Origin of the sequence: Streptomyces rugosispiralis (genome assembly GCF_024505145.1) — a bacterium.
GTDB lineage: Bacteria > Actinomycetota > Actinomycetes > Streptomycetales > Streptomycetaceae > Streptomyces > Streptomyces rugosispiralis.
In genome coordinates this window covers 1-110,604 of sequence record NZ_JANIAA010000034.1, presented here as the reverse complement: position 1 = coordinate 110,604, position 110,604 = coordinate 1, and the positions used below count along the sequence as shown (strand labels likewise).

Annotated in this window: 95 protein-coding genes and 1 pseudogene; 57 read left to right on the top strand and 39 right to left on the bottom strand. The window is 72.4% G+C overall.

Annotated elements, in window-relative coordinates; genetic code table 11:
• From NP777_RS35240 to NP777_RS35230, 3 genes are all read left to right on the top strand, one after another.
• Window positions 1-230: ATP-binding protein (locus tag NP777_RS35240; protein ID WP_256654257.1), on the top strand; the 230-nt coding region annotated here is incomplete at its 5' end.
• Window positions 231-258: 28 nt separating this feature from the next.
• Complete coding sequence (locus NP777_RS35235; protein ID WP_256654256.1) at window positions 259-1,149, top strand: radical SAM protein; 891 nt, start codon at window positions 259-261, stop codon at window positions 1,147-1,149.
• Window positions 1,150-1,154: 5 nt separating this feature from the next.
• Entirely contained in the window at window positions 1,155-1,976 is an 822-nt protein-coding gene (locus NP777_RS35230) for a phosphotransferase (protein ID WP_256654255.1), read from the top strand.
• Window positions 1,977-2,285: 309 nt separating this feature from the next.
• On the opposite strand, the gene NP777_RS35225 is transcribed toward NP777_RS35230, so the two are convergent.
• A complete protein-coding gene (locus tag NP777_RS35225) occupies window positions 2,286-3,953 on the bottom strand; it encodes an NAD(P)H-hydrate dehydratase (protein WP_256654254.1) in 1,668 nt (555 codons plus the stop codon).
• Between the two features lie 83 nt (window positions 3,954-4,036).
• Between NP777_RS35225 and alr the strand changes: the two genes are divergently transcribed.
• The 3 genes from alr to tsaE all read left to right on the top strand — a co-directional run bounded on the left by alr (window position 4,037) and on the right by tsaE (window position 7,219).
• Window positions 4,037-5,191 carry an alanine racemase gene (gene alr / locus NP777_RS35220; RefSeq protein ID WP_256654253.1) on the top strand — a complete coding sequence of 385 codons (1,155 nt, stop codon included), beginning with the start codon at window positions 4,037-4,039 and terminating at the stop codon, window positions 5,189-5,191.
• 2 nt (window positions 5,192-5,193) lie between these two features.
• Window positions 5,194-6,417: an alpha/beta fold hydrolase gene (locus tag NP777_RS35215; RefSeq protein ID WP_256654252.1), complete on the top strand. Its 1,224-nt coding sequence runs from the start codon at window positions 5,194-5,196 to the stop codon at window positions 6,415-6,417.
• A 283-nt stretch (window positions 6,418-6,700) separates the two neighbouring features.
• Entirely contained in the window at window positions 6,701-7,219 is a 519-nt protein-coding gene (tsaE, locus tag NP777_RS35210) for a tRNA (adenosine(37)-N6)-threonylcarbamoyltransferase complex ATPase subunit type 1 TsaE (protein ID WP_256654251.1), read from the top strand.
• A gap of 182 nt (window positions 7,220-7,401) precedes the next feature.
• On the opposite strand, the gene NP777_RS35205 is transcribed toward tsaE, so the two are convergent.
• Window positions 7,402-7,638 carry a hypothetical protein gene (locus tag NP777_RS35205; RefSeq protein ID WP_256654250.1) on the bottom strand — a complete coding sequence of 79 codons (237 nt, stop codon included), beginning with the start codon at window positions 7,636-7,638 and terminating at the stop codon, window positions 7,402-7,404.
• Window positions 7,639-7,737: 99 nt separating this feature from the next.
• Entirely contained in the window at window positions 7,738-8,277 is a 540-nt protein-coding gene (locus NP777_RS35200) for a hypothetical protein (RefSeq protein ID WP_256654249.1), read from the bottom strand.
• 277 nt (window positions 8,278-8,554) lie between these two features.
• On the opposite strand from NP777_RS35200, the gene tsaB reads away from it, so the two are divergent.
• Genes tsaB through NP777_RS35180 form a run of 4 tightly spaced genes read left to right on the top strand, consistent with a single transcriptional unit; the run spans window position 8,555 to window position 11,271 of the window.
• A complete protein-coding gene (gene tsaB, locus NP777_RS35195) occupies window positions 8,555-9,223 on the top strand; it encodes a tRNA (adenosine(37)-N6)-threonylcarbamoyltransferase complex dimerization subunit type 1 TsaB (protein ID WP_256654248.1) in 669 nt (222 codons plus the stop codon).
• Window positions 9,224-9,255: 32 nt separating this feature from the next.
• The gene (gene rimI, locus NP777_RS35190) at window positions 9,256-9,888 is read left to right on the top strand and encodes a ribosomal protein S18-alanine N-acetyltransferase (protein ID WP_256654261.1); all 633 of its coding nucleotides are present in this window, start codon (window positions 9,256-9,258) and stop codon (window positions 9,886-9,888) included.
• Complete coding sequence (gene tsaD / locus NP777_RS35185) at window positions 9,881-11,011, top strand: tRNA (adenosine(37)-N6)-threonylcarbamoyltransferase complex transferase subunit TsaD (protein WP_256654247.1); 1,131 nt, start codon at window positions 9,881-9,883, stop codon at window positions 11,009-11,011. The genes rimI and tsaD overlap by 8 nt, the downstream gene beginning before the upstream one ends.
• Window positions 11,008-11,271: a hypothetical protein gene (locus NP777_RS35180; RefSeq protein WP_256654246.1), complete on the top strand. Its 264-nt coding sequence runs from the start codon at window positions 11,008-11,010 to the stop codon at window positions 11,269-11,271. The genes tsaD and NP777_RS35180 overlap by 4 nt, the downstream gene beginning before the upstream one ends.
• Window positions 11,272-11,520: 249 nt before the next feature.
• Here NP777_RS35180 and NP777_RS35175 read toward each other — a convergent pair.
• Together NP777_RS35175 and NP777_RS35170 are read right to left on the bottom strand one after the other, a co-directional pair.
• A pseudogene (locus NP777_RS35175) lies at window positions 11,521-12,393 on the bottom strand (SARP family transcriptional regulator); the annotation flags it as partial.
• Window positions 12,389-14,089: an AfsR/SARP family transcriptional regulator gene (locus NP777_RS35170; protein WP_256654245.1), complete on the bottom strand. Its 1,701-nt coding sequence runs from the start codon at window positions 14,087-14,089 to the stop codon at window positions 12,389-12,391. The gene NP777_RS35170 and the pseudogene NP777_RS35175, both read right to left, overlap by 5 nt.
• A 133-nt stretch (window positions 14,090-14,222) precedes the next feature.
• On the opposite strand from NP777_RS35170, the gene NP777_RS35165 reads away from it, so the two are divergent.
• Entirely contained in the window at window positions 14,223-15,188 is a 966-nt protein-coding gene (locus NP777_RS35165) for an alpha/beta fold hydrolase (protein WP_256654244.1), read from the top strand.
• Between the two features lie 244 nt (window positions 15,189-15,432).
• Here the strand turns inward: NP777_RS35165 and NP777_RS35160 are convergent, their stop codons facing one another.
• Complete coding sequence (locus tag NP777_RS35160; RefSeq protein ID WP_256654243.1) at window positions 15,433-16,290, bottom strand: polysaccharide deacetylase family protein; 858 nt, start codon at window positions 16,288-16,290, stop codon at window positions 15,433-15,435.
• A 206-nt stretch (window positions 16,291-16,496) separates the two neighbouring features.
• On the opposite strand from NP777_RS35160, the gene NP777_RS35155 reads away from it, so the two are divergent.
• Window positions 16,497-17,240, top strand: a complete 744-nt coding sequence (locus NP777_RS35155; protein WP_256654242.1) for a hypothetical protein — start codon at window positions 16,497-16,499, stop codon at window positions 17,238-17,240.
• On the opposite strand, the gene NP777_RS35150 is transcribed toward NP777_RS35155, so the two are convergent.
• The 4 genes from NP777_RS35150 to NP777_RS35135 all read right to left on the bottom strand — a co-directional run bounded on the left by NP777_RS35150 (window position 17,198) and on the right by NP777_RS35135 (window position 19,628).
• Window positions 17,198-17,530, bottom strand: a complete 333-nt coding sequence (locus NP777_RS35150; RefSeq protein WP_256654241.1) for a hypothetical protein — start codon at window positions 17,528-17,530, stop codon at window positions 17,198-17,200. The genes NP777_RS35155 and NP777_RS35150 overlap by 43 nt on opposite strands.
• A 100-nt stretch (window positions 17,531-17,630) precedes the next feature.
• Window positions 17,631-18,452: an arylamine N-acetyltransferase family protein gene (locus tag NP777_RS35145; protein WP_256654260.1), complete on the bottom strand. Its 822-nt coding sequence runs from the start codon at window positions 18,450-18,452 to the stop codon at window positions 17,631-17,633.
• Between the two features lie 101 nt (window positions 18,453-18,553).
• Complete coding sequence (locus tag NP777_RS35140; protein ID WP_256654240.1) at window positions 18,554-18,766, bottom strand: DUF397 domain-containing protein; 213 nt, start codon at window positions 18,764-18,766, stop codon at window positions 18,554-18,556.
• 10 nt (window positions 18,767-18,776) lie between these two features.
• Window positions 18,777-19,628, bottom strand: a complete 852-nt coding sequence (locus NP777_RS35135; RefSeq protein WP_256654239.1) for a Scr1 family TA system antitoxin-like transcriptional regulator — start codon at window positions 19,626-19,628, stop codon at window positions 18,777-18,779.
• A gap of 189 nt (window positions 19,629-19,817) precedes the next feature.
• Here NP777_RS35135 and NP777_RS35130 point away from each other — a divergent pair, with 189 nt between their 5' ends.
• A complete protein-coding gene (locus NP777_RS35130; protein ID WP_256654238.1) occupies window positions 19,818-20,285 on the top strand; it encodes an ATP-binding protein in 468 nt (155 codons plus the stop codon).
• Here NP777_RS35130 and NP777_RS35125 read toward each other — a convergent pair.
• Together NP777_RS35125 and NP777_RS35120 are read right to left on the bottom strand one after the other, a co-directional pair.
• Window positions 20,282-21,694 (bottom strand): acyltransferase, encoded by a 1,413-nt coding sequence (locus tag NP777_RS35125; protein ID WP_256654237.1) that lies wholly within the window; start codon window positions 21,692-21,694, stop codon window positions 20,282-20,284. The two genes, NP777_RS35130 and NP777_RS35125, sit on opposite strands and share 4 nt — an antisense overlap.
• A gap of 368 nt (window positions 21,695-22,062) precedes the next feature.
• On the bottom strand, window positions 22,063-23,265 hold the full coding sequence (locus NP777_RS35120; protein ID WP_256654236.1) for a class I SAM-dependent methyltransferase: 1,203 nt from the start codon (window positions 23,263-23,265) through the stop codon (window positions 22,063-22,065).
• Here NP777_RS35120 and NP777_RS35115 point away from each other — a divergent pair.
• The 3 genes from NP777_RS35115 to groL all read left to right on the top strand — a co-directional run bounded on the left by NP777_RS35115 (window position 23,257) and on the right by groL (window position 26,564).
• Window positions 23,257-24,285, top strand: coding sequence for a polysaccharide deacetylase family protein (locus NP777_RS35115; RefSeq protein ID WP_256654235.1), 1,029 nt, complete (start codon window positions 23,257-23,259; stop codon window positions 24,283-24,285). The genes NP777_RS35120 and NP777_RS35115 overlap by 9 nt on opposite strands.
• 250 nt (window positions 24,286-24,535) lie before the next feature.
• A complete protein-coding gene (gene groES, locus NP777_RS35110; protein ID WP_014054228.1) occupies window positions 24,536-24,844 on the top strand; it encodes a co-chaperone GroES in 309 nt (102 codons plus the stop codon).
• Window positions 24,845-24,938: 94 nt separating this feature from the next.
• Window positions 24,939-26,564 (top strand): chaperonin GroEL, encoded by a 1,626-nt coding sequence (gene groL / locus NP777_RS35105; RefSeq protein WP_256654234.1) that lies wholly within the window; start codon window positions 24,939-24,941, stop codon window positions 26,562-26,564.
• Between the two features lie 87 nt (window positions 26,565-26,651).
• On the opposite strand, the gene NP777_RS35100 is transcribed toward groL, so the two are convergent.
• Window positions 26,652-27,425 (bottom strand): SDR family NAD(P)-dependent oxidoreductase, encoded by a 774-nt coding sequence (locus tag NP777_RS35100; RefSeq protein WP_256654233.1) that lies wholly within the window; start codon window positions 27,423-27,425, stop codon window positions 26,652-26,654.
• A 97-nt stretch (window positions 27,426-27,522) separates the two neighbouring features.
• On the bottom strand, window positions 27,523-28,209 hold the full coding sequence (locus tag NP777_RS35095; RefSeq protein ID WP_256654232.1) for an MOSC domain-containing protein: 687 nt from the start codon (window positions 28,207-28,209) through the stop codon (window positions 27,523-27,525).
• 79 nt (window positions 28,210-28,288) lie between these two features.
• Between NP777_RS35095 and NP777_RS35090 the strand changes: the two genes are divergently transcribed.
• Complete coding sequence (locus tag NP777_RS35090; protein WP_256654231.1) at window positions 28,289-29,209, top strand: LysR family transcriptional regulator; 921 nt, start codon at window positions 28,289-28,291, stop codon at window positions 29,207-29,209.
• A 227-nt stretch (window positions 29,210-29,436) separates the two neighbouring features.
• On the opposite strand, the gene NP777_RS35085 is transcribed toward NP777_RS35090, so the two are convergent.
• Entirely contained in the window at window positions 29,437-29,751 is a 315-nt protein-coding gene (locus tag NP777_RS35085) for a WhiB family transcriptional regulator (protein WP_014054233.1), read from the bottom strand.
• Window positions 29,752-30,159: 408 nt separating this feature from the next.
• Here NP777_RS35085 and NP777_RS35080 point away from each other — a divergent pair, with 408 nt between their 5' ends.
• From NP777_RS35080 to NP777_RS35065, 4 genes are all read left to right on the top strand, one after another.
• Window positions 30,160-30,771 carry a response regulator transcription factor gene (locus NP777_RS35080; RefSeq protein ID WP_003948568.1) on the top strand — a complete coding sequence of 204 codons (612 nt, stop codon included), beginning with the start codon at window positions 30,160-30,162 and terminating at the stop codon, window positions 30,769-30,771.
• Window positions 30,772-31,061: 290 nt separating this feature from the next.
• Window positions 31,062-31,673 (top strand): sigma-70 family RNA polymerase sigma factor, encoded by a 612-nt coding sequence (locus tag NP777_RS35075; RefSeq protein ID WP_256654230.1) that lies wholly within the window; start codon window positions 31,062-31,064, stop codon window positions 31,671-31,673.
• A gap of 157 nt (window positions 31,674-31,830) precedes the next feature.
• The gene (guaB, locus tag NP777_RS35070) at window positions 31,831-33,333 is read left to right on the top strand and encodes an IMP dehydrogenase (RefSeq protein ID WP_256654229.1); all 1,503 of its coding nucleotides are present in this window, start codon (window positions 31,831-31,833) and stop codon (window positions 33,331-33,333) included.
• Between the two features lie 120 nt (window positions 33,334-33,453).
• Window positions 33,454-34,581: a GuaB3 family IMP dehydrogenase-related protein gene (locus tag NP777_RS35065; protein WP_256654228.1), complete on the top strand. Its 1,128-nt coding sequence runs from the start codon at window positions 33,454-33,456 to the stop codon at window positions 34,579-34,581.
• A gap of 85 nt (window positions 34,582-34,666) precedes the next feature.
• On the opposite strand, the gene NP777_RS35060 is transcribed toward NP777_RS35065, so the two are convergent.
• Together NP777_RS35060 and NP777_RS35055 are read right to left on the bottom strand one after the other, a co-directional pair.
• On the bottom strand, window positions 34,667-35,356 hold the full coding sequence (locus NP777_RS35060; protein ID WP_256654227.1) for a hypothetical protein: 690 nt from the start codon (window positions 35,354-35,356) through the stop codon (window positions 34,667-34,669).
• A gap of 208 nt (window positions 35,357-35,564) precedes the next feature.
• Window positions 35,565-36,008, bottom strand: coding sequence for a hypothetical protein (locus NP777_RS35055; RefSeq protein WP_256654226.1), 444 nt, complete (start codon window positions 36,006-36,008; stop codon window positions 35,565-35,567).
• Window positions 36,009-36,097: 89 nt separating this feature from the next.
• On the opposite strand from NP777_RS35055, the gene NP777_RS35050 reads away from it, so the two are divergent.
• Window positions 36,098-37,255, top strand: a complete 1,158-nt coding sequence (locus tag NP777_RS35050) for a rod shape-determining protein (RefSeq protein WP_256654225.1) — start codon at window positions 36,098-36,100, stop codon at window positions 37,253-37,255.
• Window positions 37,256-37,436: 181 nt separating this feature from the next.
• Complete coding sequence (locus NP777_RS35045; RefSeq protein ID WP_256654224.1) at window positions 37,437-39,665, top strand: DUF6049 family protein; 2,229 nt, start codon at window positions 37,437-37,439, stop codon at window positions 39,663-39,665.
• A gap of 60 nt (window positions 39,666-39,725) precedes the next feature.
• Here the strand turns inward: NP777_RS35045 and NP777_RS35040 are convergent, their stop codons facing one another.
• Window positions 39,726-40,997, bottom strand: coding sequence for a nucleotide sugar dehydrogenase (locus NP777_RS35040; RefSeq protein WP_256654223.1), 1,272 nt, complete (start codon window positions 40,995-40,997; stop codon window positions 39,726-39,728).
• Window positions 40,998-41,194: 197 nt separating this feature from the next.
• On the opposite strand from NP777_RS35040, the gene NP777_RS35035 reads away from it, so the two are divergent.
• On the top strand, window positions 41,195-42,901 hold the full coding sequence (locus NP777_RS35035; RefSeq protein ID WP_256654222.1) for a glycerol-3-phosphate dehydrogenase/oxidase: 1,707 nt from the start codon (window positions 41,195-41,197) through the stop codon (window positions 42,899-42,901).
• Between the two features lie 68 nt (window positions 42,902-42,969).
• Here the strand turns inward: NP777_RS35035 and NP777_RS35030 are convergent, their stop codons facing one another.
• Window positions 42,970-44,157 carry a serine hydrolase domain-containing protein gene (locus tag NP777_RS35030; protein WP_256654221.1) on the bottom strand — a complete coding sequence of 396 codons (1,188 nt, stop codon included), beginning with the start codon at window positions 44,155-44,157 and terminating at the stop codon, window positions 42,970-42,972.
• Window positions 44,158-44,357: 200 nt separating this feature from the next.
• On the opposite strand from NP777_RS35030, the gene NP777_RS35025 reads away from it, so the two are divergent.
• Together NP777_RS35025 and NP777_RS35020 are read left to right on the top strand one after the other, a co-directional pair.
• The gene (locus NP777_RS35025; protein WP_256654220.1) at window positions 44,358-46,397 is read left to right on the top strand and encodes a serine/threonine-protein kinase; all 2,040 of its coding nucleotides are present in this window, start codon (window positions 44,358-44,360) and stop codon (window positions 46,395-46,397) included.
• Between the two features lie 157 nt (window positions 46,398-46,554).
• Window positions 46,555-49,542 (top strand): protein kinase domain-containing protein, encoded by a 2,988-nt coding sequence (locus NP777_RS35020; protein ID WP_256654219.1) that lies wholly within the window; start codon window positions 46,555-46,557, stop codon window positions 49,540-49,542.
• Here NP777_RS35020 and NP777_RS35015 read toward each other — a convergent pair.
• Window positions 49,539-51,092, bottom strand: coding sequence for an AMP-binding protein (locus tag NP777_RS35015; protein WP_256654218.1), 1,554 nt, complete (start codon window positions 51,090-51,092; stop codon window positions 49,539-49,541). The genes NP777_RS35020 and NP777_RS35015 overlap by 4 nt on opposite strands.
• Window positions 51,093-51,238: 146 nt before the next feature.
• Here NP777_RS35015 and NP777_RS35010 point away from each other — a divergent pair, with 146 nt between their 5' ends.
• The 3 genes from NP777_RS35010 (at window position 51,239) to NP777_RS35000 (ending at window position 54,596) form a co-directional block, all read left to right on the top strand.
• Window positions 51,239-52,402 carry an acyl-CoA dehydrogenase family protein gene (locus NP777_RS35010; RefSeq protein WP_256654217.1) on the top strand — a complete coding sequence of 388 codons (1,164 nt, stop codon included), beginning with the start codon at window positions 51,239-51,241 and terminating at the stop codon, window positions 52,400-52,402.
• A gap of 7 nt (window positions 52,403-52,409) precedes the next feature.
• Window positions 52,410-53,567 (top strand): acyl-CoA dehydrogenase family protein, encoded by a 1,158-nt coding sequence (locus NP777_RS35005; protein ID WP_256654216.1) that lies wholly within the window; start codon window positions 52,410-52,412, stop codon window positions 53,565-53,567.
• Between the two features lie 471 nt (window positions 53,568-54,038).
• A complete protein-coding gene (locus NP777_RS35000) occupies window positions 54,039-54,596 on the top strand; it encodes an ATP-binding protein (protein ID WP_256654215.1) in 558 nt (185 codons plus the stop codon).
• 272 nt (window positions 54,597-54,868) lie between these two features.
• Here NP777_RS35000 and NP777_RS34995 read toward each other — a convergent pair whose 3' ends face one another.
• Window positions 54,869-55,795 carry a cyclase family protein gene (locus tag NP777_RS34995; RefSeq protein ID WP_256654214.1) on the bottom strand — a complete coding sequence of 309 codons (927 nt, stop codon included), beginning with the start codon at window positions 55,793-55,795 and terminating at the stop codon, window positions 54,869-54,871.
• Between the two features lie 110 nt (window positions 55,796-55,905).
• On the opposite strand from NP777_RS34995, the gene NP777_RS34990 reads away from it, so the two are divergent.
• The 11 genes from NP777_RS34990 to NP777_RS34940 all read left to right on the top strand — a co-directional run bounded on the left by NP777_RS34990 (window position 55,906) and on the right by NP777_RS34940 (window position 67,554).
• Window positions 55,906-56,817 carry an SDR family oxidoreductase gene (locus NP777_RS34990; protein WP_256654213.1) on the top strand — a complete coding sequence of 304 codons (912 nt, stop codon included), beginning with the start codon at window positions 55,906-55,908 and terminating at the stop codon, window positions 56,815-56,817.
• Between the two features lie 84 nt (window positions 56,818-56,901).
• Window positions 56,902-58,371, top strand: a complete 1,470-nt coding sequence (locus NP777_RS48230; protein ID WP_256654212.1) for an acyl-CoA dehydrogenase family protein — start codon at window positions 56,902-56,904, stop codon at window positions 58,369-58,371.
• A complete protein-coding gene (locus tag NP777_RS34980) occupies window positions 58,368-59,834 on the top strand; it encodes an aldehyde dehydrogenase family protein (RefSeq protein WP_256654211.1) in 1,467 nt (488 codons plus the stop codon). Before NP777_RS48230 ends, NP777_RS34980 begins: the two co-directional genes overlap by 4 nt.
• A 22-nt stretch (window positions 59,835-59,856) precedes the next feature.
• A complete protein-coding gene (locus NP777_RS34975) occupies window positions 59,857-60,906 on the top strand; it encodes a Zn-dependent alcohol dehydrogenase (protein ID WP_256654210.1) in 1,050 nt (349 codons plus the stop codon).
• 97 nt (window positions 60,907-61,003) lie between these two features.
• Complete coding sequence (locus tag NP777_RS34970) at window positions 61,004-61,759, top strand: HAD family hydrolase (protein WP_256654209.1); 756 nt, start codon at window positions 61,004-61,006, stop codon at window positions 61,757-61,759.
• Window positions 61,756-62,793, top strand: a complete 1,038-nt coding sequence (locus tag NP777_RS34965; protein ID WP_256654208.1) for a LacI family DNA-binding transcriptional regulator — start codon at window positions 61,756-61,758, stop codon at window positions 62,791-62,793. The genes NP777_RS34970 and NP777_RS34965 overlap by 4 nt, the downstream gene beginning before the upstream one ends.
• Window positions 62,794-62,850: 57 nt before the next feature.
• The gene (locus NP777_RS34960; RefSeq protein ID WP_256654207.1) at window positions 62,851-63,510 is read left to right on the top strand and encodes a 2'-5' RNA ligase family protein; all 660 of its coding nucleotides are present in this window, start codon (window positions 62,851-62,853) and stop codon (window positions 63,508-63,510) included.
• A gap of 171 nt (window positions 63,511-63,681) precedes the next feature.
• Window positions 63,682-64,590, top strand: a complete 909-nt coding sequence (locus tag NP777_RS34955; RefSeq protein WP_256654206.1) for a carbohydrate ABC transporter permease — start codon at window positions 63,682-63,684, stop codon at window positions 64,588-64,590.
• On the top strand, window positions 64,587-65,477 hold the full coding sequence (locus NP777_RS34950; protein ID WP_256654205.1) for a carbohydrate ABC transporter permease: 891 nt from the start codon (window positions 64,587-64,589) through the stop codon (window positions 65,475-65,477). The genes NP777_RS34955 and NP777_RS34950 overlap by 4 nt, the downstream gene beginning before the upstream one ends.
• A 59-nt stretch (window positions 65,478-65,536) precedes the next feature.
• Window positions 65,537-66,919 (top strand): ABC transporter substrate-binding protein, encoded by a 1,383-nt coding sequence (locus tag NP777_RS34945; protein ID WP_256654204.1) that lies wholly within the window; start codon window positions 65,537-65,539, stop codon window positions 66,917-66,919.
• Window positions 66,919-67,554 (top strand): hypothetical protein, encoded by a 636-nt coding sequence (locus NP777_RS34940; RefSeq protein ID WP_256654203.1) that lies wholly within the window; start codon window positions 66,919-66,921, stop codon window positions 67,552-67,554. Before NP777_RS34945 ends, NP777_RS34940 begins: the two co-directional genes overlap by 1 nt.
• Window positions 67,555-67,610: 56 nt before the next feature.
• On the opposite strand, the gene NP777_RS34935 is transcribed toward NP777_RS34940, so the two are convergent.
• A complete protein-coding gene (locus NP777_RS34935; protein ID WP_256654202.1) occupies window positions 67,611-68,660 on the bottom strand; it encodes a GlxA family transcriptional regulator in 1,050 nt (349 codons plus the stop codon).
• Between the two features lie 127 nt (window positions 68,661-68,787).
• Between NP777_RS34935 and NP777_RS34930 the strand changes: the two genes are divergently transcribed.
• Window positions 68,788-70,131: an MFS transporter gene (locus tag NP777_RS34930; RefSeq protein WP_256654201.1), complete on the top strand. Its 1,344-nt coding sequence runs from the start codon at window positions 68,788-68,790 to the stop codon at window positions 70,129-70,131.
• A 230-nt stretch (window positions 70,132-70,361) separates the two neighbouring features.
• On the opposite strand, the gene NP777_RS34925 is transcribed toward NP777_RS34930, so the two are convergent.
• The 4 genes from NP777_RS34925 to NP777_RS34910 all read right to left on the bottom strand — a co-directional run bounded on the left by NP777_RS34925 (window position 70,362) and on the right by NP777_RS34910 (window position 75,574).
• Window positions 70,362-70,979 carry a flavin reductase family protein gene (locus tag NP777_RS34925; RefSeq protein ID WP_256654200.1) on the bottom strand — a complete coding sequence of 206 codons (618 nt, stop codon included), beginning with the start codon at window positions 70,977-70,979 and terminating at the stop codon, window positions 70,362-70,364.
• Window positions 70,980-71,131: 152 nt separating this feature from the next.
• Window positions 71,132-71,947 (bottom strand): enoyl-CoA hydratase/isomerase family protein, encoded by an 816-nt coding sequence (locus NP777_RS34920; protein WP_256654199.1) that lies wholly within the window; start codon window positions 71,945-71,947, stop codon window positions 71,132-71,134.
• 16 nt (window positions 71,948-71,963) lie between these two features.
• A complete protein-coding gene (locus NP777_RS34915) occupies window positions 71,964-74,213 on the bottom strand; it encodes an acetate--CoA ligase family protein (protein ID WP_256654198.1) in 2,250 nt (749 codons plus the stop codon).
• A gap of 206 nt (window positions 74,214-74,419) precedes the next feature.
• Entirely contained in the window at window positions 74,420-75,574 is a 1,155-nt protein-coding gene (locus NP777_RS34910) for a flavin-containing monooxygenase (RefSeq protein WP_256654197.1), read from the bottom strand.
• A 226-nt stretch (window positions 75,575-75,800) separates the two neighbouring features.
• Between NP777_RS34910 and NP777_RS34905 the strand changes: the two genes are divergently transcribed.
• Together NP777_RS34905 and NP777_RS34900 are read left to right on the top strand one after the other, a co-directional pair.
• On the top strand, window positions 75,801-76,253 hold the full coding sequence (locus NP777_RS34905; RefSeq protein ID WP_256654196.1) for a DoxX family protein: 453 nt from the start codon (window positions 75,801-75,803) through the stop codon (window positions 76,251-76,253).
• On the top strand, window positions 76,235-76,744 hold the full coding sequence (locus NP777_RS34900) for a Zn-ribbon domain-containing OB-fold protein (protein WP_256654195.1): 510 nt from the start codon (window positions 76,235-76,237) through the stop codon (window positions 76,742-76,744). The genes NP777_RS34905 and NP777_RS34900 overlap by 19 nt, the downstream gene beginning before the upstream one ends.
• A 79-nt stretch (window positions 76,745-76,823) precedes the next feature.
• Here the strand turns inward: NP777_RS34900 and NP777_RS34895 are convergent, their stop codons facing one another.
• From NP777_RS34895 to NP777_RS34885, 3 genes are all read right to left on the bottom strand, one after another.
• Entirely contained in the window at window positions 76,824-77,516 is a 693-nt protein-coding gene (locus tag NP777_RS34895) for a pyridoxine/pyridoxamine 5'-phosphate oxidase (protein ID WP_256654194.1), read from the bottom strand.
• A 172-nt stretch (window positions 77,517-77,688) separates the two neighbouring features.
• Complete coding sequence (locus NP777_RS34890) at window positions 77,689-78,867, bottom strand: thiolase C-terminal domain-containing protein (protein ID WP_256654193.1); 1,179 nt, start codon at window positions 78,865-78,867, stop codon at window positions 77,689-77,691.
• Between the two features lie 154 nt (window positions 78,868-79,021).
• Window positions 79,022-79,150, bottom strand: coding sequence for a hypothetical protein (locus tag NP777_RS34885; protein ID WP_256654192.1), 129 nt, complete (start codon window positions 79,148-79,150; stop codon window positions 79,022-79,024).
• Window positions 79,151-79,343: 193 nt separating this feature from the next.
• Between NP777_RS34885 and NP777_RS34880 the strand changes: the two genes are divergently transcribed.
• Both NP777_RS34880 and NP777_RS34875 read left to right on the top strand, forming a co-directional pair.
• A complete protein-coding gene (locus NP777_RS34880) occupies window positions 79,344-80,723 on the top strand; it encodes an acyl-CoA dehydrogenase family protein (RefSeq protein ID WP_256654191.1) in 1,380 nt (459 codons plus the stop codon).
• Window positions 80,723-81,208 (top strand): nitroreductase family deazaflavin-dependent oxidoreductase, encoded by a 486-nt coding sequence (locus NP777_RS34875; protein WP_256654190.1) that lies wholly within the window; start codon window positions 80,723-80,725, stop codon window positions 81,206-81,208. Before NP777_RS34880 ends, NP777_RS34875 begins: the two co-directional genes overlap by 1 nt.
• A 268-nt stretch (window positions 81,209-81,476) precedes the next feature.
• Here the strand turns inward: NP777_RS34875 and NP777_RS34870 are convergent, their stop codons facing one another.
• Window positions 81,477-82,124 carry a TetR family transcriptional regulator gene (locus tag NP777_RS34870; RefSeq protein ID WP_256654189.1) on the bottom strand — a complete coding sequence of 216 codons (648 nt, stop codon included), beginning with the start codon at window positions 82,122-82,124 and terminating at the stop codon, window positions 81,477-81,479.
• Between the two features lie 456 nt (window positions 82,125-82,580).
• Between NP777_RS34870 and NP777_RS34865 the strand changes: the two genes are divergently transcribed.
• The 4 genes from NP777_RS34865 (at window position 82,581) to NP777_RS34850 (ending at window position 87,898) form a co-directional block, all read left to right on the top strand.
• Complete coding sequence (locus tag NP777_RS34865) at window positions 82,581-83,504, top strand: VOC family protein (protein ID WP_256654188.1); 924 nt, start codon at window positions 82,581-82,583, stop codon at window positions 83,502-83,504.
• Window positions 83,505-83,734: 230 nt separating this feature from the next.
• Complete coding sequence (locus NP777_RS34860; RefSeq protein WP_256654187.1) at window positions 83,735-86,407, top strand: serine/threonine-protein kinase; 2,673 nt, start codon at window positions 83,735-83,737, stop codon at window positions 86,405-86,407.
• Window positions 86,408-86,626: 219 nt separating this feature from the next.
• Window positions 86,627-87,214 carry a hypothetical protein gene (locus NP777_RS34855; protein ID WP_256654186.1) on the top strand — a complete coding sequence of 196 codons (588 nt, stop codon included), beginning with the start codon at window positions 86,627-86,629 and terminating at the stop codon, window positions 87,212-87,214.
• A gap of 120 nt (window positions 87,215-87,334) precedes the next feature.
• On the top strand, window positions 87,335-87,898 hold the full coding sequence (locus NP777_RS34850; RefSeq protein ID WP_256654185.1) for a PT domain-containing protein: 564 nt from the start codon (window positions 87,335-87,337) through the stop codon (window positions 87,896-87,898).
• Between the two features lie 33 nt (window positions 87,899-87,931).
• On the opposite strand, the gene NP777_RS34845 is transcribed toward NP777_RS34850, so the two are convergent.
• The 3 genes from NP777_RS34845 to NP777_RS34835 are packed head-to-tail and all read right to left on the bottom strand — an operon-like array spanning window position 87,932 to window position 90,408.
• Window positions 87,932-88,699 (bottom strand): enoyl-CoA hydratase/isomerase family protein, encoded by a 768-nt coding sequence (locus NP777_RS34845; RefSeq protein ID WP_256654184.1) that lies wholly within the window; start codon window positions 88,697-88,699, stop codon window positions 87,932-87,934.
• Complete coding sequence (locus NP777_RS34840; protein WP_256654183.1) at window positions 88,696-89,193, bottom strand: Zn-ribbon domain-containing OB-fold protein; 498 nt, start codon at window positions 89,191-89,193, stop codon at window positions 88,696-88,698. Before NP777_RS34840 ends, NP777_RS34845 begins: the two co-directional genes overlap by 4 nt.
• Before the next feature lie 48 nt (window positions 89,194-89,241).
• The gene (locus NP777_RS34835; protein WP_256654182.1) at window positions 89,242-90,408 is read right to left on the bottom strand and encodes a lipid-transfer protein; all 1,167 of its coding nucleotides are present in this window, start codon (window positions 90,406-90,408) and stop codon (window positions 89,242-89,244) included.
• Window positions 90,409-90,524: 116 nt separating this feature from the next.
• Here NP777_RS34835 and NP777_RS34830 point away from each other — a divergent pair, with 116 nt between their 5' ends.
• Window positions 90,525-92,135, top strand: coding sequence for a FadD3 family acyl-CoA ligase (locus NP777_RS34830; RefSeq protein ID WP_256654181.1), 1,611 nt, complete (start codon window positions 90,525-90,527; stop codon window positions 92,133-92,135).
• Between the two features lie 80 nt (window positions 92,136-92,215).
• Here NP777_RS34830 and NP777_RS34825 read toward each other — a convergent pair whose 3' ends face one another.
• From NP777_RS34825 to NP777_RS34810, 4 genes are all read right to left on the bottom strand, one after another.
• A complete protein-coding gene (locus tag NP777_RS34825; protein WP_256654180.1) occupies window positions 92,216-92,392 on the bottom strand; it encodes a hypothetical protein in 177 nt (58 codons plus the stop codon).
• A 237-nt stretch (window positions 92,393-92,629) separates the two neighbouring features.
• Window positions 92,630-92,923 (bottom strand): hypothetical protein, encoded by a 294-nt coding sequence (locus NP777_RS34820; protein ID WP_256654179.1) that lies wholly within the window; start codon window positions 92,921-92,923, stop codon window positions 92,630-92,632.
• A 285-nt stretch (window positions 92,924-93,208) separates the two neighbouring features.
• Complete coding sequence (locus tag NP777_RS34815; RefSeq protein WP_256654178.1) at window positions 93,209-96,142, bottom strand: AfsR/SARP family transcriptional regulator; 2,934 nt, start codon at window positions 96,140-96,142, stop codon at window positions 93,209-93,211.
• 149 nt (window positions 96,143-96,291) lie between these two features.
• Window positions 96,292-98,673: an ATP-binding protein gene (locus NP777_RS34810; protein WP_308405308.1), complete on the bottom strand. Its 2,382-nt coding sequence runs from the start codon at window positions 98,671-98,673 to the stop codon at window positions 96,292-96,294.
• 322 nt (window positions 98,674-98,995) lie between these two features.
• Here NP777_RS34810 and NP777_RS34805 point away from each other — a divergent pair, with 322 nt between their 5' ends.
• A complete protein-coding gene (locus NP777_RS34805; RefSeq protein WP_256654177.1) occupies window positions 98,996-100,225 on the top strand; it encodes an amidohydrolase family protein in 1,230 nt (409 codons plus the stop codon).
• Between the two features lie 196 nt (window positions 100,226-100,421).
• Here the strand turns inward: NP777_RS34805 and NP777_RS34800 are convergent, their stop codons facing one another.
• Window positions 100,422-101,480 carry an AraC family transcriptional regulator gene (locus NP777_RS34800; protein WP_256654176.1) on the bottom strand — a complete coding sequence of 353 codons (1,059 nt, stop codon included), beginning with the start codon at window positions 101,478-101,480 and terminating at the stop codon, window positions 100,422-100,424.
• A gap of 211 nt (window positions 101,481-101,691) precedes the next feature.
• Between NP777_RS34800 and NP777_RS34795 the strand changes: the two genes are divergently transcribed.
• From NP777_RS34795 to NP777_RS34770, 6 genes are all read left to right on the top strand, one after another.
• The gene (locus tag NP777_RS34795) at window positions 101,692-102,645 is read left to right on the top strand and encodes an LLM class F420-dependent oxidoreductase (RefSeq protein WP_256654175.1); all 954 of its coding nucleotides are present in this window, start codon (window positions 101,692-101,694) and stop codon (window positions 102,643-102,645) included.
• Window positions 102,646-102,711: 66 nt separating this feature from the next.
• The gene (locus tag NP777_RS34790) at window positions 102,712-103,494 is read left to right on the top strand and encodes an SDR family NAD(P)-dependent oxidoreductase (protein ID WP_256654259.1); all 783 of its coding nucleotides are present in this window, start codon (window positions 102,712-102,714) and stop codon (window positions 103,492-103,494) included.
• Between the two features lie 574 nt (window positions 103,495-104,068).
• The gene (locus NP777_RS34785; RefSeq protein ID WP_191064030.1) at window positions 104,069-105,196 is read left to right on the top strand and encodes an LLM class flavin-dependent oxidoreductase; all 1,128 of its coding nucleotides are present in this window, start codon (window positions 104,069-104,071) and stop codon (window positions 105,194-105,196) included.
• Window positions 105,197-105,320: 124 nt separating this feature from the next.
• The gene (locus tag NP777_RS34780) at window positions 105,321-107,063 is read left to right on the top strand and encodes an N-acyl-D-amino-acid deacylase family protein (protein ID WP_256654174.1); all 1,743 of its coding nucleotides are present in this window, start codon (window positions 105,321-105,323) and stop codon (window positions 107,061-107,063) included.
• Window positions 107,064-107,349: 286 nt separating this feature from the next.
• Window positions 107,350-108,114, top strand: a complete 765-nt coding sequence (locus NP777_RS34775; RefSeq protein ID WP_256654258.1) for an SDR family oxidoreductase — start codon at window positions 107,350-107,352, stop codon at window positions 108,112-108,114.
• A gap of 89 nt (window positions 108,115-108,203) precedes the next feature.
• Window positions 108,204-108,860, top strand: coding sequence for an O-methyltransferase (locus NP777_RS34770; RefSeq protein WP_256654173.1), 657 nt, complete (start codon window positions 108,204-108,206; stop codon window positions 108,858-108,860).
• A 33-nt stretch (window positions 108,861-108,893) separates the two neighbouring features.
• On the opposite strand, the gene NP777_RS34765 is transcribed toward NP777_RS34770, so the two are convergent.
• Entirely contained in the window at window positions 108,894-110,414 is a 1,521-nt protein-coding gene (locus NP777_RS34765; RefSeq protein WP_256654172.1) for a CehA/McbA family metallohydrolase, read from the bottom strand.
• Window positions 110,415-110,604: the final 190 nt, after the last annotated feature.

The window sequence follows — 110,604 nt, the reverse complement described above, 5'->3', positions numbered from 1 at the left end:
CCCGCCACAGCGGGTGCCGCCTCCTCCGCGTCAGCGTTCGGCTGCCCCATCGGGATCGCGTACGTCTCGCCGTCACGGACAAATGCCCCCAGCCGCCCACCGCCCAGGCGCCGTGCTGCGACGACGAGTCCGGCCGCGGTCTGGTGCTGGTCGAAGCGATGTCGGACCGCTGGGGCACCCAATACCGCACCTGGGGAAAGACCGTCTGGGCCGAGCTTCGGCCGAAATGACACCGACTGAAGAAGAAGGGACACGACTGTGAAGACCATCGTTGCTGCCGCCCCCGCCATGGACACCGGCTTCCTGTGGCTGGACCTGACCCGAAAGTGCCAGCTCCGCTGCAGCCCGTGCTTCAACTCCTCGGGGCCGGAGGGAACACACGGCATCATGGAGCGCGATGACTGGTTACACGTCCTCGACCAGGCCGCGGAATGTGGCGTGCGCCGTGTCCAGCTCATCGGGGGCGAGCCGACGCTGCACCCGGACAGCCTGCTCCTGGCCGACCGCGCACTTTCTCTCGGCCTCGGCGTGGAGATCTACAGCAATCTGGTGCGCGTCACCGAAGCCTGGTGGGCGCTCCTCCGACGCGACGGCATGTCCTTGGCGGCGTCGTACTACTCCGACACCCCGGAGGAACACAACAAAGTCACCGGCCGACCCAGCCACGCCCGCACCCTCGCGAACATCAAGAAAGCGGTAGAGCTTGGCATTCCGCTGCGCATCGGGATTGTCGCGACCGCCGAGAGGCAGCGCGTCGCCCAAGCGCGGCAGGAGCTTGAGGCGCTCGGGGTGAAGCGCATCAACGTAGATCACGTCCGTCCCTTCGGGCGGGGAGCGCAGGGGCGCACCCCGGACGTCTCCGGACTGTGCGGCCGGTGCGGCATCGGCGGGGCTGCCGTCGGCCCGGACGGGCGCGTGTCGCCCTGTGTGTTCTCCGCTGCCCTGCTGGGCGTCGGGAACGTTCGAAGCACCCCACTGGCCGCTATCCTCGCCAGTCCTGCCATGGCCGAGGCCCGCGCATCCATCCGGAGCGTCTTCGGCAAGGGCGGCGGGGACGACGAAGACAAAGACTCCTGCGACCCTTCCTGTGACCCCAATGCCGAATGCTCTCCGGGGTACCCGGGAAGCGAATGCGGCCCAAGGAACTGAAGGCGATGAACCGTGAACTGCCAGGACCCGATCTCTGGGCACTGATCCAGCCGCACACGGGAATCCTGTCCCAGGCGCAGCCCACCGCACGGGGTTTCGGCTCTGATCTGACAGCGGTCATCGAGTGCGAGAAAGGCCCTTTCTTCGTCAAGGCCATGCGTAACCGCCCTGGGGGACGCCGGGCCTCGCTCATCCGGGAAAGACTGATCAACCCGGCCGTACAGTCCCTTTCCCCCGCCCTGCTCTGGCACGTGGAAGACGACGAATGGCTCGTCCTGGGATTCGAGGTCGTGGATGCCCGTCGGTCGGACTTCACACCAGCCTCGCCCGATCTGCCTGGAGTGGTCGACCTCGTTGACCAACTCGGGGACCTGCCCCTCCCTGATATCGCCCGAGACTGGCCGGAGAACCGTTGGGACCGGTTCGCGGTTGACGAGACCGAAGCTGAACTGTTCCGGGGTGACGCGCTGCTCCACACCGACATCAACCCCAGCAACCTGATCATCGGGGAACGCGGCCGGTGGATCGTGGACTGGTCCTGGCCGACCCGAGGCGCCAGTTTCATCGACCCCGCATGCCTTGTCGTGCAGCTCATCACGGACGGGCACACCCCAGAGGCGGCTGAGGGGTGGGCGGCCGAGTGCAGGGCCTGGGCGGACGCGGACCCCACCGCGATCGACGCGTTCGCCGCCGCCACCCGCCGCATGCACCGATCGCGCGCCGACCGGCATCCCGAGGCCTCCTGGCTCGAAGCCATGGCCGCAGCCGCAGGGGCGTGGGCCGCCCACCGGGGCGTGGCCGAGGCGCCTGGGCAGGCGACGACGTAGGCATGCATGCTGATCGGCCCGGCGCTCGCGTCACCGGGCGACCGGGCGCCTGGCCGGGGGCTGGGCCACCGGCGGATAGCCGCGAATGCGGCGGGAGGGGGTGGGGTCGGAGGGGTGGTGTCCTGGACGCTCACGCATATTTGTGGCGCCAATCCCCGGCCCACGCAAGCCCCCGGCCAACGGCGCCGTAAATGTGCGGTCCAGGGCGCCGCCCCGGAGGCCCCGCCCCCGCCACCCACCACGAACAGCGGGCGCACCACAGCAACCACCCACGCACCCGCACCGGAGACCCCGCACCCATCGCACCCGTCAGGCCAGCACGTCCCGCCACGTGTCCGTCAGCGCCGTCGACACGTCGTACGCCGCGATGGGCGCGCCGTGCGGGGCCGTGGTGCGGCGGGCGGCCAGGCCGTGGAGGTAGGCGCCCGTCGAGGCCGCGTCGCGGGCGGGGAGCCCCGTGGCGAGCAGCGAGCCGATCAGGCCGGACAGCACATCGCCGCTGCCCGCCGTGGCCAGCCAGCCGACGCCGGTGGGGTTGACGCGTACCGGCTGGTGCTCGGCGGCGATCAGCGTGGTCGACCCCTTCAGCAGTACGGTCGCGCCGTAGCGCTCGGACAGCGCCCTTACGGCGGCCAGCCGGCCCGCCTCGACCTCCTCGCGGCTCACGCCGAGCAGCGCCGCCGCCTCGCCCGCATGTGGGGTGAGGACCGTGGCCGCCTCGCGTTTACGCAGGTCACTGCCGGTGGGCAGGAGGTGGAGCCCATCGGCGTCGACCAGGACCGGGACATCGGAGGCGAGGACGTCCTCCAGGGAGTGCCGGGCCGCCGCGCCGTCGCCGAGGCCGGGGCCGACGACCCACGACTGGACCCGGCCCGCCTTGGCCGGGGGCCCGGAGTGGACGAGGGTCTCGGGGAAGCGCGCGATGACCGTGTCGGCCCCGGGGCCGACGTAGCGCACCGCCCCCGCACCGCCCCGCAGCGCGCCCGAGACCGCCAGTACGGCCGCGCCCGGGTAGCGGGCGGAGCCCGCGACGACGCCCACCACGCCGCGCCGGTACTTGTCGCTCTCCGCCGAGGGCCGGGGCAGCAGCGCCGCCACGTCCTCGTGCTGCAGCGCCTCCACGTCGGGGTCGGCCGGGAGGTGGGCGTCCAGCCCGATGTCGACCAGCCGCAGGGCGCCCGCGTGGGTGCGGGCGGGGTCGATGAGCAGTCCCGGCTTGTACGCGCCGAAGGTGATCGTGGCGTCCGCGCGGACGGCGGAGCCGCGCACCTCGCCCGTGTCGGCGTCGACCCCGCTCGGCAGGTCCACGGCGACGACGATCCCGCGCACCGCCCGGACCAGCCGCTCCGCGTCGGGCCGCAGCCCGCCCTTGCCGCCGATGCCGACGATGCCGTCGACGACGAGATCGGCGCGTGCGACGGCCGCTTCGGCGTCACCGTTCGCCGCTGGGCCACTGCCCGCCGTCGCGCTCCCGCCCGCTGCCGCGCTTCCGCCCGCCGCCGCGCTCCCGCCTGCCGCCGGGCCACTGTCTGCCGCCTCTGAGCCGTCGCCACCCGCCGCGCCGCCACCAGCCGTCGCGCTGCCGCCAGCCGTCGCGCCGCCCCCAGCTGCCGCGCTGCCACCCGCCGTCGCGCCGCCGCCGCCCGCCGCCCCCTCGCCGCCGGCGGTCACCACTCGTCCGCCCGCCGCCCGCAAGGCGGCAAGGCCGCCCCCGTGCGCCCGGTCGGGGCTGAGCAGTACCGCCGTGACGCCCGCGCCGCGGCGGGCCAGGCGGGCGCCCGCGTAGAGCGCGTCGCCGCCGTTGTCGCCGCTGCCGACGAGCAGGGCCACCCGGGAGCCGTACACCCGGCCCAGCAGATCGGCGCACGCGGCCGCGAGTCCCGCCGCCGCGCGCTGCATGAGCGCTCCTTCGGGCAGCCGCGCCATCAGTTCGCGCTCGGCGGCCCGTACGGTCTCGACGCTGTAGGCAATCCTCATACCCATAGTCTCCCGAACGGAGGGCACTCCTTGCGTGGAAGCACACACTCCGGCCGCAGGATCGGCCTGAGAGACTGACCAAGATGGACGAGACACCGATGCGCGCCCGTGCCGTGGTCGATCTGGCCGCCCTACGGGCCAATGTGAGGGCGCTGCGCGCCGCGGCACCCAAGGCCGAGCTGATGACCGTGGTCAAGTCGGACGCCTATGGCCACGGCATGGTCCCGTGCGCCCGCGCCGCCCGCGCGGCGGGCGCGGACTGGCTGGGGGCGGCCACGCCCGAGGAGGCGTTCGCGCTGCGGGCGGCGGGGGACACGGGCCGGCTGATGTGCTGGCTGTGGACGCCCGGCGGCCCCTGGCGGCAGGCGATCGAGGCGGATATCGACGTCTCGGCCAGCGGGCTGTGGGCGCTGCGCGAGGCCGTCGCCGCGGCCCGCGCGTGCGGGCGTACCGCGCGGCTGCACCTCAAGGCGGACACCGGGCTCGGCCGCAACGGCTGCCAGCCCGCCGACTGGCCCGACCTGGTCGCCGAGGCGCGTGCCGCCGAGGCGGAAGGGGCCATCCGGGTGACGGGGCTGTGGTCCCACTTCGCCTGCGCGGACGAGCCGGGCCATCCGTCCATCGCCGCCCAGCTGTCGGTCTTCCACGAGATGGTGGCGCACGCCGAACGCGCGGGGCTGCGGCCGGAGGTGCGCCACACCGCCAACTCCGCGGCGACCCTGACCGTGCCCGAGTCCCACTTCGACCTGGTCCGGACCGGCATCTCCACCTACGGCATCTCGCCGAGCCCCGAACTCGGCACGGCCGCCGACTTCGGGCTGCGCCCGGTGATGACGCTGTCCGCCGCGCTCGCCTCCGTGAAGCGGGTGCCGGGCGGTCACGGCGTCTCCTACGGGCACCGCTATGTGACCCCCGGCGAGACCTCCCTCGCGCTGGTGCCCGTCGGCTACGGGGACGGCATTCCGCGCCATGCCTCGGGCACCGGACCGGTGCTGGTCGCGGGCAAGTGGCGGACCATCGCGGGCACGGTCGCCATGGACCAGTTCGTTGTGGATCTGGGCGGCGACACCGCCGCCCCGGGGGACGAGGCGGTGCTGTTCGGGCCGGGGGACCGCGGCGAGCCGACCGCCGAGGACTGGGCGCGGGCCGTGGACACGATCGCGTACGAGATCGTGACCAGGATCTCGGCCCGTATCCCCCGCGTTTATGTAGGTGAGGACGGGGGCACAGGGAACTGACCATGGGCGACGAGACCACGGCCGTCAGCACGGCAGAGATGGCGACACGAGTCGCGGCGGGGGCCACAGCCGTGAGCTGGCGCCGGGGCGCCGGGTTCGCGGGTGCCGCGATCGGCGTGCTCGCGGCGGGGGCGGCGGCGGGCGTCGCGCTCGAGCGGCTGACGGTCGGCCGCGGCGTACGGCGCAAGGCGCGGCTCGCCCTGGACGCCGAGGGCCCGTACGGCACGCTGCGCGGCACCCCGGGAACGGCGGTCGCCGAGGACGGCACCGAGCTCTACTACGAGGTCGAGGAGGTGCGGGAGAACGCCGCCGCGCCCTCGCCCCGGCGCAAGCGGCGGTTCGGGCGCCGCGCCCCCGCCCCCGTCACCATGATCTTCAGCCATGGCTACTGCCTCGCCCAGGACTCCTGGCACTTCCAGCGCTCGGCGCTGCGCGAGGTGGTCCGCACCGTCTACTGGGACCAGCGCTGCCACGGCCGCTCGGCGCGCGGCTGCGCCCAGGCGGACGGCGAGGCGATCAGCATCGACCAGCTCGGCCGCGACCTCAAGGCGGTGATCGACGCGACGGCGCCCGAGGGGCCGCTGGTGCTGGTCGGCCACTCCATGGGCGGCATGACGCTGATGGCGCTGGCCGCGCAGTACCCCGATCTGATCCGCGAGCGCGTGATCGGCGCGGCCTTCATCGGCACCTCGGCGGGCCGGCTGGGCGAGGTCAGCTTCGGCCTCCCGGTGGTCGGGGTGAACGCGGTGCGGCGGGTGCTACCCGGGCTACTGAAGGCGCTGGGCTGGCAGGCCGACCTGGTCGAACGCGGACGGCGGGCGACCGCGGACTTGTTCGCGGGGCTGATCAAGCGCTATTCGTTCGGTTCGAAGGACGTGGACCCGGGCGTCGCGCGGTTCGCCGAGCGGCTGATCGAGGCCACGCCGATCGATGTGGTCGCGGAGTTCTACCCGGCGTTCATCGCCCATGACAAGGCGGCGGCGCTGCCGCACTTCGACGGCGTGCCGGTGCTGGTCCTCGCGGGCGACAAGGACCTCATCACCCCGATGGAACACAGCGAGGCGATCGCGGAACTGCTGCCGGGCGCTGAGCTGGTGATCCTCGAGGAGGCCGGGCACCTGGTGATCCTCGAGCATCCGGAGGTGGTCAACGGTCACCTGACGGAGTTGCTCTCCCGGGCGGTGGACGGGATCGGCGACCGGGCGGGGCGGGGCGTGACGGGCTGAGGTGAGTCGGCCCGGGGCTGGGCTCTACGTGACGGCGCTTCGCACGGCTGCGAAGCGCCGTCACGTAGAGCCCTGGCGCGAGGCGCCCCGTCGCCGTGGTCCGTACCATCGGCGAGTGTGACTCCGCTCCCTCGCCTGAAGGCGGGGGGCTTCCAACCCGAAGGTCGCGGTCCAGCCCGAACCGATCCCTACCGGGACAGAGGGAAAATATCATGGGCCGGAGAAGCAATGCGGCCGCCGACGGAAGCCGGTGGCCCTCGCGCTAGGAGACAGTAGGAGACAGATGGACGTAGGCACGCGCATCACCGTTACCTCTCCCGACCAGATGCGGGACCTGGGCCGCAGACTCGCCAAGCTGCTGCGCCCCGGCGATCTGCTGCTGCTCACCGGTGAACTCGGCGCGGGCAAGACGACCCTGACGCGGGGCCTCGGCGAGGGCCTCGGCGTCCGGGGCGCCGTCACCTCGCCCACCTTCGTGATCGCCCGGGTGCACCCCTCGCTGGGCGACGGCCCGCCGCTGGTCCATGTCGACGCCTACCGGCTGAACGGCGGCCTCGACGAGATGGAGGACCTGGACCTCGATGTCTCCCTGCCCGATTCGGTGGTGGCCGTGGAGTGGGGCGAGGGGAAGGTCGAGGGGCTGGCGGAGGACCGGCTGCATGTGGTGATCCAGCGGACGGTGGGCAGCGACATGGCCGTCACGGACACGATGGCCGCCGACGTGGACGACGTACGGGACGTGGTGGTGACGGGCGTGGGTACCCGCTGGGCGGGGGAGGACCTGGCGTCGCTCGCGGGGTAGCGCCAGGGCTGCCCGGTCAACCGGTCAAACGGTCAAGCCGCTGGTAGAGCTCGCGTGCAGATGCGGCGTAGTTTCCGACAAGCCGTCGGCATGCTGTTGCATTCCGGGCATCACCCGTGGTCACATGGTGGGAGAAAGCGTGGGTTAGGTCTACCTAACTCCGCTCGACTGCCCCAGGACTCTCAGGAGGCACCCATGTCGGCCCACGATCCTGTGGCCGGGACCGGCGCCGCGCGCGACGACCGGTCACCGTCGATGTCGGAGCTCCTGGCGGCGTGTGCGGCGGCGAGCGCGGTCTCGACGCCCCCGCGGCCGGCCGAGGAGGAGGCCCCGGCGTCCATCGAGCCCGAGGCGGAGGCGGAGAACGAGGCGCGGGACGCGGCGTAGCGGGGCACGGCCACGCCATCGGGGTACGTCACGTCACCGGGGTACGTCACGTCACCGGGCTACGTCACATCGCCTGGCTATGTGCCTGATGGCGTGCCCGGTTACGTACCTGGCCACGTCATCCGGGTCCGCTAGGGGACGACGACCACCTTCGTGTCCGGCTGCGCGAACTCCCACATCGCCGTGCCGTCCACCCGGCTCTCCCGGACGGCTCCGGTCCGCTTGCGCGCGTTCGGGTCCGGCATCGACCCGTCCACCGCCGCGCTGAAACCGAACACGACCCCCCCTTCCGAGTGGAAGACGACGACGTGCTCGACCTGCACTCCGTCCGAGCCGACCCCGCCCTTGTTGCGCGAGGTCACGGAATAGGTCCCCGGGTCGGGGCTGGCCGGGCTGGGGCCCACCTCGAACGTGTGGCTGGCCTTGCCGTCGGCGCCGACCAGCCAGACCCGCTTGTCGCCCAGGGCGTAGACGACCCGTACGCCGGTGCCGGAGCGGGCCGGGAGGGCGGTGGACTTCTTCTTCGCCCCCGTGTCGCCCTTGTTCTTCTTCTTGGACTCGGCGGAGTGCGACCCCGGTCGGGCCTGGGTCGGATGGTCGGGTGCGGTCGCGGCCGCCTGGTAGCCGAGGAACCCGACGACGCCCAGCGCGGCGGCGGTGAGTACGGCCACAGCTGGCCCGGTACTGCTCCTTGGCACGGCGGCTTCCCTCTCCTGCGGTCAGTACGTGCCGACGGCCCGTACACACTTACGGTGACGGTAGCACCGGCGCCCGCCGCCCGGCCGTGCTCCGGGCGTCCGGTGACCGAGCTGTTCCACCGTCGGTACGAAAGCCCGTACCGAGGCCCGTACCGAGGCCGGTACCGAGGCCCGTTCCGAGGCCGGTACCGAAGCCCGTACCGAGGCCGGTACGAAAGAACGACCTCCCGGCGCGCCGTAGGCTGTTCTCGTGCTGTTGCTCGCTCTTGATACCGCCACCCCCGCCGTGACCGTCGCCCTGCACGACGGCTCCACAGTGATCGCCGAGTCCTCCGACGTGGACGCCCGGCGCCACGGCGAGCTGTTGCTGCCCGCCGTCCACCGGACGCTGAAAGCCGCGGGCACCGAGCTGGACGCGGTCACGGAGATCGTCGTCGGCGCGGGCCCCGGCCCGTACACCGGACTGCGCGTGGGCCTGGTCACCGCGGCCACCTTCGGGGCGGCCCTCGGCGTCCCCGTCCACGGGCTGTGCACGCTGGACGGGATCGCGTACGCCGCCGGGCAGGCCGGGCTGGAGGGCCCGTTCGTCGTGGCCACGGACGCGCGGCGCAAGGAGGTCTACTGGGCGCGCTACGACGACGCCCGGACCCGCGTCACCGAGCCCGCCGTCGACCACCCCGCCGATCTCGCCGAGCGGGTGGCCGGGCTGCCCGCGGTCGGCGCGGGCGCGCTGCTCTACCCGGCGGCCTTCGCCGACGTACCGCCCGGGATGCCGGAGCACCAGTCGGCCGGGGCGCTCGCCTCGCTCGCCGCCGGGAAGCTGGCGCGCGGCGAGGAGCTGCCGCCGCCCCGGCCGCTGTATCTGCGCCGCCCCGACGCCAAGGTGCCCGCCAACTACAAGGTGGTCACCCCGAAGTGACCTCCACCGGCACGACCGTGACCCTGCGCGAGATGCGCTGGTGGGACCTGGAGCGGGTGATGGAGCTCGAGGAGGAGCTGTTCCCCGAGGACGCCTGGTCGCGGGGGATGTTCTGGTCCGAACTCGCGCATGCCCGGGGCCGGGACGCCACCCGCCACTATGTGGTGGCGGAGGACGGGCCCCGGCTGGTCGGATACGCGGGGCTCGCCGTCGTCGACCGTACGGGTGACGTCCAGACCATCGCCGCCGCCCGCGACCACTGGGGCACCGGCCTCGGCGCCCGCCTCCTCACCGACCTCCTTACGGCGGCCACCGCCTTCGAGTGCCGTGAGGTGCTGCTGGAGGTGCGGGTGGACAACGCCCGCGCCCAGCGGCTGTACGAGCGCTTCGGCTTCGAGCCGATCGGCATACGCAAGGGCTACTACCAGCCCGGCAATGTGGACGCCCTGGTCATGCGGCTGGCCGACCCGGCGACGGCGAACACCGGCGCGATCGCGAATGGCGAGACCGGCGAGACCGGCGCGTCCGCCACGACCGGCGCGTCCGCCACGACCACAGCGGCCCCCGCGCACGCGGCGAATCCCGCGCACGCGGCGAATCCCGCGCACACAGCCAACCCCGCGAACCCCGCGACCTCAGTACAAGGAACCGAGACCCATGGCTGACGAACCCCTCGTCCTCGGCATCGAGACCTCCTGCGACGAGACCGGCGTCGGCATCGTCCGCGGCCACACCCTCCTCGCCGACGCCGTCGCCTCCAGCGTGGACGAGCACGCCCGCTTCGGCGGGGTCGTCCCCGAGGTCGCCAGCCGCGCCCATCTGGAGGCGATGGTCCCCACGATCCAGCGGGCGCTGAAGGACGCCGGGGTCGCCGCCTCCGACCTCGACGGCATCGCCGTCACCGCGGGCCCCGGGCTCGCGGGCGCGCTGCTGGTCGGCGTCTCGGCCGCCAAGGCGTACGCCTACGCCCTCGGCAAGCCGCTCTACGGCGTCAACCACCTCGCCTCCCACATCTGCGTCGATCAGCTCGAGCACGGTCCGCTGCCCGAGCCGACGATGGCGCTGCTGGTGAGCGGCGGCCACTCGTCGCTGCTCCTCGCGCCCGACATCACCGCCGACGTCCGCCCGCTGGGCTCGACCATCGACGACGCGGCGGGCGAGGCGTTCGACAAGATCGCCCGGGTGCTGAACCTGGGCTTCCCGGGCGGCCCCGTCATCGACCGCATCGCCCGCGAGGGCGACCCGGACGCGATCGCCTTCCCGCGCGGCCTGACCGGTCCGCGGGACGCCGCGTACGACTTCTCCTTCTCCGGGCTGAAGACCGCCGTCGCCCGCTGGATCGAGGCGAAGCGGGCGGCGGGCGAGGAGGTCCCGATCGCCGATGTCTCGGCCTCCTTCCAGGAGGCGGTCGTGGACGTGCTGACCCGCAAGGCCGTCCGCGCCTGCAAGGACGAGGGCGTGGAGCACCTGATGATCGGCGGCGGCGTCGCCGCGAACTCCCGGCTGCGGGCGATGGCCGAACGCCGCTGCGAGGACGCGGGCCTCACCCTGCGGGTGCCACGGCCGAAGCTGTGCACGGACAACGGGGCGATGGTCGCGGCGCTCGGCGCGGAGATGGTGGCGCGGGGCCGGTCCGCCTCGGCGTGGGACCTGTCGGCCGACTCGTCCCTCCCGGTGACGGACCCCCACGTCCCGGCCCCCACCGGGCACACCCACTCCCACTCCCACTCCCACTCCCACTCCCACGACCATGTGCACGAGCTGAGCCGGAAGAACCTGTACGCATGACCGTCGCGTTGATGTGGGAAGCCCGAGCCGTGGCCGGAAAGGGCGAGGCCCTCCTGACCTGGGCCACCCACCAGCCCCTCGACCCGCCCCCGCTCCGCCGCGAAACCTTCCGCGCCCCCGAGGACCGCGTCCTCGTCATCACCTGGTGGCACGGCGCCTACGACACCCCGGGCCTGCCGGAACTCCCCGAGCCGGGGGAGGACTTGGTGCGACGCGCGGTCCACCGCTGGCGCTTCGAGACGGTCGCGGACGGGGGCTGACGGGGGCTAGGGGTACCCCCGGCGGCTCTTGACGCCTGCGGCGGGCTGCTCCCCTCCCCGCCCCTTCCCGAAACTAGGACTCCGCCCCAGACCCCGGACCCGGGACTCCGCCTCTGGACCCCCGGGTCCGGGACTCCGCCGCAGACCCGGGGTCCAGGGGCGGAGCCCCTGGTATCGGGGGTATCGGGAAGGGGCGGGGAGGGGAAAGACCGCCGGACACCCCGTAGCGGTACGGCGCCAGCCGTGCCGTTACCGCAGGGCCTCGGCCAGATCGGCGAGGTGCCGGGAGACCGGGCCCAGGGTGAGCAGGCCACTGCCCGCCCCGGCGAGCTCGGCCGCCGCCGGGGCCAGCGCGGCGCGGGCGCACGCGATCGTCTCCTGGTCGCCGACGGCGATGGCCGCACGCCCGGTGAGGCACCACAGGGCCTCCAGCAGCAGATCGCGGGGCGGCTCCGGGACCGTGCGCAGCGCCGCCGCGGCCTCGGCGCGGCGGTCCTGGGCCAGCAGCACCAGCGGGCGGGCCCAGGGCGCGTACGGCCCCCAGTCGAGGTCCTCGTCGGTCGGGGCTGGGCGCCCCCGCTCCACGCGCAGACAGAGCAGCGCGAGCGGCAGCAGACCGCGCTCCAGGCCGGGCATCCCGGCGCCGTCCAGCCGCGCGGCGGCGTCCCGGTAGGCAGCCTCGGCCCCGGCCTCGTCCGCTTGCCCGGTCGCGGCCTCCCGCAGCGCCCGGTACCACGCGGTGAACACCCCCACCAGCGGCCGCTCATGGCGCTCGCCCAGACGGTCGGCGGCGGCCGCGTGCCGGTCGGCCGCCGCGAAGTCCCCGAGCGCGCTGCGGGCTTGGAGCCGGATGAGATGGCCGAGCACCTCGAAGGCGACCAGTCCGTGCCGCGCCGCAAGGGCGATCAGCTCGGCCCCGGTGGCGTCCCGGCGCGGCGCCAGCCCCGCGCGCTCGAAGCTCTGCATAAAGACGCCGTTCAGCGCGAACGCCAGCAGCCCGGGGTCGTCCAGCCGCCGAGCGATCTCCTCGGCCCGCCGAGCCGCCCACGGCCCCCGCTCGGACCTCCCACCCCGCGACTCGACCGCGATCGTCGCCAACAGCCGAGCACGAATCGCGTCATGGCCGGGGCGCTCGCGGCCGAGAATCCCGTGTGCGGGGGCGCCGTGGTCTGTAACCCCTGGGCCGGGGCGCTCGTGTCCGGGAGCGCCCTGTCCGGGGGCTGCATGACCGCGTACGTGGTGGCCGGGTGTTCCGGGGCTGATTGCCCGGTCCCGGGGCGTCTCGCGGCCGGGTGCGTCGTGGCCCGTTGCCCCGCTGCCGGGGGGGCTCGTGGCCGGGGGTGTCGTGGTCTGTCGCCTCGCTGTCGGGCGCGCCGTGTCCGGGGGCCGTGTGGCGGCGTGCGCGGTGGCCGGGTGTTCCGGGGCTGATTGCCCGGTCCCGGGGCGTCTCGCGGCCGGGTGCGTCGTGGCCCGTTGCCCCGCTGCCGGGGGGCTCGTGGCCGGGGGCGCCGTGGTCTGTCACCTCTGGGCCGGGGCGCTCGTGTCCGGGAGCGCCCTGTCCGGGGGCTGCATGACCGCGTACGTGGTGGCCGGGTGTTCCGGGGCTGATTGCCCGGTCCTGGGGCGTCTCGCGGCCGGGTGCGTCGTGGGCCGTTGTCCCGCTGCCGGGGGGCTCGTGGCCGGGGGGCTCGTGATCGGGCGTACCCGGGGCGGCCGGGGAGTCGGCCGCGAGCGCGGCCAATGTGCGTTCGGCTGCCCTTACGATCGACGCCGCCTGCTCGGGGTCGTCCAGGCGGGTCCAGATCGCGGGGACGTCGTAGGCGCCGATGACTCGGGCGGTCAGTTCCGGGTCGCCCAGTTCCTCCGCCGCCGCGACGGCCGCCACCCGCTGTTGCCGGGCCGTCAGCAGGCCGCCGCCACCGGTCATCGAGAGGTCGCGGAGCAGGGCGGCCGTCGACTCCAGGCGGGTCCGGGCGCCGGAGGCCACGGTGCGGTCGTACGCGGCCGTCGCGTCCGCCCACACCTGGGCCGCCGCGCCGCGCCGCACCGTCGCGGGGTCGAGGTGGGGCGCCTGGCCGAGGATGTCCGTCTCCAGGCGGCGCAGCTCCGGGCCGGGGTCCACGCCCAGCTGCTCGACCAGCAGCGTGCGGGCCCGGCGCAGTACCGCCAGCGCGTCACCCTGGCGGCCGGTGCGGTACAGCGCGAGGGCCAGCGCCCGCCAGGCGCCCTCGCGCCAGGGGTGCTCGGCCAGATGCGCCTCCAGGTCCGGGACCGCCTCGGCGGCCCGGCCCAGCGCCAGCCGGGCCTCCGCCTGCCGTTCGACGGCGTGCAGCCGCAGCTCCGCCAGCCGGGAGCGTTCGCCCCGGGCCCAGCCCTCGTCCGCGAACTCCGCGTACGCGGGCCCGCGCCACCGGCCCAGCGCCTCCTCCAGCCGGGGCAGCGCGCCGTCCGGCGGAAGGGTCGCGGCGGCGGCGACGTCCTGTTCGAAGCGCCACGCGTCCACCGCGTCCGGGCCGGCCCGCAGCGCGTACCCGGGGCCCTCGGTGACCAGCAGCCGGGCCGGGGTGCGCGGCGGGCGCTGCGGCTCCAGCGCGCGGCGCAGCGCGGCCACGAACGTACGCACCGCGCCCACCGCGCCCGGCGGCGGCTCCGTCCACAGGTCCTCGATCAGCCGGGAGACGGGTACGACACGGCGGCGGGCGACGATCAGCCGGGCCAGCACCGCGCGGTGCCGTGGCCCCTTGAGCGCGATCGCGCGCCCGTCGGCGTCCGCGTCCCAGGCGACGACCGGCCCCAGCACCCCGAAACCGACCCGCATGCGGTCACCGTAGCGCGCTGATCGGATGCTCATCCGCACCCGGCAGGCTGACAGCCACCTGGTCAGTCCGCACGTCGTCCGGTCGCCCGGCTTCCCCGTCGCCCGGATCCTCCACAGAAAGCGCGCTCACCCCATGGCCCCTGTCATCCCCGGTTTCGACTACCGCCGCGTCCCCGTCGCCGACGGCGTGTCCCTGAACGTGGCCGTCGCGGGCTCGGGCAGCCCCGTCGTCCTGCTGCACGGCTTTCCGCAGACCCACCTCATGTGGCGGCACGTGGCCGCCGACCTCGCGGCCGATCACACCGTGATCTGCCCCGACCTGCGCGGCTACGGCGCCAGCGACAAGCCGTCCGCCGACCCCACCGCCGACGCCGACCCCACCGCCGACGCCGACCCCGCCGCCGACGCCGACCCCGCCGCCGACGCCGACCCCGCCGCCTACGCCGACCCCGCCGCCTACGCCAAGCGCACCATGGCCGCCGACATCGTCGCCCTGGCCCGAGCCCTCGGCCATGACCGCTTCGCGCTGGCCGGTCATGACCGCGGCTCCCTGGTCGCCTTCCGGGCGGGCCTCGACCACCCCGCGACGATCACCCATCTCGCCTGTCTGGACGTGCTGCCGACCCTCGACATGTGGGACGTGCTGCACGGCACCACCGCCGCCGTCGGCTTCCACCTCTTCCTGATGGCGCAGCCCCCGGGGCTGCCCGAGCGGATGATCGCCGCCTGCCCCGACGACTTCTTCGGCCACTTCCTCGATCTGTGGGCGGGCGATCCGCGGGCCATCCCCGCCGAGGTCCGCGCCGCCTATCTGGACGCCTGCCGCGCCGCGGTGCCGTCGATCGTGGCCGACTACCGTGCCTCCGCCGGTATCGACGTCGATCACGACCGGGCCGACCGGGACGGCGGGCGACGGCTGACGATGCCGCTCACCGTCATCCAGCAGGACTGGGGCGCCGCGCTCGGCTATGACGCGGCGGCGCTGTGGCGCGCCTGGGCCGACGACCTGGAGCACCGTACCGTCGGCTACGGCCACTTCATGGCGGAGGAGGCACCCGCCGACATCGCCAAGGCGCTGCGGGAGCTGCTGGCCCGCTAGAGGTCTTGGACGTCGCCCCTGGGCCCCGGGGTCCGGGGCGAAGCCCCCACGCGGCGGAGCCGCATATCGACGCTGCGTGGGAAGGGGCGGGTAGGGGAACAGCCCGCCGCGGGCGTCACGATCCGTCGGACGCCCCCGGACGGCTCTGGACGCTCCCGGAGCCCCCGGGCGCCCCCGGACGCTCCCGGGCGCCCCTAGAAGACCCCGGGCGCCCCTGGACGCCGACGGACGCCCCCGGGCGCCCCTAGAAGACCCCGGGGTAGTGGTCGGCGATCTCGTCGCTGGTCGTCACCCACACCCCCGGGTGGTTCACCACGTACTCCAGCGCCTCATCCACGTACCTGTGCCGGAAGGGCTGGTTGATCACGAACGGATGCAGCACCAGCGACATCACCCGCCCGCTGTCGGCCGAGTCCGCGTAGAGCTGGTCGAGCTGGTCCTTGACGATGCGGACGAAGTCGGGCCCGCTGAGGCTCTTGCCCACGAAGAGCTGGATGTCATTGACCTCGATCGAATACGGCACGCTCAGCATCCCCGGCACGTTCAGCCGGTACGGCTGGTCGTCGTTGGCCCAGTCCAGTACGTACCGCAGCCCCAGCTCGGCCAGGAGTTCCGGCGTGCGGAAGGTCTCGGTCAGCGCCGGCCCCAGCCAGCCGCGCGGCCTGCGGCCGGTGGCCTTCTCGATGGTGCCGATCACCTCGGTCAAGTAGGCCCGCTCCTCCTCGGGGGACATGTCCGCCTGGAGGATCGAGTTGTTCTTGCCGTGCGCCGCCCACACCCAGTCCCGCTCCCGCCCGGCCCGGATGATCTGGGGGTAGCGCTCGGCGACATCGGAGTTGAGCATCACGCTCGCCCGCACCCGGTGCCGGTCCAGGCTCTCGATCAGCCGCCAGATCCCGACCCGGGGCCCGTAGTCCCGCCATCCGTAGTTCAGCGGATCGGGCGCCAGCGCCCGGGTGTCGGGGAAGATACTGGTCGAGGGGCGGTCAACCGCGTAGTGCTCGACGTTCAGCCCGACGTAGAAGGCCACTCGGGCGCCGTCCGGCCAGTGGATCGGGGCGCGTTCGACGATGGGGCTGTAGTCGAAGAGCTGGTTGTCCATCAGGGCTCACCTCATCTGTGTGGCTCATCTGTACGGCGGTTCGGCTCCGCTCGATGGACATCGTGAAACCCTCACACAAGTGAGAAGGTCAAGTGGCCTGCCCTCGTGAGCTGAGAGACTGCGTCGGCGTACACCGCAGTGCTGTGCGCGCCACGAGCGCCGTGCGTGCCACGAGCGCCGTGCGTGGGATGAGTGCGATGAGTGCCATGAGTGCCATGAGGAAGGACGCCATGACGCTGCCCAACGAGCTTCCGCCACCGCCGCCCGCCCCGGACGAGCGGCCGTGGAAGGACCGCGCCGGGTTGCTCGATGAGCGGGCGCGGGCGATGGAGGCGCTGGCGCGGTGGTACCTGGCGCCGCACCGGGCGCTGCTGCTGTGGCTGTCCACGCTCGTCTTCGCGCTGGGGTGGAGCCTCGCGGTCTCGGGGTTCCAGTTCCTGGTGAAGGGCGAGATCATCGAGCACGTGCTGGGCGTGATCTTCCTGGGGCTCGCCCTGGGCGCCACGGTCCCCTCCAGTCTCGGGGTGGCCTCCGGCATCCGGCGCGATGTCTTCGTGGGCGCGTGCCTCCGGGACTGGGCGGAGCTGGAGCGCGATCCCCAGACGCTGCCGCACTGGCGGGTCTCCGGAGGCGCGCTCCTGTGGCTGGGCCCGTCCATCGTGCTGGCCTGCCTGGGGCTGGCGCTGGGCGGGTTCGCCGTCTTCTCCGACATCGGCACGGAGAGCGTGGGCACCGTCGCCGGTATCGGCCTGGTCTTCGCCGCCGCCGGTGTGCTCGGCATGGCCAAGGCGATCGACTACTACCGCCTGGTCAGCCGCGAACTCCGGCCCCTCCGCCCCGACACCGCCGGTCCGGACGCCCGCCGTCCGGATGCCCGCCGTCCGGACGCCCGCCGTCCGGAAGGCGGCTACGACGACGGCTTCTCCGACGACGGCTTCTGCAGTGACTGAAAGCGGGTCCGCAGCTCCTCGTACCGCTCACCCGGGGTCTCCCCGCGCTCCTTGGCCGCCTCCTCGATACGGGTGAGCAGCTGCCTGACCCGCACGGCGTCCGTATAGGCGTCGCGCTCCAGCTTCTTGTACGCGACGGCGGCCGGGCCCTTGTGATCGTCGGGGTCCACCGACTGCCTCAGATGGCCGAGACGCTCGATCTGTTCCTCAAGGTAACTGAGCATTCCCTCAAGGTCTTTGATGAGATCCGACAGATCCTGGTCCGATACGGACAGTTTGTCATGACTCATGTTTCATCCGTCCCTGCCACCCTCCCAACGGCCCATTAGCGGGATGATCGTGCCATGACCGGGGCCGGTGTGGAGAGCCACCTGGGGTAACTCCTGTGGTTCAGTCCGGCAGGACCGTGCCCGGGGGCAGTTCGATGCCGAAGTCGGCGGCGAGAACGCGCAGCACCTCGCCGTTGTCGGCGAGTTCGCGCTCCTTACGGGTGCCGTCGGACCAGGTGTCGATCAGGGTCCGCCCCGACAGGTGGAGATGGCGGCCCAGGGCGGTGCGCTGGACGAAGAGGGTGTGCTGGAAGGGCGAGCGCGGGTTGGTGGCGACGTGCCAGTTGATGACCCCGTAGTCGGCCGCGTCGAACGGCTCGCGGGTGAAGGCGTACTGGTCCTGCCAGGAGCCGTCCAGGAACGCCTGGAACACCCACAGGTCCTCGAGACCCTCCGGGTACGGCTCGCGGACGTAGCGATGGCGGCGGGTGCCGTCGTGGAGCTCGGTGTCGGCGACGAGCGGCACGGCCTCCAGGAGGCCGCCGACGCCGCCGAAGCCCACATCGGCCACGTAACGCCGCTCCTCGCCGGGGATTCCGACCAGCAGCAGCATGTGGGTGCGCGGACGGACCGTCCCGGGGGCCGCTCCGACCCGGACGCGGGCGGTGAGGCCGGTGACGCGGAAGCCGAGGGCGGTGAGGGCGGCGGTCAGCAGCGTGTTGTGCTCGTAGCAGTAACCGCCGCGCCGGCCGCGGACCAGCTTGGCCTCGAGGTCGGGGACGGCGAGGGAGGGGGCCGAGCCGAGGAGGGGGTCGAGGTTCTCGAACGGTATGGACGTGAGATGCGCCCGATGCACCGCCCGCAGCGTCTCCACGGTGGGGGCGGGGCGGCGGTCGCCCGTCCAGCCGATACGCGTCAGATAGGCGTCGAGATCAAGGGCGATACGTTCCATACCGCCGACCGTAACGCCGGACCACGGCACCGGCCTCCGCTCCTGGTGGGGCCGCGTCTGGTCCCTTGGGCATAGGTCCTTTACGCCGTCCGTTACGTCTTCGGCACCGCCGCGAGGTGATCGAGCGCGCCTGCCTTGATCGACTGGAGCAGGGCTCCCAGCCTCGCGGGGTTCGTGGTGAGGACCGTACGGGGGTCGTCGCTCTCGCGGAGGGCGACGGTGGTGCCTATGAAGGCGAGCTCTATGCAGGAGTTCCCGTCCCCCGCGCCGGAGTAGGACGACTTGCGCCAGTTGATCTCGGACATTCCTTCGCCCTCACATCTGTTGAACGGTCTCGCGGATGAAGTCACGTGACTCCTTCTCGGACAAAGCCAGCTCTTCGGTCCGGTCCATGACCGCCCGGTAGTTCAGAAGCTGGGACGCCCCGTCGAGGAACGCCGCGTCCTGCGCGACGTCGAGTTGAACGGTATCCAACTGCGGCACCGGACCCGTGGCGTAGGTGACGGAGATGCCCGCGAGGTGGAAACCCCCGGCCGCGATCGGGACGACCCGGACGGAGACGTTCGGGCGCTCCGAGGACTCCAGCAGGCTGTCGAGCTGTGCGCACAGCACGCGCTGATCGCCGAACCGTACGCGGAGTGCGGTCTCGTGCATGATGAATGTGCAGGACGGCGGCTGGTCCCGATCCAGGATGTCCCGGCGCTTCATGCGGTGCGAGAGCCTTCGGCGGAGCTCCGTCGGCGACCAGCCCGGGACGGCCGTGCTCAGTACCGACCGGGCGTAGTCCTCGGTCTGCAGGAGTCCGGGGATGTGCATGAGCTCGACGACGCGCAGGCTCGTGGCGAAGTACTCCAGTTCCGCCAGATCGAGACCGGCGGCCCCGAGCGTGCCCCGGTACTCCTCCCACCACCCGCGCTTGCGCTCGGTCGCCATGGCGACCAGTGCCTCGACGTACGCCTCGTCCGGGCAGGCGTAGTTGGCGGCGAGTGTGCGTACGCGCTCTTCGCTGACGCCGAATCGGGCCAGCTCCATATTGGTGACGTGTGAGCGGTTCGTGCCCAGCCGGTCGGCCGCTTCCTGGATGGTGAGACCCGCGTGCTCGCGCATCCTCCGAAGCTCCGTGCCAAGTCGGCGCTGACGTGCCGTGATGGTGGTCCTCGAAGCCATGCCTGCCTTCCTCGTGGGTCGTCACCCAGTGTGGCGTGTGACCACGAATGGGTCTATCTACTCACTAATTTCGACAATCTGGTGGCACTAGTTAGGTGTCGACCTCTACTGTAGGTGTCGTTGCCGCTACTGCGCGTTGATCGCCGTAACGGTATGCGCGCTGTCGGCCCCCTCACAGGGAGTTGCCCCATGGATTCCGATCACGAGTCCGACGACCGCCCCCCACGCCGCCCACCCGTTCCCTCCAGGGATCCGTACGTCTACACCCTGCAGAGCAGTCGGCACGCGACCTCCGCCAAGGTCTGCCGGGACTTCGTCGCCTGCGTCCTGAACTCCGTGGGGCAGGAGGAGCTGGCCGACACGGCGACGCTGTGCACGTCGGAGCTGGCCACGAACGCCTTTCTGCACGCCGAGGGCGACTCCGTGATGCTGCGCGTGGTGATCGAGCCGCCCCGCTTCCGGGTCCTGGTCTACGACGCCTCCGCCGAGCTCCCCACCGCCGCCCGCCTCCCCGAGGGGGATCGCCTCCGCGGCCGCGGCCTCGGGCTGGTGGCGGCGCTGGCCGACGCGTGGGGGACGGCGGAGGGGGACGCGGTGGGCATGTACGCCAAGGGGGTCTGGTTCGAGCTCGCGGGCAAGGAGGAGAGCGAGGCCTAGCCGGCCGCGAGGAAGGTCAGCGGAAATGCCTCGCCGGAATCCGCGTAACGGTGGAACCGCCCGACCCAGGACGGCTCCTGAAGGGCCCGGACCTGGGTGCGGGGCAGCGCGATGTGCACATCGCGGCCACCGCCCTGGTCGGCCGGGGTCGGCGCGATATGTACGGTCCAGGGAATGGGGATGGGGGAGAAGTCGTACCAGAACGGGGCGCCCTGCCCGAAGTCGATGCGATAGAAGGGCAGCTTCGACCAGTTGTTGATCGCGATGGTGTTGTCGAACGAGTCCAGGCTCATGGTGGTCATGACCCGCTTGAGGCGCCCCGCGTCGCGTTCGGCGCACAGGAACGCCGTTTCCTGGCGGATTCGCTCCTCCGTGTTCTCCGCGTAGCCCGCGCGGATCGCCGCGGCGATTTCGCCGAGCGGGCGGGAGCGCACTTCGGCGGCGGTCATTCCGGGGCGGGTGTTGGTGACGGCGTTGCCCCAGTAGTCATCCGGTACCGCCGCGCCGGCGAACGGACGGAAGTCGGCGATGAGGCCGAGCCTTTCCTCGCTCGTATCGGGGCGGTCACGCAATGTGCCGAGCACTTTCCACAGATGGGCGGTGAGCGCGTCATTGGTCGACACCCACCGGTCCGTGCCCGCCAGGTCGGCCATCGCGGCGTCCTTCATGGCGGTCAGTTCGGCGGCGGTGAAGCGGGTGGTCACGGTCGTCACGCTGCCGAGGCTGCCCTTCAGGGCACGTCCGATGAAGGCGCTCTTCTGGCCGCGCCCGATGACCGTGAGATGGGCGTCGCCCGCGATGCCGCCCGTAAGGGCGTCACCGGAGGCCGCGGCGCCGAGCGCGTCGATGACCCCGCGGTCATGGTTGGGCTTGGCGTATCCGAGGCCCCGGTGCTCGTGCGACCAGGCCTCCAGGAAACTCATATAGCTGGATCCGTCGCCCACGGCGTGGTTCATCGTGAGGCCCAGGATGGAGCCGCCGCCTTTCATATGGGTGAGCTTCACCGTGAAAAGCGGCGTATCGCGGTCGACCACCCAGAACGGAATGGCGTGACTGAGATAGCGATCCAGTCCCTTTTTCGCCGTGCGGCGGGGCCCGTAGTCCGGCATCGGCACGGATGCCTGTGCCTCGACGAAGCGCACCCCGGAGTCGTCGCAGAGCACGCTGAGACCGCCGTCGGGGTCCTTCTTGACGCGGCCCGAAAGGATGGGGAAGTTACGCAGCGTCCGGCCGAGGGAGACGCGGAGCGCCTCGCCGTCGAGCGTCTCCCGGTAGAAGAAGGCGCGGGGCGTATAGATCGTGCCGATGAGCATGTCGTAGACGCTCAGCCGTATACGGTCACCGTTCGCCTCTCCGGCACATACGGTGAACGATCGCTTGGCGCCGCTCTCGGTGGCGGAAGCCGTCATACTCACACGCTCTTTCGTCGGGCCCAAACGCGCTGTCACGTCGACGCGTTGACCGTGACCGCCAATGTGTTGACCGTAACGCCCGGACGCGAGCGGCCTCATGAAGTGGAACGGGGTTTAGGGAATTCCCCAACTTCCGTCCGGCCCGGACCTTTCCCCTCCCCGCCCCTTCCCGAAGCATCGATATGCGGCTCCGCGCCGGTACGCAGCCGTGAGCGCCTGCACCGCTGGGCCGGCCGCGATCGGCACGCCCGCGCGGCGGGTGGCCGGGCGGACGCCCGCGCGTGTCCGGGGCGTCCGGCCGGGGGGGGCCGGGGCGGAGCCCCACCACGCGGCGGGGCCGCGGGGACAGCCCGCCGCAGGCGGCGTCACGGTCCGGTGGACAGGGCCTGGGCCGGGTGGCCCAGAAGCATCGTGGGGGCGCCCGCCGACCGCGTCAGCACGATCGTGCAGGCGTTCCCGCCTTCGAGCCGCAGCTTCTTGCGGAGCTGCTCCGGCTCGACCGCGGAACCGCGCTTCTTGATGGTCGCGACGCCGACCTCCCGCTCCCGCAGCAGCGCCTTGAGCTTCTTCAGGTTGAACGGCAGCACATCCGTGATCTCGTACGCGGTGGCGAACGGCGTCGGGCGCAGCTCGTCCGTCGTGATGTAGGCGATCGTCGGGTCGATCAGACGGCCGCCGACGCGGGCCGCCACATCGGCCACGAGATGGGCGCGGATGACCGCGCCGTCCGGTTCGTAGAGCCAGCGGCCGACCGGGCCGGGCTCGGGGTCGGGGAGGAGCGGGGTGCCGATCAGGGAGTGGCCGCTCGGCAGCAGCGTGGCGCGGCGCAGCCCGGGGCGGGCGGTGCCGAACCACAGGACGGCCTCCTTCACATGGCCGTGGTCCGAGATCCACTCGGCCTCCGCGTCCTCGGGGACCGCCTCGTGCGGCACGCCGGGGGCGATCTTGAGGGCGGCGCGCGGAGTGGTGCGGGCGGTCTCGACGGCCCAGGAGAGGGGCGGGGAGTACGCCTCCGGATCGAAGACGCGGCCCCGGCCGCCGCGCCGGGCCGGATCGACGAAGACCGCGTCGAAGTCCCGGGTGCCGACGTCGGTGACATCGGCGCAGCGGACCTCGATGAGCTCGGCCAGGCCGAGCGCCTCGGCGTTGGCGCGGGTGACGGCGCAGGTCAGCGGGTCACGATCGACGGCGAGCACGGAGATCCCGGCGCGGGCGAGCGCGATCGCGTCGCCGCCGATGCCGCAGCACAGATCGGCCATACGGCGGACGCCGAACTCGGCGAAGCGGGAGGCGCGGTACGCGGCCACGGAGGTGCGGGTGGACTGCTCGACGCCGTTCGGCGTGAAGTACATGCGGTGCGCGTCCTCGGGGCCGAATTTGGCCACCGCCCGCTGCCGCAGCGCGGCCTGGGTCAGGGCCGCCGAGACCAGCGCCGGGGGATGGTCGCGGCGCAGCCGCGTCGCGGTGGCGAGCTCCTTCGCCGGGTCGTAGTCGCGGAGCGCGGAGAGCAGCGTCTGCCCTTCGTCGCCGAGCAGTGAATCGAAGGCGTCAACGTCCACATGGCCCATTCTCTCCGCTCCCAGTGGAGCATTCGCACCCCGCTCGGCGCGCGGGTCGGCTCGATAGAGCTGAAGATCGCTTTTGTGATGATGATCAAGACTGGGCTTTCAAGGTGTCTGGTTCTCACCGCCGCGGCGACCATGCTCGCCGGCTGCGGGGCGCTCGGCTCTTCGGGGCCGCACACCCGGACGGGGAAGGCGGCCGATCTGCTGCCGTCGGCCTCCGCCGGTCCGCATACCGAGTCCGGGAGTTCCGGGTCGCCGTCGGGGAGCGGGCACGGGGACGGCGCGCCGCCCTCGGGTCCGGCGGCGACGGGCTCCGCGCCGGGGGCGTTCCCGGACGCGTACCGCCGCTGGGGGCTCGACCGGCCGCTGGCCCCGCCGCCGCGCCCGCCCAAGGTCAAGCCGCCGCTCGCGGCGCTGTGGCCGCCGGTGCCCGAGCTGGCGACGGTCATCCGCCGGGTCGACACCACCGATCGGGTGGTTTTCCTGACGCTCGACGACGGGATCGAGAAGGACCCGGCCTTCGTCGACCAGGCCCGGGACCTCGGTCTGCCGTTCACGCAGTTCCTGGAGGACGAGGTGATCGGCGACCACTACGACTACTTCGGCCGGCTGCGTGAGCTCGGGAACCGGATCGGCAACCACACCCTCACCCACCCCAAGCTCGCGGGCCAGGACTACGAATTCCAGCTCCATGAGATCTGCGGTCAGCAGGACGTCCTCCACTACCGCCTCGGCCTGGAACCCCACCTCTTCCGTCCGCCTTACGGGGACTACGACCGGAACACGCTGCGGGCGGCGGCGGACTGCGGGCTGGGGAAGGTGGTGCTGTGGCGAGCGGAGATGGAGCCCGACGGACTGGTGTACCGCTCGGGCAGCGGGCTCCGGCCCGGGGACATCATCCTCGCCCACTTCCGCGGCCCGGACATGTTGAAGGGCGCGACGATGACGGACATGATCACTTCGCTGCTGCGGGAGATCCAGGCGCAGGGGTTCACGGTGGCTCGGCTGGAGGACTACATCTGACCTCCATGACGACCGTAAGGCGGTCATGACGTGACGACCGTAAGGCGGTGCTGACGGGGGCCGCCACCGCGTCGCTTGGCACTCTAGTTGACTGAGTGCTAACCGCGTCATAATGTCGAGGCTGGCACTCGGGACCGATGAGTGCCAGGGATACAGCGACGGGCAGGTCCGGCACCCGCGACGACGGATCCACCTGGTCGCCACCTCAGACAGTTGACCCCGTGAGATCTCCGAAGGGGGAGGTCGGATCGTGACGACCACCAGCTCCAAGGTTGCCATCAAGCCGCTTGAGGACCGCATCGTGGTCCAGCCGCTCGACGCCGAGCAGACCACGGCTTCGGGCCTGGTCATTCCGGACACCGCCAAGGAAAAGCCCCAGGAGGGCGTCGTCCTGGCCGTGGGCCCGGGCCGCTTCGAGGACGGCAAGCGCCTTCCGCTCGACGTCTCCGTCGGTGACGTCGTGCTCTACAGCAAGTACGGCGGCACCGAGGTGAAGTACAGCGGCGAGGAGTACCTCGTCCTCTCGGCTCGCGACGTTCTCGCGATCGTCGAGAAGTAATCACCGAAGTTTTGCCTATGAGCCGTGCCCCGGTGCCCGTGTCATCTGAAACCGGGGTCGGGGCACGGTTCGTTTGAGAGGACATACGCAACTCATGGCGAAGATCCTGAAGTTCGACGAGGACGCCCGTCGCGCCCTCGAGCGCGGCGTCAACAAGCTCGCGGACACCGTCAAGGTGACCATCGGCCCCCGCGGCCGCAATGTCGTCATCGACAAGAAGTTCGGTGCCCCCACCATCACCAACGACGGTGTCACGATCGCCCGTGAGGTCGAGGTCGAGGACCCGTACGAGAACCTTGGCGCGCAGCTCGTCAAGGAGGTGGCGACCAAGACCAACGACATCGCGGGTGACGGCACCACCACCGCCACCGTGCTGGCCCAGGCCCTGGTCCGCGAGGGCCTGAAGAACGTGGCCGCCGGCGCCTCCCCGGCCGCCCTGAAGAAGGGCATCGACGCGGCGGTCAAGGCCGTCTCGGACGACCTGCTGGCCACCGCCCGCCCGATCGACGAGAAGTCCGACATCGCCGCCGTGGCCGGGCTGTCCGCGCAGGACAAGCAGGTCGGCGAGCTGATCGCCGAGGCGATGGACAAGGTCGGCAAGGACGGTGTCATCACCGTCGAGGAGTCCAACACCTTCGGTCTTGAGCTGGACTTCACCGAGGGCATGGCCTTCGACAAGGGCTACCTCTCGCCGTACATGGTCACCGACCAGGAGCGGATGGAGGCCGTCCTCGACGACCCGTACATCCTGATCCACCAGGGCAAGATCTCCTCCATCCAGGACCTGCTGCCGCTCCTGGAGAAGATCATCCAGGCCAACGCCAGCAAGCCGCTGCTGATCATCGCCGAGGACGTGGAGGGCGAGGCCCTCTCCACCCTCGTCGTCAACAAGATCCGCGGCACCTTCAACGCCGTCGCGGTGAAGGCCCCCGGCTTCGGTGACCGCCGTAAGGCCATGCTCGGCGACATCGCCACCCTTACCGGCGGCACCGTCATCGCCGAGGAGGTCGGCCTCAAGCTCGACCAGGTCGGCCTGGACGTGCTGGGCACCGCCCGCCGCGTGACCGTCACCAAGGACGACACCACGATCGTCGACGGTGGCGGCAAGAGCGACGAGGTCACCGGCCGCGTCAACCAGATCAAGGCCGAGATCGAGTCCACGGACTCCGACTGGGACCGCGAGAAGCTGCAGGAACGGCTCGCCAAGCTGGCCGGCGGCGTGTGCGTGATCCGCGTGGGCGCGGCCACCGAGGTCGAGCTCAAGGAGAAGAAGCACCGCCTGGAGGACGCCATCTCCGCGACCCGCGCCGCGGTCGAGGAGGGCATCGTCTCCGGTGGTGGCTCCGCGCTGGTCCACGCCGCGAAGGTGCTGGAGAACAGCCTGGGCCTGGAGGGCGACGAGGCCACCGGTGTCGCGGTGGTCCGCCGCGCCGCGGTCGAGCCGCTGCGCTGGATCGCCGAGAACGCCGGACTCGAGGGCTACGTGATCACCTCGAAGGTCGCCGAGCTCGAGAAGGGCCACGGCTACAACGCGGCCACCGAGGAGTACGGCGACCTGGTGAAGGCCGGCGTCATCGACCCGGTCAAGGTCACCCGCTCCGCGCTGGAGAACGCGGCGTCGATCGCCTCGCTGCTGCTCACCACCGAGACCCTGGTGGTCGAGAAGCCGGCCGAGGAAGAGGCCGAGGCCGCGGGCCACGGCCACGGTCACGCGCACTGACGCTCCGGCGTTCCGCCACGAGCAGCGCGAAGGCGCGGCCGCCCCACGGGCGGCCGCGCCTTCGTGTGTTCCGGTTCCACCGGACGGCTAGCCCTTCGCGGGAGGGCGGCCGACCTTGGAGGAGATGGAGGAGAGGGCCGACCGCGGGGCCAGCTTCGCCAGGCTCGACATCGCCTTGTAGCGCGGATCCGGGATGGACAGCGACTTGCCCCGGGCGAAATCCTTCAGCGCCGCCGTGACCAGCCGGTCCGCATCCAGCCACATCCAGCCCGGCACGCTGGTGTCCTTGATCCCCGCCCGCGCGTGGAACTCCGTACGGACGAACCCCGGGCACAGCGCCATGAGCCGCACCCCCGAGCGGGCCAGGTCCTTGGCCGCGCCCTGCGTGAACTGCACGACCCACGCCTTGCTCGCCCCGTACGTCCCGCGCGGGAAGAAGGCCGCGACCGACGCCACATTGATCACCCCGCCGCGCCCCCGGTCGCGCATCGTCCCGGCCCCCGCGCTGGTCAGTCGCAGCACCGCCTCGCAGTGCAGCTTCAGCATCCGCAGCTCATCGGCGATCGGCACCTCCAGATAGCGGGCGCGGTTGCCGAAACCGGCGTTGTTGACGAGCAGATCGACCGGGTGGGTACGGTCCTTCAGCCGGTCCTCGACCGCGGCGATCCCGTCATCCTCGGAGAGGTCCGCCACCAGCACGTCGGCCTCCACGCCGTGCCGGTCGTGGAGATCCGCCGCCTGCTCCCGCAGCCGCTTCTCGTCGCGTGCGACGAGCACCAGATTGTGCCCGTCGGCGGCGAGCCGGCCCGCGAAGGCGGCGCCGATGCCCGCGGTGGTTCCGGTAATCAATGCAGTCGTCATACGCGCACGTTATCGGCCATGGCGGGCCCCGGCGGACCGCCGAGCGGCACCGCGAGCGATCTGCGCCGGAATGCGTGCTTCCGTCAGTCCGCTTCCGTCAGATCGCCTGCGTGGACCGGTACTTCAGGGCGGTCTTCCGCGCCTCCGGATGCAGCGCGTCACCGGCCGCCAGCACCCTCGGCAGCAGCTCCCGCTCCGTGGTCTCGGCGCGGAAGAGGAACGCGACCGTCACCTCGTGGTCGGGCCGGTGCACGATCTCGACGGGGTCGCCCGAGCGGATCTCGCCGGGCTCGAGCACCCGCAGATACGCGCCGGGGACGGCGGCCTGGGTGAACCGCTTGAGCCACCCCTGCTCGCCCAGCCAACCGGCGAACGTACGGCACGGGATCCGCGGTGAGGTCACCTCGAGCAGCAGCTCGCCCCCCACCCGCCAGCGCTCGCCGACGAGGGCGCCGTTGACGTCGATACCGCTGGTGGTGAGGTTCTCACCGAAGGCGCCGTTGGCCAGCTCGCGGCCCAGCTCCCGCTCCCAGACGTCGAGGTCCTCCCGGGCGTAGGCGTAGACGGCCTGGTCGTCGCCGCCGTGGTGGCGGAGGTCGCAGACCGAGTCACCGGCCAGACCGCTTCCGGCCCGGCCCTTCGGCCCGGGGGCCGCGACCCGTACCGGGCGGTCGACGGGCCGCTTGTCGATACCGGTGCCGCCGGGCCAGTCGGTGTGGGCGCTCGGCAGCGCGCGGCCGACGTTCACGGTGAGGACGGTTGAGGGGCGTGGAGTATGCGGCATGACCGCACCGTAAGGCAGTGAGGTCAAAGCGTCGACGTAATATCCCGGCCCGTACCCAAGGGTCCCTTATGCTCAAGGCATGATCGAGGCCCGCCATCTCAGAGTGCTGCGCGCGGTGGCCGCCACCGGCTCCTTCTCCGCCGCCGCCCGTGAGCTCGGCTGCACCCAGCCCGCCGTCAGCCAGCAGATGAAGGCTCTGGAGGGCGCCGCGGGCACCCCGCTGCTGATCCGCAGCGGCCGCGAGATGCGGCTGACCGAGGCGGGCCGGGCGCTGGTGCGGCACGCCGGCGGGATCCTGGCCGGGCTGACGGCCGCCGAGGAGGAGGTCGCGGCGATCGCCGGGCTGCGCTCGGGCCGGGTGCGGCTGGTGTCCTTCCCCAGTGGCAGCTCGACCCTGGTGCCCATGGCGCTCGCCGAGATGCGCGCGGCGCACCCCGGGACGCGGGTCTCGCTCGTGGAGGCCGAGCCGCCGGGCTCGGTGGAGATGCTGCGCTCGGGCGACTGCGAGATCGCGCTGGCCTTCCGGTATCCGCAGGTGAGCGCGGAGGCGGAGGCGGCCTCGGGGGGTGGCGGCGAATGGGACGACCTGATCCTGCGGCCGCTGCTGAGCGATCGGCTGGTGGGCGTGGTGCCGGAGGGGCACAAGCTGGCGGGCGCCGGGGCGGTGGGGATCGCCGAGCTGGCCGGGGAGCCGTGGATCGCGGGCTGCCCGCGCTGCCGGGGGCATCTGGTGGAGGTGTGCGAGTCCGAGGGCTTCACCCCGCGGATCGACTTCGCGACGGACGACTATCCGACGGTCGTCGGCCTGGTCGGGGCCGGGCTGGGGGTCGCGGTGCTGCCCGAGCTGGCGCTGGAGTCGGTGCGGACCAAGGGCGCTACGACGGTGGAGGTGGAACCGGCGGTGCGCCGGGAAGTGGTGGCGCTGACCCTGCCCGACCTCGCCCGCGTCCCGGCGGTGGCGGCGACGCTGGACCGGCTGGAGCGGGCCGCCCGCAGATGAGCGCCGGGCGCACCACCCCGCGCGCCGTCCGCACACGCGGCGGCTGGTGACATCGCCGGATGGCGGCAGGCCGGGTGGCGGCAGGCCGGGTGGCGGCAGGCCGGGTGGCGGCAGGCCGGGTGGTGACAGGTCGGACGGCGGCGGGCCGGATGGCGGCGGGCCGGGTGGTGGCAATCCGGATGGCGGCAGAAGGAACGTTTCTTCAGTCGGCCGGGATCAGGCCGTGCTCAGGAGCCCGGGGCGCCCGTACCGGCGACCGCGCGGTGCCGCGCCCGCCCCATGAGCTCCTCGCGCTCGTCCTCGGTCAGCCCGCCCCACACTCCGTAGGGCTCGCGTACGGCAAGGGCGTGGGCCGCGCACTGCGCCCGTACCGGGCAGCGCATGCACACCTCTTTCGCCGACATCTCGCGTGCGCTCCGGGCAGCGCCGCGCTCCCCCTCCGGGTGGAAGAAGAGCGAGCTGTCGACCCCGCGACACGCGGCCAGGAGCTGCCAGTCCCACAGATCGGCATTCGGGCCGGGAAGACGGGAGAAATCTGCCATTGCCTTATCTCCTCGAAGCGATCGACTGCGGACGCTGTGTCCTGGTACGTACACCTACGGTGTAAGTAGATGTAAATATGACTCATTGCGAATCTAGCCACACAGACCGCCAAATTGGAAGCAAGGTCGCCAAATGCCACCGAAGGGACTGCCTCGGGGGCTGCCCTATGGGGGAGGCGCGAGGGACGCGACCGGCGCGACGAAGCTGCTCCGTGTTCGCGCCCTCACGTAGAGTGTCGAAGGTGGCCGCCGAACCCCGTAACTCTTTCGGGTGACCGTCGTTGAGAGTGCGGAGGCGGTTGATGGGTAAAGCTCTCGGACAGATATCCGGGGCTGTCAATCGCTCAGGTGACGATATGTACCAGCCTGGAGGCTCAAGGTGACGCGCATCAGCTGCGGAGGGCGGCCATGACATCCGTCCTCGTCTGCGACGACTCCCCGCTTGCCCGAGAGGCGCTGCGCCGCGCGGTGGCGACCGTGCCCGGCGTCGAGCGTGTGACGACGGCGGCCAACGGCGAGGAAGTCCTCCGCCGCTGGGGTGCCGACCGCTCGGATCTGATTCTGATGGACGTACGGATGCCCGGTCTAGGCGGGGTCGAGACCGTGCGGCGGTTGCTCTCCGCCGACCCCGGCGCCCGGATCATCATGCTCACGGTCGCCGAGGACCTGGACGGGGTGGCGCTGGCCGTGGCCGCCGGCGCCCGTGGCTATCTGCACAAGGACGCCTCGCGCGCCGAGTTGCGCGCCACCGTGACCCAGGCGCTCGCCGACCCCACCTGGCGGCTGGCCCCGCGCCGGCTGCGCTCGGCCGAGATGGGCGCCGCGCCCACGCTCACCGCGCGGGAGATCCAGGTGCTCGAGGGCATGAGCCACGGCCGGTCCAACGCGGAGATCGGCCGCGAGCTGTTTCTGTCCGAGGACACGGTCAAGACGCACGCACGGCGGTTGTTCAAGAAGCTCGGCGCGTCCGACCGGGCGCATGCGGTGGCCCTCGGGTTCCGCTGGGGTCTGGTCCGCTGATTCGGCCACGACCGTTCTGACGTGCTGCGCAGCGGGGGCGCGACGGTCCCCGCCCGTCGGGTGGCGGGCGGGGCGAGAGCGTGCGCGGCGAGCGCTGTGGTGGTGGCCTGTATCAGTTCCCCGCGCTATGCCGCATCCTTGAGGGTGTGGAGTTCCTCGGGGACGAGTCGGTCGGGCGTGAGGGGAGAGCGCAGGACATGACGACAGCCGGCGCACCTGCTCATAACGCTTCAGCGCACAACTACGGACGCGATGCCACGGAGCCCCCGGGCCCGAGGCACCATGGATGGATGCCGCGCGACGACGAGAGCCCAGGAGCCCCCAAGGGAGTTCCCGGGGGTACGGGGACGATCGGCGCCCTCGTCGGGCGCGCGGCCGAGGGGGACGAGCAGGCCACCCACGATCTGCTGGCCCTGGTCCACCCGCTGGCCCTTCGCTACTGCCGTACGAGGCTGTCCCGACTTCCTGGTGACGCCCGCCACTTCGTGGACGACCTGGCGCAGGAGGTCTGTCTCGCGGTGCTGTGCGCGCTGCCGCGCTACCGCGACACCGGAAAGCCCTTCGAGGCGTTCGTGGTGGCCATCGCCTCCCACAAGGTCGCCGATCTCCAGCGGGCCGCCATGCGGCACCCGGGCTCCACGGCCATCCCCTCGGACGAGATGCCGGAGCAGCCGGACGATTCGCTGGGGCCCGAGGAGCGGGCGCTGCTCAGCAGCGACGCGGAGTGGGCCAAGAAGCTGCTGGCCAACCTTCCGGAGAACCAGCGCGAGCTGGTGCTGCTGAGGGTCGCGGTCGGGCTGACGGCGGAGGAGACCGGGCAGATGCTCGGGATGTCCCCCGGGGCGGTCCGGGTCGCCCAGCACCGGGCGCTCAGCAGGCTGCGTGCGCTCGCCGAGCAGTGAGCCCGGGGCCCACCGGAAGTTCTGACCGGCTCGTTACCTTGTTGTGCCTTCCGCATTCAGCAGGTCGCTGAGAAGTTATCCACAGGGTGGAATGAGGCACTCGGGGAGCCCGTTAGCATGGGAGTCCGCGCTGGGGCAAGACCATTGGAAGGGTGTCATGACTGACAACGTCGACGGAGTGCCTGAGAAGTTCGCCATGCTCGGGCTGACGTACGACGACGTGCTGCTGCTGCCGGGCGCCTCCGAGGTGCTGCCGAACGCGGTCGACACCTCGTCCAGGGTCTCCCGGAACGTGCGGGTGAATGTGCCGCTGCTGTCCGCCGCCATGGACAAGGTCACCGAGTCCCGGATGGCCATCGCCATGGCCCGGCAGGGCGGCGTGGGCGTGCTGCACCGCAATCTGTCCATCGAGGACCAGGTCAACCAGGTCGACCTGGTCAAGCGGTCGGAGTCCGGCATGGTCACCGACCCGATCACGGTCCGGCCGGACGCCACGCTGCACGAGGCGGACGCGCTGTGCGCGAAGTTCCGCATCAGCGGTGTGCCGGTCACGGACGCCGTGGGCAAGCTGCTCGGCATCGTCACCAACCGTGACATGGCCTTCGAGGTCGACCGGGGCCGTCAGGTCCGCGAGGTCATGACCCCGATGCCGCTGGTCACCGGCAAGGTGGGGATCTCCGGCGAGGACGCGATGCAGCTGCTGCGCCGCCACAAGATCGAGAAGCTGCCGCTGGTCGACGACGCGGGCGTGCTCAAGGGCCTGATCACGGTCAAGGACTTCGTGAAGGCCGAGCAGTACCCCCACGCGGCGAAGGACGCGGGCGGCCGGCTGGTCGTCGGCGCCGCCGTCGGTGTCGGCGACGAGTCGTACGAGCGGGCGCAGGCGCTGGTCGAGGCCGGGGCCGACTTCCTGGTCGTGGACAGCGCGCACGGCCACAGCCGGGGCATCCTCGACATGATCGCCAAGGTCAAGTCCAATATCGCGGTCGATGTGGTGGGCGGCAATGTCGCCACCAGGGACGGCGCCCAGGCGCTGATCGACGCGGGGGTGGACGGGGTCAAGGTCGGCGTCGGCCCGGGGTCGATCTGCACCACGCGCGTGGTCGCGGGCATCGGCGTGCCGCAGGTGACGGCGATCTACGAGGCCGCCCGCGCCTGCCACGCGGCCGGGGTGCCGCTGATCGGCGACGGCGGTCTGCAGTACTCGGGCGACATCGCCAAGGCGATCGCGGCCGGTGCCGACACCGTGATGCTGGGCAGCCTGCTGGCCGGCTGCGAGGAGTCGCCGGGCGAGATGGTCTTCATCAACGGCAAGCAGTTCAAGTCCTACCGGGGCATGGGCTCCCTGGGCGCGATGCAGACGCGCGGCCAGGCCCGCTCGTACTCCAAGGACCGCTACTTCCAGGACAACGTCCTGTCCGAGGACAAGCTGGTCCCCGAGGGCATCGAGGGCCAGGTGCCCTACCGCGGCCCGCTGGCCTCGGTCGCGCACCAGCTGGTCGGCGGTCTGCGGGCGTCGATGGGCTATGTCGGCTCGGCCAATGTGGCGGAGCTGAAGGAGAAGGGCCGCTTTGTGCGGATCACCGCGGCGGGCCTCAAGGAGAGCCACCCGCATGACATCCAGATGACCACCGAGGCGCCGAACTACTCCGGCCGTTGATCCGCGCTGTCCGTTGATCCGTGTTGTCCGCGCCGTCCGCACCGTTTCACCCGGGCGACCTTGCGGCGATGCGGGCAGGGATACTGGGACGGCTGTTCGTGAACAGGGAAAGGCACCCACGTGACTGAGATCGAGATCGGGCGCGGCAAGCGCGGCCGCAGGGCGTACGCGTTCGACGACATCGCCGTTGTGCCGAGTCGTCGCACCCGGGACCCGAAGGAGGTCTCGATCGCCTGGCAGATCGACGCCTACCGCTTCGAGCTGCCGTTCCTGGCCGCGCCGATGGACTCGGTGGTCTCGCCCCGCACCGCGATCCGCATCGGTGAGCTCGGCGGCCTCGGGGTGCTCAACCTCGAGGGGCTCTGGACCCGTTACGAGGACCCGGAGCCGCTGCTGGCGGAGATCGCCGAGCTGGACGAGCGCGCCGCGACCACCCGGATGCAGGAGATCTACGCCGAGCCGATCAAGGAGGAGCTGATCGGCCAGCGCCTGAAGGAGGTGCGGGACGCGGGCGTGGTGACCGCCGCGGCCCTGTCCCCGCAGCGCACGGCGCAGTTCTCCAAGGCCGTGGTGGACGCGGGGGTCGACATCTTCGTGATCCGCGGCACCACGGTCTCCGCCGAGCATGTCTCCGGTGCCGCCGAGCCGCTCAACCTCAAGCAGTTCATCTATGAGCTGGACGTCCCGGTGATCGTGGGCGGCTGCGCCACCTACACGGCCGCGCTGCACCTGATGCGCACCGGCGCGGCCGGCGTGCTGGTGGGCTTCGGCGGCGGCGCCGCGCACACCACCCGCAATGTGCTGGGCATCCAGGTGCCGATGGCCACGGCGGTCGCCGATGTCGCCGCCGCCCGCCGGGACTACATGGACGAGTCCGGCGGCCGCTATGTGCATGTGATCGCCGACGGCGGCGTCGGCTGGAGCGGCGATCTGCCGAAGGCCGTCGCCTGCGGCGCGGACGCGGTGATGATGGGCTCCCCGCTGGCGCGGGCCACCGACGCGCCGGGCCGCGGTCACCACTGGGGCATGGAGGCCGTGCACGACGAGGTGCCGCGCGGCAAGCGGATGAACCTGGGCACGGTGGGCTCCACCGAGGAGATCCTCCTCGGCCCCTCGCACACCCCCGACGGCTCGATGAACTTCTTCGGCGCGCTGCGCCGCGCGATGGCCACGACCGGCTACTCGGAGCTGAAGGAGTTCCAGCGGGTCGAGGTCACGGTCGCCCCGTCGGCCCGCGACAAGCGCTGAGCGCGTCTCAGCAGTTGATTCGGCAAGGGGAAGGCCCCGACCGCGAAGCGGTCGGGGCCTTCCCCTTGCCGTGTCGCTCGTGGGCTCAGCGGTTGCTGATCCGGTAGGCGGTGCTGACCGCGGCGACCGGCGCGAGCGCGATGAAGATGTAGGTCAGCGCGTCGGAGTCTTCCTTCCACGACTTCCACAGGTCGCTGAAGTGGTCGAAGAAGATCTCGTTCGAGGAGAGCACCTGGCTGCTGGCGCCGCCGCCGATCTTGTCGGCGTAGTTGCTCATCACATCGTGCAGGATCATGGCGTAGCCGTAGAGCTCGCCGAGGAACACCGCGGCCAGGGCCAGCACCGCGCCGACCACCCACAGCCCCGTGTTGCGGCCGCCGAGCTTGGCGACCGCCAGTCCGATGAGCGCGCCGACGACCACACCGGCGTACGCGAACTGCGTGACCTCCGGCGGAGTCTTGTCCGTGTCCGCCATCGCGCTCAGCAGGAACGCGTAGAGGAACGCGCCGACGACAGTGGCCACGAGGGCGGCGCCCACGGCCAGCAGCGGGTTGCCCGGCCGGCCGACCGGCGGCGCGGGCGGCGGGAAACCGCCGCCGAACTGCGGCTGGGGCTGCTGGGGCTGCTGGGGCTGCCCCTGCGGGTAGCCGTAGCCGGGCTGCTGCGCGGAGCCGTACCCACCGGCCTGCTGGGGCGGAGCGGGCTGCTGCGGATAGCCACCCGGCTGCTGCGGGTAGCCGCCTGGCTGCTGTGGCTGCTGCCAGTTCTGGCTCATGGAATTCCCCCGGGGATGAAGGTGTTGAGACCGCGTTCCGGGGACAGCTCGACTGATGAGCGGCTGCGGGCTGGGAACGCGGAAGGAAACTTTCGAGCCATAAAAGTAACAGGCAGGGATGACAACCAGACAAGTCGTGTCTGACGTCCGTGACATGGCTGGGACCGGACGGAGACACGTCGGCCCGGCATATGGGGATTCGTCGCCGCTATTCGGTGATGCGCTTCGCTACGAGGTAACTTTCCGCTCCCGCCACGGCGTAGAAGGTGATGTCGTTGCGTCCCAGGATGTGGTCGCGCCAGTAGTCCATCACCTGGCCGAAGTGCTCGGTCAGAGTGTCCGTGGTGGGCCAGGAGCTCTCGTCGCCCATCAGCACCGCGGCGCCGATCAGTTGCGCCAGCGAGACGCTGACCACGGCCAGCGGTATGCCGATGAGCGCCAGCAGCGGGGCCCGGCCGCCCAGCTTGCCCAGCGCGGCGCCGGTCAGCAGCCCGATGCACAGCGCCCAGTAGCCGACCTCCTGGCCGCGGTGGCCGATTTTGCCCTGGATGAAGCCGAAAACCAGGGCTCCGAGCAGGGCCGCCGCGATGCCCGCCGCGAGCCCACGGGCCGGTCGTGGGGCCTGAGCTGCGGAGGAAGCGGACGCGATCATGCCCGCAAGGTAGCAGTGGTATGGCCGCACGGTGGTGCGAATGACATCAGTGCCGGGACAGAATCCGGCATAAGCAATAATGTCAACTTATGGCGCAGAACAAGTCGTTCAATGGGCGTGACATGGGTATCGACCTCGGCACCGCCAACACACTGGTGTACGTACGGGGCAGGGGGATCGTGCTCAACGAGCCGTCGGTTGTGGCCGTGAACACAGTCGACGGCAGTGTGCTGTCGGTGGGTTCGGCGGCCAAGGAGACCATGGGGCGGACGCCGACGAACATCGTCGCCGTGCGGCCGCTGCGCGATGGCGTGATCGCCGATTTCGAGATCGCCGAGCGCATGCTGCGGTACTTCATCAAGAAGGTCATGGGCAGCCGTCGCCTCGCCCGTCCCCGGGTGGTGGTCTGTGTGCCCTCCGGGATCACCGGCGTCGAGCGGCGCGCGGTGATGGAGGCCGCCACCCAGGCCGGGGCGCGACAGGTGCATCTGGTCGAGGAGCCCATCGCGGCGGCGATCGGCGCGGGGCTGCCGGTGAGCGAGCCGACCGGCTGCATGGTCGTCGACATCGGCGGCGGTACGACCGAGGTCGCCGTGGTCTCGCTGGGCGGCATCGTCACCGCGCGGTCGGTGCGGACCGCGGGCGACGCGATGGACGTCGCGATCAGCTCCTATGTGAAGAAGCAGTACGCGCTGGCGATCGGTGAGCGGACCGCCGAGGAGATCAAGGTCTCCATCGGATCCGCCTCGCCCACCGGGCCGCTGTCCGTACCGCGGGTCTCGGAGTCCGTCCGGCGGCCCGAGCGGAATGTCGAGGTGTTCATCCCGGGCCAGAGCGAGGACAACGAGGACACTCAGGCGCTGCTGCCGCCGGACCGCTGCACCATCCGCGGCCGGGACCAGGCGACCGGGCTGCCCAAGGTGCTCGAACTGACCTCGGACGAGGTGCGGCACGCCCTCTCCGAACCGGTGGACAGCATCGTCGCGGCGGTGCGGGCCACGCTCGACGAGACCCCGCCGGAGCTGGCGGGCGACATCATGGACCGCGGCATCGTGCTGACCGGCGGCGGGGCCCTGCTGCGCGGTCTGGACGTACGGCTGGGGCGCGAGCTGAACATCCCGGTGCTGGTGGCCGACGACCCGCTGGACTGCGTGGCCATCGGCACCGGCCGCTGCGTGGAGGACTTCGCCTCGCTGCGCACCGCGATGGACGCACGGCCTCGCCGGCCGGACGCCGTGCGGGTGTGACGCCCAGGCGCTCCGCCGGGAATTCCGCGATCCGCCGAGGACGCCTCGGGGCGGCCCCGGCGGGGCCCCCGGGCGGCCGCCCTGAGCGTGCGGCATCGTCCCCGGCGTGGTGGGCTGGTGACACCGCGTCGGTCCCGTGCGGCGCGGGCGGACGGCAGGCGCGGGCGTCGAGGCGGTGGTCGTGGGTCGCGGCAGGACGTACCGGCGGACGGTCGTCGCGACCGTCACCACGATCCTGGTCGCGATCACCTCCCTCCTGCCGGCGCCCGCCGGGGCAGCGGCGATGGTCCCGGCGGACGGCCGCCGGGCTCATGCGGCCGCCACACCGCACGGCCGTGGGCCGGACGATGCCCCCACGGCCCACGCCCTCTCCCGCCGGTACCCCGTGTCCGTCGAGCTGGCTTCCCTCACCCCTGCCGTGATCCGTCAGGGCGGCGAGCTGAGGATCAGCGGGCGGGTGACCAATACCTCCGGGCGGCGGGTCGGGGCCGTGCGGATCGGGGTGCGGATCGGGGCCTCCGGGGCGATCGACACCCGGGGCGGGCTCGCCACCGTGGCCCGCCGTACGCCCCTGACCCGGGCCGACGGCCCCGAGGTGCGGGGCCGTACGGCCCGTCTCGCCCCGCTGGCGACCGGCGCCGAGCGGGGCTTCCGGCTCACCGTGCCCGTTCCCGACCTGGGGCTGGACGGCGCCGGGGCGTACGCGCTCACCGTGCACGTCGTCCGCGCGGACGGCGCGGGCGCCGGGACCGTGCTCGGGCTGACCCGCACCCATCTGTCCGCGTACCCCGACGCCACGCGCCTGGAGCCGCTGCGCACCACCGTGCTGTGGCCGGTGCTGGACACCCCGCGGATGGAGGCGCTGACCCTGCGCACCCAGGACAGCGTGCTGCCGGTCTTCCGTGACGACCAGCTGACCGCCGCCTTCGGGCCGGGCGGGCGGCTGCGGCGGCTGGTGGAGATGGGCAAGGGGCAGCCGGTCACGTGGGTGCTCGATCCGGATCTGATCGTCCAGGCGCGGGCCATGGCCGCCGGCTACCGGGTGGCCCGTACACCGGGCGACACCGATCCGCGGCAGGCCGCCGAGGGGAAGGGCGGCGAGGCGGCGGCGGGCTGGCTGGCCGCGCTCCGTGCGGCGGTCCGGGGCCGGGAGGTGATCGCGCTGCCGTACGCGGACCCGGACCTGGCCTCGCTCGCCCGTGGCGGCGGCGGCCCGCTCGCCGGGCTGCTGCGCCGGGCCTCGCGCACCGGCCGGAACGTGGTGGACCGGGCGCTGGGCGTCCACGCGCGGGCCGGTGTGGGCTGGCCCGCGGGCGGCGAGCTGGACGACGGGATCGCCCGGTACGCCAAGGGGCTCGGCCTGGACACGGTGCTCGCCTCGGGCGCCGGGGTGGCCTCCGCCGGTGAGCTGGTCTCCGAGGGGGCCACCGACGACGGCGCCGTCTCGCTCGAGGACGGCACGACCGCGCTGCGCTATGACGCGGCGATCGCGTCCCAGCTCTTCGCGAGCCACCCGGCCGCGGGCGCCTCCGGCGCGCCCGCCCGGCTGCTGCTGCGCCAGCGGCTGCTCGCCGAGACCCTTACGGCCGTGCGGGAGCTGCCGTACGCCCGCCGCGAGCTGGTCATGGTGCCGCCGCGCCGGATGCCGCTCGCGGTCGGCCGGGTGCTGCTCACGGTGGTCGCCGAGGGCCGTAAGGCGGGCTGGCTGGAGCCGGCCGGGTTCGCGGCCGCGCTGCGGAAGCCCACGGCGGGGCGGCTGCGCGGGTTCGACGGCTATCCGCTCGCGCGGCACGCCTCCGAGCTGCCGCCCTCCCGGCTCGCGGCCGTGGTCCGGGACCGGCGGCGGATGCGCGCCCTGGCCAAGGTGCTGTCGGACGCGCGGGCGACCGCCGCGTCCGTACGGGCCGCACTGGCCCGCTCCGTCGCGACCGCCTGGCGCGCCGACCCGGCGGGTGCGGCCTCGTACCAGCGGGGGGTCTCCCGCTATCTGACCGCCTCGATCGCGTCGGTGCGGCTGGTGCCGAAGTCCACGGTGGTGGTGACCGGGGGCTCGGCGACCATCCCGGTCACCGTCGACAACGGCCTTCAGCAGGACCTCACCGGGGTGGAGCTCCGGGTCCTCTCCAGCCGCCCCGAGCGGCTGACCGCCCGGGACCCGGCGATGCCGGTCCAGGCGTCGCGCGCGGTGAGCCGTACGGTGCGGATACGGGTGGAGGCGTACGCGAACGGGCCGGTGCGGCTGACCGCCCAGCTCTACACCATCACCGACGGCAGGCCCTGGGGCGCGCCGATGACGTTCACGGCGGATGTGCGGTCGGTGCCGTCGGGAGCGGTGATCTTCGTGCTGGGCGGGACGGGGCTGATCGTGCTGGCGGTCGCGTTCCGGCTGCGGCGTACGCGGACCCGGTGACGGCGGGGCGCGAGGCGATGACGAGGGGGACAAGGGGCCCGAAACGCGGCCCCGCGCGCCTCACAGCCGGTGCGCCGTCCCCGCCGGTCCCGCCCCCCTGGTGTCCAGCAGCAACTGGGCCTTCACCGAAAGCCCCCGCAGGTCGTAGGTGCGGTGCGGCTGCAGCAGGACGGTCAGGTCGGCGTCGGCGGCCGCCTCGTACACCGAGTCGGCGCGCCGTACCTCACGCCCCAGCACCCGCCAGCGTGTGACGTACGGGTCGTGGTAGCTCAGCCGGGCGCCCAGTTCGATCAGCCGGGAGGCGATCTCCCGGGCGGGCGAGCCCTCCGCGTCGGCGACATCGGCCTTGTAGCCGACGCCCAGCAGCAGTACGTGCGCACCGCGCGCCGACTTCCCGTATTCGTTGAGCAGGGCCGTGCAGCGGCGCGTGACATAGCCCGGCATCCGCCCGTTGACCTGCTGCGCGAGCTCCACCATGCGCAGCGGGATGCCCAGGCCGCGCTGTGGGTCGGCCATGTGGCCGTGGTCGACCGGCACGCCGTGGCCGCCGACGCCGGGGCCGGGCCGGAAGGACTGGAAGCCGAACGGCTTGGTCTCGGCGCAGCGGACCACGTCCCACACATCGACGCCGAGGTCATGGCAGTACACCGCCATCTCGTTGACCAGGGCGATGTTGACGTGCCGGTAATTGGTCTCCAGGACCTTGACCGTCTCGGCCTCGCGCGTGCCGCGGGCCCGGACGACCTTCTCGGTGAAGCGCCCGTAGAAGGCGGCGGCGGCCTCGGTGCAGGCGGGGGTGAGGCCGCCGATGACCCTGGGGGTGTTGGCGGGGCCGTGGGCGCGGTTGCCCGGGTCGTGGCGGCAGGGGGAGTAGGCGAGGTGGAAGTCGCGCCCGGCCCGCAGCCCGGATCCCTCCTCGAGAAGCGGGCGGAGGAATTCCTCGGTGGTCCCGGGGTACACGGTCGATTCCAGCAGAACGGTGGTGTGCGGGCGCAGCCTCGCCGCGAGCGTGCGGGCCGCCTCGCCGACCGCCGACAGATCCAGTCTGCGGTCGTCCCCCAGCGGGGTCGGCGCGCAGATCACAGCGGTGCGGACGCGGCCGAGTTCGGCGGGGTCGGCGGTGATCCGGAAGCCCTGGGAGGCCATCCGGCGCAGCTCGGCGGCGGAGAGCAGGCCCTCGCCCGAGCCGGCGGGCAGCCGGCCGGCCCGGAGGTCGTGGGCCGCGCGCGGATCGGGGTCGTAGCCGACGGTGCGGACACCGGCGGCGGTGGCCGCCCGGGCGAGAGGAATACCGAGATGACCGAGTCCGATGACGGCGAGATCTGCGGGCATGACGTCGTGTCGTCCTTCCCGGGACGATGTCGGATGGCGCAAAGGCAGACTAAGCGGAAATATGACTCGTATTCAGTATTGGTGAGGGGTGTTGACACGGTGTCGCGTCGACGGCCGGAGCAGCGGCATGGCACGGACGGGAGAAAGCCAGGAAAATCGGCAGGGCGGCGTGGCGTCGATCACAACGGGAGGCAGCGGTGAAGACACCGGCACTGGGACCGGCCGAGCGCGGCGAGGCGCTGGCCCGGATGGCGGACCGTGAGCTCGATGTGCTGGTCGTGGGCGGCGGAGTGGTCGGCGCGGGCACCACACTCGACGCCGCGACGCGGGGCCTGGAGACCGGTCTGGTCGAGTCGCGGGACTGGGCCTCCGGGACCTCCAGCCGGTCCAGCAAGCTGATCCACGGCGGACTGCGCTATCTGGAGATGCTGGACTTCGCACTGGTGCGCGAGGCGCTGAAGGAGCGCGGACTGCTGCTGGAGCGGATCGCACCGCACCTGGTCAAGCCGGTGCCGTTCCTGTATCCGCTGAAACACCGGGTCTGGGAGCGGTTCTACGCGGGCTCGGGCGTCGCGCTCTACGACACCATGTCGATCTCCTCCGGGCACGGCCGCGGACTGCCCGCCCACCGCCATCTGAGCCGCGGGCGGGCGCTGCGCGTGGCCCCCTGCCTCAAGAAGGACGCGCTGGTCGGGGCGTTGCAGTACTACGACGCCCAGATGGACGACGCCCGCTATGTCACCACGCTCGTGCGCACGGCGGCGGAGTACGGCGCCCATGTGGCCAACCGCGCGCGGGTGGTCGGCTTCCTGCGGGAGGGCGAGCGCGTGGTCGGCGCCCGGGTGCACGATCTGGAGCAGGGCGGCGAGTTCGAGGTCCGCGCCCGGCAGGTGGTCAACGCCACCGGGGTGTGGACCGACGAGACCCAGGCGCTGATCGGCGAGCGCGGCCAGTTCCACGTCCGGGCCTCCAAGGGCATCCATCTGGTGGTGCCCAAGGACCGCATCCACTCCACCACCGGGCTGATCCTGCGCACCGAGAAGAGCGTGCTGTTCGTGATCCCCTGGGGCCGGCACTGGATCATCGGCACCACGGACACCGACTGGGACCTGGACAAGGCCCATCCGGCCGCCTCCAGCGCCGACATCGACTATCTGCTGGAGCATGTCAACGAGGTCCTCGCGGTGCCGCTGACCCGTGACGACGTGGAGGGCGTCTACGCCGGGCTGCGCCCGCTGCTGGCCGGGGAGTCGGACGCCACCAGCAAGCTCTCCCGCGAGCACACCGTCGCCCATCCGGTGCCGGGCCTGGTGGTGGTCGCGGGCGGCAAGTACACCACGTACCGGGTGATGGCCAAGGACGCCGTGGACGAGGCGGTGCACGGCCTCGACCGCCGGGTCGGGCCCTGTGTCACCGAGGAGATCCCGCTGGTCGGCGCCGTCGGCTACAAGGCGCTGTGGAACGCCCGGGAGCGCATCGGCCGGCAGTACGGGCTGCACGCGGCGCGGATCGAGCATCTGCTCAACCGCTACGGCTCGGCGACGCAGGAGGTGCTGGACCTGATCGCGGGCGACGCCTCGCTGGGGAAGCCGCTCGCCGGGGCGGAGGACTATCTGCGCGCCGAGGTCTCCTACGCCGCCTCGCACGAGGCCGCCCGCCATCTGGACGACGTCCTCACCCGCCGCACCCGCATCTCCATCGAGACCTTCGACCGCGGTACCCGCTGCGCCCGCGAGGTGGCCGAGCTGATGGGGCCGGTGCTGGGCTGGACCGAGGACCAGCTCGACCGGGAGGTCCAGCACTACGAGAAGCGGGTGGAGGCGGAGCGCGAGTCGCAGCGTCAGCCGGACGACCTCACGGCGGACGCGGCCCGGCTGGGCGCGCCGGACATCATCCCGCTGTAGGAGGCCGCTGTAGGAGGCCGCTGTAGGAGACCGCTGTAAGAGGCCGCTGTAGGAGGAGGTCGCGTGTCTTACTGGCCGTGTCCTACTGGGTCTTGCCGGCGAGGACAGAACTCCGTCTCGAGCAGGGACGTTTCGGCGGTCAGGCCCGAGGCGGCCGTGCTGTTGAGCCGGTAGGCGAGGCTGTGGCGGCCGTCGGGGGCGGCCACGGCCAGCGCGTAGGAGCCGTTGATCTCGCCGTTGTGACCCCACAGCGTCACCCCGCACGCCAGCCGCACCGGGAACAGCCCCATGCCGTACCGGCCGTCGGAGGCGGAGGTGTTCCGCATCTGCCGCAGCTCGGCCCGGGGCAGGACCTTGCCGCGCAGCAGTCCGGGGAGGAGGCGGCTCAGATCGTCGAGCGTGGAGACCAGTTCCCCCGCGGCCCCGGCCGAGGAGGGGTTGAGGTTGGTGACATCGCGCCGGGCGCCGCCGTCCCCGGCCCCGCCGTTCCGCGTGTACGCGCGGCCGTGCGGGTCCGGGAGGGCGGTACGGGTGCCGGGGAAGGAGGTGCCGTGCAGCCGCAGCGGGGCGAGGACGTCGCGCCGGGCCTCGGTCGCGTAGGAGCGGCCGGTGACCCGCTGGACGACCATGCCCAGCAGTACGTAGTTGGTGTTGGAGTAGCGCCAGCCGGCCCCGGGGGCGAAGTACGGGCGGTGCGCGACGGCGGTCCGCACCAGGGAGGCGGGGGTGCGGGTGCGGTCGGTCGCGTGGGACAGCTGGCGCGCCACCCTCGGGTCGGCGGTGTAGTCGTACAGCCCGCTGGTCTGGTTCAGAAGCTGACGAATCGTGATGGTCCGGCCGTCGTTGCCCCGGCCCCGGACCAGCCCCGGGAGGTGCTCCTCCACCGTGTCGCCGAGGTCGAGCCGCCCCCGGGCGGCGAGCCGCAGCGTCACCGCCGCGATGACGGTCTTGGTGAGGCTGCCCGCCCGGAAGTGGTCGCTCCGGTGGATCCGGCGTCCGGTGCGGACGTCCGCGACCCCCGAGGCGAGGTACCGCGTGCCGCCGCCCTCCCGGCGGATGAGCACCGCGGCGCCCGGCGCGTCGCCCTGGGCCGCCAACCGCCGTACGGCGGCGCGCAGGGCACCGTCACGCCCGCTCTTGGCGCCCGGACTCGCGCTCGCCCGCGGGTCCGCGTCCCGGCCCGGTTCCGTGGCCGCCGCGCCGCAGCCGGACAGGACGACCGCGAGGGCGGTCGCGAGCGCCACGGCGGTCGGCATACGGCTCCGCCTGTGCCATCGTATTGCGGAGATGGGCATGACACGGACCTCCGTTTCCTGCGTACTTCCAGATGGTCGCAGGTACCGCGGTGGCCGCCGCGCCGCGCCCCGGACCCGGGGCGGTTTCGGGTCCGCGGATGAGAGACAATGGATGCTCTCCCAGGGTGGGTTCAGGGTGGGTAGATTTGCAGAGGGGTCGCATGTCGGAGGCTGAGAAGACGCAGGGTTCGACTGGGCGCCTCCTCGCCGGGAGGTACCGGCTCGGGGAGATTCTCGGTCAGGGCGGCATGGGGACGGTCTGGCGTGCGAGTGACCAGACCCTCGGCCGTACGGTCGCGGTCAAGGAGCTGCGCTTCCCGTCCAGCGTGGAGGAGGACGAGAAGAGACGGCTCATCACCCGCACGCTGCGCGAGGCGAAGGCGATCGCCCGGATCCGCAGCAACGGCGCCGTCACCGTCTACGACGTGGTCGACGAGGACGACCGCCCGTGGATCGTCATGGAGCTCATCGAGGGCCGCTCCCTCGCCGATGTCGTCCGCGACGACGGCCCGCTGACCCCCAAGCGCGCCGCCGAGGTCGGGCTCGCCGTCCTCGATGTGCTGCGCGCCGCCCACCAGTCGGGCATCCTGCACCGCGATGTGAAGCCCTCCAACGTGCTGATCTCGGACGACGGCCGGGTCGTCCTCACCGACTTCGGCATCGCCCAGGTCGAGGGCGACCCGTCGGTGACCTCGACCGGCATGCTCGTCGGCGCGCCCTCCTACATCTCCCCGGAGCGGGCCCGCGGCCAGAAGCCGGGTCCGCCGGCCGACCTGTGGTCGCTGGGCGGGCTGCTGTACGCGGCGGTGGAGGGCGTACCGCCGTACGACAAGAGCACGGCCATAGCGACCCTGACGGCCGTCATGACCGAGCCGGTGGAGCCGCCGAAGAACGCGGGCCCGCTGGAGGAGGTCATCTACGGCCTGCTCACCAAGGACCCGGACCGGCGGCTCGACGACGCCGGGGCGCGGGCGCTGCTCGATCATGTGGTGAACGGGCCCGAGGTCACCAAGGCCCCCGCCGACGCGACCCGCACGATGAGCCTGCCGCCCGCCCCGTCGAAGGAGGACGAGGCAGCGGCCGAGGCCAAGGAGACGGCCGCGGCGGAGCGCAGGCGCGGCGCGCTGAAGTCGGTGCGCAACGCGGCCGCCGCCGCGGCGGTGAAGAAGACGGGGGACAAGAGCGAGGCGAAGCCGGAGTCGGCGTCGGCGTCGGGCGCGAAGTCCGGTGCGAAGTCCGGTGCGAAGTCCGGTGCGACGTCTGGAGCGGCGTCTGGAGCGGCGTCTGGAGCGGCGGGTTCCGGGGCCGCGGGCTCCAGGTCGGACGCCGCGACGCCCGAGGCCGCGCCCGCCCCGCGGCCTTCCCTGCCGCCGCGCGCCTCGATCACCGATGTGGTCCCCAAGCGCACGCTGATCATCATCGCGGTGGTCGTGGTGCTCGCCATCGTGGCCACCGTGCTCGCCATCGTGCTGAACAGCGGCGGGGACGGCGGCGACGACGCCAAGGGCTCCTCCGGCGGCGACAAGTCCGCCTCCGCCGGGGCCTCGGGCGGCTCCAAGGAGGACCAGGGCAAGGGCACCGACAAGACCGGCCAGTCGGCGGGCGAGTCACCGAAGACGGAGGACTCCGGCGGTAAGCAGAGCGGTCAGCCGGATGCCTCCAAGGGTTCGGACGACAACTCGGGCAAGGGCGGCGGAAGCGGCGACAACAGCGGTAAGGGCAAGGGCGACGGCGGTAAGGGCGGCCTGCCCGAGGGCTACAAGACCGTCAAGAGCTCCGACTTCCCGTTCAGCATGGCCATGCCGGAGGGCTGGTCGGTCCACCCCGGGAGTTATTCCGGAAGCCGTAAGTACTACGGCGGCTCCAGCATTCCGCGTATTCAGATCGACTTCACCAACGCGCCGAAGTCTGACGCGGAGGCGGACTGGCGCAAGGGCGAGGAGAACGCCCGCCGCACCATGTCCGGCTACAAGGGCCTCGGCATCAAGTCGGTGGACTGGCACGGCTATCCGACCGTCGCGGACTGGGAGTTCGAGCGCGACCAGGACGGCAAGCGGGTCCGGGCGCTCAACCGCGGCTTCAAGGCGGACGGCAGTCATGGCTTCGCCATACTGATCACCTGCGAGGCGAGCAAGTGGGACGACAAGGAGTGTGTGACCCTCCGGCAGACCGCCTTCGACACGTTCAAGATTACGGACTGAACACTCCTGTCGGCGAAGCGTCGTTCGGGCACGTATCGTGAGAGGCCCTAGACTGTGCGCAGCCGCAGGAACCCGCCAAAACGACCATATTTGAAGGGTTTCAGGCTGCGCTGACCGCTGATGAGGGCGGCGTTGGTCGCGCGCTTGGGGAGGCGTCGTGGAGGAGTACGCGGGCCGGGTGCTGGCCGACCGCTATCGCCTGCCCCTGCCGCCTGCCGACGAGTACGAACTCGTCGAGACCCGCGCCTTCGACACCTACAGCGGGCAGGAAGTCCATCTGCGGCAGATACCGCTGCCGGAGGTCGTCGAAGCGGAAGTCGTGGGCGACGACGCGCGGTGGGGCGGCGGGCCGTCGGGGCGTAACGGCACGTTCGCCGGTGCCGGGCGTACGGCCCGGGGCGGCGGTGACCCGGCCGTCCGGCGCGCCATCGCGGCGGCGACGTCCGCCGCGCAGATCCCCGACCATCCCCGGCTCGGCCAGGTCTTCCATGTCTTCGCGGAGGCCGGGAGCCTGTGGATCGTCAGCGAACTGGTCTCCGGCCGCCCGCTGGCCGCGCTGCTCGCCGAGGGCACGCTGTCCCCGCACCGTGCCGCCGAGGTCGCCAACGACGTCCTTACGGCGCTGCGCGCCCTGCACGCCCACGGCTGGGTCCACCGCAACATCACCGCCCGTACGGTGCTGTTGTGCGACGACGGGCGCGCGATGCTCACGGGGCTGGCGGCGGGTGCGGCGGAGGAGGCGCTGTGCGGCTACGACCCCGTTCCGGCGGCCGCGTCCTCGCCCGCTCCGGATGCCGTGTCCGCTGCGGAGGATGGCCCGTCGGCTGATGGCCCGTCGGCTGATGTCCCGGCTTCCTTGCCGCCGGGCTCGTCGGGTTCCGGCGACCACCCGGACTCGGCCGAGCGGGGTCCGGCTGCGGCGCAGGGCCTGGCCGCGCGAGGGGACGAAGGGCGCGCCGCCATCCCCGGGGCCCGTACGGCCGAGGGCGGCGAGGCACGGCCGCACGGCGGCCCGCGCTACCACGACCAGGGCGCCGGGGGAGACTTCCTGCCGCCGGGCCGCCCTTACGGTGGCCATGAACCGGCGGGCGCGGTCCGCCCCGACGAGCCCGCGGGCGCGGCCCGGCCCGACGCCGACGGCCGGGAACACGGCGGCCAGGGCAGATCGCCGGGCCTGCCCGAGCCACGATCGCCTTACGGCGACCACGCGGTGCTGGAGGCGAGTTCGGGGCCGGACGCCAATGGCTCGGCGGGTCCGGGCGCCGGTGGTCCGGGCGCGGGCGGTCCGGCGGGTCCGGGCGCCGGTGGTCCGGTGAGGTCCCGCCCCGGCGGTCCGGTGTATCGGGACCAGGTGACGCTCGGTCCGGGGGCTGGTGGGCCCATGGCGCCCTACCGGGATCAGGCGGCCGCCGGTGGGCTGCCCGGCCCGCGACGGGCGGGACAGCCGGGACAGCCTGGGGACCGGGAGGAAGCACGGGGCGGTGTCGGCGCCGATGCGCCGAACGCGGCCGCGCGGGCGGCGCGGGCCAGCGCCATCGCCGCCTACGCGGCGGGTGCGCGAGCCGCCGCGCGGGCCAACGTCGACGCGGCCACCCGCTCCCCGCACGCCCCCGACCCCGCCCCGACGCCCGCCCCCGAGCCAGATCCGGAGCCGGTGACCGGCGGCGCCCGCTGGCCCGGTCAGCCGGAGGCCGCGGAGAACGCCCATCCGTCCGACGCCCAACCGTCCGCATCCGAAGGCCCGTCCGCCCCCGAGGGCGGCTCCTGGGACTCCGGCGGAGCCACCGGCGGCGGCCCCGCCACCGCGCTCGCCGCCGAACGCGCCCGCCAGGCCCGTATCGTCGTGGTCGGCGCCGTCACCGAGCGATGGGCGCCCGAGCAGGCGGGCCCGGTCCATGAGAACTGGCGGCTGGCGCCCCCGGTCGGCCCCGCCGCCGATCTCTGGGCGCTCGGCGCGCTGCTGTTCCGCGCGGTGCAGGGCCATGCCCCGTACCCGGAGGAGAGCGCCGCCGAGCTGGTGCAGATGGTCTGTGGGGAGGCGCCCGCGTACGCGGAGGAGTGCGGTCCGCTGCGCCCCGTCGTCGAGTCGCTGATGCGCCAGGACCCCACCGAGCGCCCGGACTTCGAGGAGCTGCGCGGCTGGCTGCGGTCCCTGATCCGGTCGGCGCCCGAGCCGGACGTCGGCATCAGCACGGTCACGGTGCCCTCGCTCGGCTCCGGTGGCACCTCCGACCCCCGGCGGCTGCCGATCGTCCGCAGGCGCGGCTGGCTGGTGCGCAGGGGCCGGGGCCGCCGCCCCGCCGCCGCGCCCGACGCGCCGGTGGGCCATGCGCGGCACCGGCGGGACAAGCGCGAGAAGCGGGAGACGAGAGAGAGCCGGGAGACCCGGCAGGCTCCTCCGGCGCCCACCACCCAGCGCAAACCGCGCAAGCTGGGGCGGATGCTGCTGCTCCTGATCCTGCTGGGGCTGGCGGCCGCGGTGCTCTACGCGACGATGTTCATGCCGCGCTCCAAGGACGACGGCGGCCAGGGGCGTACGGGCTCGGCCGGTGCGCCCAGCGCGGCGCCGAACGACCCCGCGGACGGCGACAAGAGCGGCGGCGACAAGGGCGACGGCAACCAAGGGGAGGCCGGAAAGCCCGCCGGCTCCGGCGACCAGGAGCCGCAGTCCACCGACCCGGCCGGGCTGGCGAAGGGCTTCGCGGTCCGTAAGGACCCCAAGGGGTTCAAGGTCGCCGTGCACGACGGCTGGACCCGCCGGGGCGAGAACGGCCGCGGCCAGATCCGCTACATCGGTGGGGACTTCGAGCTGGTGGTCGTGGCCGGGCGGGACAAGATGTCCGAGTTCGGCGGCGACCCGATGGCGTACCAGCAGGACCGCGAGGCCGAACTGTCCGCCTTCCGCGGCTCCTCCTGGGCCTCCTCCTCCGGGCTGCGGCGGATCGACGTCGGCCGTACGGCGATGGCGGAGGGCGCGTTCACCTGGCGCGACAGCAGCGGGCGGAATGTGTACGCGCGCAACCTCGCGATGCTGATCGACGGCCGCTACCACGTGGTCCTGGTCATCGGCCCGTCCGATGAGCGCCGGGCGGTCAACCAGTACTTCGAGCAGGCCACGGCCACGTACAGCACGACCAACGGCTAGCCCTGGGCGGCTCCCGCCGCGAACCGTTCCCGCAACTGGTACTTGAGCACCTTCCGCAGCGTCTCGTTCCGCGGCAGCGCGGCCACCACCTCGAGCCGCTCCGGCAGCTTGTGCACCGAAAGACCGGCCTCCCGCAGATACGACACGGCCCGGCCGAGCGTCAGCGCCTGCGCCCCGGCCGGCTGCTCCACGACGGCGCAGACCAGTTCGCCCCGGTCCGGGTCGGGCAGACCGATCACCGCCACATCGCCCACGTCCGGGTGCTGGTACAGCAGCTGCTCGATCTCCTTGGCCGAGATGTTCTCGCCCTTGCGGATGATGATGTCCTTGACCCGGCCGGTCAGCACCAGATGGCCGCTCTCCGTAAGGTGGCCGAGATCGCCCGTAAGGAAGAAGCCGTCCGCGTCGAACGCCTTACGGGTCTCGGCGTCGTCCAGATATCCGGCGCAGACCGCCTCGCCGCGCAGCCGCACCTGACCGTCCACCACCCGGATCTCCATCTCCTTGGGCGGCCGTCCCTCGGTGGTGGCGAGGTTCTCGTCCGTGTCGTCCGGCGCCCCCATGGTGATCATGGGGACTTCGGTCATCCCGTAGCCGTGGGTGAGGGTGCAGCCCAGCTCCCGTACGACCTCGTAGTAGAGCTCGGGCGGCTTGGGCGCGCCGCCGCCCGCGAGGAGCCGCAGGGTGGGGATGAGCCGGCGCGAGGGGTCCTTGCGCTGCTCGGCCAGGAACATCGAGTAGAAGGCGGTGCTGCCGCCCGCGACCGTCACCCCGTGCCGCCGGTACGCGGGCAGCGACTCCGGCAGCGAGAAGTGCTCGAGCAGCACGGCCGGGAAGCCGTAGAGCAGCAGCATCACGGTGTAGTCGGGCCCCGCGACATGGGCGTACGGAAAGGCCATGGACCCGACGTCGTCCGGGCCGAGCCGCAGCGCGTGGGCGAGGCAGGCACCGGCGGCGATGAGGCTGCGGTCGGTGTGCAGCACGCCCTTGGGGTCCGAGGTGGTGCCCGAGGTCCAGTAGATCCAGCGGACGGCCCGTCCGTCGGTGGGCGGTGGCGGCAGCCGCAGCGCCTTGGGGTCGGCCACCGGCAGCGTGTGGTACGCCTCGAAGACCATCGGTGGCTCCGGCAGTTCGGCGGCCAGGCGGTGCGCCATCGCGGTGTGGTCGAAGCCGCGCCACTGGCCGGGTACGGCGAAGAACCGCGCCCCGGACGCGCGGAGCGCGAACCGCACCTCGCGGTCGCGGTAGTACGGGATGAGCGGGGTCTGCACGGCGCCGAGGCGGGCGAGCGCCATGGTCAGCACGACCGTCTCGATCCGGGTGGGCAACTGCCAGGCGACCCGGCTGCCGGGGCGTATCCCCAGCTGATACAGCCCGGCGGCGGTCCGCTCGGCGCGGGTGCGCAGGGCGCCGAAGGTCAGCCGCCGGTCGTGGCGGGCGGAGGCGGTGGCCTGGAGCAGGGCGGGGGCGTCGGGGGTGAGGGCGGCGCGGCGCTCGAGCAGTTCCCACAGCGTCGCCGAGCCGCCGAGCTCATGCGCGATGTCGGTCATCCCGGCCTCCCGTGGGACGGTAGCTGACGACCCATCAGATAGTGCTCGAAGCGTAAGGGCGCGTGCCTTGTCGGTCCAGGGGGTGCGGGCTAGCCTGCGGAAGCCACCTTGTCTGACGGACCATCAGAAACGGAGGTCGGCCGCTGATGGATCTCACCTACACGGAGGACGAGGAGGACTTCCGGCACCGGCTGCGCGCCTGGCTCGCCGAGGTCCTGCCCAAGCTGCCGGACCGCCCGCACCCGGCCGACTGGCCCGGCCGCCGCGCCTATGACTGCGGCTGGCAGCGCATGCTCCATGAGGCGGGCTACGCCGGGCTGCACTGGCCCGAGGACGCGGGCGGCCGGGGCGCGACGCCCACCCAGCATCTGATCTTCCTGGAGGAGACCGAGCGGGCCGGTGCGCCCTATGTGGGCGCGGGGTTCGTCGGACTGCTGCACGCGGGCCCCACCATCGCGGCCGAGGGCACCTCCGAGCAGCGGGCGCGCTGGCTGCCGCCGATCCTGCGCGGGGACGAGGTCTGGTGCCAGGGGTTCTCCGAACCGGACGCCGGCTCCGACCTGGCGTCGCTGCGCACCCGGGCGGTACGGGACGGCGATGAGTACGTCATCAGCGGAAGCAAGATCTGGACCTCGCACGCCGAGATCGCCGACTGGTGCGAACTATTGGTGCGCACCGCGCCGGTAAACGCCGACACGCCGAAGCACCGGGGCATCACCTGGCTCGCGATGCCGATGGACGCGCCCGGGGTGACCGTGCGGCCGCTGCGGACCCTGGCCGGGACGGCGGAGTTCGCCGAGGTGTTCCTGGACGAGGTGCGGGTGCCGGTCGGCCACCGGGTCGGTGCGGAGAACGACGGCTGGCGGGTGACCATGGTGACCCTCTCCTTCGAGCGCGGTACGGCCTTCGTGGGCGAGGTGGTCGCCTGCAGGCGGGTGCTGGAGGCGCTGGCCCGGACGGCGCGGGCCAATGGGCGCTGGGACGACGCGGTGCTGCGGCGCCGGTTGGGACGGCTCGCGGCGGAGTGCGCGGCGCTGTGGCGGCTCACCCAGTGGAACGTGAGCGAGGCGCAGCGCACCGGCGGGGTGCCGGGCGTCGGCGGCTCGGTCTTCAAACTGCGCTTCTCGCAGGTGCGGCAGGAGCTGTACGACGCGGCCGCCGAGGTGCTGGGGCCGGACGCGCTGGACGCCGGTCAGGAGTGGGTCGCCGACCGGCTCTCCTCGCTCTCGTACACCATCGCGGCGGGGACCTCGCAGATTCAGCGGAACATCGTGGCCGAGCGGATCCTCGGCCTGCCGAAGGGACGGTGAGCGGGGCGTGGACTTCCAGCTCACGGACGACCAGCGGGCGCTGCGGACGGGGATGCGCGAACTGCTGGCACGGCGCTTTCCGCGCACCCGGCTGCGGGCGGTGGTGGACGGGGCCGCGGGGTGGGGCGACGGGGACGCGGCACGGGGCGACGGGGGCACGGCGCGGGGTGGGGAGCTGGACCGGGCGCTGTGGCGGGAACTGGGCGCGGCGGGCCTCTTCGCGCTGCGGGTACCGGAGTCGTCGGGCGGGGTGGGGCTGGGGCTGCCGGAGGTGGTGCTGGCCTTCGAGGAGGCGGGCCGGGCGCTGCTGCCGGGGCCGCTGGTCGCGACGGAGCTCGCGGCGGGGCTTTCGGGATCTCTGGCGGCGGGTGCGGCCCAGGGCGAGACGGTGGTGACGGCGCTGGACGAGGGCGGTGCGCCGGTCGAGCATCTGGCCTCCGCCGATGTGGTGCTGGCGCTGGGGCCGACGGCGGTCGAGGTGATTCCGGCGAAGGAGGTGGCGCGTTCGGCGCAGCCGATGCGATCGATCGACCCGGCCACCCCGCTGCACCGGTCGACCCCGACCCGAACCCGGCTGGACCGGGTGGAACAGGCGGCCCAAGCGGGCCAGGCGGCCCAAGCGGCCCAAGCGGTCCAGGCGGTCCAGGCGGACCAGACCGGCCAGGCGGATCAGACCGGCCAGGCGGATCAGACCGGCCAGGCGGGTCCGGGTCGTTCGGGCCTCGCCGTCCGGTTGCGGCGCGAGGCGGCGCTGCTGACCGCGGCCCAACAACTGGGCAGCGCCTCCCGTACGGTCGAGCTCGCGGTGGACCACGCCAGGCACCGCACCCAGTTCGGCCGGCCGATCGGCGCCTTCCAGGCCGTACAGCATCTGTGCGCCCAGATGCTGGTTCGTGCCGAATCGGCCAGAAGTGTGGTGTATGCCGCGGCGGTCACAGAAGACCCGGGTGACATCGCGGCGGCCAAGTTGCTCGCCGATGAGGCCGCTGTCCACAATGCCCGCGATTGTCTGCAAGTTCACGGCGGGATGGGCTTCACCTGGGAGGCGGACGTCCACCTCCATCTCAAGCGGGCCTGGGTGCGGGCAGGTCAGTGGCAGTCCGGGGCGGCGGCGGAGGAGGAACTGGCGGCCGGGCTCGTGTCGACCGTTGAAACATGTTTGTAGCCGGGCTCGATGGATACGCCTGAATTGTTGGGATGTCGCATTCTCTGGGGAGATCCCCAGAGCTTCCGAGGTGACCGAGCGTTGATACCAGGTTGTTTCCTAGGCGTGACTCGTCACAGGGTGGAGTCGGGCCCGGGCTCGGGTACTCTCCGTGGGGTGCGAGCGCTTATGGGGTTCGAGAAGCCCGGCGTTGCCCATGGGGCGATTCCGGGCATGACGACGTGCCCCGCTCGCCTGGGGTGCGCGACGCCCCAGCCTCGATGTTCGAGTCCTCGGGACGCGTGTCGCACAGTATGCCCCACGCATACTCCTTGGCGCTGGAATATGACCGAAGCGCTTGTTGGGGTGACTGTACGTCAACCATGCTGTCGCGCACGGGGGTACCTCCCAGCGGTGGCTGGGGGAGTGTCACGGTCCGTGACCGCTTGGAGGTACAAGGCGATGTGTCTGCCGGTTCGGATGGTGTGAGCAGTGCAGGTGCTTCAGGCGCAGATGGAGGTCAGGCCCGACCCGGCGGAGGTGAGTCGTGCCCGTCGGTGGGCCCGTTCGCGGCTTGTCGGATCCGGTATCGGAGCCGATGAGCCGCTCGCCGAGACGTTGATCCTGCTCATTTCCGAACTCGTCACCAACGCCGTGGTGCACACCGGCTGTCCGGCCGTGCTGCGGATGCTCTTCCCCGCCCAGTCGATGGGCGGCGGGAGCGGTGCCGGTGCCGGAGGCGGGACGCCGAGGCCGTTCACCAGCCGGAGTGCCGATGTGGGAACGGTCCGGGTCGAGGTCGCCGACGCCAGCGACCGCGCTCCGCGCCAGCGCTGCGCCGATGAGGAGGACACTCATGGGCGCGGTCTGGAACTGGTCGACGGTCTCGCCGACCGCTGGGGCTGGCAGCCGGAGGGCTCCGGGAAGCGGATCTGGTGTGAAATCGACCGCGCGAAGGGCGAAGAGCCGCTCTCCAAGAAGCGAGCGGCCTCTCATGTGCCGTCACACATGGGGCGAATCAGGCAAAGTCCAGACCAGGTGTTGACGTGACGTGTTCGGTTGATCACTCTAGGATCAGCGATTCGTCGCGAGGGGACGCCGAGGGCTGTGGCGTCTCTGTGGACCGTGTGTTCACAGGGACGTTCCTTGGCGAGTGCGGGTCGCGCCCCCGCTGCTGAAACAGGGCTCAGCGCCGGGAGCCGGGTGGCGGTGCGCGGTGCCGTGCTCGGGGCGCGCATGAGCGCACCGCCACCCGAAAGAGACCGGCCCGCCGTCCCCTCCGCAGGCATGGGAGATATCGGGGCGTCAGCGGCGTTGAGCCGTCAGAGGATCGCGACGGGTGCCACGGGTGAGCCCGTGCCGCCGACGAACGGCTCCGGCGGGGCCGACAGCAGAAAGGCGTAGCGCCCCTCCTCGGCGCAGGCCTCGGAGAGTTCCTCCAGATTCCAGTTCTGGCCCTGGAGCATGCCCATCTCGACCAGGTCGAGGGCGTGGACCGGCATCCAGAGGTCCTCGATCTCCGGTGGGAAGGCCTCGAAGGTCAGGGTGTCATTGGCGACCGCCGCCACGTCGCGGGCGTGGAACCACTCGGGCGTGCGCAGCGACAGCCCCGGTGAGGGGAACGCGTACGCCTCCTTCTCGCCCGCCAGATACCGCTGGATCTGCCCGGTGCGGACGAGCGCGATATCGCCGGAGCGCACCCTCGTTCCGGCCAGTTCCTCGGCGGCGTCGAGGTCTTCGGGGGTGACCACATGTCCCTCGGGCAGCCGCTCGGCGCCCCGGGCCCTGGCCACATCGAGCAGCATTCCGCGCGAGACGAGGGGCCCCGCCTTGTCGATACCGCTGAAGGCGGCGCGGCCATGGGAGGTGATGGAGCCGGCGGGACGGCCGTTGTAGATCCTGCCGGAGTGCGAGACATGGGCCAGCCCGTCCCAGTGGGTACCGGCCTGGAGCCCCATCGTCACGGCGTCGTCGCTGGTCGCCACCGTGTCCGGGCCGAACATCTCGAAGTTGACCGCGATCATCGTATGCAGCGGGTTGACCCGCCCGGGGATCATTCCGGTCTGGACGCCGTCCTGTCGCAGCGGCACCGCGAGCGGTACGCGACGGCCGGTCCGTATGGTCGCGGCGGCCTCCCGGACCACGGCGTCGGTGATCAGGTTGAGCGTGCCGATCTCGTCCGCCGTCCCCCAGCGGCCCCAGTTGTTGACGCGCTTGGCGATCTCGTGGAACTCGGCTGGCAGCGGCATGGCGTCTCCTTCGGTGTTCCCGGTCGACGTTTGTGTGCGGGGGCTTGTACTCGGGCCGCGTCTGCTCAAAAATCTAACGGACCGTCAGAAACTCCGGGAGGGGACGCGACGTGGGCAACTTCTTGGACGGCAAGGTGGTCGCCGTCACCGGGGCTGGACGCGGTATCGGACGAGCGGTGGCCCTGGCCTGCGCGGCCGAGGGGGCACAGGTCGTCGTCAACGACTACGGGGTCTCGATCGAGGGCGGCGAACCGAGCAGCGAGGTCGCCGAGGCCGTGGTCAAGGAGATCGCGGCGGCGGGCGGCGAGGCGGTCGCGGTCGCCGACGACGTCTCGGCCATGGCCGGGGGCCAGCGGATCGTGGACACCGCGCTGGAGCGGTACGGACGGCTGGACGGGGTCGTCTGCGTCGCCGGGATCCTGCGCGAGCGGATGCTGTTCAACATGTCAGAGGAGGAGTGGGACCCGGTCGTCGCCACCCATCTCAAGGGCACCTTCACGGTCTTCCGGGCGGCGTCGGCCGTGATGCGCCGCCAGCGCTCCGGCACCCTGATCGGGTTCACCAGCGGCAACCACCAGGGCAGCGTGGCCCAGGCCAACTACGCCTCCGCCAAGGGCGGGATCATCTCCCTGGTGCGCAGCGCCGCGCTGGGGCTGCACAAGTACGGCGTCACGGCGAACTGTGTCGCCCCGGTCGCCCGCACCCGGATGTCCGCCAACGTACCGATGGAGCTCAAGGAGATCGGCGAGCCGGAGGACGTGGCGGCCCTGGTCGTCTATCTGCTGAGCGAACGCGCCCACGCGGAGCGGATCACCGGGCAGGTCTATACGATCGCGGGCCCCAAGATCGCGGTCTGGGCCCAGCCCCGTGAACTGCGCGCCGGATACACCGAGGGCGCCTGGACCCCGGAGAAGATCGCCGACTTCCTCCCCGGCACGGTCGGCACCGACCCCATGCCGATGCTGGCCCAACTGGAGGCCATGGCCCGGGCCGCCGCCGACGGCCAACGCCCCAACGCCTGACCCCGGCAAGGGCGGGGCGTGCCGGAACAACCCACCAGGGCCGACGAGGGGAACAACCCACCAGGGCCGACGAGGGGAGAGGCTGTGGACTTCGCTTTCGGGACGGAGGACGAACGGTTCCGCGCCGAGGCGCGCGACTGGCTGGCCGAGCACTTCACCGGGCCGTTCGCCGCACTCAGGCAGCAGACCGGCGGCCACCCCGGCGAGGCGCACGGCGACATGGCCGTCCGCCGCGCCTGGGAGCGCGAGCTCGGCACGGCCGGCTGGATCGGCCTGGGCTGGGACCGTACGGACGGGGCGTACGGAAACCGCGCCGCGACGCTGACCCAACAGGTCGTCTGGGCCGAGGAGTACGCCCGCGCCGGGGCGCCCGGCCGACTGGGCCATATCGGCGAGAACCTCCTCGGGCCCACCCTGCTCGCCCATGGCGACTCCGCCCAGCGCACCCGCTTCCTGCCGCCCATCGCCCGTGGCGAGGAGGTGTGGTGCCAGGGCTACAGCGAACCGGACGCCGGTTCGGACCTCGCCGGGCTGCGGACCCGCGCCGTCCGCGACCCGGGCGAGGGCACCTATCGCATCACCGGGCAGAAGATCTGGACCTCCCTCGCCCATGAGGCCGACTGGTGCTTTGTGCTGGCGCGCACCGAGGAGGGCTCACAGCGCCATCATGGACTCTCCTTTCTGCTGGTGCCGATGGACCAGCCGGGACGGATCGAGGTGCGGCCGATCCGGCAACTGACCGGGACCGCGGAGTTCAACGAGGTGTTCTTCGACGGGGCCGTGGCCCGCGCCGAACACCTCGTCGGCGGCGCGGGCCACGGCTGGCGCGTGGCCATGAGCCTGCTGGCGGTGGAGCGCGGGGTCTCCACCCTGGTCCAGCAGATCGGCTTCGCCCAGGAGCTGAGCCGGGTGGTGCGGCTGGCGCTGGAGACCGGCGCCGCCGAGGAACCCGTCCTGCGTGACCGGCTCATACGGCAGTGGGCCGAGCTCAAGGCCATGCGCTGGAACGCCCTGCGCACCCTGGGCAGCGCACAGAGCCCCGCCCCGAACTCCGCCCGGCCGACCCGGGACCCCGCTCCACGGAAGGCCGCCCCCGATGACCTCCCCCCGAGGAGCGCGGACCCCCGGGCCCCCGGCTCACCCGGCCCCGGCTCGCCTGGCGTTGGCTCACCCGACCCCGGCTCACCCGACCCCGGCTCACCCGACCCCGGCTCACCCGACCCCGGCTCACCCGGCCCCGGCCCGCGGCACTCCGGCCCGCAGCACTCCGGCCCGCCGTACTCCGGACCGCAGGACCCCGGCGCGCCCAGCGTCGCCAAGCTGCTGTGGGGCGGCTGGCATCAGCGGCTCGGCGAGCTGGCCGTGCAGGTGAGAGGCGCCGCGGCCGCACTCGGCCCGGCGCGCTGGACCGCCAGCCGGCCGTACGAACTCGACGCCTTCCAGCGTCTCTTCCTCTTCTCCCGCGCCGACACCATCTACGGCGGCTCGGACGAGATCCAGCGCACCATCATCGCCGAGCGCGTACTTCACCTCCCCAAGGAATCACGCCGATGACGAAGACCTACGCGCACTGGATCGGCGGCTCGTGGCGGGCTCCCGGGAACGGGCACTACCCCGTCATCAACCCCGCCACCGAGGACACCGTCGGCCATGCCCCCGAGGCCGACCCGGCCGATGTGGACGCCGCGGTCCGGGCCGCCCGGGCCGCGTACGACGGCTGGTCGCGCACCGCCCCAAAGGAGCGCGCCGCCGTACTCGACCGGGCCGCCGATCTGCTCGCCGAGCACGCCCCGGACCTGGTGCCCCTCGTCCAGGCGGAGACCGGGGCGACGCTGCGCGTCACCTCGTCCCTCCAGGTGCCCCCGGCGATCGACCGCTTCCGCCGCTATGCGCGCGGCGCCCTCGAACCGGACACCGTGCCGCTGGCCCCGCTGCCCCTGGCCGCCACCCCGCTGGCGCCCGGTGGGCTGATCGGGGCGGCAGCGGCCCGCCGTCCCCTGGGTGTCGTCTGCTGCATCACCTCCTACAACTTCCCTCTCACGAATCTCGCGGGCAAGGTGGCCCCGGCCCTGGCCATGGGCAATACGGTCGTGGCCAAACCCGCGCCGCAAGATCCGCTGTGCTGTCTCGAGCTCGGCCCCCTGCTGAAGGAGGCCGGGCTCCCGGACGGTGCCTTCAATGTCGTCACCGGCTCGCGCGCGGCCGCCGGCGAGGCGCTGGTCGCGCACCCCGGTGTCGACATGGTCAGCTTCACCGGATCCACCGCCGTGGGGAAGAAGATCGCCGAATCCGCGGGGCGGTCGATGAAGCGCACCCTGATGGAACTCGGGGGCAAGGGCGCGGCCATCGTCCTGGGGGACGCCGACGAGCGAGTGATCGCGTCGGCGGTCGGGGCGGTCGGTTCGACCTTCTCCTTTCACAGCGGACAGATCTGCACGGCGCCGACCCGTGTGCTCGTACATCGATCGCTGTACGAGAAGGTCATCGCCGCACTCACACACTACGCAGAGTCACTGAAGATCGGGGACCCTGTGGATAACTCCACGGTCGTCGGTCCGTTGATCTCCGCCGCGCAGCGCGATCGCGTCGAGGCGTATGTCTCCGGCGCCCGTGAGCAGGGCGCCCGGATCGTCGTGGGCGGCGAACGCCCGGCGCTCAAGCCCGGCTTCTACGTCGCCCCCACGCTGATCGCCGACGCCGACCCCGCGATGACCGTCGCGCGCGAGGAGTTGTTCGGCCCGGTCGTCGTGGCCCTGCCCTTCGACGACGAGGACGAGGCGGTGCGGATCGCCGACGCCACGCCCTACGGCCTCTACGACTACGTCTTCAGCGCCGACGCGGGCCGCGCCTGGGCCCTCGCCGCCCGTCTGCGCAGCGGAAACGTCGGCATCAACACCGCCCAGCGCCACCCCGAGACACCGTTCGGCGGCTTCAAGGAAAGCGGAGTCGGACGCGACGGCGGCTCGTTCGGCCTGCACGCGTACAGCGAACTCCAGTCGCTGGTCTGGGTCGCCTGAAGGCACCGGAAGGGTGATGAGCATGAGAGGCGTCATCTTCGACGGCACCGCGCCGCGCGTGGTCGAGGACTTGGCGGTGCGCGACCCCGGCCCCGGCGAGGTGCTGGTGCGCATCGCCGCAGCGGGGCTGTGCCACAGCGATCTGTCGGTCGTGGACGGCACCATCCCCTTCCCCCTCCCCGCGGTCCTCGGCCACGAGGGCGCGGGCGTGGTCGAGGAGGTCGGGCCGGGCGTCACCCATGTCGCGCCCGGTGACCATGTGGCGCTCTCCACCCTCGCCAACTGCGGGACCTGCGCCGACTGCGCCCGCGGCCGCCCCACCATGTGCCGCGCGGCGATCGGCCGGCCGACCCGGCCGTTCCGCCGCGGCGACGAGCGGCTGTACAACTTCGCCTCGAACTCCGCCTTCGCCGAGCGCACCCTCGTCACCGCCGTCCAGGTGGTGCCGATCCCCGAGGACATTCCGCTCGTCCCCGCCGCCCTCATCGGCTGCGCCGTCCTCACCGGCGTCGGCGCCGTGCTCAACCGCGCCAAGGTGGACCGCGGGGAGTCGGTCGTCGTCATCGGCAGCGGCGGCATCGGGCTCAATGTGCTGCAAGGGGCCCGGATCGCCGGGGCGTCGCCCATCGTCGCCGTGGACTCCAACCCCGCCAAGGAGCCGATGGCCCGGCGGTTCGGCGCGACCCACTTCCTGCCCTCCACCGACGCCGTACGGGAGATCCTGCCGACCGGCGCGGACCACGCCTTCGAATGCGTCGGCTCGACCCGGCTCATCCGCCAGGCCGTCGATCTGCTCGACCGGCATGGCCAGGCGGTGTTGCTCGGGGTGCCGCCCGCCGACGCCGAGGCGGCCTTCCGCGTCTCCTCCATGTATCTGGACAAGTCCATCCTGGGCTGCCGCTACGGCTCCTCACGGCCACAGGCCGACATCGCGCTGTACGCCGACCTCTACCGGCAGGGGCTGCTGCTGCTGGACGAACTCGTCAGCCGGACCTACCCCTTGGAGGACTTCGCCAAGGCCGCCGACGACGCCCACCACGGCCGGGTGGCACGCGCCGTGCTCACCTTCTGAACGGGCGGCGTCCGGTGGGTCCGACGACGAGGTCTGTTCACCCTGCCTTCCCGTCGCCGCTGCCCGGCTTGTGGGTCTCGCCGGTTACGTTGCCCTGGTGGAACGTTCCCGCCTGGATGGCGCAGCCGAGACCGCAGCCGAGACCGCAGCCGATGTGACGGCCGGTATGGCAGCCGATGCGGCAGCCGGCCTGGACACCCCTCTCACCGTGGTCTTCGACCTCGGCGAGGTGCTGACGCGGCCGCGCGGGCTCTCCGGTCTGGAGGAACGGCTGGCCGGGCTGCTCGGCGTGGAGGAAGCGGCGTTCGGCGAGGCGTACTGGGCGCATCGTGACGCCTACGACCTGGGCAGTTCCGACACCGCCTACTGGTCGGCGGTGGCCGGCGCACTCGGCGCCCCGCTGCGCCCCGGCACGGTCGACGCGCTGGTGAGCGCCGAAGTCGAGATCTGGACCCGGCTCGACGGCGCCTCCCAGGCCCTGGTGGAGGACCTGGGGCGGCAGGGCACCCGGCTCGCGCTGCTGTCGAACGCCCCCCACGCGCTGGCCCGGACCGCCGAACGCAGCGACTGGTCCGCGCACTTCGACCGGCTGATGTTCTCGGCGGACCATGGCCTCGCCAAGCCCGATCCCGCCGTCTACCAGCGGATGACCGAGCTCCTCGGCACACCGCCGGAGCGCGTCCTGTTCTTCGATGACCGCCGTAAGAACATCGACGCGGCCAGGGAGCACGGCTGGGACGCCCGGCTGTGGACCGGGGCCACGGCCGCCCGCGCCGTCCTCGCCGACCGCGGCCTGCTGCCCGACGGGCCGACCCCGGACGGTTCCATGAGCTGTGGTACTGGTAGCCGGTGACGGAGGAAAAGGCCAACAGGGCGCCCACGATCATCGACATCGCGCGGGAAGCGGGGGTGTCGAAGTCCGCGGTCTCCCGGGCCCTGCTGGGGCAGGGACGCATCAGCGAGGAAGTCCGCTCGCGGATCCTCGACGCCGCCCAGCGGCTCGGCTACGTCAAGAACGCCATGGCGCAGGGGCTGGTCGCGCAGCGGACGCACACCCTGGGAGTGCTCGTCCGCGACGCCGTCCGCCCCTTCTACGGACATCTCCACGCGGCGCTCCAGGGGCGCGCCATCGAAGGCGGCTACAGGGTCGTCACCGCCACCGGTGTACGGGACTTCGCCCTCGCCGAGGAGCGCCGTGCCCTGCAGACGCTCCTCTCCCTCCGAGTCGAGGGGCTGGTGGTGTGCAGCGGTCTGCTTCCGGCCCGGGACATCGCCCCCTTCGTGGAACGGGTGCCGACGGTCGTCGCCGGACGGCCGGAGCCGCATCCGGCCATCAACAGCGTCTACTGCGACGAGGAGGACGGCGCGGAGCAGCTCGTGGAGCACCTGGTGTCCCTCGGGCACCGCCGGGTGGCCGTGCTGCTGGTGCCGGAGGCGCTGTCCATCACTCAGTACGCCCGTACCGCCGCGATGGTGAGCGGCCTGCGGGTACGCGGTGTCGACACTGTCGTCACCGAACTGGCCGACGGCCCGGAAGCCCCCGCCGACGCGGTGCCCGCGCTGATCGAGGACCGCGAGATAACGGCGATCATGTGCCCCCAGGACGACGTCATGGTCAGCGTCCTGGAACGGCTGCGTCGAGCCGGAGTGCGGGTGCCCGACGACATGTCGGTCACCGGCTTCGACGGCGTCGGGCCGCTCACCACCCCGCTTCTCGGACTGACCACGCTGCGTCAGCCGTTGGACGAGGTCGGCCGACGCGCCATCGACCTGCTGCTGGAGCTCCGCGAGGACCGCTCCATGCCCACCCGCCACATCCCCCTGCGCGGGGCGCTGGTGGCCGGAACCACCACCGCCCCACCCCCAACCCATCCCGCGCGGCGCTGAATCCGGGGGGCCGCCCGCCGGAGCCCGGAGCCGCGCCGCTGACGTACCGGAGAAACCATGTCCGCGCCCTCGGCCGCCTCGTCGTTCCGCTACGGCGTCTTCCTCCGCCCCGACCCCGGCACCTGCGCCCTGCTGACCGATCTCCATCTGCTGCTCAGGCAGCAGTACGGGCTGGTCTCCTGCGCCGCGTACCCGCCCCATGCCACCCTCATGGGCAATATGCCCACCGACGCGTCCGAGGACGAGCTGGCCGATCGGATGGGCACGGCCCTGGCGGGCACCGCCTCCTTCACGACGTACAACCTGGGCATCGAGAGGGGCGGCGGCGGCATCGGGTTCAATCTGCACGACCTGCCCGATGGCTCCCCGAATCCCGGGATCACCGCCCTGCTCGACACGGTGCGCCGGGCGATGGCGCCCGTGGCCAAGCCAATGGACCACTACCGTGCCAATCCGCTGGACCCCGGCCGCTTCCGCGCGCATCTGTCCATCGCCTCCCATGAGCTGCTGCTGCGCCCCGAACTCCGCCCGGAGATCCTCGATTTCGTCGAGGGCCTGGGATGGGAGCCGCCGCGGAGCTTCATGGCCGACACGGTCTCGCTGTTCCGCTTCCGGAGCGCGGACTGGCATGCGCAGTGGTGGCGGAATATGACCTGGGACCACGTCCGCAGCTGGCGTCTGGAGCCGGACGCGGCGGTGGCCCTCGATGCCGCGTGACGTTCCCGCGAAGTCCCCGTGACCTCCCCGCACCCGGGCGCCGTGCCCCTGAGAAGTCGCCCCGGCGGCGGCAGGGCCGCGCCCTGGGGCGCGTGGCGCCGCTGAGGACGTTCGTCGGGCCGTAACCTTTCGGCCGCCCCCAAGACGTCGATGCCGCATAGCTTTTCAGCCATGTGCGGGAACGTTCCACCACTGAAGCGCGCGGGCCCTCGTCGCCCCCGGCTCGGCCCCTGGCTGACCGTGCCGACGCTGCTGTTGATCGCTGTCTTCCTCTACTGGCCCCTGGGGCGCGGCATTTGGCTGAGCACCCGGGGGACCGATCTGCTCGGCAATCCGACCCGCTCGGTCGGGTTCGACAACTACACCCAGTTGCTGACCGACTCGGCGAGCCGCCGCGTGCTGCTCACCACGCTCATCCTTACGGTCGCCAGCGTGGCCATGGCCACGGCGGGGGCGCTGGCGGCCGTGCTGCCGCTGCGCCGCCGCATCGTCGGGCGCCGCGTCTTCCAGCTCGTCTTCTCCCTTCCCTTCGCCTACTCCGCCGCGTCGGCCTCGGCCTGTTTCGCCGGGCTGTTCGCCCCGTCGGTCGGCACGCTCAACCACGTGCTGGCGAAGCTGGGGTACGAGGGTCCGCCGTGGCTGCAGTCCCCGGGGTGGGCGATGCTGTGCGTGGCCCTGGCGACCGCCTGGTACGAGTTCGGGTTCGCCGTCCTCGTACTGACGGCCGCTGTCCGGAATCTGCCGCCGGAGGTGCTGGAGGCCGCGGAGCTGGACGGGGCGAGCGGTCTGCGTCTGGTGCGCAGCGTGATCGTGCCGTTGATCTCGCCCAGCCTGTTCTTCCTCGCCGTCACCCAGACGATCAGCGGGCTGCAGATCTTCACGCAGGTCCAGGTGCTCACCCGGGGCGGCCCCTCCGACGCGACGACCACCCTGGTCGTGGAGCTGTATCAGCGGGCCTTCGGCGGCGGGGTGCCCGACTACGGCCGGGCCTCGGCCATCGCGGTCGTACTGCTGGCGCTCGTCCTGCTCGTCACCGCCGTGCAGTTCCTCGTCCTCAACCGCCGGGTGACCACCTCATGACCGTCACCACGACACCCACGCGCCCCACGGTCACCGAGGCCACCGCGGCAGCCCGGAGGCCGCGAAGGTCGCGCCCTCCGCTGCGCGCACGCGACATGGTGCGCTGGCTGTGGCTCGTCGTCCTTACGGCCGTCATCGGCTTCCCGGTATACGTCACGCTGCTGACCGGGCTGCTGTCGCCGCAGGACGTGGCGCACGGGACGCTGCTGCCCACGCGGCTGACCCTGGACAACTTCCGTGAGGCGCTGCGCAATGTGCCCTTCGGGCAGCAGTACGTCGTCAGCGTGCTCGTCACCGCCCTGCAGACGGGCGGCCAGCTGCTGACGTCCTCACTGGCCGCGTACGCCCTGGTGTTCCCGCGCTGGAGGGGGCGCGCGGTGGCGTTCGCCGTGATCGTCGCCACCCTGGCGATCCCCGGTGAAAGCCTGGTCATCCCGAACTACGAGCTCGTCACCGGCCTCGGGCTGCGCGACTCCCTCCTCGGGATCACCTTGCCGTTCCTCGCCGCCGGGTACCCGGTCTTCCTGCTGCGGCAGGCGTTCCTCACCCTCCCCCGGGAGGTGTGGGAGGCGGCGCGGCTGGACGGCTGCGGCGATCTGCGCTGCCTCTTCCTCGTCGTCCTCCCGATGGCCAGGCCACAGGTGACGGCGGCCACCCTGTGGAGCGCGCTGGCCGCCTGGAACGGCTACTTCTGGCCGCTGCTCATCACCGACTCCCCGGACCGGCGCACCGTCCAGGTGGGGATCTCCCAGTTGGTCAACGCCGAGTCGACCAGCCCCGGCGTGATCTATGCCGGTACCACTCTCGTCCTCCTCCCCACCCTCCTGCTCGTCATCGTGGGCCAGCGCTTCCTGCTCCGCGGCCTCGCCCGCACTTCCCCGCGCTGACACCGCTCTCCCCGCCTCCCGCACTCCTTCCCGAGCTCCCTTCCCGGAGGAACATCACCATGCGCAGAAGCGCGTCCGTCCTCGCCGCCCTCGTGGCGCTGGCCGCCCTCAGCGGCTGCGGCGACAACGGTAAGAACGACACCGGCGATTCCGGCCGGGCCCCCGGCCCCGAGGCCCTCAAGGCCGCCAAGGGGCCCGTCACCGTCACCCTGTGGCACGGCCTCGGCGACAACAACGCCGTGGCGCTCCAGAAGCTCGTCGACCGGTTCAACGCCCAGCACCGCGGCAAGATCGAGGTCAAGGCCGTCTACCAGGGCCAGTACCCCGACGTGCTCGCCAAGTACACCGCCGCCATCCGCGACAAGAGCACCCCGAGCCTGCTGCTCTCCTACGACATCAGCACCGGCTTCCTGCACGACGCGGGGCAGACCGTGCCCGCCCAGGACCTGGCGGAGGCCAACCCCGGCACGCTGTCCCTGGACGACATCCGGCCCGCCGCGCGCAACTACTACAGCGCCCAGGGCAAGCTGATGGCCGTTCCCTTCAACACGTCGATGCCGATGCTCTACGTCAACGACGACCTGCTGAAGAAGGCCGGGCTGCCCGCGAACACGCCCCTGAACACCCTGGACCAGGTGGTCGCCGCCGCGAAGACCGTCCACCGTAAGGTGCCGAAGGCCGGGGGCCTGGTGCAGCCCTTCGACACCTGGTGGATCGAGCAGTTGACCGCCGCCGCCGGAGTGCCCTACTGCGGGCCCGACAACGGCCGTAAGGGCGGCACCGCGTCCAGTGTGAGGCTCACCAGCCCGCAGCAGCGCAAGGCCATCGGCGCGGTGAGCGATCTCTACACCAGCGGCGCCGGACTGGACACGGGTGAGGACGGCTCCAACGCCGTGACCGCCTTCCAGCAGGGCAAGGTCGCGATGATGTTCAACAGCAGCGGAGCCGCCGGGAAGGTCAAGGAGGGCGCCGACTTCCCCTACCGGGCCCTGCCCTATCCGCTGTCCGGCCCGGCCGCGACCTCCGGGCCCGTCGTCGGCGGCGCCGCCCTGTGGGTCAACGGCCCCGGCCACAGCGCCGCCGAGCAGGCCGCCTCCTGGCAGGTGGCCGCCTTCATGGCCTTGCCCGCGTCCCAGGAGGAGTTCAGCCGCGCGACCGGCTACGCGCCCATCAACAAGAAGGTGGACGCCCTGCCCGGGCAGCGGAAGACCCTCGCCGCGCGGCCCGATCTCAAGGCCGTCATCGACCAGTTCAACAAGACGCCCGCCACCACGGCCGCGGCGGGATGCCTCACCGGCGCGATGCCCACCGTGCGCGCCGATGTGCTCGGCCCGATCCAGTCCGCCTTCGCCGGGAAGACGCCGCTGGACACCGCGCTGAAGAACGCCGAATCCGCCGCCAACCGCGATATCGACCGCTACCGGGAACAGGCAGGTCAGTGATGCGAGACAACCCCCATCGCTACGGAGTCTTCCTCCGCTCCGATCCGCACACCTGCGCGGTGCTCGCCCGGCTGCACCTGCTCATGAAGCAGCAGTACGGCCTCGTCTCGTGCGCGGCGTTCCCGCCCCACGCGACCCTCGCGGGCAATGTGCACGCCACGGTCACCGAGGAGGAGCTGATCGCGGTACTGGATCCGCTGCTGTCCGGGACCACGTCGTTCACCACGTACAACTCCGGTATGGACCGGCACGGCAAGGGGTTCGCGTACAACGTGCACCATCTGCCGGACGGGACGCCCAACCCCGAGATGGTCGACCTGTTGGTCTCGGTGAACGCCGCGCTGGAGCCGGTGTCGTCCATTCAGCCGGACTTTCTCTTCAAACCCTTCGACCCGGCGGAATTCCGGGCCCATCTGTCCGTGGCCTCCCATGAGCTGACCCTGCGGCCCGACCTCTACGAGGAGATCGGGGAGTTCCTGGACACTCTGGCCGCGGACCCGCCCAAGCGGTTCACCGCCGAGACCATCTCGCTGTTCCGCTTCCACAGCGGCGACTGGAACGCGCAGTGGTGGCGGGACATGACCTGGGAGCACGTCCGCAGCTGGCGGCTCCGGGGCGCCGAGGCGGCCGTGTGACAACACCGCGGCGGCCCCGAGACGGCGGGGGAGTGGCCGTGACGGGCTGAGCGGCCTTACGCGCGGGCGTCGGCGCCGGGAGCCGTACCGGCCTCGGCGCCCGCGCGGAAGGTGCGGCGGTAGGCGGTGGGGGAGACGCCCACCGCCGCCTGGAAGTGCTGGCGCAGGGACGCGGGGGAGCCGAAACCGGCCTCGCGCGTCACCTGGTCCACCGACAGATCGGTGCCCTCCAGGAGATGACGGGCCCGCTCCACCCGCTGCTGGGTCAGCCACTGCCCCGGGCTGACACCGACCTCCTCGCGGAAGCGGCGGGTGAACGTCCGTACGCTCATCGCCTCCTGGGCGGCCAGCTCCCGCAGCGAGATGGGCCGGTCCAGCCGGCCGAGAGCCCAGGCGCGGGCCGTCGTCGTGGTGGCCTGCTGGGGCTCGGGCATCGGGCGCGGGATGTACTGGGCCTGGCCGCCGTCGCGGTGGGGTGGCACCACGCTGCGCCGGGCCACGTCGTTGGCGACGGCCGTGCCGTGGTCGCGCCGCACCAGATGCAGACACAGGTCGATCCCCGAGGCGACACCGGCCGAGGTGAGCACATCGCCGTCGTCCACGAACAGCACGTTCGGATCGACCTGGACGGTCGGGAAGAGGCGCTGGAAATGGTCGACGCTGGACCAGTGGGTGGTGGCGGGCCGGCCGTCGAGGAGCCCGGCGGCGGCCAGCACGAACGAACCGGTGCAGATGGACACCCAGCGCACGCCCGGCCGGGCATGGGCCAGCGCGGTGCCGAGCGGCTCGGTCATCCGGCCCTCCTCGTGGACCGGGCCGAGCTCGTACGAGGCGGGCACCACGATGGTGTCGGCCTCGGCGAGGGCCTCGGGGCCCTGCTCCACGGCGATCGGGAAGTCGGCGTCCGTGGGCACCAGACCGGGCTCGGGGGTGCAGGTGACGACCTCGTACAGCCGCCGGCGGTCGGCGGAGCGGGCCTTGCCGAAGATCCGGTACGGAATGCCCAGCTCGAAGGGGATCACGCCGGGGAGGGCGAGGACGACGACGCGGTGGCGCCTGCCGGTGGTCCCGGGCGGGGAATGCGGCGGGGGCTGGGGTGGGGACACTTCCGGCCTCCCGTCGTTCGGAAACGGCCCTACGTCGGACACGACCCCAAAGGGTGTGGCCCGATCCTAGCGAATGCTGTCCCTCGGGCCACTCGTCCGCTCCGATCCGCTGTCCGATGCTGGTCCGGTGACGCAGACGACCGATCTCTCCGAAGCCCCTGAACAGGACGAACAGCCGGATCAGCCCGCCCGGCCCGGACGGCGGGCCCTCCTGCGCCTACCGCACCGCGCCTGGTCGGTGGCCGCGATCACCTTTGTGACGATCATCGGCGCGGCCGGATTCGCCTCCCTGCCCGGTCTGCTCATCGATCCGCTCCACGAGGAGTTCGGCTGGTCGCGCGGCACGATCGGGTTCGCGGTCTCCGTCAACCTCGCCCTCTATGGGCTCACCGCTCCCTTCGCCGCCGCCCTGATGGATCGCTTCGGCATCCGTAAGGTCGTCGCGTCCGCGCTCGTCGTCATCGCGGCCGGTGGCGGCCTTACGGTCTTCATGAGCCGGCCCTGGCAGCTCATCCTGTGCTGGGGTGTGCTGGTCGGCCTCGGCAGCGGCTCCATGGCGCTGGCCTTCGCCGCGACCGTGACCAACCGGTGGTTCGTGACCCGGCGCGGTCTGGTCACCGGCATCCTTACGGCGGGCGGGGCCTCCGGGCAGCTGATCTTTCTCCCGCTGCTCTCCTGGATCGTCGAACGGCACGAATGGCGGCCCGCCGCCATCACCGTCTCGGTCGCCGCGCTGGCGATCGTCCCCCTCGTCTGGCTGCTGCTGCGCGACCACCCCTCGGACGTGGGGGTCGCCGCGTACGGCGCCGACGGGCCGCCCGCCCCGCGGCCCGCGCCCCGGCGCGGTGCGGCCCGGCGTGCCGTCACGGCCCTCGCCTCGGCCTCGCGCACCGGCTCCTTCTGGCTGCTCGCGGGCGCCTTCGCGATCTGCGGCGCCTCGACGAACGGCCTCGTCAAGACCCACTTCGTGCCCGCCGCGCATGACCACGGCATGCCGGTGACGGCCGCCGCGAGCCTGCTCGCCGTCATCGGCGTCTTCGACATCGTGGGCACGGTTGCCTCCGGCTGGTTCACCGACCGCTTCGACGCGCGACGGCTGCTGGCCGTGTACTACGCGCTGCGCGGGCTTTCCCTGATGTTCCTGCCGATCCTGCTGGACGACGCGGTCCATCCGCCGATGCTCTTCTTCATCGTCTTCTACGGTCTCGACTGGGTCGCCACCGTGCCGCCGACGATGGCGCTGTGCCGGGAGCAGTACGGGGAGGACAGCGCGATCGTCTTCGGCTGGGTGCTCGCCTCCCACCAGGTGGGGGCCGGGGTCGTGGCCTTCCTGGGCGGCGCGGCGCGGGATGCCTTCGGCTCGTACGACCTGGTCTGGTACGGCGCGGGGGCGCTGTGCGCGATCGCCGCGCTGATGTCGCTGGTCATCCAGCGCGGCGCGGGCGCGAAGACGGCGTCGGCGACGGTCTAGGGGGCCGACGGACCTTGCCGCCCGCGGCGGGCTGTTCCCCTCCCCTCCCGCTCCTTCCCGGCACCTGACGATATGCGGCTCCGCCGCGTGCGGGGCTCCGCCCCAGCCCCCGGTAAGGCCGCGCGGGCTTACGGAGACGGGCCGTGAGGGTGTACGGAGGCGGGGCGCGCGGGCTTACGGATGCGGGCCGTTAGGGTGTACGGGTGCGGCAGCTTACGGATGCGGGCGGCTCAGGGAAACGCCGTGAACTCCCCGAACGAGCCCCGGTGGAAGAGCAGCGGCCCCGATCGCGCCGCCGACTCGTCCGTGCCCAGCGCCCGGACGCGGCCCACCACGACCAGGTGGTCGCCGCCCGTGTGCACGGCGTGGACCGCGCAGTCGATCCACGCCGGGACGTCCGCGAGCCGCGGTGAGCCGGTGACCGGGGACGCCTCGTAGCGGACGCCCGCGAATTTGTCGGGGCGCCGGGACCCGCTGACCGCGAAGGAGCGGCACAGCTCGCCCTGGTGCGCGCCCAGGACGTTGACGCAGAAGACGCCCGCGCGGGCGATGCGCGGCCAGGACGTGGAGGTGCGGGCGACCATGAAGGCGATCAGCGGCGGGTCCAGCGACAGCGAGGCGAAGGACTGGCAGGCGAAACCGGCCGGTCCGTTCTCGTCGACAGTGGCGATCACGGTGACCCCGCTGGCGAAGTTGCCCAGCACCCGGCGGAATTCGGCCGGGTCGACCGGGGGCCGCTCATCGGCGCGCACACAGCGCAGCTCCGGCGGGGGCAGTGGATCGACCGGTCGTACGGAGGCGGTCGGCGAGCCGACCGCCCGGAGGTAGCGGACGGCGGTTGCGGCCATACCGGCGTGTCCCATCATGGCCCGTCCCCCTTTCTGGCTTGCTCGGGTTTCTTCAGTGCTTTCTCGGATTCCCTGACAGCGCGGTTCCTCAGCGGCTTCAGCAGTCTCAGTGGCCCTCAGCAGTCTCAGTGGCTTCAGCAGCCTCAGTGGCCTCAGCGGCCTCGGTACCCAGGTGGCCGGCGCTCGATGAACGCGCGGACGCCCTCCTGCGCGTCGGCCGTGGTCATGTTGATCTCCTGCGCCGCCGCCTCGGCGGCGAACGCGGCCGGGCGGTCGGCCTCCAGGGAGGCGTTCACCAGCGCCTTGGTGAGGGCCAGGGCGCGGGTGGGACCGGCGGCGAGGCGCTCCGCCCAGGCGCGGGCGGTCTTGGCCAGATCGTCGTCCGGGACGACCCGGTTGACCAGCCCCAGCCGCTCGGCCTCGGCGGCGGGCAGCGCGTCGCCGAAGAACATCAGCTCCTTCGCGCGTTGCGGGCCGATCAGCCGGGGGAGGAGATACGCACCACCTCCGTCGGGGACCAGACCGCGGCGGATGAACACCTCGATGAAGACGGCCGATTCGGCGGCCAGCACCAGATCGCAGGCGAGGGCCAGATGGGCGCCGAGCCCGGCCGCGGTGCCGTTGACGGCGGCGATCACCGGCTTCTCGCAGTCGAGGACGGCGGCGATGAGCCGCTGCGCGCCACCGCGGATCAGCCGGGCGACATCGCCCGCGATCCGTTCCGCCCCGTCCGGGGCGCCGCGCAGATCCGCTCCCGCGCAGAAGCCCTTGCCGGTGGCGGTCAGCACGACGGCCCGGACGGCCGGGTCCGCGGAGGCCTGGTCCAGCCGAGAAATCAGCTGTTCTCGCTGGTCAGGGGTGATGGCGTTCATCGCCGTGGGTCGGTTGAGCGTAATCCACGAGACGCCGTTGTCAGTGGTGTGCCGTAGAACGGAGTCACGTGAATCTTCAAGGGGGGAAGAGGTCATGGTAACGCTCCATGCGTCAGCGGCAGATCGCCAGGGCGTCCAGTGCCACGGCACCTTGGCCGCGTTCCAGCACCATCAGCGGATTGACGTCCAGTTCGGCGAGGTGGTCCCCGAGCTCCAGGGCCATGCGCTGGACCCGCAGCACGACTTCGACGAGAGCGTCCACATCGGCGGGGGGAGCGCCGCGCACACCGTCGAGGAGGGCTCGGCCGCGCAGTTCGGCGAGCATCGCACGCGCCTGGTCCTCGCCGAACGGGGGGACGCGTACGGCAGCGTCACGGAGGACCTCGACGAGCACGCCCCCTATTCCGACCGTCACGGTCGGTCCGAAGAGGGGGTCCTGGCTCATGCCGACCACCATCTCCACCCCGCGCTCGACCATCTGACAGACCAGCACCCCGTCCAGCTCGACGCCCTCGTAGCGGGCGATGTCGGTGAGCTCCCGATAGGTGTCACGGACCTGGCTGGCCGAGGTCAGCCCCAGCCGGACCAGCCCCAGCTCGGTCTTGTGGGCGAGCTGCGGCGCGGACGCCTTCATGACCACGGGGTAGCCGACGAGCCCGGCGGCGCGGACGGCAGCGGCCGCGCTGGTCACCAACTGCTCGCGCGGCACCCGGATGCCGTACGCCCGCAGCAGCTGTTTCGCCGCGTGCTCGCTCAGGCGGTCTCCTGGGCGCAGCAGATCGCGCACCTTGCGAAGGGAGGGGGACGGCGTGCGCGGGGCGTCCTCGAAGGGGGAGCGGTAGGAGGCGGTGAAGCGGTGGTGCCCCAGATAGGCGCGCACGGCGGTGATGCAGTTGGCGAAGGTCCGGAAGGTGGCCACGCGGGAGGAGCCCAGCAGGGTGGTGCGGTAGGCGTCCTCGGTGCCGACCGGCGAGCCCCACACCACGCACACCAGCTTGTCCGTCTGCTCCGCCGCGTCCACCAGGTCCTGCGCCAGCTTGTCGCTCATGGGCGGGAAGGGGCCGGTGATCGGGCAGATCAGCACGCCCACGGAGGGATCGGCGAGGATCGCGTCGATGATCTTGCGGCCGCGCCAGTCGCCCACCGGATGGCCGCCGTTGTCCACCGGGTTGGCGACGCTGAGATCGCCGGGTATCCACTGGTGGAGTTCGGTCTGCTTCTCGGGGGAGAGGGCGGGCAGGGTGAGGCCCGCCGCGGTGGCGAGGTCGGCGAAGTGGGCCCCGGTGCCCCCGGAGATCGAATACACCACGACGCCCTCGGCGAGCGGCGGCCGGGCGCGGGCGAGGAGCGCCGCCGTGTCCTGCAGCTCGTCCAGGCCGTCCACGCGGATCACCCCGAACTGCCGCATGGCCGCGTCCACCACCGCGTCCGAGCCGGTCAGCTTGCCGGTGTGGGAGGCGGCCGTGCGGGCGCCGGTCTCGGTGCGGCCGACCTTCACGGCGACGACGGGCACCTTGGCGCGGGCGGCCCGGTCGGCGGCGAGGAGGAAGCCGCGGCCGTCCTTCAGCCCCTCCGCGTACAGGGCGATGGCGCCGACTTCGGGCCGGGTGGCGAAGTAGGAGATGAAGTCGGAGGTCTCCAGATCGGCCTCGTTGCCGGTCGGGGCCCAGTGGCTGAGCCGGATGCCGAGTTCCTGGAGGGTGAAGACCGGGCGGCCCTGGTGGCCTGACTGGGTGATGAGGGCGATGGCGGGCCCGTCGAGGTCGTCGCGGAACTTCTCGAAGGCGTTGAGGTTGGTGTTGGGGCCGAGCAGCCGCAGCCCGGCGCCGCGGGCCGCGGCGGCCAGCCGGGCCTGCGCGGCGGCGCCCTCGGGGCCGGTCTCGGCGAAGCCGGAGGCGAAGACGACGGCGAACCTCACCTTGCTCCCGTCGAGTTCCTCGATCACCGGGAGCGGATCGCGGACGAGGAGGACGGCGAGGTCGACGGGTTCGGGCAGCGCGGCCACGGACGGTACGCACGGAATGCCGAAGACGGCGGGACGGGAGGGATGTACGGGGTGCAGCCGGGCGCCGACGCGTTCGGCCCAGGCCAGGAGCTGGCGGGTGATACCGGTGTTGGGGCGGCCGTCCGCGTCGGAGGCGCCGATGAGGGCCACCGACTCGGGATGGAAGAAGCGGTCCAGATCGGGGACGGCGGAGTGCAGCGGGCGCCCGCTGACGTCCACGTCGTCGACGCCTTCGGCGGTCCCGCGCGCCGCGGCCCCGCTGTGGGCGTGCACGGCGGGGCCGGGGGCCTGTCCGCAGGCGACGGCGCGGGCATGACGGGAGTTGGTGGTCAGGGTGCCGTAGGTCGATCCAAGCATCGGTATCCGCCACTCCTGCTCGTTGGCCAATAACCGGGTACGTGACCAGGGGATTCGGCACCGGCCGCCGCAGCAAACCTGACGCCAAGTCACATTACCCAGTAGTCAGGTTACTGAACTGACGGCCTGTCAGGAATGCTCGGGGCGCGGGGAACACGCAGGGTGACGGCGGGGCCGGTGGAATCGCGGCGCGCCCCGCCCCGCCGTCATGCCGTCGTGCGGGCGACCGTCTTGGCGATCTTCCGGGCGTCGATGGCCAGCTCGCGCAGCATCCCGCTGATCGGGTTCGTATAGCCCGTGAAGTGCAGTCCCGGCGCGCCCTTCAGGGTCCGCCGGCCGTGGGGGAGGGGGCGGCCGCGGTCGTCGAGCACGCCCAGATGGCCGACCAGTTCCTCCAGGCCGCGCCGGTAGCCGGTCGCGGCGATCACCACCTCGGGGCTGATCCGCGAGCCGTCGGCCAGGGTCACCTTGTCCAGCTCGAAGGAGTCCACCGCCGAGACCACCTCCACCCGTCCCGTCCGTACCGCGTCGACCAGCCCCACGTCCTGGACCGGGATCGCGCCCTCCCGTACGCGGGTGTAGAGCCCGGTGTCGGGCCAGGGCAGGCCGTGCTCGGTCAGATCCGGCATGCTCACCCGGCACATCACCCGTGCCGCCCGGTCCACCGCGCGCCGCGGCAGCCTGCGCACCAGGATGCCGGTGGCCTGTGCGGGCCACCCGGCCGTCGAGCGGCGCAGGATGTGCGGCACGGTGCGGATCGCCAGTCGCACCCGGGCCGCGCCGCCCTCGACCAGGTCGACCGCGATCTCGGCGCCGGTGTTGCCGACGCCGACCACCAGGACGTCACGGCCCTCGAAGGGGCGGGCGTTGCGGTAGTGGGCGGCGTGCAGCAACTCACCGGTGTAGCCGGCCCGGCCCGGCCAGTCCGGCAGCCGCGGGGTGTGGTTGAAGCCCGTCGCGACGACGACCACGGGCGAGGACAGCGCACGGCCGCCCGTGGCGCGCAGTACCCACTCCGTGTCGTCGGACGACCGGTCGATGCGGGAGACCTCGACGCCGGTGACGACGTCCAGCCGGTGGTGCTCGACGTAGCGCTCCAGATAGCGCACCACGTCGTCGCGCCCGACCCACCGTCCGTAGGACCGGGGGATCGGCAGCCCGGGGAGCGCGGAGAGTCTGCGCGTGGTGTGCAGATGCAGCCGGTCGTAGTGGTTCCGCCAGGACGCGGCGACCGCGTCGGACTTCTCCAGGACGACGGCGTGGATCCCGTGGTGGCTGAGCGCGGCGGCGGCGGCGAGTCCGCCCGGTCCGCCGCCGATCACATAGACGGGTGAGGACTTCTCGGGGGAGCGGTCGGCCATGCGGGTGAGCGTAGTCGGGTATTTGACGGGTTTCGGTCAAACAACCGGTCAAAGTGATTCCGGATGGGTTGCGGAGAGGTCACGGTCGGTCGACGCCGGACCGTCGCCAGTCGCCGCGGTGTCCCGTCGGTTTTTGTTCCTCCGGTGCGACCCCTTGCGCGGGCCGCGCCCGGCCGTGAAACTGACGTACCGTCAGATTTGCTGGGACGGGAGGGGTTGGGGGACGATGCGGACGATCGGGCTCGACGGGGCCGAATGGCTGGCCGTGCTGCGCATCGGACTCGGCCTGTGGTGGCTCGAGAGCTGGCGGCACAAGAACAAGAAGGACTGGTTCGAGCGCGGCACCGGCATCGGCTGGGCGGTGGGCGTGGCCGCCAAGCACCGCTGGGCGTTCGTCCGCGGCGGCTTCGACGCGGTGGTCACACCCCGCCCCAAGGTCATGGCGTATGTCGTCGTCTACGCCGAACTCGCCCTCGGCCTCGGGCTGACGCTCGGCTTTCTGACCCCCATCGCCCTGATCGGCGCGATCGTGCTCAATCTGCTCTATTTCCTGCTCATGATCCACGACTGGGCGGAGCAGGGGCAGAACTCGATGATGGTGCTGATCTCCGTGGTCGGGCTCTTCGGCATGAGCTGGCAGACCTGGTCGCTCGACGGGGCATGGGGGCTGTTCCTGTGAGCCCGGCGCCGTCCGCGGGCGCCCCGCGCTTCGACCTGCCCGAGATCGACGCCTTCACCCGCCCCTATTGGGACGCCGCCGCCGAGGGTCGGCTGCTGATCCGGCGCTGCGGCGGGTGCGGCCGGGCCCATCACTACCCGCGCGAGTTCTGCCCGTACTGCTGGAGCGAGAACGTCGCCTGGGAGGAGGCGAGCGGCGCCGCGACGCTCTATACGTGGTCCGTGGTGCACCGCAACGACCTGCCGTCGTTCGGCGCCCGCGTCCCGTACACCGCCGCCGTCGTCGACCTCGCCGAGGGGCCGCGGATGATGACCGAGCTCATCGAGGTCCCGGAGAGTGGGCCGCGGATGGGGATGCGGCTCCGGGTGGCGTTCCGGGCGGCGGGGGCCGGGGCGGGTGAGGCGGTCGAGGCTGCCGGGACCGCCGAGGCGGACGAGGGGGACGAGGGGGGCGTGCCGGTCGTTCCCGTCTTCCGGCCGGTGCCTGCCTAGCCTTGCGGCGTGGCCGCCTTACGGTCGTCTTGTTGGGTGGTGCGCGCCTTACGGCCGTCGCCGTACGGCCGCGCCGCCGTCATGGCCACAGCAGCTCCCGCCGCCAGCCGCCGGCCTCCCCGGGGTCGCGGCGGTAGCGGACCCGTACGTGCCGCCGCCGGGCCTCCTCCTGGTAGAACTCGACCTCGTCCGCCTCCAGGACGTACAGGGTCCAGGTGGGGGCGGCCGCGTCCGGTTCGCGTTCGGCCCGTTCGTACGCCGCCTCGAAGGCCCGTAGCAGCTCCTCGTACGAGCCGAGTACCTCGCTCTGCCGTCCGCTCCCGGCCAGCGCCGCCGCGAGCGCCGCGGGGGAGCGGCCGCGCAGGTCGGCCGCGCTCTCCTCCGGTCCGGCCTCGCGGACCCGCCCGCCGACGCGCACCTGACGGCCCGACCGCATCCAGTGGAACGCGAGCGAGGCGTACGGCCGCTCGGCCAGCTCTCGGCCCTTACGGCTGGTGCGATGGGTGCCGAAGTGCCAGCCGCGCTCATCGGCGTCATGCAGCATCACCGTGCGCTGGGACGGGCGGCACTCGGCGCCCGCGGTGGCCAGGGACATGGTGTGCGGCCCGGGTTCCCCAGCCTCTGCGGCCTCCCGCAGCCACCGCCGGAAGAGCGGAAGCGGTGCGTTCGGGGCCGTGGCCGGGTCGAAGACGGGCAACTCGCCCGCATGGGGTACGCGCAGGCCGCGCAGCAGTGCGCGGAATGCCTCAGCCTCGTCGTGGTCGTCGCTCATCGGCTCCCCATCCGATCACCCGTGAGGGGCCGGGGCAAGCGGGGGCGTACGCACGGCCAGGACGGGCCCGGTACCTACGGCCAGGCGGGCCCGGTACCTACGGCCAGGCGGGCCCGGTGCGGTCCGGTACCTACGGCCAGGACAGCCCGGTACGTACGGTCAGGCGGGCCCGTCAGCCGCGGCCCAGGACCACCGTGCCCGCCGAGCAGAACCAGCCCCCCGTGCCCGACGCCACGGCCAGCTCCGGCAGCCGCCCGCCCGCCTTGCGCACCTGGCGCTCCCCGGCCTCGCCGCGTAGCTGCCGTACGGCCTCGACCAGCAGGAAGAGTCCGCGCATCCCCGGGTGGCAGGCGGAGAGTCCGCCGCCGTCGGTGTTGGTCGGCAGCTCGCCGTCCCGCGTGAGCCGTCCCTTCGCCGCGAACGCCCCGCCCTCGCCCTTGGCGCAGAAGCCGAGGTCCTCCAGCGTCACCAGGGTCATATAGGTGAAGGCGTCATAGAGCTCGGCCACATCGATGTCCGACGGCCGGACGCCCGCCCGCGCGAAGGCCGCCCGCCCGGAGGCCGCGGCCGGGGAGACCGTGAAGTCCTCCCATTCGGACATGGTGGTGTGCGAGACCGCCGTGCCCGAACCCAGCACCCATACCGGGGCCTTCGCCGTGTCCGGTACGTACTCCTCGGCCGCGAGCAGCACCGCGCAGCCGCCGTCCGAGCGGATGCAGCAGTGCAGCTTGGTGAAGGGGTCGGCGATCATCGGGCCGCTCAGGACGTCATCGACCGTGATCGGTTCGCGAAACATGGCGTCCGGATTGTGTCCGGCGTTGATGCGCGCCTGAACGGCGATGTCCGCCAGCTGTTCGAGCGTGGTGCCGTACTCATGCATATGGCGGCGCGCGGCCATCGCGTACTTGGCGACCAGCGTATGCCCGTACGGGACCTCGAACTGGAGCGGTCCGCGCGCCCCGAAGGAGAGGTTCGCGGTGCGGCGGCCCGCGCGGATGTCGGCGCGGGCGGTGGAGCCGTAGACGAGCAGAACGGCGCGGGCGTGCCCGGCGGCGATCGCGTCCGCTGCGTGCGCCGCCATGACCTCCCAGGTGGAGCCGCCGACGGCCGTCGAGTCGGTCCAGGTCGGCCGTAGCCCCAGATACTCGGCCACCTCGACCGGCGCGAGGGTGCCGAGCCCCGCCGAGGCGAAGCCGTCGACGACCGACCGGTCGAGACCGGAGTCGGCGAGGGCCCGGCGGGCGGCCTGGGCGTGGAGGGCGTAGGGGGTGGCCGTGTCGACGCGGCCGCAGTCGGAGAGGGAGACGCCGACGACGGCGACCTTACGGTTGCGCTGCGCTGCGGGCGACATGAATCTGACGGTACATCAGATCCGCTGGAGCGGAAGGGGCGCATGCGCGAGCCCGCCGAGGCCGAGGGGAAGGGGGTGGTCCGGACGATCTCCCGTATGGCCGTGCTCGCGCCTCGAACACAAGCCCCGTCCGGACCACGCGCGGGGCGCCCGGCTACTGCAGGAACTGCCCCACGCAAGCGGCGATCGCCACCAGAAGACTCAGCACTCCGATCACGACCTGCCACTTGTCCGGGCCGGTCCACCGGGCGCCGCTCGTCTCCTGCGTGCTCCGATCGTCCATCACCCCTCCTCGCTCCTCCGACAGGCCCCGGAGGACAGGGCCACCGCCGGTCCGGTCGCGCTCCGGCGGAGCGAACGGGGAGGAACGTGGTGGGGCGAGGCAGCAGCTTAGTCGTGGATGGGGTGCCAGGGGTGGGAAAGTCGGGAGCGCATCCCTAGTATGACGGCCCGTCAGAAAACGGAGGTGCTCGCCGATGGACGCCGCGTTCACCGAGGAACAGGACGAGATCCGCCGTACGCTGCGTGCTCTGCTGCGGGAGCGGTGCGGGCCGGACGAGGTCAAGGCGGCGGTCCAGACCGCGCCCGGCTATGACGAGGCCCTGTGGCGGCGGCTCGCCCGGACGCTCGGGCTGCCGGGCCTCGCCCTTCCGGCGGCGTACGGGGGCGTCGGCTGCGGCGTCATCGAGCTGGCGCTGGCCTGTGAGGAGACCGGGCGGGTGCTGCTCCCCTCGCCGCTCCTGGCCACCGCCGTGTTCGCCGCGCCCCTGGTCGCCGCGCTCGGGACGGAGGCGCAGCGCGCCGAACTGCTGCCGCGCATCGCGGACGGCGCCCTTACGGCGGCACTCGCGGTGCCGGGGCGTGCGCTGCCCGAAGCGCTGGGGCTCGTAGGAGTGCGGGACGGCGCGTGGGCCGGTGGGGGGCGCGCGGGGGGTGTCCAGGCGCGCCCGGACCGGGACGGCGGCGCGGGGTGGCGGCTGTACGGGCAGGTGGAGCAGGTGCCGGGCGGGCACAGCTCCGAACTGCTGCTGGTCGCCGCCCGCGCCGGGGGCTATACGCGCGGGCGGACGCTGCTGTTCCTCGTCCGGGCGGGGGCGGACGGGCTGGTCCGCACCCGGCTGACCGCACTCGACGCGACCCGGCCGCAGGCCCGGATCGAGCTGCGGAACGTCTCGGCCGAGCTGCTGGGGGTGGACGACGGCGGGAGCGGGGGCGGGGAGGCGGTGGCCGAGGCGCTGGCGGCCGCGGGTACGGCGGCCGCGGCCGTGCTCGCCGCCGAAGCCGTGGGGGCGGCGGACGCGGCCCTCGCGCGGACCGTCGAGTATGTGCGGGCGCGTGAGCAGTTCGGCCGTCCCATCGGCTCCTTCCAGGCGGTCAAGCACCGGCTGGCGGATGTGTACGTCGCGGTGCAGGCGGCCCGTTCGGCGGCGTACTACGCGGCGTGGGCCGCGGCCGAGGGCGGTGCGGGTGGTACGGAGGCCGCGGTCGCGGGCGGGCTGGCGCTCGCGCAGGCGCTGGAGGCGCAGCGCACGGCGGCGGCCGAGGCGGTTCAGCTGCACGGCGGTATCGGCTTCACCTGGGAGCATGACGCGCATCTCTACTTCAAGCGGGCCGCCTCTGACGAGCTGCTCTTCGGCCCCGTCCACCGGCTGCGGGCGCGGGCCGCGGAACGGGAGGGACTCTTCGGCGCGGCCGATCGCGCTCCTTACGGTGGCCATGAACAGCGTGGCGGGAGCGGCGGAAGCGGCGGTCCCAACGGGGACGGCACACACGATGGGCCGGACGGACGAGACGGGCCGGACGGGCGAGACGGGCCGGACGGGCGCGATGGGCTCCGTAAGGCGGTGACGGTCTGATGGCCGGTTACGGCGTGAAGCTGGTCCGTAAGGTGTCCTCGACCCGCGCCTTCGCCAAGGTCGCGCCGCATGTCATCCCCGCGTTCGACCGCACGGTCCACCGGCTGACCCGTGGCAAGGTGCTGCCGAGCGCGCGGATGCTGCCGGGCGTGATCCTTACGGCGCGAGGTGCGAGGTCGGGGCTTGCCCGCCGTACGCCGCTGGCCTGCATGCCGGAGGACGGCGGCACCTGGGTCCTGATCGGCAGCAACTTCGGCCGTCCGGGCCATCCCGTCTGGACCACGAATCTCCTGAAGCACCCGGAAGCGGAGATCAGCTGGCGGGGCCGCGACCTCGCCGTCCGGGCACGTCTGCTGGAGGGCGCCGAGCGCGAGGCGGCCTGGGCCGCGGTTCTCGCCTTCTGGCCGCCGTACGCGACCTACCAGTCCCGGGTGGACCGCGAGATCCGCCTCTTCCGCCTCCACCGCGCCGAGGAGGAGGGCTGAGCCGGTCCCTCCGGTTCGGGGGCCCAGCGCCCCTCCTATCGGGGGTGCTCGGCACCCCCGGCCGGGGGTGCTCGGCGCCTCGGCGGGGTCCCCGTTCCCTCCCCCCCCCATGGGCGAGCCCATGCCCAGACCAACCGGTGACCGCAAAAGGCCGCGGCGGATCACTGGGGAGTGATCCGCCGCGGCGTGACAGGACGTGCGGGCCCGGCCGGGCGGCCGGCCGGGAGGGGCCGGGGGCAGGGAGGCCGGGGGAAGGGGTGCGGATTCGTTACTTCGGCGGCTTACGGCCGGTGATGCCGAGGTGGACGAGCCAGGTCAGGCTCGGCCGGAGGTCGGCCTGCTTGACGCCCCAGCTCTGGAAGCCCTTCTGGTGCGCCGCGACCGCCGCCAGCATGGCGACCAGCGAGCCCGCGATGGCCCCGGGGTTGAGGTCCGCGTCGATCCGGCCCTTGGCCTGCTGCTCCTTGACGGCGTCCGTCAAGGAGTTGGTGACGGAATTGAGGATCTTCATGCGGATTTTGTAGAACCGCTTGTCACCCTCGGCGGCGCCCAGATCGACCACCCTCAGAATGGCGTCGTGTTTGCGCCAGAAGGAGAGGAACCCCTCGACCAGGTCCTCCGCCGCGGTCGTCCCCGACTTGCCGGCCCATGAGCGGTCGGCGACCAGATCGGTCAGGCCCGCGCCGTCCTTCGCCATCTCCTCGGCGAGCTCGAGGACCGCGCCCTCCACATCGGGGAAGTACTGGTAGAACGTCGCAGGCGAGGTCCCTGCCTTACGTGCGACATCGATGACCTTGACGTCTCGATACGGGGAGGTGCTGAGCATCTCGCCGAGGCAGTCGAGCAGCTTCTGCCGCGTCGCCTGCCCGCGACGACCGGCCACCCGCCCGTCGACTGTGCGTACTTGTCCTGTCATGCCGTCAGCTTACCGAGGGGTGATCGGAGCGCGATTCGGCTGCGTGCAAATGGGGTTAGGGCGGGATGAGGGGGTTTGCGAACCTCGCTGAGCAGGTTGGAATGGCTGATTCCGACCCCTGACCGCTCCCTGTCCACAGTCGTCAAGCCCTCAATCACCGCTCACCCACACGTGTGAATCGTGTTATCAACAGCCTGTGGATAACAACGGTGGATTACGCGGCCGGAGCGGCCTCCGAGGCAAAAGGATTGGCCAAATATTGCGAGTTCCGGGGTGAGCAGACCGGGCGATCCCCCGTTAGCGTGGCAAGTGAGGTGAACGAACCAAGCGGCTCCAAATACGCGCCAAGCATCTCCAAACGGGCTGTGAGCAAGATCCGGGGTGAGCGGGCTCCAAGGCGTGCCCGCCCCGGGGCGAGCAAGTCCGAGGACCGAGGGACGCGGGAGGATCCGGGCCATGGCGGCATTCGCGGAAGGCGTGCCCTGCTGGGCGGATGTGCTGCTGTCCGACCTCGCGGCGGGCCGGCGCTTCTACGGTGAGTTCTTCGGCTGGACCTTCCAGGAGATCGCCACCGACTACGGCACGTTCACCCGGGCCCTCCTCGGCGGTAAGGACGTCGCGGGGCTGGTGCCCAAGCCGGACGGCCGGATGCCCACCGTCTGGAACATCTACTTCGCCGCCCAGGACGCCGCCGCGACCGCCGTACGGATCCGCGAGGCCGGTGGCCGGGTGATCACCCCGCCGGTGTGGATCGACGAGTTCTGCGTCATGGCGACGGCCGCCGACCCGGGCGGCGCCGTCTTCGGGGTCTGGCAGGCGGGGAGCCACGCCGGCTTCGCGCGGCGCGGCACACCCGGGTCGTATGGCTGGGCCGAGGTCCACACGCGTCAGCCGCGCGCCGTGGACGCCTTCTACCGGGCGGTCTTCGGCTACGGGATGACGCCCTCCGCGCCGCCTCCCGCTCCGCCCTCCGCGCCGCCTCCCGCCCCGCCGCCAGTAGGGCCCGCCCCGCCGTCCGCGGCGCCCTCCACGCCGTCCGCGGCGCCCTCCGCGCCGCCTCCGGGCGCGTCCTCCGCGCCGCGCCCCGCCGAGGGCGCGCCGGCCGACGTCGTCCTGTGGACGCCGCGCGGAGAGCCCCCGGACCCCCGTCACGCGATCGGCGGACGCGTCGTGATGGGTGAGGAGTACCCGGCCGTTCTGCCCGCCCACTTCCTGACGTACTTTGTGGTGGCGGATTGCGATCAGTCGCTGCGCACGGCCCACAGGCTGGGCGGGCGAGTTCTCAAGACCGCCGAAGATACGCCGTACGGGCGTTTCGCGGTCCTTGCGGACAATCAGGGCGCGGCCTTCGCCGTCATCGACACCTCGACGGCGGGCTGAACCCGGGGCGAATAACTGGGCGATACGGGCCTGCGGGCACTTGGATGGTCCCCGGTCGAACCGGATGGACCCCGGCTCCGTATCGCCCGATGACACGACGATTCGCCCCCGGGTTCGCAACCGCCGCCTTCGCCAGAGAGAATGCAGGATGCGTGCCGCCGGTTGGTTTGTCGGTGAGACGCTGCACGGGGCTGTATTTTTTCAAGCCCCCACGGGGAGGTGGCAGGCAAGTGGTGGAGCAGCTGACGCAGCACGATCCGAGGCGGATCGGCCCTTTCGAGGTGCTCGGACGTCTCGGCGCGGGCGGCATGGGGCTGGTCTATCTGGCCCGCTCGGCATCGGGCCGACGGGTCGCGATCAAGACGGTCCGGACCGAACTCGCCGAGGACCAGCTGTTCCGTGTCCGATTCACCCGTGAGGTGGAGGCGGCCCGCGCGGTCAGCGGGTTCTACACGGCCGCGGTCGTGGACGCCGATCCGCGCGCCGCGGTGCCGTGGCTGGCCACGGCCTATGTGCCGGCGCCCTCCCTCGAGGAAATCGTCAACGAGTGCGGGCCGATGCCGGCCCAGGCGGTGCGCTGGCTGGCGGCCGGGGTCGCCGAGGCGCTGCAGTCCATCCATGGCGCGGGCCTGGTCCACCGGGATCTGAAGCCGTCCAATGTGCTGGTCGTCGAGGACGGCCCGCGCGTGATCGACTTCGGTATCGCCTCCGGTGTCTCGAACACCCGGCTGACGATGACCAACGTCGCGGTCGGCACCCCGGCCTATATGTCCCCCGAACAGGCGCGCGATTCGCGCAGTGTGACGGGCGCGAGCGACATCTTCTCGCTCGGCTCGACCCTGACCTTCGCGGCCACCGGGCACGCGCCCTTCCACGGCGCCAACCCGGTGGAGACCGTGTTCATGCTGCTGCGCGAGGGGCCCGATCTGACCGGGCTGCCCGACGAGCTGCGGCCGCTGATCGAGTCGTGCATGCAGATGGAGCCCGAGCGGCGGCCGTCCCCGGCCGATCTGCAGTCCCAGCTGGCCCCGCATCTGTTCGCCTCCAACGCCGACGACAGCGGTACGGCCTCGGCCTGGCTGCCGCCCGGCGCCGTCGCGCTCATCGAGCGCAAGCGCAGCGGCCGCAACCAGGTGCGCGGCTCCTCCCGGCCCGCGGCCGGAGGCGGCCGCCCCGGCGGCCACGCCGGAAGCGCGGGGAGCGCGGGGAGCGCCGCGAGCGCGGGCAGCCGCCCCTCCGCGCCGCTGCCGCCCGAGCGCCCGCCCACACCGCCGCCCTCGTACGCCCCCGCCGCGGGAGCCGCCGCGGACGGCCATGGCGGGCGGCACGGCGCCGCCGCGGGCGGGCCCGCCGCGCCGAGCGGCTGGGAGCCCGTGGGCGTGGGCGATCCGCGCGGCGGCCTGCGTGCGCCGGAGGCCGCGAGCCCGCCCAGCGCGCTGGGCTCCATCGGGCCCGGGCGGCACGCCGCCCCGTCCGCCGCCGCCTCGTCCGCCGCTCCGGCGCCCGCTCCGGCGCCCGCCGGGGCCGACGGGTCGGTGCGGCTGCCCGGTTCGCAGGTGCCGATCGGCCCGGGGCTCCGGGCCGCCGACGCGCGGGACCCGCAACCTCAGCACGGCACCGGGCCCGCCACCGGCTGGGTGCGCCCGCCGGTCGGGGTGACGAGCGGCGGGCTGAACGGGGGCGACGGCACGGCCGCCGTCCCGCCGCCGACCCACTCCCCGTCGGCCGAGCCGCCCGAGCCGCCCGGCGGAGCCGGGCACGGCCGCTGGCGCCCGTGGCGGTTCCGCATGTCCAATGACGTTTGGGGCACCCCGGCGGTCGCCGGGGATCTGCTGTACGTGACCTCGTTCGAGGTGCACGCGCTGGACGTGGGCACCGGCCGGCGCCAGTTCAAGACCCGCGACGTGGCATGGGCGATGGCCGTGGAGAACGGCCGGATCCACGCCTCCGACGGCCCCACGCTGTACGCGCTGGACGCGGAGGACGGCGCCGAGCGCTGGCGGCTGTCGACCGACGGCTGGGTCTACTCGCTCAAGGTCGACCGCGGCACGGTCGTCACCGGCACCCGCGGCGGCGGCGTCCAGGCGTGGGAGGCGGCCAACGGCGAGCTGCTGTGGGAGATGCAGGGCCTCCAGACCGACTTCGAGACGCCCGAGTCCGGCCCGGCCGTCCACGACGGCACGGTGTATGTGTGGGCGGACGCGCGGCTGCGCGCCCTGGAGGCGCGCACCGGCGCGGAGCGCTGGTCGTATCCGGTGGGCGACGCGGCGTCGTGCGGCGGGGTGCCGCTGCGTCTGCTGGCGGCGCCCGACGGGGTGGTCTACGTCTCGGCGGGCACGCGGGTGCTCGCGCTCGACGTCGCCCGCGGGGATGTGCGGTGGCGTTTCGAGGCGCCCGCCGTCTTCCTGTGCGCCCCCGCGTACGCGCCGGGGCCCGCGGTGACCGGCGGCGGTATCTACATCGCCGACTATCTGGGCACGGTGTACGCGCTGGACGCGGCGAACGGCCGGGACCGCTGGCGCATCGCCACCGAGGCCCGGCAGTCCGTCGAGCCGGTGCTGGTGGCCGACGGCTCGGTCCATCTGGGCAGCGGCGGCGCGCTCTACACGCTCGACGCGGTGACCGGCACACCCAAGTGGCGGTTCGCGGCGGGCGGCGAGGTCATCGGCTCGCCGGTGGTCGCCGACGGCCGGGTCCACTTCGGCTCGGCCGACCACTGCCTCTACACGGTGGACGCGGCGGGCGGACAGCTGCGCTGGAAGCTGGCGACCGGCGGCGAGATCACCGGATCCCCGGTGGCAGCCGGGGGCGTGGTGTACGCGTGCAGCAAGGACCGCTGCGTCTACGCGCTGGACGCGGTCAAGGGCACGGGCCAGTCCCGCCCGTCGGGCGGCCGGACCTGACCGACCCCGGGCGGCGCGACGAGGCGGCCGCGCGGCGTAGGTGGCGGCGCGACGAGGCGGCCGCGCGGTGACGCGGCCGCGCGGTGACGCGCCGGGAGCGGCAGGTCGCAGGCGGTGTCCCTGACAACTACTGCTACGGTGGCGGGCGTTCATCGACCTCCTGGGAGCCGGGAGGTCGATGGGTAACTCTGCGCGGTCTTCGGGGGAACGGGGTCTGTGATGCGGCGTGGTCTACGGCTGGCGGCCGTGCTCACCGTGGTGCTGGTGGCGCTGACCGGGTTCAAGGGGCGTGGCCATGGCCACGGGGGTGGCGGAGGCGGCTGCTCCAGTTCGTCCTCGCACCACTCGTCGGGCTCGGGCTCGGGCTCGGGTTCCGGCTCCGATTCCGGTTCCGGCTCTGGTGGTTACTCGGATTCCGACGACGAGAGTTCCACCACCGGTTCGGGGTCCGGCGGCTCGCGCTACCGCGACTACGACGATGACGACTACGGCGACAGCGCGTCCAGCGGCTCCTCGGGCTCCTCGGCGTCGTCCTACGAGCCCGAGACGACGGTCGTCACCTGTGCCGAAAAGGGCGAGGGCAAGAGCGGCCGTCCGGCGGCGACCGTGAAGGTGCGCAACCGCACGGGCACGGCCGACACCTACCTCGTGGACATGAGCTTCCAGAACCGGGACGGCTTGACCCTCACCTCCGGCCGCGCCGATGTGCGGGTCCCCGCGGGGAAGTCGCGGACCGTAAGGGTGCCGCTCGACGATCCCTCGGTCGCGGGAACCGTGGTGCGGTGCGAGGTCGTCTCCGTCCTCTGAGAGCCGGGACAGGCGCGCTCACAGGTGACTTTGGGGTAGGAAAACCCGTTGCTAGGGTGGCGTGCACTTGTCAACAGGCTGCATTTGGCTTGAATGAGCCTTTTCAACGGGGGTACTACCATGCAACGCCGCTCCATGCGCATATGCGCCGTCGCCCTGGTCGGGCTCATCGCCCTGACCGGCTGCGGAAAGAAGAAGGGCGGAAGTCACGAAGGCGGCCTCGGGGGCTTCGTCTCGGGCGGGAGCGGGGGCAACGACAACCCGGCGTCCGGCCCCACCGACCTCCCCAGCGGCCTGCCCACCAATCTGCCCAGTGGTGCGCCCTCCGACCTGCCGTCCTACGACGCCCCCACGCCCTCCTACACCTACTCCGCGCCGCCCACCTACAACTCGGACGGCACGAACGACATCTCGGCCAGCGGCTGCGACTACGACGAGTCGACCCACTCGTTCCAGTACACCCTCAATCTCAGGAACCCCGAGACGCAGTCCATGCACTACTCGATCACCATCGAGTGGGAGGACCAGAACGGCGGCAGCCTGCTGGGCTCCGACTACAAGTCCGTCACCGTGGCGTCCGGCGGCAGCCAGACCCTCAGCGCCACCTCCTACCGCACCCTCACCGAGCAGACGTCCTTCACCTGCAAGGTCACCTCGGCGCTCAAGTACCCCAGCTCCACCTGAAGGCCCGAGCGGATCGATCCGGGGCGGCCGGCCTCACCGCGTACGGAAGCCGGGCGTACGGGCCGCGAAGAGCGCGGCCTGGCGCCCCGGTGGCATATTGCCCAGCGCGATCAACTGCGGGGCCCGCGCGAGCGCCTGGGCCAGCGCCGCCTCCTTCGCCGCCCATAGCGCCCTTACGGTGCCCTGCACCGCCTCCGTCGGGTACGACGCGATGACCGACGCGGCGCGGATGGCCGCCGTAAGGGCCTCACCGGCCGGGGCCACCTCGCTGACCAGGCCCGTCTCATAGGCCCGCTGGGCCGAGAGCCGCTCCGCCGTCCCCATCAGCGCCATCCGCGCGACCTCGCCCATGGGCATCCGCTGCGCCATATAGACGGCCTCATAGGCGCTGACCATCCCGTAGCTGGTGTGCGGATCGAAGAAGGCCGCCGTCTCGTCGGCGACGATGAACTCGGCCTCGCCCAGCAGATAGAACGCCCCGCCGCAGGCCATCCCGGCCACCGCCGCGACCACCGGCTTCCACAGGTCGTTCGCCTTGGGCCCGACGGTGCGCAGCGGATCGTCCATCGCGTAGGGCGACGGCGGCTGAGCGACCTCCACCGAGCGGTCGATGCCGGTGCTGAAGGCCCGGCCGCCCGCGCCGGTGAGGACGACCGCCCGGACCGCGTCGTCCTGACGGAAGCGCCGCCATGCGGCGGTCAGCTCCGAGACCGTCTCCAGGTCGATGGCGTTGTGCCGCTCGGGCCGGTCCAGGGTGACGACCGCGACGCCGTCCTCCGCCACCCGGGTGCGGACCGTCATGGCCGCTCCAGCAGCCAGCGCACCACCGTGAGCCCGTCGTCCGTCTCATGGAAGGCGGCCTTCACGGGCGCGCCGACGCGGATCCGCTCCGGCGGGACCGAGTTCAGCGCGGCGTCGGCGGAGGAGACCAGATTGCCCACCAGCCGGATGCGCGGGGCGTCCGCGAGCTCCACGAGGACGACGTTGTACGGCGCCTGTGCCGCGTAGGCGGGCAACAGCGGGGGGTGGGGCAGCACATACGACCAGATCCGGCCACGGCCGCTCAGCTTTTTCCACAAGCTCTCGAAGGACTGGCAGTGCGGGCAGCAGGGCCGGGGCGGGAAACGCGGTTCGCCGCACTCGGCGCAGCACTGGACGCGCAGTTCGCCGCGCGCCGCGTAGGTGAAGAAGGGCGCCCCGTCGTCGTCGGGCACGGGTGCCAGCAGCCCATCGGCCCGGTCGCCCCCGCCACTCGGGGCCGTCGTCGTTTCCGTCGTCGTCTCCGTCTGCGTCATGGCGTCTCCGTCCGTGTCACGCCGTCTCCGTCCGTGTCATGCCGTCGCTCAACTCCTCAGCAGCAGGGCCGATGTGGGAACCCCTTCACCCGCCGTGACCAGGCAGGTCGTGGCGCCGGGCACCTGGGCGGTGCCGGTGCCGCGCAGCTGTCTGACCCCCTCGGTGATGAGGTTGAAGCCATGGACGTACGCCTCGCTGAGGCCGCCCCCGCCGGTGTTGAGCGGCAGCCGTCCGCCGATCTCCAGCGCGCCGCCCTCGGTGAAGGCGGCGCCCTCGCCCCGGGCGCAGAAGCCGTAGCCCTCCAGGGAGAGCGGGATCAGTGGGGTGAACGCGTCGTAGATCTGCGCGACATCCACGTCCTGCGGCCCGAAGTCGGCGGTTTTCCACAGCCGACGGGCGGCGGTCCAGGACGGGCCGGTGAGCGGGTCGTCGTTCCAGTAGTTGACCATCCCGTGGTGCTGGGCGGGCAGCCCCTGGGCGGCGGAGTGGACGTACACGGGCCGGTGCCGGCAGTCGCGCGCCCGTTCGGCCGACACCACCACACAGGCCAGCGCGCCATCGGTCTCGAGGCAGTTGTCGAAGAGGCAGAGGGGTTCGCTGATCCAGCGGGCGGTCATATACATCTCGCGGGTCAGCGGGCGGTCGTACATCATCGCGGCGGGGTTCTGGTTGGCCCGGTTGCGGCAGGCCAGCGCCACATTGAAGAAGTGATCGCGGGTCGCGCCGTACTCGTGCATATAGCGCCGCGCCAGCAGCCCGATCTCATCGGCCGGGCGCAGCAGTCCGTACGGCCGGGTCCACTGGGCCGGAGTGGGCAGCTGCACCCGGGTGTTGGTCCAGGGGCGCGGCCCGCTGCCGCGCTTGCGCGACCGCCAGGCCACCCCGACGCTCGCCTGCCCGGTGGCGATCGCGGCGGCCAGGTGCGCGACGGTCGCACATGAACCGCCGCCCCCGTAGCCGACCTTGCCGAAGAAGGTCACGTCCCCGGCGCCGATGGCCTTGGCGATCTCGACCTCGTCGGTCTCCTCCATGGTGTACGAGGCGAAGGCGTCCACCTCGGACGGGGCGATACCGGCGTCGTCGAGCGCGGCCAGGATCGCCCGGCAGGCCAGGGTCTTCTCGGACTCGGGGAGGCGTTTGGCGAACGGGGTCTGCCCGATACCTGCTATCGCCGTCGCGTCCTTCAAGGTCGCTGTCGCCCTTGCCGCCCCCATGGCCGCCTCCGTGGTCGCGTTCACCGGTGCTGACAGCGGGGAAGGCTACCGCTAATCTGACGGGTAGTCAGCTACTGGGGTCGTCCGTCCCGGGATCCGGGGAGGGGAGCGGTCCGATGGAACAGGCGGAGCAGGGGTACACCATCCCGGCCCTGATCCGGGCGGCGGTCGCGCGGTACGGCCCGGACGAGGCCGTCGTCGAGGGCCGCGCCCGGATCTCGTACGCCGAGCTCGGCGCCCGGATCGAGCGCGCGGCGGCCGCGTGCGTCGCCTCGGGTCTCGAACCGGGCGACCGCGCCGCGATCTGGGCGCCCAACACCACCGACTGGATCGTGGCGGCGCTCGGCGCGGTCACCGCGGGCGGGGTGCTGGTCCCGGTCAACACCCGGTTCAAGGGCGGTGAGGCGGCGTATGTGCTGCGCCGCACCCGGGCCACGCATCTGTTCATCACCGGCACCTTCCTGGGCACCTCGTATGTGGCGTCGCTGCGCCGGGCGGCGGGGGAGGGGCCGGGCCGCGGCCCCCTGCCGGGCCTGCCCTATCTGCGGGAGGTGGTGGTCCTCGCCGACAACGGCCCGGAGGACTTCCGCACCTGGACGGACTTCCTGGCGCTGGGTGACGCCGTGCCACCGGAGGAGGTGCGCTCCCGGGCGCGGGCGGTGCGCCCCGCGGATCCCTCCGACATCACCTTCACCTCCGGCACCACCGGCCACCCCAAGGGCGTGGTGACCACGCACTCCCAGACGGTGCGGGTCTTCGACACCTGGAGCGAGATCACGGGGCTGACGGCGGGCGACCGCTATCTCATCGTGAATCCGTTCTTCCACACCTTCGGTTACAAGGCGGGGATCATCGCCTGTCTGAGCCGCGGCGCGACGATGGTGCCGCAGCCGGTGTTCAGCGTGGAGACGGCCCTGGCCAATATCGCCGCCGAGCGCATCACCGTCCTCCCCGGCCCGCCCACCCTCCATCAGTCCCTGCTCGACCACCCCTCCCGCGCCACCCACGACCTGTCCACCCTGCGCCTGGTCGTCACCGGCGCCGCCGTGGTCCCGCTGGAGCTGGTGGAGCGGCTGCGCTCGGAGCTCGGGGTCGCCACCGTGCTGACGGCGTACGGTCTGACGGAGGCGTCCGGCACCGTCACGATGTGCCGCCGCGGCGATCCGCCCGAGGTCATCGCGGGCACGGCGGGTCGCGCGATCCCGGACACCGAAGTCAAGATCGCCATGGCCACCGGTCGTGAACTCCCCCCGGGGCGGCCGGGCGAGGTCTGGGTCCGCGGCTACCACGTCACATCCGGCTACTTCGAGGATCCGATCGCCACGTCCCGCACCATCACCCCCGACGGCTGGCTGCGGACCGGCGATGTGGGGGTGATGGACGAGCGGGGCAATCTGCGCATCACCGACCGCATCAAGGACATGTTCATCGTCGGCGGCTTCAACGCCTACCCCGCCGAGATCGAGCAACTCATCGCCCGCCACCCCGATGTGGCCGACGTCGCCGTGATCGGCATCCCCGACCCGCGCCTGGGCGAGGTGGCCAAGGCGTACGCGGTCCGCCGCCCGGACTCGACGCTGACGGCGGACGACCTGATCGCCTGGTCGCGCCGCGAGATGGCCAACTACAAGGTGCCCCGGCAGGTGGAGTTCCTCCCCGAGCTGCCGCGCAACGCCAGCGGCAAGGTACTCAAGGCGAAGCTGCGGGCCGGGCGGTCACCGTCCTAGGGACCTGGCTTGCCCAGGGCCCTGGGCCCCGGGAGCGGAAGGGCACGAGGGGCCGAGCCTCCGGCCCGGCCCCTCACCGCTCACTGGGGGGCGACGGGCATGTGCTCGTCCTGCACGCTCAACAGACCCCCCTGCTCGGCCGTTACGGACTGGCCGGGCGCCGGCATGTGCTCGTCGGCGACGGCCGGGGACGAGGCGCTGAGGGCGGCGGCTGTTGCGATGGCGAACGCGACGAGGATCTTCTTTGTTCTGGTCATATGACTCTCCATGAGAAGCAAGATTGCTATCCAAAAAGAAATCTAATGATGAAGTGCCCGTTTGTAAGCCATTCTCACCGAAAATGGGTTCGACTTGAGGAAATACCTCGGCACGGCAATCCACGCGACAGCAGGGATCGGCGTCGATGGCACCCCCTCCGTGCCACCGACGGACCGATCCCTGCGAAGTGCCCCGTGGGCCCTGTGTGTTGCTCCCGCCTGCCTGCCGCCTACCCCTTATGCCGTCTTGTCCCTGGCGGTCAGGGGCTTGGGCGCCGGCGCGTGCTCGTCCTGGGTGGAGAGCTGCGGCGGCACCGGGGCGTGCTCGTCCTTGGCGGTCAGGGGCTTGGGCGCCGGCGCGTGCTCGTCCTGGGTGGACAGCTGCGGCGGCACCGGGGCGTGCTCATCCTTGGCCGCCAGCGGCCTCGGGGCGGGCGCGTGCTCGTCCTGCGTGATGAGCTGCGGCGGCACGGGCGCGTGCTCGTCGAGCGGCCGGTAGGCGTCGGACTCGGGCTTCTTGTCCTGGGTCATGAGGATCAGCTCCATGGGATAGGGCGGCAGGTTGTGTGGCGACGCCCGCCCGGCGACTCCCCCGTGGGTCGCCGGACGGGCATCTCAGGGCTGCTCACGCTAGTGGTGAGTCCCGACAACCGACCCGTCTGCCCCCCGCGGGGACGGATCGACTGCTTCAAGAATGGCCGTCGGCGATAAACGATTGATGAACGCGGTGGCGCAGGGCGTTACGCGGTCGCGCGGCCGGTCGCGCGGGCCCCTTACTCGGAGTCCGTCATCTGCGGGCTCGTTGCACGGAGTCCGTTACGCGGCCGCCGCGGGCTCCAGGAGTCCGCGCACCTCGTCCGCCTCGGCGGCGCCCAACTGCTCGTGGATGGTCAGCGCCTCGCGCCAGCAGGCCTCCGCGCGGCCGGTCTGGCCGATCGCGATGAGCGCCTTGCCCAGCACGGTCAGCACGATCGCCCGCCGCCACTCGCCGCCGATGCCGCGCAGCGCGAGCGCCTGTTCGGCGTGCGAGGCGGCCTGCGCCGGCCGGTTCACCGTGAGGTGGGCCTCCGCGATGCGCTGGTGGGTCATCCCCTCCCACAGGGGCTGGCGGCTCTCGTGGAACAGGGACAGCGCGTCCGTCAGGTGCGCGAGCGCCTCGTCCGGGCGTCCCGCCCGGGTCAGGACCAGGCCGAGCGCGTACTTGCCGTTGGCCAGGCGCAGGGTGCGCCCCAGGTCCTCGTAGATCTTGACGCCCTGCCGGGCCAGTTCGACGGCGCTCGCCACCCGGGCCAGCTCCAGGTGGACGCGCGACAGGTTGCACAGGGCGCTGGCCTCGCCCGGCGCGTTGCGGTCCTTGCGGAAGGCGGTGATGGCCTGGAGGAGGTGGGTCTCCGCCTCGTTGAGCCGCTGCTGGACGAGCGCGATGATGCCGCGCTGGTTCAGGGCGCGGCAGGCGGGGACCGGGTCGTCGGCGGCCAGCCCCAGCGCCGCGGCCCGGCGGGCCTCGTCGTCGGCCTGGTCATAACGGCCCGCCAGGCTGCGCACATGGGCGAGGAAGGTGCGGGCGCGGCCCTCCGCGTGGGCGTCGTCCTGGGCCCGCGCCGCGTCGCTGATGGCGACCGCGGTGATCTCGTACTGACGCGAATTGGCCCCGGACTCGGCCAGGTCGACCGCGGCCATCAGGAGGTCCGCGGCGCGGCGCAGCGTGTCCGGGCGGGCGGCCGACTGCTGGGCGCAGGCGAGCAGCGGGTCGGACTCGGCGAAGAGCCAGTCCAGCGCGGCCTCGCGGTCCGGGAAGGCCAGACCGGGGTAGCGCGTCGTCTCCAGGTGGTCCACCAGCCGGTCGCCGGGCCGCTCCAGCCCGTAGACCTCGGCGGCCGTCGCCAGGTAGAAGTCCAGCAGGCGCGACATCGCCGCGTCCCGCTCGGAGGGCGGCTGCTCATCGCGCTCGGCGCAGGCGCGGGCGAAGAGGCGCACGAGGTCGTGGAAGCGGTAGCGGCCGGGCGCGGCGGACTCCAGCAGGCTGGTGTCGACCAGGGATTCCAGGAGGTCCTCGGCGCGGTCGACATCGAGGTCGAGGACGGCCGCGGCCGCCGCCAGCGAGATGTCCGGCCCCTCGGCCAGGCCCAGCAGCCGGAACGCCCTCGCCTGCTGGGGCTCGAGCTGGCCGTACCCCAGCTCGAAGGTGGCCTTGACCGCCAGATCGCCCACCCGCAGCTCGTCCAGGCGCCGCCGCTCGTCGGCCAGCTTGCGGGCGAGCACGGACACGGTCCAGGTGCGGCGGGCGGCGAGGCGGGAGGCGGCGATGCGGATGGCGAGCGGCAGGAAGCCGCACGCGGCGACGACGTCCATGGCCGCGTCGCGCTCGCTGACGACACGCTCCTCGCCCACTATCCGGGTGAAGAGGGCGAGGGCCTCCTCCGGGCTCATCACGTCCAGGTCGACCAGGTGGGCGCTCTCCAGGTCGACCATCCGGATCCGGCTGGTGACCAGGGCGGCGCAGCCCTCCGTACCGGGCAGCAGCGGGCGCACCTGGGCCGCGTCCCGGGCGTTGTCCAGCAGCGTCAGCACCCGGCGGCCGTCCAGCGTGGAGCGGTAGAGGGCGGCGCGCTCCTCGACGCCGTCGGGGATGCTGGAGTCCGGTGTGCCGAGGGCCCGCAGGAAGGATCCGAGGACCGCCTCCGGCTCGGCCGGGGCCGGGCCCGCGCCCTGGAGGTCCACATAGAGCTGGCCGTCCGGGAAGTGGAGGCGCGCGGTGTGCGCCACATGGACGGCGAGGGTCGTCTTGCCGACTCCGCCGATCCCGGCGACCGCTGACACGGCCATGACATGCCCTTCGGCGGTGGCCAGGTGGTCGCCCAGCTCCTTCACGAAGGCCACTCGGCCCGTGAAGTCCGAGACCGAGGCCGGGAGCTGCGCGGGCCGTACGAAGACCGGACCGGCCGGGGCCTGCTCCGCGGCGGCGCTGGGCGCGGCGAGCTCGGCATCGGCCTGGAGGATGCGCTGCTGGAGCTCGGAGAGCTCGGCGCAGGGGTCCACGCCCAGCTCCTCGGCGAGCAGCCGGCGGGTGTCGGTGTAGACGGCGAGCGCCTCGGCCTGCCGTCCGCTGCGGTAGAGGGCCAGCATCAGCAGTTCGCGCAACCGCTCCCGCAGCGGATGGGCGGCGGTCAGCGCGGTCAGCTCGGAGACGGCCTCCGCGTGGTGGCCGAGCTCCAGGTCGAGGTCCAGGCGCGCCTCGACCAGGGAAAGATGCCGCTCGGTGAGCCGCACCCGCTGCGTCTCGGCGTAGGGCCCCGGCACCTGGGCCAGCGGCTCGCCGTCCCACAGGTCCAGCGCCTTGCCGAACAGCTCGCGCGCCCGCGGCCGGTCCCCCGAGTGCTGGGCCTTCTCCGCCTCGGTGGCCAACTGCTCGACCACGTCGATGTCCAGGGCGCCGAGGCCGACCCGGATCGCGTACCCGCCCGACTCGCTGGCCAGCACCTCGGAGTCGGGCCCGAACGCCTTGCGCAGCCGGGAGGCGTACGTGCGCAGCGCGGCGATCGCCGCGTCCGGGGGGTCGTCCCCCCAGAGGGCGTCGATCAGCTCCGGCGCCGTCGCGGTTCTGCCGCCCCGCAGCAACAGCGCTGCCAGCAGCGCTCGTTGTTGCGGTGAGCCGGTGCTGAGCTGCTGTTCGCTCCGCCACGCCCGGACCGGTCCGAGCACGGTGAAGCGCATGTGCTGCCGCTGCGCCTGCTCCTTGTCGCGGGCCATGTCTCCCCCTGCCTGTGCTTCCCAGTCGCACGGGTCAGTTTGCCTTGTCGGCGGCGGTTACGTCAGTAGGGGCCAGCTGTCTCCACAAGGCCCGCCAGAGTTGTCCGACTTCATATGGCTGGCACACCGTCAGTTCGCGGGTGCGGCGGTCAATGGGTCGTCATACCCCCGGGAGGGTCCGGGTGGAGGCGGCCCGCGCCGTGGGGTGGCGCGGCCGACGAGATCGACGGGATCCCCATCAGCGCGCTCACCTCCTCGCGCTCCGGCGACCCCAGTCGCTGGTAGATGGCCAGCGCCTCCTGCCAGCACTCCCTGGCCCGATCGGTCTGGCCGACCTCGGACAGCGCCTTGCCCAGGACCGTCAGCAGCGACCCGCGGCGCCACTCGCCGCACAGGCCCTGCATGGCCAGCGACCTCTCGGCGTGCCATGCGGCTCGGGCCGGACGGCCTGCGGCCAGATGGGTTTCGGCAAGCCGGAAATGGGCCATTCCCTCCCACAGCTGCTGGCGGGTGTCCCGGAATATGCCCAGGGCCTGGGTCAGATGGGTCAGGGCCTCGTCCAGCCGGCCCGTGCGGGTCAGCGCGATCCCGAGCGTGTACCGCCCGTTGGCCAGCCGCAGCGAGGCGCCCAGCCGCTGGTAGATCTCGAGCGCCTGCTCGGCCAGCTCCACCCCGGCCTGGGCGCGGCCCTTGTCGATGTGGACGCGTGCGAGGTTGGACAGGGCGCTGGCCTCACCGGCCTCGTTGGCGTCGGCGCGGAAGGCGGCGAGCGCCCGGTTGAAGTAAGCCTCGGCCTCCTCCCTCCGGCCCTGGTCCAGGACGATGCTGCCGAGCCGGTTGGGCACACGGCTGGCGAGCATCGGATCCCTGGCGGCCAGCTCCAGGTCCAGCGCCCGCTCCAGCTCCCGCTCGGCGTGCTCGAACCGGCCGGTGAAGTAGTACAGGTTCCCGAGGGTGGACCGTGCCCGGGCCTCGGTGCGCACATCCCCCGCCGACTGGGCCGATTCGATGATCGCCTCGGCCACCCCCTGGTACTGGTGGGACCTGGCCCCCGACTCGGCGAGGTCCAGGGCGGCGGTCAGCAGGTCCGCCACGCGGCGGCGCCGGCCGTCGGCGACGCACTGCCGGGCGCACGCGAGCAGACAGTCTGCCTCGGTGAACAGCCAGTCCAGCGCGGCCCCGGACGACTCGAAGGTGAGACCGGGACGGGTGGTGGGCGCGAGGTGCTCGACGGTGCGGTCGCCCGGCCGCTCGGCGGCGTAGACCCGTGCCGCGGTGGCCAGATAGAAGTCCAGCAGACGGGAGAGCGCGGCCTCCCGCTCCGCCTCGGGGAGATCGTCCCGCTCCGCGCAGGTCCGCGCGTACAGCCGCAGGAGGTCGTGGAGGCGATAGCGCCCCGGCACGGTGGGCTCCAGGAGCGAGGTGCCGACCAGCGATTCCATGAGCGCCCGGGAGGAGGCGTCGTCCAGGCCGAGCACGGCCGCCGCGGCGGGCAGCGAGATGTCCGGCCCCCCGGCCAGCCCGAGCAGCCGGAACGCCCGCGCCTGCTCCGGTTCCAACTGGCCGTAGCCGAGCTCGAAGCTGGCCTTGACCGCCAGATCGCCGGCCCGCAGCTCGTCCAGCCTGCGCCGCTCGTCGGCCAGCTTGCGGGCCAGTACGGACACCGTCCAGGTGCGCCGGGAGGCGAGGCGGGACGCGGCTATGCGGATCGCGAGCGGCAGGAAGCCGCAGGACGCCAGGACGTCCATCACCTCCTCGCGCTCGACGGCCGCCCGCTCCTCGCCCACGATGAGCGCGAAGAGGGAGAACGCCTCCCCCGGGCTCATCACGTCCAGATCGACCGGATGGGCGCCGTCCAGGCCCGCCATGGTGGCGCGGCCGGTGATCAGGGTCGCGCAGCCGTGCGGGGCCGCGTGGCCGTGCGGGCCGTCGCCGGGCAGGAGCGGCCGGATCTGGTCGGTGTCACGGGCGTTGTCCAGCAGGACGAGGACCCGGCGGCCGGCGAGCGCCGAGCGGTAGAGGGCGGTGCGTTCCTCGGTGCCGTCCGGGATGGCGGCGTCCGGGATGCCGAGGGAGCGCAGGAAGGCGGCCAGCACGGCGTCGGGCTCGGCGGGGGAGGGGCCCGCGCCCCGGAGGTCCGCGTAGAGCTGCCCGTCGGGGAAGTGGCGGCGGGCCGCGTGGGCCACATGGACGGCCAGGGCGGTCTTGCCGATGCCGCCGATGCCGGAGACGGCGAGGACGGGGGGAGCGCCGCCCTGGGCGGTCAGCAGGCCGCTCAGCTCCCGTACGGCGTCGGCGCGTCCGGTGAAGTCCGGGGCGGCGGCGGGTAGCTGGGCGGGTCGTACGAGGGGGGCGGCCGTGGATCGGTGGCCGGTCAGCGCCGTGGGGTCGCGGAGCGCCGTGGGATCACGGCGTGCCGTGGGCCCGTGCGCTGCCGTGGGCTCGGCGAACTCTGCCGCGATGAGCCATTCCCGTTCCCCAAGCCGCTTGTCGCCGACCATGGTGCCCCCCGCGCTTACGTTTCCCTGCACGGCCAGTCTGCCCGCTCGACCGGTTATTCGTCAGTAAAGAGCGCGTCTGTCCGGGCCGCGCGCCGGGGTGGCGGAGGGCCGCGCGCCGGGTGGCCGACGACCGCGTGCGGGTGGCCGAGAGCCGCGTGCCGGGTGGCCGAGAGTCGCGCGCTGGGTGGCCGAGAGTCGCGCGCTGGGCGAATGACGCCCGCGTGCCGCACGGTTGACCGCCGTGTGCCGCACGGTTGGCCGCCGTGTGCCGCGCGGTGGTGGGGCGTGCCGCGCGGTGGTGGGGCGTGCCGCGATAGCTGACGATCCGTCAGATCGGCGCTACCGTGCAGTCATGGAGAGCTTCCCGAAGATAATCTCGGTGGACGACCACACGGTTGAGCCCCCTCACGTCTGGCGGGACCGGCTCCCGTCGAAGTACCGCGACAGCGGGCCGCGCATCGTCCGGGCGCCGCTGAAGGAGATGACCTTCATCGGCGGCAAGTTCGCCCCGAAGATGGGCGCGCCCGGGGACGACGGGCCGCTCGCGGACTGGTGGGTGTACGAGGAGCTGCACCGGCCGCTGACCCGGCTGGACACCGCCGTCGGCTACGCCCGCGACGAGGTCAAGCTGGAGGCCATCACCTACGAGCAGATGCGGCCGGGCTCCTTCTCGGTGCCGGACCGGCTCGCGGACATGGACGTCAACCACGTCCAGTCCGCGCTCTGCTTCCCGACCTTCCCCCGCTTCTGCGGGCAGACCTTCACCGAGGCCCCCGACCGCGAGCTGGGGCTGCTCGGGGTCCGGGCGTACAACGACTGGATGGTGGAGGAGTGGTGCGGCCCCGAGGCGCGGGGCAGGCTGATTCCGCTGATCATCATCCCGCTGTGGGACGCCGAACTGGCCGCCGCCGAGGTGCGGCGGAACGCGGCGCGCGGGGTGCGGGCCGTCTGCTTCTCGGAGATCCCGCCGAACCTGGGGCTGCCGTCGATCCACACCGACGACTGGGACCCCCTCCTCGCCGCCTGCGACGAGACCGGCACGGTCATCGCGATGCACATCGGCTCCTCCTCGAGGATGCCCTCGACCTCCGCGGACGCGCCCCCCGCGGTCGGCTCCACGATCACCTTCGCCAACTGCTGCTTCTCGATGGTCGACTGGCTGATGAGCGGGAAGTTCGAGCGCTTCCCGAACCTCAAGGTGATGTACGCGGAGGGCCAGATCGGCTGGATCCCCTACATCCTCGAGCGCGCCGATGTGGTGTGGGAGGAGAACCGGGGCTGGGGCGGAGTGGCCGACAAGGTGCTGCGCCCGCCGTCCGAGCTGTTCGCCGAGCATGTCTACGGCTGCTTCTTCGACGACGCCTTCGGGCTGCGCAACCTCGACGCGATCGGGGTCGGCAACGTGCTGTACGAGACGGACTATCCGCACTCGGACTCCACCTGGCCCAAGTCCCGGGAGGTCGGCGAGGCGCAGATGGGCCATCTGGCGCCGGATGTGGTGGAGCGGATCGTACGCGGCAACGCGATCGAGCTGCTGGGGCTCACGGCGGACGGGCTGTGGGCGGGGGCGCCGGGGGCGTAGCGGGGCGGTCGCGGCGCCGCCGTCCTGGTCGCGGAGGGGTGTCGGTCCTGGCGCCGTCCTGGTCGCGGAGGGGCGTCGGTCCCGGTGCCGACCCGGTCACGGAGGAGCAAGAAAGCGGTCACTGCCGGTCAATGACAACCCCGGGGCCCTCCGGCAGGCTGTGGGGCGTATCGGTCCTCCCCGTCACCCCACGCCGTCACCCACCCCCTACGACGTGACAGGGGTCGTGGGTGGCGCGGAGGGCCGAGTGTCCGAGCGCACCGGGCGTCGCGGGGGTAGCGCCCGGCGCGCGGGACACGAGTGCCAGATGCCGGTAGTCGCTGGGCGGCATCCCGTACGCGGCGCGGAAGGCGCGGCTGAAGACGGCGGGGTGGGCGAAGCCCCAGCGGGCGGCGAGTTCGTGGATGCGGACCGTGAGCAGGCCGGGGTCGGTGAGGTCGCGCCGGACGTGGTCCAGCCGCTGCTGCCGGATCCACGCGGAGACCGTGGTGTCGCGGGCCCGGAAGAGCCGGTGCAGATGGCCGACGGAGATGTGGTGCGCGGCGGCGATGGTGGCCGGTGACAGCTCCGGGTCGGACAGGTTCCGCAGGATGAAGTTCTGCACCCGCAGGGCCAGGGCGTGCCGGCGGGTCTCGGGCGGCAGCGCGTCGTCGGCCTCGACGGCCTGGGCGAGCAGCGCCGCCGCCAGGTCGATCAGTACGGTGCCGATGCGCGGCCCGTCGGAGGGGCGTAACGAGCGGTCCGCCGCGAGCCGGGTGAGGAATCCCGTCAGCAGGGCGCCCACCCCTTCGCGCGCCGGGATGGGCCGGGCGAGCAGCCGGTCGATCCGGTCGTGGGGCACCGGGATCAGGGCCTTGGGGATCTCCAGCCCCACGCCCCCGGGAGGTCCGCCGAAGGCCAGACAGTCGAAGGGCCGTGAGGTGTCGACGACATAGAGGCCCTCCGCGTGGTGCGCGGCCTCCTGGCGGGACTGGGAGACTTGGAGGTTTCCCTCCTGGATGAACGAGAAGTGATACAGCTCGGGGTCGGACTGCCGGATGAGCTTGGGCGTCCGCCGGAAGTCCATCTCACGGAACTTCGTGGGCCATACGGAGGCGGCGCCGAACTCGAGGATGCGCACCTCTCCCCGGAAGTCCCGGGTGTGGTCGCTGGTCATCTCCATCGGTGCCATGAGCTGTGCCATCTGCTCGCGCCAGAAGTCGAACCGATCCGCTCTGGGCAGATCCTCACAGCGGAAGACCGTCTCGATCATCACATGCCCCTTTGTGTGCCCCTTACTGTGCCTCCGTGGTGGCCCCTGGGCGGGGAGGCGGGCATGGGCCCCGAGGTCCGAACGCCGTCCGTACGCTAGCAAAGCGCCGCGCGGCGGGACGAGACCGCCGTACCCCTTGTCTGATGGACCGTCAGATACGACCATGTCCGACGTCAGATACGACGATGACGGTCCACCGACAAGGAGGCCCGGCATGCGCGTCCTGCCCCGGGGCCGGTTGAGCTACGGCATGCAGCTGCCGATCCAGTCGCAGTCCACCCTCTACGCCGAGCCGTGGGAGGCCGGGGCGGGCCCGGCCGAGCTGCTCGAGGTCGCCCGCGCCGCCGACCGGCTCGGCTTCGCGTACCTCGCCGTCTGCGACCACGTCGCGATCCCGCGGCGGCTGGCCGCGGCCATGGGCACCGTCTGGTACGACCCGGTGGCCACCCTCGGCTGGCTCGCCGCGGCCACCGAGCGGGTGCGGCTGCTCAGCCATGTGGCGGTCGCCGCGCTGCGCCATCCGCTGCTGACCGCCAAGCAGTACGCCACGCTCGACCATCTCTCCGGCGGCCGGCTGATCCTCGGGGTCGGGGCCGGGCACGTCCGGGAGGAGTTCGAGGCGCTGGGGGTGGACTTCGCCCGGCGCGGGGCGCTGCTGGACGAGACGGTCGACGCGCTGAAGGCGGCGCTGGGGCCGGAGGAGTTCCCCGGCTTCCGCGGCGAGCGGTTCGCGTTCAGTGACCTCGGGCAGGCCCCGCGCCCCGTCCAGACACCGCGGCCCCCGCTGTGGGTCGGCGGCTCCTCGCCCGCGGCGGTGCGCCGGGCGGCGGTCCGGGGTGACGGCTGGCTGCCGCAGGGCGATCCGCGCGATCGGCTGCCGGGCCAGCTCGCCCGGCTGCGCGAGCTGCGCGAGGAGGCGGGGATCGACGAGCCCGCCGAGATCGGCGCGATCGCCGAGCCGCTGTACGTGGGCGAACCCGGCTGGGACGTGGGGCGCCGGACCCTCACCGGCGCGCCGGAACGGCTGGCCGAGAGCCTGCGCGCGTACGCCGCGATGGGGGTGGACCAGATCCAGGTGCGGTTCCGCTGCCGGGGCCACACCGAACTGACCGACCAGATGGCGGCCTTCGCCGCCGATGTCGCTCCGCACCTCGATGACTGGCGATGACCAGCGAATGACTGGCGATGACCAGCGAATGACTGGCGATGACTAGTGATGACTAGGGAGAACGGAATGGGCAAGCTGGACGGGCGGGTCGTCATCATCACCGGGGCGGCGCGCGGACAGGGCGAGCAGGAGGCGCGGCTGTTCGCGGCCGAGGGTGCGCGCGTGGTCCTCGGCGACGTACTGGACGAGCCGGGCGAGGCGCTGGCCAAGGAGCTGGGGGAGGGGGCCCGGTTCGTCCATCTGGACGTGGGCCGCGAGGACGACTGGACCGCCGCCGTCGCCGCCGCGAAGGACGCCTTCGGCTCGGTGGACGGCCTGGTCAACAACGCCGGGATCCTCCGCTTCAACGAGCTGGTCGGCACCCCGCTGGCGGAGTACCTGGAGGTGGTGCAGGTCAACCAGGTCGGCACGTTCCTGGGGATGCGGACGGTCGTGCCGGAGCTGGCGGCGGCGGGCGGCGGGACGATCGTGAACACCGCCTCGTACGTCGCCCTGTCCGGTATGCCGCTGCTGACCGCGTACGCCGCGACGAAGGCGGCGGTGGTGGGGATGACGCGGGTGGCCGCGATGGAGCTCGCGGACAAGGGCATCCGGGTCAACGCGATGTGCCCGGGTGCGGTCGACACGCCCATGACCAACCCGGCCCAGCTCGACCGGGAAGCGGACACCACGGAGGCGACGGCGGCGGTCGACGAGCTCTACCGAAAGCTGGTGCCGTTGGGCCGGATCGGCCGCCCGGAGGAGGTGGCGCGTCTTGCGCTCTTCCTCTCCTCGGAGGACTCCTCGTACATCACCGGGCAGCCGTTCGTCGTCGACGGCGGCTGGCTGACGGGTGTCTCGGTCTTCTAGGGGTGCCCGCCCGACCGCACGGCCCGCGACGGCTTCTTCCCCTCCCCGCCCCTCCCCTCAACTGGGGCTCCACCCCAGCCCCCGACCAGTCGGCCGACGACGGCGACGGCCGACTCACCGCCCCCGGGGGCCCAGGGACGGAGCGAACCCGGGACTCCGCCCGGGTCTGGTGCGGGCGCCCCGGATGTGCGCGGGTGTCCGCGGGGTCATCTGCCCGCGGGTCCGGGGTTCCGCCCGCGTGCCCGGGGTTCCGTCCGGATCCGGCCCGGACGACCCGGATGTGCGCGGGTGTCCGCCCGGTCATCCGTCGCGTCGGCGCCGGGGCCTCGGTTCCCGGGGTCCAGGGGCGGAGCCCCTGGTAGCGGGAAGGGGCGGGGAGGGGAAAGGCCCGCCGGGACACCCCCGTGGGCCCTCCGGCCCCATCCCGCCCGGCCCGGCTTTGGCCCCTCCGGCCCGGCCCGACCCCGCCCGGCCCGGCTATCCACGGGCCTTGACGGTCCGTGCCCGCGGTGCCAGAGTCAATCAAAATCTGACGATCCGTCAGATCGACGTTCGTCTGAGGCGGTGAACCTCCATGGAATTCGGACTCTTTGTGCAGGGCTACGTCCCCGAAAGCCGACGCCGAACCGACCCCGAGGCCGAGCATCACGCGCTCGTCGAGGAGACCGAGTACGTCATCCAGGCCGACCGGTCGGGCTTCAAGTACGTATGGGCCTCCGAGCACCACTTCCTGGACGAGTACTCCCACCTCTCCGCGAACGACGTCTTCCTCGGCTATCTCGCCCACGCCACCGAGCGCATCCACCTCGGCTCCGGCATCTTCAACCCGCTGCCGCAGGTCAACCACCCGGTCAAGGTGGCCGAGAAGGTCGCGATGCTCGACCACCTCTCCGGCGGCCGGTTCGAGTTCGGCTCCGGCCGGGGCGCTGGCAGCCACGAGATCCTCGGCTTCCTGCCGGGCGTGACCGACATGAACGCCACCAAGGAGATCTGGGAAGAGACGATCGCCGAGTTCCCCAAGATGTGGCTGCAGGACGAGTACCAGGGCTTCACCGGCAAGCACTGGTCCCTGCCCCCGCGCAAGGTGCTGCCCAAGCCGTACGGGGCCGCCCACCCGGCGATGTGGTACGCGGCCGGATCGCCGCCCTCGTACGCGATGGCGGGCAAGAAGGGCCTCGGCGTGCTCGGCTTCTCCATCCAGAAGGTCTCCGACATGGAGTGGGTGCTCGACTCCTACAAGAACGCGATCAAGGAGGCCGAGCCGGTCGGCGGCTTCGTCAACGACAACGTGATGGTCACCTCGACCGCGATCTGCGCCGAGACCCACGCCAAGGCCGTCGAGGTCGCGCTCGGCGGAGGGCTCAACTACCTGCAGTCGCTGCTCTTCCGCTACCACGACACCTTCCCCCGCCCGGAAGGCATCCCGCAGTGGCCGGAACTGCTGCCGGAGTACACCGAGGAGATCATCGAACTCCTCATCGCCGAGGAGCTGATGATCTGCGGCGACCCGGACGAGGTCTTCCGCCAGTGCAAGCGGTGGGAGCAGGCCGGGGCCGACCAGCTGTCGTTCGGGCTGCCGATCGGGATCGGCTACGAGGACACGATGAACACGATCAAGCTCATCGGCGAGCACGTCATCCCGAAGATCGACACTGACCCGGTGCACCGGACGACCCGCTTCCGTCAGGCCGCCACCCAGTAGCCGCAGCCGCAGCCGCAGCCGCAGGCCGTAGCCGTCGGCCGCAGCCGCAGCCGCAGGCCGTAGCCGTCGGCCGCAGCCGCAGGCCTTAGCCGCCTGCCGCACACGCGAGAAGGGACCTGAACCCGTGCTCGACCACCTGATCAAGGGCGCCACCGTGGCGGACGGCACCGGCGCGCCCTCGTACGTCGCCGACGTCGGCATCCGGGACGGCCGGATCGTGGCCATCGCCGAGCCCGGGGGCGTCACCGAACCGGCCCGGTCCACCGAGGACGCCACCGGCCTCGTCCTCGCGCCCGGGTTCGTCGATCCGCACACCCACTACGACGCCCAGCTGTTCTGGGATCCGTACGCCACCCCCTCCATGAACCACGGCGTGACCACCGTGGCCGGTGGCAACTGCGGGTTCACCCTCGCCCCGCTCAACCCCGACCGGCCCGGCGACGCCGACTACACCCGGCGGATGATGAGCCGGGTCGAGGGCATGTCGCTGGTGGCGCTGGAGCAGGGCGCGCCCTGGAACTGGCACGGCTTCGGCGAGTACCTGGACGCGCTGGAGGGCCGGATCGCCGTCAACGCGGGTTTCATGGTGGGGCACTGCGCACTGCGCCGCCATGTGATGGGCGAGGACGCGATCGGCGGGCAGCCCAGCCCGGCGCAGCTGGCGGAGATGCTGCGGCTGTTCCACGAGGCGATGGACGCGGGGGCGTGGGGGCTGTCCACCACCCAGTCCTCGACCCACTCGGACGGGGACGGACAGCCGGTCGCCTCCCGTCACGCCGAGCCCCGGGAACTCCTGGCGCTCTCCCGGGCCGTCGGCGACCACGAGGGGACGCAGATCGAGGCGATCGTGGCGGGCTGTCTCGACCAGTTCGCCGACGAGGAGATCGAGCTGCTGGTGGACATGAGCGCGGCCGCCGGCCGCCCGCTCAACTGGAACGTGCTGACCATCGACGCGGCCGTCCCCGAGCGGGTGCCGCGCCAGCTCCAGGCCAGCGAACGCGCCCGTAAGGCGGGCGGCAGGATCGTCGCGCTCACGATGCCGATCCTCACCCCCATGAACATGTCGCTCGGCACCTTCTGCGCGCTCAACCTCATCCCGGGCTGGGGCGACATCCTGGGGCTGCCCATCCCGGAACGGATCGCCAAGCTCCGCGACCCGGCCGTACGGGAGGAGATGCTGCGCCGCGCGGGCAGCCCCGAGGCCGGGGTCTTCCGGCGGCTCACCCACTTCGGGCGGTACGTCATCGGCGACACCTACAGCGCGGCCAACGCCGGGCTGACCGGGCGCGTCGTCCGCGACATCGCCGCCGAGCGCGGGCAGGAGGCGTTCCACTGCCTGGTGGAGATCTGCGCGGCGGACGAGATGCGTACGGTGCTGTGGCCGATGCCGACCGACAACGACCCGGCCAGCTGGGAGCTGCGACGGCAGACCTGGGAGCACGAGGACGTCATGCTCGGCGGTTCGGACGCCGGGGCCCATCTGGACCGGATGTGCGGCGCCCCGTACACCACCCGCTTCATCGGCGACTGTCTGCGCGGACGGAAGCTGGTCGGCCTGGAGCGGGCGGTGCGGATGCTGACGGACGATCCGGCGCGGCTGCTCGGACTCCGCGAGCGCGGCCGGATCGCCGAGGGCTACCACGCCGACCTGGTCCTCTTCGACCCCGACCGGATCGACGCGGGCCAGGCGCGGCTGGTCCACGACCTGCCGGGCGAGAGCCCCCGGCTGGACTCGCGCGCGACGGGCATCGTGAGCGTCCGGGTGGGCGGCACGGAGACCATCCGGGACGACGAGATCACCGGCGCGGTACCGGGGCGGGTGCTCCGGTCGGGCCGCGACACGGAGACGGTGAGCACGAGGGGCTGAGACGGTGGTGAACGCTGCGGCCGGGGGCGGCGGGCGCGGTGGGTCCGACAGCCCCGCCGGACCCGGCAGCGGACGTGAGGGGGCTGGGGCCGGCGGCCCCGCCGGCCCTGCCGCCCCCGCTGCCCCCTCCGGACCCTCCGGACCCTCCGGACCCTCCGGACCCTCCGGACCCTCCGGACCCTCCGAACTCACCGAACCCATCGAACTCACCGAACCCATCGAACTCACCGAACCCATCGAACTCACCGAACCCATCGAACTCACTGAACCCTCCGGACCCACCGGACTGCGGGGAGGCGGCTCCCTCGTCGGCCGGGCCGCCCTGGTCACGGGCGGCTCACGGGGCATCGGGCTCGCCGTGGCGGAGGCGCTGACGGCGGACGGTGCGGCGGTGTGCGTCACGGCGCGGGACCCGAGGGGGCTGGCCGACGCCGTACGCCGCCTCGGTCCGCGCGCCATCGGCTGCCCGGGGGACGTGGCGGACCCGGCCCATCCGGAGGCGGCGGTGGCCCGCGCCCTGGCCGAGTTCGGCCGTCTCGACATCCTGGTCAACAACGCCGCCACCAACGCGCCGCTCGGCCCGCTGATGGCAGCGGACCCGCTCGCCTGGCGCACGGCCTTCACGGTCAACGTGGAGGCCCCGCTGCGGCTGACCCAGGCGGCCTGGCGCGGCTGGATGCGCGAGCATGGCGGGGCGGTCGTCAACATCTGCACCGAGGGCACCCACGGCGTCGGTCCGGACGTCGGCGCCTACGGCACCACCAAGACCGCCCTCCTCCGCCTCACCCGCCAGCTCGCCGCCGAACTCGCCCCCTCCGTCCGCGTCAACGCCGTCTCGCCGGGCCTGATCCGCACCGAGATGGCCCGCTTCGTCTGGGAGCCCGGCGAACAGGAGATCGCCGCGACGCTCCCGCTCGCCCGTATCGGCGAACCGGAGGACGTGGCGCGTGCGGTCCGCTGGCTGGTCTCGGACGAGGCGTCCTGGGTCACCGGCACGGACCTGGTGGTGGACGGCGGCCGCCGGGTCCGCGCGGCACGCCGCCCCAACTGACCGGACGGCCGGCCCCCCGTTCCTCGATCGATCAGGGGCAGCCCCATATGCACTAGACGAGACGCAACGTTGCGTCTACTCTAGCTTTCATGACACTCACTCACACCCTTGCCGACCCCCGGGTCGAGGCCGCCATCAGCCACATGTTCAAGCTGGCCGAGCAGGACGAGACCGCCCAGGCGCAGCTTCCGCCCGGCGCGCTGGAAATGGCCCCGCAGGAACTCGCCGACGCCGCGGCCGGGATCTATATGCCGATCTCCGCCGATGGCGGGAAGCTGCTCTACAACCTGGTGCGGGCCATCCGTCCGGCCACGGTGGTCGAGTTCGGGATGTCCTACGGGATCTCCACGCTCCATCTGGCCGCCGCCGTGCGGGACAACGGCACCGGGCGCGTCGTCACCACGGAGATGAGCAAGGAGAAGATCGCCGCGGCCCGCCGCACCTTCACCGAGACCGGGCTCGACGACCTGATCACCGTGTTGGAGGGGGACGCCCGGGAGACCCTCGCCGGCCTCGAGGGCCCCTTGGAGCTGGTCCTGCTCGACGGCTGGAAGGACCTGTGCCTGCCCGTGCTGCGGATGCTCGAACCGAGCCTGCGGCCCGGCGCCCTCGTCGTGGCCGACGACATCGACCAGTTCGAGGGCCCCATGCGGCCGTACCTCGACTACGTACGCGACCCGGCGAACGGCTACCAGAACGTCAGCTTCCCCATCGAGGACGGTATGGAGATCAGCTGCCGCCTCTGACGCCGCCCGCCGCGCCGCGCGGTCAGGGAGCCGTCAGCGCTCGCCCAGCCAGATCGGGTTCGTCATCGCCGCCATCGGGCCCGGTATGCCCGATGCCCCGCCGTCCGCCGGGGCGCGGCGGACCTCGGCGCGGACGTACGCCGCGTAGGACGGCGTGGTGCGCCATTCGGCCGTGAGCTCACCGGAGGCGGGGACCGGGGTTCCGTAGAGCTGGCCCTGATCGGTGATGAACCGCACCGAGCAGCCCGGACCCACGCCGGAGACCTTCAGCCGGACCGTGACCTCCTCCGCGCCGCCGACCTTCAGGCGCTCGCCGATTCCGGCGTGCTTGCCGCGTCCGCCGACCGCCTCGAAGGTGAGGTCGATCTTCGAGGACTCCGCGATCCAGCTGCGGCCGGCCCGGATGCCCTCCTGGACGGCGGTGCGGGAGAGGTCGTCGGCGAGCACCACCGTCTGGGGCAGGCCCACGACCTGGGGCTCGCGGTGGGCGTCGCTGTGGCCGACGGCGGGCAGCCAGCGGCCGTCGCCACGGGCGGCGGCCACCAGCGTGTTGTCCCACTCGGAGATCGTGACCTCGTCGTCGGGGGTGAAGTCCGCGTTCCACACTTCGACCGCGTCGGCCTCGTTGAAGCCGAACTTCCAGTTGCAGCCGACACAGGTGCCGTGCGGATGGGCCGGGATCACCAGGCCGCCGGCCTGCCGGACCTTGCGGGCGAACTGGCCGAAGCGGTTGTCCCGGGCGCGGTAGCGCCAGTCGATGAAGACGCCGGGGTCGGTGCCGAGGGCGACCACGTGCCCGTTGCGCGTGGTGATCTCCTCACCGGTGAGGATCAGCAGGTCGTCGCCCCACAGGCCCTCGAACGCGGCATGCGCCGACGTCGTGTTGTGCTCGGTGGTGGTGATGAAGTCCAGCCCCGCGGCACGGGCGGCGGCGACCAGTTCGGCCGGGGTGCGCTTGCCGTCGGAGTGCACGGTGTGCAGATGCGAGTCGCCCCGGTACCAGGCGCGGCCCCGGCCCTTCGCCCGCTGCGGCGGGTACACGGACCTCGGGGTGGTGCCGGGCGCGCCGTACCGCAGTGTGACGGTGACCTTGTAGTCCAGGCCCTGCGGGGCGACCGTGTACGGCCCCAGCACCACATGCCAGGTGCCCGCCTTGACCGGGCCCGCCAGATAGCCGGGGGTGGCCTCCTCGGCGCTGATGGCGAACTCCGTACGGGCCCCGCCGGACCAGCCGCGGAAGCCGCGCCCGCCCAGCTCCGTGCCGCGCTCGTCGAAGATGCCGATGTCGCAGGCGTTGCCCTGGGTGCCGGCCGGGACGGTCGGCTTGTCGTACGAATACGACACGGCGATCTCGCGCACGCCGCCCGGCACCTCGACCGGTACGTAGACGAAGTCGGGCGCGCCGGTGGGCAGATGACCGCTGAGGGTCTTGGTCTGCTCAGGACCGTCGGCCGCGCCTGCCGCGTCGGCCTGCGTGAAGGTCATGGGATCGAGTGTCAGCACACCCGCCGCGCCCGCAAGCGCGGAGAGCCTGAGTACATCGCGTCGCTGCATGAGGTGCCCCCCAGAGTCGAGAGTGCCGTCCGACACCCGCGTGACACCGTTGTACGCGTGGGTGACACGCGCGGAAAGCCCTGTGGATAACTCCATGGCCGAGAGGGAACGGACGGCCCCGCCCCGGCCCCGCCGCCCCCGCCCGGCGATCCGGGCTCCCGCCAAGTCCCGTCCGGGCGGGGTCCGTCGG

Bases quoted from the DNA above. Each gene is read 5' to 3' on its own strand.
- NP777_RS35230 (WP_256654255.1), top strand. From the start codon at position 1,155: ATGAACCGTGAACTGCCAGGACCCGATCTCTGGGCACTGATCCAGCCG.
- NP777_RS35225 (WP_256654254.1), bottom strand. From the start codon at position 3,953: ATGAGGATTGCCTACAGCGTCGAGACCGTACGGGCCGCCGAGCGCGAA.
- alr (WP_256654253.1), top strand. From the start codon at position 4,037: ATGGACGAGACACCGATGCGCGCCCGTGCCGTGGTCGATCTGGCCGCC.
- NP777_RS35215 (WP_256654252.1), top strand. From the start codon at position 5,194: ATGGGCGACGAGACCACGGCCGTCAGCACGGCAGAGATGGCGACACGA.
- tsaE (WP_256654251.1), top strand. From the start codon at position 6,701: ATGGACGTAGGCACGCGCATCACCGTTACCTCTCCCGACCAGATGCGG.
- rimI (WP_256654261.1), top strand. From the start codon at position 9,256: ATGCGCTGGTGGGACCTGGAGCGGGTGATGGAGCTCGAGGAGGAGCTG.
- tsaD (WP_256654247.1), top strand. From the start codon at position 9,881: ATGGCTGACGAACCCCTCGTCCTCGGCATCGAGACCTCCTGCGACGAG.
- NP777_RS35180 (WP_256654246.1), top strand. From the start codon at position 11,008: ATGACCGTCGCGTTGATGTGGGAAGCCCGAGCCGTGGCCGGAAAGGGC.
- NP777_RS35170 (WP_256654245.1), bottom strand. From the start codon at position 14,089: ATGCGGGTCGGTTTCGGGGTGCTGGGGCCGGTCGTCGCCTGGGACGCG.
- NP777_RS35165 (WP_256654244.1), top strand. From the start codon at position 14,223: ATGGCCCCTGTCATCCCCGGTTTCGACTACCGCCGCGTCCCCGTCGCC.
- NP777_RS35160 (WP_256654243.1), bottom strand. From the start codon at position 16,290: ATGGACAACCAGCTCTTCGACTACAGCCCCATCGTCGAACGCGCCCCG.
- NP777_RS35155 (WP_256654242.1), top strand. From the start codon at position 16,497: ATGAGTGCCATGAGGAAGGACGCCATGACGCTGCCCAACGAGCTTCCG.
- NP777_RS35150 (WP_256654241.1), bottom strand. From the start codon at position 17,530: ATGAGTCATGACAAACTGTCCGTATCGGACCAGGATCTGTCGGATCTC.
- NP777_RS35140 (WP_256654240.1), bottom strand. From the start codon at position 18,766: ATGTCCGAGATCAACTGGCGCAAGTCGTCCTACTCCGGCGCGGGGGAC.
- NP777_RS35135 (WP_256654239.1), bottom strand. From the start codon at position 19,628: ATGGCTTCGAGGACCACCATCACGGCACGTCAGCGCCGACTTGGCACG.
- NP777_RS35130 (WP_256654238.1), top strand. From the start codon at position 19,818: ATGGATTCCGATCACGAGTCCGACGACCGCCCCCCACGCCGCCCACCC.
- NP777_RS35125 (WP_256654237.1), bottom strand. From the start codon at position 21,694: ATGACGGCTTCCGCCACCGAGAGCGGCGCCAAGCGATCGTTCACCGTA.
- NP777_RS35115 (WP_256654235.1), top strand. From the start codon at position 23,257: ATGGCCCATTCTCTCCGCTCCCAGTGGAGCATTCGCACCCCGCTCGGC.
- NP777_RS35120 (WP_256654236.1), bottom strand. From the start codon at position 23,265: ATGGGCCATGTGGACGTTGACGCCTTCGATTCACTGCTCGGCGACGAA.
- groL (WP_256654234.1), top strand. From the start codon at position 24,939: ATGGCGAAGATCCTGAAGTTCGACGAGGACGCCCGTCGCGCCCTCGAG.
- NP777_RS35100 (WP_256654233.1), bottom strand. From the start codon at position 27,425: ATGACGACTGCATTGATTACCGGAACCACCGCGGGCATCGGCGCCGCC.
- NP777_RS35095 (WP_256654232.1), bottom strand. From the start codon at position 28,209: ATGCCGCATACTCCACGCCCCTCAACCGTCCTCACCGTGAACGTCGGC.
- NP777_RS35090 (WP_256654231.1), top strand. From the start codon at position 28,289: ATGATCGAGGCCCGCCATCTCAGAGTGCTGCGCGCGGTGGCCGCCACC.
- NP777_RS35085 (WP_014054233.1), bottom strand. From the start codon at position 29,751: ATGGCAGATTTCTCCCGTCTTCCCGGCCCGAATGCCGATCTGTGGGAC.
- NP777_RS35080 (WP_003948568.1), top strand. From the start codon at position 30,160: ATGACATCCGTCCTCGTCTGCGACGACTCCCCGCTTGCCCGAGAGGCG.
- NP777_RS35075 (WP_256654230.1), top strand. From the start codon at position 31,062: ATGCCGCGCGACGACGAGAGCCCAGGAGCCCCCAAGGGAGTTCCCGGG.
- guaB (WP_256654229.1), top strand. From the start codon at position 31,831: ATGACTGACAACGTCGACGGAGTGCCTGAGAAGTTCGCCATGCTCGGG.
- NP777_RS35060 (WP_256654227.1), bottom strand. From the start codon at position 35,356: ATGAGCCAGAACTGGCAGCAGCCACAGCAGCCAGGCGGCTACCCGCAG.
- NP777_RS35055 (WP_256654226.1), bottom strand. From the start codon at position 36,008: ATGATCGCGTCCGCTTCCTCCGCAGCTCAGGCCCCACGACCGGCCCGT.
- NP777_RS35050 (WP_256654225.1), top strand. From the start codon at position 36,098: ATGGCGCAGAACAAGTCGTTCAATGGGCGTGACATGGGTATCGACCTC.
- NP777_RS35040 (WP_256654223.1), bottom strand. From the start codon at position 40,997: ATGCCCGCAGATCTCGCCGTCATCGGACTCGGTCATCTCGGTATTCCT.
- NP777_RS35030 (WP_256654221.1), bottom strand. From the start codon at position 44,157: ATGCCGACCGCCGTGGCGCTCGCGACCGCCCTCGCGGTCGTCCTGTCC.
- NP777_RS35025 (WP_256654220.1), top strand. From the start codon at position 44,358: ATGTCGGAGGCTGAGAAGACGCAGGGTTCGACTGGGCGCCTCCTCGCC.
- NP777_RS35015 (WP_256654218.1), bottom strand. From the start codon at position 51,092: ATGACCGACATCGCGCATGAGCTCGGCGGCTCGGCGACGCTGTGGGAA.
- NP777_RS35010 (WP_256654217.1), top strand. From the start codon at position 51,239: ATGGATCTCACCTACACGGAGGACGAGGAGGACTTCCGGCACCGGCTG.
- NP777_RS34995 (WP_256654214.1), bottom strand. From the start codon at position 55,795: ATGCCGCTGCCAGCCGAGTTCCACGAGATCGCCAAGCGCGTCAACAAC.
- NP777_RS34980 (WP_256654211.1), top strand. From the start codon at position 58,368: ATGACGAAGACCTACGCGCACTGGATCGGCGGCTCGTGGCGGGCTCCC.
- NP777_RS34975 (WP_256654210.1), top strand. From the start codon at position 59,857: ATGAGAGGCGTCATCTTCGACGGCACCGCGCCGCGCGTGGTCGAGGAC.
- NP777_RS34960 (WP_256654207.1), top strand. From the start codon at position 62,851: ATGTCCGCGCCCTCGGCCGCCTCGTCGTTCCGCTACGGCGTCTTCCTC.
- NP777_RS34955 (WP_256654206.1), top strand. From the start codon at position 63,682: ATGTGCGGGAACGTTCCACCACTGAAGCGCGCGGGCCCTCGTCGCCCC.
- NP777_RS34950 (WP_256654205.1), top strand. From the start codon at position 64,587: ATGACCGTCACCACGACACCCACGCGCCCCACGGTCACCGAGGCCACC.
- NP777_RS34945 (WP_256654204.1), top strand. From the start codon at position 65,537: ATGCGCAGAAGCGCGTCCGTCCTCGCCGCCCTCGTGGCGCTGGCCGCC.
- NP777_RS34940 (WP_256654203.1), top strand. From the start codon at position 66,919: ATGCGAGACAACCCCCATCGCTACGGAGTCTTCCTCCGCTCCGATCCG.
- NP777_RS34925 (WP_256654200.1), bottom strand. From the start codon at position 70,979: ATGGCCGCAACCGCCGTCCGCTACCTCCGGGCGGTCGGCTCGCCGACC.
- NP777_RS34920 (WP_256654199.1), bottom strand. From the start codon at position 71,947: ATGACCTCTTCCCCCCTTGAAGATTCACGTGACTCCGTTCTACGGCAC.
- NP777_RS34915 (WP_256654198.1), bottom strand. From the start codon at position 74,213: ATGCTTGGATCGACCTACGGCACCCTGACCACCAACTCCCGTCATGCC.
- NP777_RS34910 (WP_256654197.1), bottom strand. From the start codon at position 75,574: ATGGCCGACCGCTCCCCCGAGAAGTCCTCACCCGTCTATGTGATCGGC.
- NP777_RS34905 (WP_256654196.1), top strand. From the start codon at position 75,801: ATGCGGACGATCGGGCTCGACGGGGCCGAATGGCTGGCCGTGCTGCGC.
- NP777_RS34900 (WP_256654195.1), top strand. From the start codon at position 76,235: ATGGGGGCTGTTCCTGTGAGCCCGGCGCCGTCCGCGGGCGCCCCGCGC.
- NP777_RS34895 (WP_256654194.1), bottom strand. From the start codon at position 77,516: ATGAGCGACGACCACGACGAGGCTGAGGCATTCCGCGCACTGCTGCGC.
- NP777_RS34890 (WP_256654193.1), bottom strand. From the start codon at position 78,867: ATGTCGCCCGCAGCGCAGCGCAACCGTAAGGTCGCCGTCGTCGGCGTC.
- NP777_RS34885 (WP_256654192.1), bottom strand. From the start codon at position 79,150: ATGGACGATCGGAGCACGCAGGAGACGAGCGGCGCCCGGTGGACCGGC.
- NP777_RS34880 (WP_256654191.1), top strand. From the start codon at position 79,344: ATGGACGCCGCGTTCACCGAGGAACAGGACGAGATCCGCCGTACGCTG.
- NP777_RS34875 (WP_256654190.1), top strand. From the start codon at position 80,723: ATGGCCGGTTACGGCGTGAAGCTGGTCCGTAAGGTGTCCTCGACCCGC.
- NP777_RS34870 (WP_256654189.1), bottom strand. From the start codon at position 82,124: ATGACAGGACAAGTACGCACAGTCGACGGGCGGGTGGCCGGTCGTCGC.
- NP777_RS34865 (WP_256654188.1), top strand. From the start codon at position 82,581: ATGGCGGCATTCGCGGAAGGCGTGCCCTGCTGGGCGGATGTGCTGCTG.
- NP777_RS34855 (WP_256654186.1), top strand. From the start codon at position 86,627: ATGCGGCGTGGTCTACGGCTGGCGGCCGTGCTCACCGTGGTGCTGGTG.
- NP777_RS34850 (WP_256654185.1), top strand. From the start codon at position 87,335: ATGCAACGCCGCTCCATGCGCATATGCGCCGTCGCCCTGGTCGGGCTC.
- NP777_RS34845 (WP_256654184.1), bottom strand. From the start codon at position 88,699: ATGACGGTCCGCACCCGGGTGGCGGAGGACGGCGTCGCGGTCGTCACC.
- NP777_RS34840 (WP_256654183.1), bottom strand. From the start codon at position 89,193: ATGACGCAGACGGAGACGACGACGGAAACGACGACGGCCCCGAGTGGC.
- NP777_RS34835 (WP_256654182.1), bottom strand. From the start codon at position 90,408: ATGGGGGCGGCAAGGGCGACAGCGACCTTGAAGGACGCGACGGCGATA.
- NP777_RS34830 (WP_256654181.1), top strand. From the start codon at position 90,525: ATGGAACAGGCGGAGCAGGGGTACACCATCCCGGCCCTGATCCGGGCG.
- NP777_RS34825 (WP_256654180.1), bottom strand. From the start codon at position 92,392: ATGACCAGAACAAAGAAGATCCTCGTCGCGTTCGCCATCGCAACAGCC.
- NP777_RS34820 (WP_256654179.1), bottom strand. From the start codon at position 92,923: ATGACCCAGGACAAGAAGCCCGAGTCCGACGCCTACCGGCCGCTCGAC.
- NP777_RS34815 (WP_256654178.1), bottom strand. From the start codon at position 96,142: ATGGCCCGCGACAAGGAGCAGGCGCAGCGGCAGCACATGCGCTTCACC.
- NP777_RS34805 (WP_256654177.1), top strand. From the start codon at position 98,996: ATGGAGAGCTTCCCGAAGATAATCTCGGTGGACGACCACACGGTTGAG.
- NP777_RS34795 (WP_256654175.1), top strand. From the start codon at position 101,692: ATGCGCGTCCTGCCCCGGGGCCGGTTGAGCTACGGCATGCAGCTGCCG.
- NP777_RS34790 (WP_256654259.1), top strand. From the start codon at position 102,712: ATGGGCAAGCTGGACGGGCGGGTCGTCATCATCACCGGGGCGGCGCGC.
- NP777_RS34785 (WP_191064030.1), top strand. From the start codon at position 104,069: ATGGAATTCGGACTCTTTGTGCAGGGCTACGTCCCCGAAAGCCGACGC.
- NP777_RS34770 (WP_256654173.1), top strand. From the start codon at position 108,204: ATGACACTCACTCACACCCTTGCCGACCCCCGGGTCGAGGCCGCCATC.
- NP777_RS34765 (WP_256654172.1), bottom strand. From the start codon at position 110,414: ATGCAGCGACGCGATGTACTCAGGCTCTCCGCGCTTGCGGGCGCGGCG.